Origin of the sequence: Paraburkholderia polaris (genome assembly GCF_012927345.1) — a bacterium.
GTDB lineage: Bacteria > Pseudomonadota > Gammaproteobacteria > Burkholderiales > Burkholderiaceae > Paraburkholderia > Paraburkholderia polaris.
Genome location: NZ_JABBGJ010000009.1, coordinates 1 through 113,536, shown reverse-complemented (window position 1 = coordinate 113,536; position 113,536 = coordinate 1). Strand labels below are relative to the sequence as shown.

The window sequence follows — 113,536 nt, the reverse complement described above, 5'->3', positions numbered from 1 at the left end:
ACCAACTACGCAAACTATCCGTGGATGGTGGCAGCGCCGGTGGCGGGCGTGATCGGCGGCGTACTCGCGTTGTTGCTGGCGCGCTCGCGCTTTGAAAAGAGCGCCTTCCTGTCGACCTCGCTGATGATCATCGGCGTGATTCTGACGGCGGGCTTCTCGATGTTCCCGTTCATCATGCCCTCCTCGCTCGACGGCCGCAGCAGCCTGACCGTATGGGATTCGACCTCGAGTCGGATGACGCTGCAGATCATGCTGATCGCCGTGATCATCTTCCTGCCGATCGTCCTGATCTACACGAGCTGGGTGTATCGCGTGATGCGAGGCAAGGTGACCGCTGCGGCGCTCGAAGAAAATCACCATTCGATGTACTGATCAGGAATACGATTAACAGGAGTTTGTGATGTGGTATTTCAGTTGGCTTCTCGGTATTGGCGTGGCGTTGGCGTTCGGCATTATCAACGTGATGTGGCTGGAGTCGCGCCGGCCGTTGGAAGCGGGCAAGCAGAAAACGCGTTGATGCATCCGTTGCCGGTCGCGAGACTTTAGGCTCGAGCCGGTAAACGCAAAAGCGGCACCTTGATTCAAGGTGCCGCTTTTTTTGTGCGCGATTCGCACGGAATTAGGCGCTTGCCTACTCCCGTGCTGCCTGCATTACTTCATAAACAGCGCCGGTGTTCGTGCACCTTCGCGCGAAGAAATCTGAATGGTGCGGCCAGTCGCGTTACGAACGCAGACGCCGATTTGCGGCGCACCCGCAGCCACTTGCGACGCGACGTACCCGGTGATGTCGTTGATACGCGGCTGCAACGCATTATCAAGGTAGATGCCGCCGATTCGCTTGCTCATGTTACAGGCTGCGGCCGTTGGCAGATTGGCGGCATCGTCCCAGTTGGTGGAGGCGGCGTAGAGATCCAGCATCACTGCCTCGGTATCCGTGACGTTCTGGGCCATCGTCTGCAAGTATGAGTTGGTGTACGGATAATCCTTCAGGTCGGTGGGCGTCGGGAATTTAATCAACACGATGCTTCCTGCGTCCGAGGTCAGCGTGGCATCACTCGCATGCACGACGCCGCCGCCGTCCATCCACGCATCGGCGCTGGCCTTCGAGTAATACGTCGGGATGCTGTTGTTGCACGCGATATTCTGATTGGAGCAATTGTCGACGGCGTACTGCAGCGAATCTGTCTTCCAGGCGTTGATGAAATCGCCGTGCGCCGTATACAGACTTCCCCATTGCGGTACCCACGTGCCATTCACGAGAATCGGGTCCATCGACAATTGCGCGGTGGAGAGATCAGGATCCTGCCCCAGGTCGTACGCAACGTTGAGTTGTAATTCGGGAATCTTGATGGGATACGCAGCCGGACATTTCCCGTCCGACTGCCGGTACGCCATATTCATGATGTGGCTGGCCATGTTCGGCACCAGGGTCCGGCCGTCCCAACAATCCGGAAAATGGACTGAGATATTGAGTTGCGCGTACGTGCCGCCGCTGTCCGTTACGACAGGGCAGCTGCTCGGCGCGATTTGCGTGTAGGAGCCACCGCGGCACAGATAGTTGATCTGCGGCTTGGGCACAGACGAATGGTGATCGCCTGCCAGCATTTCCAGCCCTGCGGGAATCGTGTGAAGCGGAACCACCGGCTGATCGTTCTTGTAGTAGGTCTTCTGATAGCTCGGCACGACAATCCCGGAGGCACGCTTTAACTGCGGCAGCCAGTACGATGAAAGATCCGCCGCGACATTGCACGTCGTCAGTTTGTTGTTATTCAGGGAGTAGTAGGTGCTGTATGCGTCGGCGCCTGTGTTGCCGAAAAAGTCGTGCACCATGGCCCTGCCTGGCTGCCCAGGATAGATGATCGCATCGTCCGGCAGCGTATGCGAATAAGCGCATTGAACATTGAACTGACCACCGGCGTAGGCGGCGCCAGCCGGCAAGAAGAACATGAGACAGATTGCTGATCGCATTGACATAAGCAACTCCTGAGCGCGAACGAAAACGCCTTGCCGGTATGACAAGGCGCTCGAATCTCATTAATTAGCTTACCCAATCAATTTCAACGCGAACCATCGTTACGCATAACATGCGGGGACGCGCCACTGCGTCGCACCCTTGTACATTTGCCGTGCATAAAAAAAGCCCCCAGGAATCCTGGAGGCTTCTGCGACTATCGTGGCTTACGAACCAGGCTGAAGAGCGAAACCCGCGCAGCTCGAAGCCTCGCTCAGATTACGCAGGCTGCGGCGCCGCACCCGCGGCCGTACCCGGCGACAGACGTGTCGCCAGTTGTGCGGCGTAGCGCTGGGCAGCGTCGCCCACTACGATGTGGAACGTATCCGCCGAGACCCACGCCGTATCGAGCGTAGCAAGACGTTGACGATCCACCGCCGACGGATCGCGAACCACGATCCGCAGACGCGTTGCCGCGACTGCATCCAGCGACACCACATTACCCGCGCCGCCGAACACCGCGAGCCAGCGCAGGGGATCCGGGTCGAGCGGCCCACCTTGAGCACCGCTTGCAGTCGCCACAGGAGCCACAGGAGCCGCAGCGACGGCAGGCGTAGCAGCAGCCACCGGCTTCACAGCATCGCCACCACCTTGCGCGATCACCGTGCGGATTTCATCTGCGATGATGTCAGCTTCCGGTCCGATGATCACCTGCACGTTGGTCGAGCCGCGCTTGAGCACACCACGCGCGCCGATCGTCTTCAGTTCGCTTTCCGAGACCTTGTTGGAATCGACCACCGACAGACGCAGACGCGTCGTGCAGGCATCCACCAACGACAGGTTCGACGCGCCGCCGAGTGCAGCGATATAACGCTGTGCGCGCGGCACGGCTGCGCCGGCAACCGGCGACACAAAACCGCCAGCCGCGAACGACTCGATCTGTTCTTCTTCGGCGGCGGGTTCGCGGCCCGGCGTCGCCATGTTGAACTTGCGGATGAAGAAGCGGAACAGACCGTAGTACACCACCGAGTACACGAGCCCGATCGGAATCGCCCACCAGCCCTTGGTCGACAGGCCGTAGTTCAACACGTAGTCGATTGCGCCGGCAGAGAACGTGAAGCCGAGGTGAATCCCGAGCGCCGAGCAGATCGCAAGCGACAAACCGGTCAGCAACGCGTGGATCACATACAGCACCGGTGCGAGGAACATGAAGCTGAATTCGATCGGCTCGGTCACGCCCGTCAGGAACGAGGTCAGCGCCATCGAGAACAGCAGGCCGCCGACCACCGCACGGCGCTCCTTCGGCGCTTCATGGAACATCGCGAGACACGCTGCCGGCAGGCCGAACATCATGACCGGGAAGAAGCCCGTCATGAACGTGCCCGCGGTCGGGTCACCCGCGAAGAAGCGGTGCAGGTCGCCCGTCACCGCGACGCCACCCGGCGGCGTGAAGGTGCCGAACACGAACCACGTCAGCGAATTGAGGATGTGATGCAGCCCCGTGACAAGCAGCAAGCGGTTCAGCACGCCGAACACGAACGCGCCGAGCGCACCCGCGGTTGTCAGCCAATGGCCGGCCGTGTCGATGACGCCTTGCACCGGCTGCCATACGTAGCCGAACACAATGCCTATCACCAGACAGACCACGCCGGTGACAATCGGCACGAAGCGTTTCCCTCCGAAGAATGCGAGGTAGTCGGGCAGCTTGATGTCTTTGTACCTGTTGTACAGCAAGCCCGCGACGATACCCGCCACGATCCCGGACAACACGCCCATGTTGAGCTTGTCGTTGATGTCCTTCATCACCGCGATTTCGATCAGATAACCGATCGCGCCCGCGAGACCTGCCACGCCGTTGTTATCTTTCGCGAAGCCGACCGCCACGCCGATTGCGAATAGCAACGGCAGGTTGTCGAAGATCGCGCCGCCGGCGTCGGCGATCATCTTGATGTTGAACACATCGGGCTGGCCCAATCGCAGCAGCAGGCCGGCAACCGGCAGCACTGCAATCGGCAGCATCAGCGCGCGTCCCAGGCGCTGAATCTTCAGAAACGGATTCCCATCCATTAAAACCTCCAATCCTTGTCTCGTTGTCGACGGTCGTCGTTGAGTTTTAGCTTTACGTGGTTGTTGAGCGAAGCTGGTTGCAGACCGTGTGGAGTTCAGTCCAAAGGCCAGGTTTCGCGGCTCACTGCTCTTACCGCCTGCGCCGATTCGAGCGCCAGGGCATCCTGGGCGCGTTGACGGCACAGCTGATAATCGAGGTTGCGCACTCGCGCCTTGATGCCCGGCACCGACACCGGATCCACCGAGAGCTCGGTCACGCCGAGGCCAACGAGCAGCGGCATGGCCAGCGGATCGCCCGCCAGTGCGCCGCATACGCCGACCCATTTGCCATGCTTGTCCGCGCCCTGAACGGTCGCCGCGATCAGGCGCAGCACCGCCGGATGCAAGCCGTCCGCTTGCGCCGCAAGGTCGGCCTGGCAGCGGTCCATGGCGAGCGTGTATTGCGTCAGATCGTTAGTGCCGATCGACAGGAAATCCGCGTGTTGCGACAGCTGATCGGCGAGCAACGCGGCCGATGGCACTTCGATCATTACGCCGACTTCGATCGGTTCGGTACGACCCGATTCGCGGGCGAATTCGTCGATGCGTTTGCGGATGCGGATCAGTTCGCCGACATCCGTCACCATCGGCAGCAGGATGCGGACGGCGCCGAGCGGTTGCACCGCCAGCAGACCGCGCAACTGATCGTCGAGCAGATCCGGGCGCACTTGTGCAAGGCGGATGCCGCGCAGGCCGAGCGCCGGATTCGGTTCGGGCGGCAGCGTCAGGTAATCGACTTCCTTATCGGCACCCACGTCCAGCGTGCGAATGATCGCGGTGCGTCCGCTCAATGCATCGACGATCGCCTGGTAGCTCTGACGATGTTCGTCGGTGGTCGGCGCTGAGGCGCGGTGGATGAACAGCAGCTCGGTGCGCAGCAGGCCGACGGAATCGGCGCCATTGTCGACTGCGGTCTTCGCGTCCTCGAGTGTGGCGATGTTCGCGGCGACTTCGATCGCGCGGCCATCGGCAGTCACTGCCGCCTGTTGCGAGGTACGGCGGTTCGCTTCGCGTACGCCGGCAAGGCGGCTACGCTCAAGACGCGCCCGTTCGACATCAAGCTCGGTCGGCGCGAATTCAAGGCGGCCGGTGGTGGCGTTCACCACCACTTGCGTACCTTCGGGAATCGCGTGCAATGCATCGCCGACTGCCACTAGCGCCGGAATGCCAGCCTGGCGCGCAAGGATCGCCGCGTGCGAGGTCGCACCACCGCGCGCCATCACGAGTGCAGTGACGCGTGAGCGATCCAGTGACGACAGATCCGACGGCGTGAACTCTTCAGCCGCCAGCACCGCTTCTTCCGGCAGCGTACGTGCCGCGGCGTTTGTATAGCCGAGCGCGCGCAACACGCGCTTTTCGATATCGCGCAGGTCGGCTGCACGTTCAGCGAGTAACTCGTCTTCGATATTCGTCAGGATGGCGATCTGCGCACGGATCGCGTCGCGCCACGCAAAGCCGGCGCTCTTGCCGAGGCTGATCAGATCGCGCGCGGCGTCGACCAGCGTGGGATCTTCGAGCAGTACGCGATGCACCGCGAAAATACCCGCCTCACCCACCGCACCGCGTTGCGACGCATCGCGCACGGTGGTACCGAGGTCAGCGTCGACGGTAGCAATCGCCTTGTCGAGCAAACGGCTTTCAGCCGCCGACGTGCCGTTCGCCTTTTCCGGCGGATCGATGTCCGCATCGTCCCAACGCACCAGCTTGCCGACCGCGACGCCCGGCGACGCGCACACTCCTGCGAGCGTATTCGGCGCGAGCGCTTCACCCGCCGGATGCACAATCGCTTGCGGCGCCGGTGAGCTTTGACGTGCCGGCTTTTCTTCGACTTCGCCATGCGCTTCGCGCGTCAATTCGTGGGCAATTGCTTCGATCGCGGCTTTGGCTTGCGGACCGACGCCAAGCAGCTCGACAGTCGCCCCTTCGCCCGCGCCGAGACCGAGCAAACCGACCACGCTCTCGATCGCCGCCTTGCGCCCTTCGTAACGCACTTCAACGCGCGCATCGAAACCGCGCGCCGCTTCACGAGCGCGCGCGGCCGGCCGTGCATGCAAACCGCCTGCGTGGACCAGCGTGACTTGCTGACGGGCTTCTTCTGTCACGTTAGTGGCACTTGCCTGACGCGATGCGTCCGCCGCCTCGCCGCCGCGAGCGCGCAGCACCAGCAACGGCGTTTCGCCTGCCTTCAGCATGCCACCGTCAGCGCGTTCGACAATCTCGAACGCATCCGAATTGGCAATCGCGATCACCGAGACAAGACTCGGCGCGTTCAGCGCAACCTGGTCCTGATCGAATTCGATCAGGACGTCGCCGGTGCGCACTTGCGCGCCTTGCGCGACCATCGGCGCAAAGCCTTTGCCATTCAGCTCGACGGTATCGATGCCGATGTGCAGCAGAATCTCCACGCCTTCGGCCGTCGCGAGCGTGACCGCATGACCGGTGCGCGCGAGATGGGTGATGGTGCCGTCGCACGGCGCGACGAGGCGCCCCTCGAGCGGATCGATGCCGATACCATCGCCGAACATGCCGCCCGAAAACACAGGGTCGGGCACATTCGCGAGCGGCACGACCGGACCGGTCATCGGCGCGAGCAAAACAATATGGCCTTCAGAATGGCTCATCAAGCGGGACTCCTCGACACGTCGCATCTGATTTCTCGTCAGTGAGTTTCGGTGACTTTGTTGAGATGGCGCGGCGCGTCAGGATTGCGCCCGCGCGCGGCGGCAAGGCCGGCGGCCATCACGTAAAAGGACAGGATCGCGGCGATCGGATCGAGCGCCGCATGAGCGGTAGTGGCGAGCGGCAGCGTCGCTTCCGGCACGTCGGCCGGCGCGGCGAGCAGCACGCGGGCGCCGCGCGCCTGCATGTCGCGCGCGAGTTGCAGCAAGCCGGCTTGCTCGGGACCGCGCGGTGCGAAGACCAGCAGCGGGTAGTCGCGGTCGATCAGCTCCATCGGACCGTGCCGCACTTCCGCGCTCGAAAACGCTTCGGCCTGAATGCCGGAGGTTTCCTTCAGTTTCAGCGCGGCTTCCTGCGCGATCGCGAGGCCCAGACCGCGGCCGATCACGATCATGCGTTCGATGCCACGCAGTTCATCCACCGCTTTCGACCAATCCAGCTTGCCCGCGGCTTGCAGCGCATCGGGCAGCGTGTTCAACGCGCCGAGCAGGGCGTCGTCCTTCTGCCAGTGAGCGACCAGTTGCGCGGAGATCGACAGCATGGCGATATAGCTCTTGGTCGCGGCGACGCTCAGTTCCGGACCGGCCATGAGCGGCAGGTGAAATTCGCAAGCGTCGGCCAGCGGCGAGCTCGGCGCATTCACTGCGGCCACTGTCAACGCGCCGGCCTTGCGCAACGCTTCCATCGTGCCGACCAGATCCGGGCTCTTGCCCGATTGCGAGAACGCCAGCGCGAGCTGATCGCGCACCTGCAGCGGCGCTTGCTGGAGCGTCGCGACCGACATCGGCAGCGAGGCAACCGGCACACCGAGGCGGCTCATCGTCAGGCTTGCGAAGTAACTCGCTGCGTGGTCCGAGCTGCCGCGTGCGACCGTCAGCGCGACATGGCGCGGTTGCTGGGCGAGCTTCGCCGCCAGCGCCTCGACGCGCGAGGGTTCCGCGAGTTGCGCGGCGACCGTTTCAGCGGACGCCAGCGCCTCTTTAAGCATATTCGACAATTGCTTCTCCTTCGACGTATGTCGCGGTCAACGCCAGTTCACGATCGAACACGACCACATCGGCCCACGCACCGCGCGCAATACGGCCGCGGTCTTCGATGCCGAGGTAGTCGGCGGCGTAGCGCGACAAACGGTTTGAAACATCGGCGATCGGCAAGCCGATCGATACGAGATTGCGCAGCGCCTGATCCATCGTCAGGGTGCTGCCGGCGAGCGTGCCGTCGGCGAGACGCACGCCGCCAAGGCACTTCGTCACATGCTGGCTGCCGAGGCGGTATTCACCGTCCGGCATGCCGGTAGCCGAGGTGCTGTCCGTCACTACGTAGAGACGCGGAATCGCGCGCAACGCCGCGCGGATCGCCCCCGGATGGACGTGCAGCAAGTCGGGAATGATTTCGGCGAATTCGGCGTGCGCGAGCGCGGCGCCGACAAGGCCGGGATTGCGGTGATGCAGCGGCGACATCGCGTTGAACAGATGCGTGAAACCACAGGCACCGTGCTTGAGTGCGGCGACGGCGTCGTCGTAGGTGCCGAGCGAATGGCCGAGCTGCACGCGCACGCCGCGCGCCGCCATCTCGGAGATGATCTCCATATGGCCGGCGATTTCCGGCGCCAGCGTGACCACGCGAATCGGCGCGATCGAAAGATATTTCAGCACCTCGTCCATCACCGCCGACACGGCGGCGTCCGGCTGCGCGCCGAGCTTGCCGGGGTTGATGTACGGACCTTCCAGATGGACGCCGAGCACGCGCGCGCCGCCTGGCGTGCGAATGCGCGCGTTGTTGCCCAGACCCGCGACGACACTCATCAGCTCGTCGCGCGGCGCGGTCATCGTGGTGGCGAGCAGACTGGTCGTACCGTAACGCGCATGCGTGCGGGTGATGGTTTCGATCGCGTCGCCGCCTTCCATCACGTCGGAACCGCCGCCGCCATGCACGTGCAAATCGATGAAGCCGGGCAGGATGTACGGCGCGTCGTTCTTCGACGGATCGGCGCGTTCGCCGGTCAGCGCCGTGATGCGGCCGTTTTCGTATTCCAGCGTGCCGTGAATCCACCCATCGGTGGTGAGTATGTTTCCGGTCAGCATGATTCTCTCTGGTGAGGCGTAATGCGGGGTGTGACTGAATTGCGCCCGGTGGTGCCGCACGCGACGGCGGGCCGCGCATCCTCTATCAGGTGCGCAATTCAGCGACAAAATCGTAGTAATCGTCGCGGCAATAGGTGTCGGTGAGTTCGATCGCTCGCTGGTCCGCGCTATAGCCGATACGGGTAATGACCAGCAGCGCCGAGCGCGGTTCGATATCCATCAACGAGGCGATCTCGCTCGAAGCGTTGACCGCGCGAAAGTGCTGCAGGGCGCGCACGACGGCGGCGCCGCGTTGTTCGAGATAGCTGTATAGCGACACGCCGATGGCCAGCGGATCGGGCACGATCGCCGCGGGCAGCGCCGAATGCTCGACCGCCATGACGATGCCGTCCGCCCGCCGCAGCCGCCGCAGACTCGCCACCGCCGCACCGGGCGACAAGCCGAGGTGCACCAGCTCATCACGGTTGGCGGCGCGGATATCGCGCTCGAGCCACACCGAATCTGGCCGGAAGCCACGTTGCTGCATCTTTTTCGTGAAACCGGTGAGTCGCGACAGCGGGTCTTCGACGCGCGGCGTGATGAAGCTGCCCGCGCCCCGCGCCCGCCTAATCAGGCCTTGCTCGACCAGCAGCTCGATCGCCTTGCGCGCGGTGATGCGCGACACGCCGATCGCATCAGAGAGCGTGCGCTCCGAAGGCAGCGCTTCACCCGCCGACCACACGCCGCAGTGGATCGCCGTCGCCAGATTGCGCGCGAGCTGCAGATAGAGCGGCGTGACGTTGCGAGCGTCAGGCATCAGTGCGGACCAGCGAGTTTCCATGGGGCTCCGGCGGTCGTCTCGAAGAATGCGGTCTACGAAAATGAGAGCCCATTATATAACCAACATAATACCAGTCAATCGATTGGTCCCATGCTGGTACGGATCTGCGGAAAGCCTTGCTGGATAAGCTTCAGAAGGCGATTTGGGGGCTTAGGAGAGCGCTCGACAGGGATCAGGATTTACCCGTATTCGGGATGCCGGACAGCATCCGCGTGGTCCATATTGGTTCTCTATCAGGCTGACGGGATACCCCGAAATCGATACCTTTTTGATACCACTTTGATGCGTCCCCTTCGCCGCGTGTCTTTTTTAATGAGATGCCTTCAAATATAGTGCTGGATAGCAAGCCATAAAAATTCCCCGGGGAGCCGCATTTGACAGATTCCGAGGCGCTGCGGCGCGCTCAGGCCGTCCGCCATTTCAACCGCTTCTATACCCAGCTCATCGGCGCTCTGCATGAGCATCTGGCGAAGAGCGCCTTCTCGCTGACGGAAGTGCGCGTTCTGCATGAACTGTCCCGCGGACGCGCGCAGACGGCCTCGGTGCTCGGGCGCAATCTCGGCCTCGACAGCGGCTACCTCAGCCGCCTTCTGACCAGCTTCGAACGACGCAATCTGATTACGCGACGCCCGTCCGACTCGGACGCGCGCCAATCGCTGATTGCACTCACCGACAACGGTCACGCGGCCTACGCGCCGCTCGATACAGCAGCGATCGAAGAAGTATCGGCACTGCTGAACGGCCTGACGACACTCTCCCAGGAACAGTTGATCACCGCGATGAAGGTGATCGAGCGGTTGCTCGACAGCAAGCCGAACCACGAACTCGTGACCCTTCGGCAACCGCGCGCCGGCGACTGCGGCTGGCTCGTGCATCGGCAGGCGCAGTGGTTCGCCGCGCAATACGGCTGGGATCAATCGTTCGAAGGCTTGCTCTCGCGCGTCGTCGCCGATTACTCGCAACGTGGCGATCCGGTACGCGAGATGTGCTGGGTCGCCGATCAGGAAGGGACGGTGGTCGGCTCGGTGTGCATCGTCGGAGTCTCGACGACAGTGGCAGGCGTGCGGCTGTTGTGGGTCGAGCCGGATATGCAGCGTCTTGGCATCGGCGCGCAGCTGATGAATGAATGCGTGCGGTTCGCCCGACGCGCGGGGTACACCAAGCTCACTCTGACCACGGCCAGCACGCTCAAGGAGCCGCGGCGGCTATGCGAGCGCGCCGGCTTCCAGCTCGCCTGCACGACGGCGGAGCGGCGCTTCGGCAAGGATCTGATAGTCGAGCGATGGGAGTTGGAGTTGTAGGATCGGGCTTGGAGGTGCTTGCATCGGCGCATGCGGACTTAGGCAGATACCGGCGCGCAAGCGGGCGAAAACGGGCGAGCGAGCGGCAAACGAGCCGCGTGCATGGCCGAAAAAAACGCCACGGTTTCCCGTGGCGTTTTCGTTTTCCGGCTCCAGCGTCGAGCGGATGCGGTCGGCTAGACGCGGTAGCGCTTAGAACGACGGCACCACCGAACCCTTGAACTGCGTCTTGATGAACTGGCGCACGTCTTCCGACTGGTAAGCCGCGACCAGCTTCTTGACCCACGGCTTGTCCTTGTCCTGTGCGCGCACGGCGATCAGGTTCGCGTACGGGCTGCGGATGTCTTCGAGCGCGATTGCGTCTTTGGTCGGTTGCAGACCGGCGGCCAGCGCGAAGTTCGTGTTGATCGCGGCAGCATCGACATCCGACAGCGAGCGCGGCAGTTGCGCGGCGTCGAGCTCGACCAGCTTGATCTTCTTCGGATTCTCGGCGACATCGAGCGGCGTAGCGTTATTGCCGTTCGTGCCCGCGCCCGCCTTCAGCTTGATCACGCCTTGCGCCTGCAACAGCAGCAGCGCACGGTTCTCGTTCGACGGATCGTTCGGCACTGCGATCTTCGCGCCTTGCGCCAGATCCTTCAGCGACTTCAGCTTCTTCGAATAGATGCCGAGCGGCGAAATGTACGTCAGGCCTGCATTGACAATCTTGTAGCCACGTTGCTTGACCTGGCTGTCGAGGTACGGCTGGTGCTGGAAGCTGTTGGCGTCCAGATCGCCTGCGTCGAGCGCGGCGTTCGGCTGCACGTAGTCGTTGAATTCGACCACCTTCACATTCAGGCCTTCGCGCTTCGCCACCTTCGTGACGACTTCCCAGATTTGCGCATCCGGGCCGCCGATGGTGCCGACCTTGATGACCTTGTCGTCGGCGTGTGCGCCGAAGCTGGTGACGATCGCCGCACCGGCGATCACGGCCGAGAGAGCTTTAAGGATGTTTCTACGCTGCATCTAATTCTCGCTGTTTCTGATCGATGTCAGATTCGGGTGGAAGCCGGCGGCAGGCATCTTGTGGACGCGCCGCCAACTGGACCGTAAATGGTCTCATATGCCCGGCGAGATGGGAAATATCGCGATCGCATATGGATATGCCCCTGCAGCGGCGCGGGACCGGAGCGCGTGCAGGAAACGCAGCACACGGTCACCTTGGCCCCGCCATCGCGGCGTCGGCGCCGTTCACACGAAACGCGCTCACCGTGTCGCGCAAACGCCCTGCCTGATCCTGCAACGAAGCCGCCGCGGCGGCAGCCTGCTCGACCAGCGCCGCGTTCTGCTGCGTCACTTCGTCCATCTGTGTGACCGCGCGGCCGACCTGCGAAATGCCACTGCTCTGTTCTTCTGACGCCGCCGCGATCTCGCCCATGATGTCGGTGACGCGCTGCACCGCTTGCAGAATCTCGCCCATCGTCGTGCCGGCCTGTTGAACCAGCGTCGAGCCGTTGTGCACGCGCTCCACCGACGCGCCGATCAACTGCTTGATCTCCTTGGCCGCCGTTCCCGAGCGCTGCGCGAGATTGCGCACTTCCCCGGCGACGACCGCAAAGCCGCGGCCCTGCTCGCCGGCGCGCGCGGCTTCGACCGCCGCGTTCAGCGCCAGAATATTGGTCTGGAAAGCGATGCCTTCGATCACACCGATGATGTCGGCGATTTGCCGCGAGCTGTCGTTGATCTCGCCCATCGTGCCGATCACACGGCTCACCACGTCGTTGCCGCGCGTCGCGATTTCCGACGCGTTGTGCGCCAGACCGCTCGCCTGACGCGCGTTGTCCGCGTTCTGCTTAACCGTCGCGGTGAGCTCTTCCATGCTCGCCGCCGTCTCCTGAAGCGAGGCCGCCTGCTGCTCGGTGCGCTGCGACAGATCGCCATTGCCGGCAGCGATCTGCTGGGTCGCCGAGGCGATCGATTCCGCCGAGTGGCGAATCTCGCCGATGGTCCGCTGCAAACGGTTCTGCATGTCGTGCATGGCCGCCATCATGCTGGTCTTGTCTTGCGGACGAACGTCGACGACCCGAGTGAGATCGCCCCTGGCGATACTCGCGGCAAGCTGCGCCGCCTGGTCCGGCTCGCCGCCGAGACTCGCGCGCACGTTGCGGATGATCAGCACCATCGCCAGCGAAATGATCGCGCCGATCACCAGCACGACGAGCAAGTGGCCGAGCAGCGTTTCGTAGTAGACCGTGTCGATGTCCTTGATGAACACGCCGCTTGTGATGTTCCAGTCCCACGGCGCAAAACGCACCACGTAGCTGATTTTCGGCACCGCGGTTTCGCTGTGCGGCAAGCGTCCGCGATATTGCGCGAAGCCGCGGCCGCTTGATTTGGCGGCGTCAACGATCGTCACGTATAGCAGCTTGCCGTCCGGGTCCTTGAAATCGCCGACGGATTTGCCGTTCATTTGCGGCAATGTCGGGTGCATCAGCACGACCGGCTTCGAGTCCATCACGAACAGATAACCGGATTCGCCGTAGCGCATCGTCGCCAAGCGTGCGAGCGCTTCACGCTGTGCGTCGACCTCACTCATCTTGCCGCTCTGCGAGAGCGCGTAGTAACCGTTCACGATGCCCTGCGCCGCGTCGACGAGGTTCACCATGCCCGCCTTGCGCTCCGCCAGCATCGTGCTGCGCGTTTCGACCGCGCTCCACAGCCCGACGCCGAGCAACCCCAGCCAGACGAGCGCGAGCGACAGCCATAGTTTGCGATTCAAACTCATCCTGCTCATTGTTGTGGTCTCTCTCGTGTGATTCGTGTTCTGTTTGCGGGCCGGCGCCGACAGCGCGCTCGCGCTGTGCGAACGCGCTGACGACCTGACGCGCAAACGATTGCCACAGGTATATCGGCATGGCAGCCGCTCGACTTGAGGCAACCTGTAAGGAAGCGACGGCGGCAGGACAGAGACGAGCCGACGTTGAGCGTGCGCAACGAAGCAGCCGCTGACAGATAATCGAAGGTCAAGGCCGCGAACCCAGGGCGGCCCCATTCATTCGCTTACGAGAACGCTCATGTACGTCATCAATCTCATCTACACCGCATCGCTCGAACGCATCGACGACGCACTCGAAGCGCATCGCGCGTTTCTGACAAAGCAGTTCGACGCAGGGGTATTCGTGGCCGCCGGGCCAAAGGTGCCGCGTGACGGCGGCATCATTCTGGCGGTGCGCATCGAGCGCGATAAGCTGGATGAAATTCTCGCCAGCGATCCGTTCTCCGAACAGAAGCTCGCGCGTTACGAGGTGACGGAGTTCAAGGCGACGCGGCTCGCGCCGGGAATGAATTTGCCGATGCCGGCTTGAGGAATACAGCGAAGGAAATTGAATACGGGCGCGCGGCAGAAGCACGCGCCCGTCTACATCAATGCATCAATCGAGCAGCAGCTTGATATCGTGCACCCACGGCGTGGCGCCCTGGCCGTCGCGCGCGAACAGACGCAGTTTGCCGTCCGGGTCGAAGACATAGCTCGCCGCCGTGTGGTCCATCGTGTAGCTATCGGGCGTCTTGCCAGGCACCTTCGCGTAGTACACACGGAAGTCTTTCGTGATCTTGGTGAGTTGCGCCTGGTCTGCCGGACGCAAGCCGACGAACGTCGGGTTGAACGCCGGCACGTATTGCGCGAGCAGAGTCGGCGTGTCGCGGTCAGGGTCGACGGTGACGAACAACACCTGCACGCGTTTCGCGTCTTCCGGACCGAGTTGTTGAAGCGCTTGCGAAAGCTCAGCCATCGTGGTCGGGCAGACGTCCGGGCAGTGCGTGTAGCCGAAGAACAGCACCACCACCTTGCCCTTGTAATCCGCCATCGTGCGGACCTTGCCGGACGTGTCGGGCAGCGAGAAGTCGCTCCCGAATTGCGTGTTGCCGGTGATATCGAGGTTCTGGAACGCCGGCGGCTGTTTGCCGCAGCCCGCCACCAGCAGCGCGCCGCCGAGTGCGCAAGCAATCACGGTGACACGCGCGGCGGCACGCGCCGTGCGCACAAAGCGTTGTGTAAGCATGGGTGTTACGCGCCGATCACGACGCGCGCATAGTGGTCGATCAACAGCGCGGCGAAGAGCAGCGACAGATAAACGATCGAGTAACGGAAGGTTTTACGCGCCAGGTCGTCGGAATATTCCCGATAGATCTTCCACGCATACGCAAGGAACACGGCGCCGAGCAACACGGCCGCCGCGATGTACACCACGCCGCTCATGCCGGAGATGAACGGCATCATCGTGACCGCGAACAGGATTACGGTGTACAGGAGAATATGCAGGCGCGTGTACTTTTCGCCGTGCGTGTTCGGCAGCATCGGCAGACCGGCGTTTTCGTAGTCTTTACGGCGATACAGTGCAAGCGCCCAGAAATGCGGCGGCGTCCACACGAAAATAATCAGCACGAGAATCCATGCGTCGCCCGGCACGTGACCGGTGACGGCGGCCCAACCGAGCGCCGGCGGCATTGCGCCTGACGCGCCGCCGATCACGATGTTCTGCGGCGTGGCAGGCTTGAGCAGCAGCGTATAGATAACCGCATAACCGACGAAGGTGGCGAGCGTCAGCCACATGGTCAGCGGATTGGCGAACGTGTAGAGCGTCCACATGCCGAGGCCGCCGAGCACGGCCGAAAATAACAGGATCTGCGAGGTGGTAATTTCGCCTCGCGCGGACGGCCGCCACGAGGTGCGACGCATCTTCGCGTCGATCTTCTGTTCCATCAGGCAATTGATGGCAAACGCGGCACCGGCCAGCAGCCAGATACCGATGGTGCCGCCGATCAGCACGGTCCACGGCACCATGCCGGGCGTCGACAGAAACATGCCGATGACGGCGCAAAACACAGCGAGCTGCGTGACGCGCGGCTTCGTCAGGGCGATGTACTGGGAGACCCGGCTACCGGGCGTTTGGGAGAGAGTTGTGCTGTCCATGTGGGGTCACGCTGGCGCGGCATCGCGCGCAGGCAACACGGCGCGGCCGGGACGGCTATAAGCGATCCGAAAGTTTAACATAACGAGCAAAAGCAGCAGGATTGCGGCGCCCCCGTTATGCGCGACCGCAATGGGCAACGGCCATTGCAGGACGATGTTCGACAGGCCGGTGATGAATTGAATCAGCACCACCAGCAAAACGCCGTTTGCCGGCCGCCGCAGCGACTCGAAACGGCGCAGTTTCAGCGCAAACCACGCCAGATAAGCGACCACGACGATCGCGAATGTACGGTGTGTCCAGTGAATTGCGACCAGCGCATCCTGCGTGATCATGTCGCCGTCGCCGGTCATGCCGAGCGCGCGCCACAAGTGGAAGCCGTGCGCGAAGTCCATCGGCGGAACCCATTGGCCGTTGCAGGTCGGGAAGTCCGTGCAGGCGAGCACCGCGTAATTCGTGCTGACCCAACCGCCCAATGCGATCTGCACGACCAGCAGCACCAACCCGGCGATCGCCGCCGCACGCCAGCGCGCGGCTTCGGGCTCATAAGCCGGCAGCGGCGTTTGACGCGCAGCCAGCCAGCCGAGCGTGCCGAGCAACGCGAGGCCGAGCAGCAAATGGGTCGTCACGATGATCGGTTGCAACTTCATGGTCACGGTCCACGCGCCGAATGCGCCCTGCACGAGAATCAGCAGCAGCAGCGAAGTCGGCCACCACGGCGACACATGCAGCGGACGACGCTTGATACGTGCGGTCCACGCAATCAGCATCTGCGCGATGATCAACACGCCGATCGCCATTGCGAAGTAACGGTGGATCATCTCGATCCAGGCCTTCGGCATGCTGACCGGCCCGGTGGGCATCAATTGATGCGCGGCGGTAATCGCCGCGTGCGCGATAAACGGCGACGACGTGCCATAGCAACCCGGCCAGTCCGGGCAGCCGAGACCTGAATCGGTGAGGCGCGTAAAGCCGCCGAACATCACCAGATCCAGCGTCAGGAAGGTGGTGAGCCAGACCAGCTTGCGGAATTTGTTGTCGTCAGCCTTGACCCACACATAGGACAGCGGCAACGACGCTAAACACAAGCCAATCAGGGCCAGTTGCAGTACAAACATCTTTCTTACCCTAGTTGCGGCATCAGCCGATGCTCGACCATTTGAGCAGCTTGGTCACGTCGCCCTTGATCTTGCTGGGGTTCGGATCTCTCGGAAAACGCATCATCAGATTGCCGTTCGGATCGACCATGTAGATGTGGTCGGTGAGCTGGGTGCCGGTGTCGGTCGGCAACCATGCGGACACCTGCGCCGGGTTGGCGATCAACATGTTGGTGTCGGGATAGGCCCTTTGTATCACGTCGGACACGTTGCCTGCATCGGTGCGCAGCCACACTTCGACGACGCGTTCGCGTTCCGGGCCCTGAGCTACGCGGATTTGTCGCATGAAGTACAGCTTGGTGGCGCAGGCTTTGTCGCATGCGCTGTTGTCGACGGAGATCATCAGCCAACGGCCGCGCAGCGATGCGAGCTTGAGCGGCTTGCCGTCTTCACCCGTGACGACGAGTGAATCGGGAATCGGCCGCTGCGGTTCGACCAGCGTGCCGTAGCTCGTGCTGCCGCCGGTCGGCTTGACCACGTAATAAACGAAATACGACACGGCGATCGGCGCGGCGCAGATGATCGCCAGCAACAGCAGCATCCAGCGGCCACGCTTCCACGATCCCTCGCCATTGGGTTGGCCGGGCATCACTTTCGGAGCTGCGGGTTTGCCGGCTTGCGGCGAACGGGGAGATTGCGTCGACACTACAGGACCTCTTTCAAGAATTGCGCGGCTTTCAGGCCTTTTTCGGGGCTCCAGGAAACCGCTGGCGATGCGTTACACGCCTTGGGCGTGCTCTTTCTTCGCGGCGCGGCGCGCGGCGTATAGGCCGAATGCGAGGGCCGCCGCTGCCATACCCCACCACTGGAACATGTAGCCGTAATTGGTTTCAACGCCGGTCGTCGGTGCCGGCCAATCGCGCACCAGCTTGTCGCCGTCGTCGCTCAATTGCTGGATCACGAACGATTGCAACGGCAGCCCGGTTTCCGCAGCGTAGGCCGCCGTATTCAGATTCTGACGGATCTTCTGATGCTCGGCCGATCCACCCTGCCCCAACTCGAATGCACGTGAAGCATCGGCACGCGCAATGCCTTCGATTTCGATCTCGCCTTGCGGCGTGGTGTACGGCGCGATGGTCTCGCGATTGTTCATGTTGCGCGGCAGCCAGCCGCGATTGACCAGCACATAACCGCCGTCGGCCAGTTTAAAAGGCATCACGACGTAAAAGCCCGGCTGATCGTTATACGGGCGATTATCCAGATAGACGACTTTGTCCGCGACGAAACTGCCACGCGCCTTCACGCGATGGAATTCGATGTCCTTCAGTTCGACCGGCGCGGCGCTCACAGGCTGCGCGGGCGCGTCCTCGAACTGCGTGATGTGGGCTTCGAGCGCTTCCTTCTGATGTGCGCGGTCGCGCTGCCAGAAACCAAGCCGTACCGTCACCGCAATCACCAGCAGAATCAACAGCGCGGGAATGAGGCGGAATTTCATCGAATGCACTCCGGCGCCACCGCCTGCGACGGCGTCTGGAACCTGCGGCAGACGCCGACGCGCGGTGCGATAATAAACGTCTTGCCTCTGCGCTTTCTGGTTTCAGTTGGTTCCATGCACATTCTCGTTCCCATCGCCTTCGTCCTGATCATCGCCAGTATGGTGTCGGCGCTGTATTTCATGATGCATGACAAGGGCAAAACCAAGCGGATGGTCTGGTCGCTCGCCACGCGCGTGGGCCTGTCGATCTCGCTGTTCCTGTTCATCCTGTTCGCTCACTGGATGGGGTGGATTCAGTCGACCGGTATTCCTTACGGGCGTTGAGCCCGGCGAAAAAACTTCACTTCACCAAACTCGCCAAACGCACCAAACTCACCAAACAAAACGCCGCCCTGACAGGGTCGAGGGCGGCGCTGCATAACTTGCGTACTGCTCCTGCGCCGCGCCCTAGAAAGGCGATGCGCGAACGGCCTGCACATGTTCCGGAAACCGGCCGGTTTCCAGTACGTATGCAGGCCAGACTGCGTTACAGCCAGTACACGACGACGTACAGCCCAAGCCACACGACGTCCACAAAGTGCCAGTACCAGGCGGCGCCTTCGAACGCAAAGTGATGCTCCGCCGTGAAATGGCCGCGGATCAACCGCACCAGCACCACCGTCAGCATCGTGCCGCCGAGGAACACGTGGAAACCGTGGAAGCCCGTCAGCAGGAAGAACGTCGAACCGTACACACCCGAGGACAGCGTCAGGTTGAGTTCGTTGTACGCGTGGAAATACTCGAACCCTTGCAGGAACAGGAAGCAGACGCCGAGCACAATGGTAGCTGCCAGCCAGATGATCGCCTTCTTGCGATGATCTTCACGCAGCGCGTGGTGCGAAACCGTCAACGTAGCGCCCGACGACAGCAGCAGCGCCGTGTTGATAGTCGGCACGGGCCACGGCTGCATCGACTTGAAGGTCGAGACCAGCGCTGCCGGACCGTTGTTCGGCCACACTGCCGAGAAATCCGGCCAGATCAGCTTGTAGTCGAGGCTGCCGAGTTGATGCAGCGCGATTTCGCGTGCATAGAACAACGCGCCGAAGAAAGCACCGAAGAACATCACTTCGGAGAAGATGAACCAGCTCATGCTCCAACGGTACGACTTGTCGACATTCTTGCCGTACATACCGCCTTCCGATTCGGAGATCGCGTCGCCGAACCAGTGCCACAAGGTATAGAGAAGCCACAGCAGACCCGCGGCGACGCCGAGCGGCGCCCAGTCATGATCATTGATCCAGGCCGCAAGCGATCCGAGCATGACCAGCAATCCGACCGCGGCGCTGATCGGATGCCGCGACGGATGCGGTACGAAATAGTACGGGCTCTCGTTTTGACCGCTCATTCTTGATTCTCCACTTCAGTCCAGTTGTTCCGGAATCTCCGGCTGTATCTTCGGCGGCGCGTCGATACCGCACCGCTTCACTCTAATTCGTGGGCTCTGCTTCGCCCTGTACTACGCGCGCGCCTGAACGCCTCAGCCCATCTCAACCGACTACGGCGCGCACGATCAGGATCAGCACGCCGATGAAAATGGCCGCACTGATCAATGCCGCCACGATCACATGCAGCGGGTTCAGCTGCGTTGCGTCCGCTTCCAGATCACGACGCTTGCGCACCCCGAAAAACGACCAGAACACGGCTTTCATCGACTGGCCGAAACTGCTCTTGCGTGGGCCGCCGCTGCTATCGCTCATTACGTCTTTTTCCTTCGCCCGCGGCAAAAACCGTCAGGCGGGATTGGCGGTGGTTGCCGCCGTATTGGCCGTGGGTGATGCGCTCCCGGCTGTCGCCGCGGCCGGCGTATTCAACTCAAAGAACGTGTACGACAACGTGATCGTTTTCACATCCTTCGGCAACTTCGGATCAACCACGAACACCACCGGCAACCGCTTCGTCTGATTCGCCGTCAAAGTCTGCTGCGTAAAGCAAAAACACTCGATCTTCTTGAAGTACTCAGTGGCCTGCTTCGGCGCGTAGCTCGGAATGGCCTGCGCCTGAATCGTGCGCGCCTGTTCGTTGCTGACTTCGTACATCACTGTCGTCACTTCGCCCGGATGCACGTCCAGACTGCGCTGTTCCGGCTTGAAACCCAGCGGGCCGCGCGCGTTCGCATCGAATTCGATCGAAATCGTGCGGCTCATGTCGACCTGCGTATTCTTCGCCTCGCGCGCCGTGGCATCACGCTGCACGAGGTTGTTGATGCCGGTGATCTGGCAGATCGCGCGATACATCGGCACCAGCGCAAAACCAAAACCGAACATCATCAACGCGACGATGAACAGCTTGATCAGCATCGAACGGTTAAAAGAGCGATCGGCCTGAGCCGGCGGTTGCGTCGACATCTCAATCCTCAACAGACCTGCACACAGACTCGAACCACCGCGTCAGGAGAACCACTTCTGATGGATGATGACGCTCGCAAAAAAAGCCGCGGCGATGACAAACATCACAATACCGATTCGCCGGTTACCCGCGCGAACCTGCTCGGGCGTACGTCTTTCTTGAGGATTGCGCGTCATGCTCGACTTTCTGAATACTTTTCGTGACTACGGGTACCGCCGCTACTTTCGTGGCTGCCGACTCCTGCGGCGACCTAACGCGCCGCCGCCCGAACCGGCAACCTCACTGAACGCCGATTACTCGACGGTCGGCGGATTTTCGAACGTATGGAACGGTGCCGGGCTCGGTACGGTCCATTCGAGGCCCGTTGCGCCGTCCCACGGCTTGTCGCCCGCTTTTTCGTGCTCGCCACCGCCACGGTAGGCCGGCAGTGCAACCGCGAACAGGAAGTAGACCTGTGCCAGACCGAAGCCGAAAGCGCCGATCGAGATGACCTGGTTCCAGTCGGTGAACTGAGCCGGATAGTCAGCGTAACGACGCGGCATACCTGCGAGACCGACAAAGTGCATCGGCAGGAACGCGAGGTTGAAGAAGAACATCGACGCCCAGAAGTGGATCTTGCCGCGCGTTTCGTTGTACATCCAGCCGGTCCACTTCGGCGACCAGTAGTACCACCCGGAGAACAGCGCGAAGAGCGAACCCGCGACCAGCACGTAGTGGAAGTGAGCCACCACGAAATAGGTACCGTGATACTGGATATCCAGCGGCGCCATGGCGAGCATCAGGCCCGACAGACCGCCGAACGTGAACACCAGCAGGAAGCCGACCGCGAACAACATCGGCGTTTCAAAGCTCAGCGAACCGCGCCACATCGTCGCGACCCAGTTGAACACCTTCACACCGGTCGGCACGGCGATCAGCATCGTCGCGTACATGAAGAACAGCTGACCCGTCACCGGCATGCCGGTTGCGAACATGTGGTGCGCCCAGACCATGAACGACAGAATCGCGATCGACGAGGTTGCGTACACCATCGAGCTATAGCCGAACAGCGGCTTGCGCGAGAATGCCGGGATCACCTGCGACACGATCCCGAACGCCGGCAAGATCATGATGTACACCTCGGGGTGCCCGAAGAACCAGAAAATATGCTGGTACATCACCGGGTCGCCGCCGCCTGCCGCATTGAAGAACGACGTGCCGAAGTGGCGATCGAACAGCACCATGGTGATCGCGCCTGCCAGAACCGGCATCACGGCGATCAGCAGGTACGCGGTGATCAGCCACGTCCAGACGAACATCGGCATCTTCATCAGTGTGAGGCCAGGTGCGCGCATGTTCAGGATCGTCACGACGATGTTGATCCCGCCCATGATCGACGAAGCACCCATCAAGTGGACCGCGAAAATCGCGAAGTCCATGCCCGGGCCCATCTGCGTCGACAACGGCGCGTACAGCGTCCAGCCCGCGGCGGTCGCGCCGCCCGGTGCGAAGAACGAACCGACCAGCAACACCGCAGCCACCGGCAGCAGCCAGAAGCTGAAGTTGTTCATCCGCGCAAAAGCCATGTCCGATGCGCCGATCTGCAGCGGCACCATCCAGTTCGCGAAGCCGACGAAGGCCGGCATGATCGCGCCGAACACCATGATCAGGCCGTGCATGGTGGTCAACTGGTTGAAGAACTCGGGGCGCATGATCTGCAGACCCGGCTCGAACAGTTCGGCACGGATCATCAGCGCCATCACGCCCCCGGAGAGGAACATGGTGAACGAGAAGATCAGGTACAGCGTACCGATGTCCTTGTGATTGGTTGCGAACAGCCAACGACGCCAGCCATGCGGCGTTTCGTGGGCATGGTCGCCGTGCACGTGCTCGTGGCCCGCGGTTACATCGTGTCCGATGCTAGACATGACAATCTCCTAATGCGAATACTGCGGTGCTGACCATGAACACGTCAGGCAGCCGGGCTGATCTGGACACGCCGGGCTTCTTTCGCGTCGCCGCCGCCCGTGATCGTTTCCGGCTTTTTCAAAATAATATGGTCTTCGGCAATGCCGGCTGCTTTCAGTGCGTCGCGCACGGCTTCGGCACGGGTCTTCGCGAGCTTCGCGTTGACTTCGGCAGAACCGGTGGCGTCGGTGAAGCCCGACAGCGTGAACTTGGCGTCCGGGTGCGCTTTCGCGTAGGCCGCGGCCGCGTCGACCGCCGCTTTCGCGTCGGCCGGCAGCGTGCTCTTGCCGGTGTCGAAGTAGACGTTTGCCGGGAGTGCCGCTTGCGATGCTACCGCGCTGTCCGAACCGGCCGCAGCCGCGTCGGCACCCGAGGCGCCTGCTGCACCCGAAGCCGCTCCTGCGCCGCTAGCTGCTGCACCCGCGTCGGCCAGATGATTACCGCCCTCCGGCAGCTTGCCGTTACGAGCATCCAGCACTTGCTTCGGCTGGAGAATGTCGCCGGTGTGGTTGCCCCACGAATTACGTTCGTACGTGATGACCGAGGCGATTTCGACGTCGTTCAGCGTCGGCGCCCACGAAGGCATCGCGTTCTTGCCCTTCAACACCAGACTCACGTGCTCGGCGATCGGGCCGTTGGCGATCTTGCTGCCGTCCAGCGCCGGGAATGCGCCTGCGCCCTTGCCGGTCGGCTGGTGGCAGACCGCACAGTTCGATGCGTACACCTTGCCGCCGCGCTCCATCAACTCGGCCATCGTGTAGGTTTTGTTCGGATCGTCCTGGCCGGCGGCCATTTTCTGTTTCTGCGTATCGACCCACTTCGCGTAGTCGTCTGCCGACAGCACTTCGACCACCACCGGCATGAACGAGTGTTCCTTGCCGCACAGTTCGGTACAGAAGCCGCGGAAGGTGCCGGTCTTGTCAGCTTTGAACCACGTGTCGCGCACGAAACCCGGAATCGCATCCTGCTTCACGCCGAAAGCCGGCACGTACCAGGAGTGGACCACGTCGTTCGCGGTGGTGATGATGCGGATTTTCTTGTCGACCGGGACGACGAGCGGATTGTCGACTTCCTGCAGATACGTGGTGGAAATCGGCTCGCGACCATCGGTTTCTGCACGCGGCGTAGACAGCGTGGACAGGAAGCTGATGCCCTCGCCCGGACCCTTCACGTAGTCGTAGCCCCATTTCCACTGGTAGCCCGTGACCTTGATGGTGAGGTCGGCGTTCGTGGTGTCCTTCATCGCGACGACGGTCTTGGTGGCGGGGAGCGCCATCAGCACGACGATGATGAACGGCACGATCGTCCAGATGATTTCGACGGTGGTGCTTTCGTGGAAATGGGAAGCCTTGTGGCCTTTCGATTTGCGATGCGCAAACATCGAATAGAACATCACGCCGAACACGCCGACGAAGATCACCAGGCAAAGAACCAGCATGAACATGTGGAGGCTGAAAAGCTCCTCAGCGATTTTCGTCGCCGGCGGCTGGAGATTGATCTCGTTGACGGCAGGGCCGCCCGGAACATCGCCCACTGCCAGGGCCGCACCGGCGAAAAGCAGTCCGCTCATCGCCAGCACGCCCATGAGGGCTCGCTTGATTGTTTTCATAGCTTCCTTACCCAAAATTTCCATTCAAACCCTCGACCCCGCTGGCAGGCTGCCTCGCGCTCCCCGTGAACGCCGCGCGTCTCAACACGTCTAACACCGTGTGAGCCACATACGCAGTTCGCCTGCGAACTGCGCGCGCCGATACTGCGCGAGATGTTGCCCGATCATGATCGTCTGGCCGCGCGAGACCAGTTTGATCTGGTCACGCGGCGTTGCGCCCGGTTCGATCCGCACCCAGCGCGGATTGAATTCGAACTGCGTGAGCCGCTCGGCGCTGACCTGCTCGATCACGAGCCGATTCTGAAACAGCCGGACGCGCTCGTAATCGACAGCATGACGCGCATATATGGCAAACGCGATGCCCACCGCCAGCAATTCAATACCGGTGAACGGCAACACCAGCCAGGCGCCGACCAGAACCAGCATGAAAGCAATTGCCAACGAGAACAACGCAAGCGACACGTAGAAATATACAAACTGCCGCGGCGAAATCGAACAGTTGCGCTTCATCGTCCAGTCTTTGAGAACCGGTTCTGAATCCGCCAGCAGATCTGATGCTTCCATCGCTGCCTCCTGCCGACCGTCGCCAATCGCCAATCGCCGCCTGCGGCCATTGCTCGCGACCGCTGAACGGCCACTCAATCACCGCCGCGTCACTTTATGTTGCAGCCCTGTGCCTCGGGCCTGCCGCCCCAAATGTGGGAACTCCGGGCGACAAACTGACGCATTATAGGCGCGATCCATAGCATCCACAAGCAAGCCTCAATCGGCTCACAAGCCAGGTGCGACAAGCCTCAGCGCCGTTTTGACGCAGCTTTCGCGCGTCTTTTGAAGCGGTAATTTCAGACATAACAGATGTCCTCTTTACCGCTTCATTGATTCCTCACCGATTCCTCGACGAACCTCGTCCGATATCCTCGATCCGCACGATCCCATGACCTTCAGCCGTGGTGCGCGGCACGGCTTTCCAGGCGTGGCCGTAGATCACCTCGAAGGTCAGCGCGATCGTGCCGTCGGCGCGCCGGCGGGCTTCGAGCGCCGCCAGCAAAGCCTTGTGCAGCCTGCGCGCGACGGCATTCGAAGTGGCCTCGCGCTCGAACGGATAGGCGCCCCAGCGGCGCACGTCCGCGAGCAGCGACTCGGGCGACTTATACGTAATAGTGAGTGTTTCCTGGTCCATCACAGGAATCTCGAAACCGCTCTCGACCAGCATGTCCCCGAGGTCGTGCATGTCGACAAAGTCGATCACATGCTTGCGCGAAGCAACGCCGTGCGCGGCCTCGACCTCAGCGTAGGCGCCGCGCAATTCCTTTAGCGAATCGGGACCGAGCGTGCTGAACATCAGCAGGCCGTTCACTTTCAGCACCCGTTGCCACTCCGGAAACACAAGGTCGGGCCGCGAGTGCCAGTGCAGGGCGAGATTGGACCAGATGAATTCGAAGGCGCCGGCCGCGAACGGAAGTGCCGAGAAGTCGGCCTGCGCGAAACGCGGACCGCGGGCGCCGAGCGCCTTGCCGAGCGTGGCCGGCAGAAAGCGCCGCCAGCTCGTGTCGCCGGAATCGTGACGCAGCGCGCGGCTGAGCATTCCGTGCGACAGGTCGGTGCCGAACACCGGCGCCTCGGGGAAGCGCTCGCGCAATGTGGGGATGTCTTCGCCCGCGCCGCAACCGGCGTCGAGCACGCTCGCCGGCGTAACCTTGATGTAGTCGAGGCGCTCGCGCATGCGCTGCGCGATTTCGCGCGGCAGGAACGCGACGTTGTCGAAAGTCGCCGCACGGCGGTCGAAAATCTGCCTGAGGCGCCGGGAATCATAGGCCGGACGGCCAGATTGAGACGAAGTTGGGGGCATGGGTGTCGTACTGGCGTAGAGCACGAAGTATACTCGCTCGCTTCCTACCATTCAGCGTGAAAGGCCTTCGCGGGCGGTCCAATCATGCCATTCCGAAAAAATTCTTCGTCTCCCGGCGCCTCGAACGCACTTTTTGCACGCTTCACGCGCGGCGTGTATTCGGCATGGCCGCATGTCATGCACGCCGTGCTGCCGAACCTGTGCGCACTGTGCGGCAATTTGTCGCATAAGACACTATGTGCCGGTTGTGATGAGACATATTGGAACGAAGGCAGGTTGCGTTGCACGGTGTGTGCGGTCCCTTTGTCCGGAATGCGCTGGGTGGGTCACGCGCAATATCGCTGCGCGGATTGCATCGGCGAGCCGCCGCCGTTTGAGGCAACCTTTGCTCTCGCTGATTACCGCCAGCCGCTCGACGCCCTGGCACTCGGCCTGAAATTCCGCGCCCGGCTGATGCTGGCGCGCGAGTTCGCGCAGCGCCTTGCGCGTCTCGCGGAGGACGCCTGGGTAGACGCATCCGAAAAGCCCGATGTGCTCGCGCCCGTGCCGCTCGCCAACAAACGTCTTACCGAGCGCGGCTACAACCAGGCCTGGCAGATTGCCAGGCCGTTGGCCCGCGCGCTGAATGTGCGCAGCGACGCCACCCTGCTGCATCGCGTGATCCACACCGCGCCGCAATCGCGGCTCGACCTGGACGCGCGCCGGTTGAACGTGGGCCGCGCGTTCGAGGTCGCCAAACCGGTACGTGGTCTGCATGTCGGCATCGTCGACGATGTGATGACAACCGGCGCGACGCTCGAAGCGCTGGCGCGTACGCTCAAAGCTGCCGGTGCGCGGCGCGTCACCAACTTCGTCGCGCTGCGTACGCCGAAAAACTAGTCTCTACCTGAAGCCATCATGTTCAATGTCGTTCTCGTCGAACCGGAAATCCCGCCGAACACCGGCAACGTCATCCGCCTGTGCGCCAACACCGGCGCGCGACTGCATCTGATCGAGCCGCTCGGCTTTCCGCTCGACGACGCCAAGTTGCGCCGCGCCGGTCTCGACTATCACGAGTATGCGCAGATGAACGTACACGCCGATTGGGCAGCGTTCGTCGCCAAAGAATCGCCCGATCCGGCGCGGATGTTCGCTTTCACCACCCGTGGCTCGGGCCGGTTTCACGAGCATGCGTTTCAATCCGGCGACTGGTTCGTGTTCGGCGCCGAAACGCGCGGCCTACCCGACACGGTGCTCGATCAATTCGCCAACGAACAACGCGTGCGCCTGCCGATGCGGCCGGGCAACCGCAGCCTGAATCTCTCCAATACTGTCGCCGTGGTCGTGTTCGAAGCGTGGCGTCAGACCGGCTTCGACGGCGGCGCCTGACGGCGTTTCAGTTCGGCTTCGTAGCGCGCGAGCATGGCGTCGTCGAAACAGGCGAACACCACTTGCTCGATCTTCGGCGTGCGCGGCAAAGTTTCGAGCACGGTGCCCACGGCGATCTGCACGGCTTCATTGGCAGGAAAATGATAGATGCCGCAGCTAATCGCGGGGAACGCAACGCTTGCGCAACGCGCCTGGTGCGCGACCTCAAGTGAGCGCTGATAGCAGGAAGCAAGCAGGTCCGCCTCACCGCGCGCACCACCCTGCCAAACCGGGCCGACCGCATGGATCACGTGTTTGGCCGGCAAATGGTAGCCGCGGGTGATTTTCGCGTCGCCGGTCGCGCAGCCGCCGAGCGCCTCGCACTCACGCACCAATTCCTTGCCGGCCGCGCGGTGAATCGCGCCATCCACGCCGCCTCCACCTAGCAGCGAAGTATTCGCGGCGTTGACGATCGCATCCACAGTGAGTGTCGTGATGTCGACCACGCGCGCTTCTAGCGTGCAATTGTTGAAACAGAGCATGGGAACCTCGCTGTCCGAAGCGTCGATAAAACGTGGACAGCGATAGCGGGCAGCCGTTCAGCGCTTCTCGCGCTAAAACGGCTGAAAGACAAGACTTATTCTGCTTTCGAATCGCGCCGCAGCAGGGCGCTGACGGCGTCGCGGGGCGCTACACCGTCGAACAGCACGGCGCAGACTGCCTGCGTGATCGGCATCTCGATCGCATGAGCGCGAGCAATCGCCAGGACGGCTTGCGCACAACGCACGCCCTCAGCCACGTGACCGAGGCCGCCGAGGATGTCGTCGAGCGTACGGCCCGCGGCGAGTTGCACGCCGACCGTGCGATTGCGCGACAGATCGCCCGTGGCGGTCAGGATCAGATCGCCCAACCCGGTCAAACCGGTGAACGTCTCCGCCCGTCCGCCGAGCGTCACGCCGAGGCGCGACATTTCCGCCAGGCCGCGTGTGATCAGCGCCGCGCGCGCATTGAGACCGAGGCCGAGGCCATCGGCAATACCCGTGGCAATCGCCAGCACGTTCTTCACCGCGCCGCCCACTTCCACGCCAACGATGTCGTCGCCGGTATAGATGCGCATGGCGCCATGATGGAACGCGGCAACCGTGCGCTCACGGCACGCCAATGATGTACTCGCGATCGTCAACGCGACCGGCAAGCCCTGCCCGACTTCGCGCGCGAAGCTTGGGCCCGACAGCACGCCGTTGCCGCCATGTCCCGGCAATTCAGCCGCGACCACCTGATGCGGCAACAACTGCGAGTCGGCTTCGAAACCCTTGCACAGCCACACCACATGCGCCGGCACTTTGCCTGCGTCGTGCATCGCCCGGAACAGACCCCGCAGACCGGCGACGGGCGTCGCCACGATGCATAACGCGTCGTCGGCGAGCGCATGGTCGAGCGCTGCGTTCAGATCGGCTTCATAGCGAAGGGACGGCGGCAAAGCAACGCCCGCCAGATAGCGGGCGTTTTCGCGCGAAGCGGAGAGCTCGGCGATGAGCGCGGGTTCGCGCGCCCACAGCACCGTGTCGTGCCGCGCGGCCAGATGGCCGGCGAGGGCTGTGCCCCATGCACCGGCGCCGAGGACAGCAACCTTCATAGCCGGCACCGAACGGACGCGTTAATGCGTGACGCCGTTTTGCGCCGCGCCTTCCTGGCCGCCCATTTGCGCGAGACGTTGCTCGTACAGCGCCTGGAAGTTGATCTCGGCGAGGTGGATCGGCGGGAAGCCTGCGCGGGTGATCGCGTCGGCGATGTTCGAGCGCAGGTACGGGAACAGGATCGTCGGGCAGGCAATGCCGACCAGCGGATCGATCTGTTCAGCCGGAATGTTGCGGATGTCGAAAATGCCGGCTTGCTTGGCTTCGATCAGGAACGCAACCTTGTCCGACACTTTGGCCGTGACGGTGCCCGTCACGAGGATTTCGAACACGGTGTCGGCGAGGCGCTCGGCCTTCACATCGACTTCGACTTCAACCGACGGCATTTCCTGCTCGAGGAAGATGCCCGGCGAATTCGGCTGCTCGAGCGACATGTCCTTCAGGTAGATGCGCTGGATGTTGAAGAACGGCTGATTATTCTCGTCGGACATGATTGAGTGATTCCCTGATAGGTATGCATGGCGGCGGCCCATGGCTTCAAGGGCCGCCAGATCGTTGCGGCGCATCGCCTGCCCTCGAAGGTGTCCTTGAAGGGCCAGCATGCGCCGACTTGTATTTCACCTGCCTTCCTCACGCGCCGCCCGGCGCATGAGGAAGGCAGCTTCGTTCAGGCAGCGTCGAGCAGAGGCATCAAACCGCCCGCGCGATCAAGCGCGGACAGGTCATCGTACCCGCCGACATGCGTCTCGCCGATGAACACCTGCGGCACCGTACGACGACCGGTCCGGGTCATCATTTCTTCACGACGGGCCGGGTCTTTGTCGATCAGTACCTTTTCAACGTGCTCGACGCCGCGCGACTTTAAAAGACGTTCGGCCATCTGGCAATACGGGCACACCTGCGTGCTGTACATGATCACTTTGTTCACTTGGCTGCTCCTTGTTTCACAACCGGCATACCGGCCTTCTGCCAGGCGTCGACACCGCCTTCGAGAACATGGACTTCGGCGTATCCGGCATCTTGCACGATACGCGCTGCCTTGTTCGACTGCTGGCCGGTCTGGCATACCAGCAGCACCGGGTTGTTCTTGTTCTTCACGAGTTGCGCGACTTTCGCCTGCAACTCTGCAAATTCAAGGTGCCGTGCCGCGGGCAGATGGCCCTTGGCAAAGTCGGCGGACGGACGTAGATCGATGACCGCTGCATTGCGCCGGTTGATCAGTTGGGTCGCTTCAGCGGCCGACAGGCCTCCGCGGCCACGCCGGCTGATCGTCGGCCACAGCAGCAACCCACCGGAGATGAGGACGATTGCGATCAGTACAAGGTTTGTGTAATCAGTGAAAAACTTCACGGAAAATCCGCCGAAAAAGAGAGAAATCGAAAAGGGCAATCCACCCATTATAAAATAACCGTCTGACGCGATGGCGGCGCTCCTCTAGAGGACCCCCGCAACGCTTTACCGCTTCCTTACTACCGACCGGCAATCTCATGTACAAACTCGTTCTCATCCGCCACGGCGAATCGACGTGGAACAAGGAAAACCGCTTCACGGGCTGGGTCGACGTCGACCTGACCGAGCAGGGCAATCGTGAAGCGCAGCAAGCGGGCGTGCTGCTGAAGGAATCGGGCTATACGTTCGATATCGCCTACACGTCGGTGCTCAAGCGCGCGATCCGCACCTTGTGGCACGTGCAGGATCAGATGGACCTGATGTATCTGCCGGTCGTGCATTCGTGGCGCCTGAACGAACGCCACTACGGCGCGCTGTCGGGTCTGAACAAGGCGGAAACCGCCGCCAAGTTCGGCGACGAACAGGTGCTGGTCTGGCGCCGCAGCTACGACACGCCGCCGCCGGCGCTCGAGCCGTCGGACGACCGCGCGCCCTACAACGATCCGCGTTACGCCAAGGTGCCGCGCGAACAATTGCCGCTCACCGAGTGCCTGAAAGACACCGTCGCGCGCGTCCTGCCGCTGTGGAACGAGTCGATTGCGCCGGCCATCAAGTCGGGCCGCAAGGTCGTGATCGCCGCGCACGGCAACTCGATCCGCGCCATGGTGAAGTACCTCGACAACATTTCGGACGACGACATCGTCGGCCTGAATATCCCGAACGGCGTACCGCTCGTTTATGAACTCGACGAAAATCTGAAGCCGATCAAGCACTACTATCTGGGCGACCAGGACGCGATTGCGAAGGCGCAAGCCGCTGTGGCCAAGCAAGGCAAGGCGGGCTGACCCGGGGCCACCGGCCGCCGCGGCCCCGCTTGCGGTGATATTTGCTGCGGGGCCCGGCAAACGGCCCCTGCCAGCGGCAAGCGCTACCGGCCTACGCGGCCTGCCGCTGTCAATTGCGCCATCGCACTGCCATCTTGCCGTTACCGCACATTACTTCAGCTTCGCAACCGCCAACTCACGAACCAGCGCCCGCCGTCGCTGTCGAATCACGATTGCCTGTGCCGCACCCTGACTGGACGGGTGTGCAGTTATACTTGTCCGTCCCCATCTCTATCGACGCTGCCACGCGCTTCCGACCGCAACAGACTCTATGCGAAAGAACCTGAAAAATATCGGCCTGATTGCCGCGGGCCTTGCTACCGGCGTATTTGCCACCCTGCAACTCTCCGCCTCGGCCCAGCAACCCGCCAGCGCCGCCTCGAGCGCCGTTGCACCGTTGCCGCTGGACCAACTCCGGCTCTTTGCCGAGGTCTTCGGGCAAATCAAGCATGAGTACGTCGAACCGGTCGACGATAAGAAGCTCCTCACCGCCGCGATCAAGGGCATGGTGTCGAGCCTCGACCCGCACTCGTCGTATCTCGACAAGACCGATTACGAAGAACTGCAGGAGCAGACCAAGGGTCGCTTCGCGGGTCTCGGCATCGAAATCTCGTCAGAAGACGGCCTGATCAAGGTGATCTCGCCGATTGAAGACACGCCTGCGTTCCGCGCCGGCATCCGTCCGGGCGACCTGATCACCCGCATCAACGACAAACCCGTGCGCGGCATGACGCTCGACCAGGCCGTCAAGCAGATGCGCGGCGATCCGGGCACCAAGGTCACGCTGACCATCTTCCGCAAGACCGACGACCGTACGTTCCCGCTCACGGTGACGCGCGCGATCATCAAGGTCCAGTCGGTCAAGATGAAGATCCTGGCGCCGGGCTACGCGTATATCCGCATCACCAGCTTCCAGGAACGCACCACGCCTGATCTGGCCGCGAAGCTGCAAGACATCGCGCGTCAACAGCCGAACCTGAAGGGTCTCGTGCTCGACCTGCGCAATAACGGCGGCGGGTTGCTGCAAAGCGCGGTCGGCGTTGCCGGCGCGTTCCTGCCGTCGAATTCGGTGGTGGTGTCCACCAACGGCCAGATTCCGGATTCGAAGCAGGTCTATCGCGACACGTACGATAACTACCGCCTGCAATCGTTCGACAGCGATCCGCTGAAGGACGAAGCGCCGATCTTCAAGACTGTTCCGATGATCGTGCTGACCAACGCCTACTCGGCGTCGGCTTCGGAAATCGTCGCGGGCGCGCTGCAGGATCAGCATCGTGCGCTGATCGTCGGCAAGACCACTTTCGGCAAGGGCTCGGTGCAAACCGTCCGGCCGATGACGGCCGACACGGCACTGCGTCTGACCACGGCGTACTACTACACGCCGAGCGGCCGTTCGATCCAGAACAAGGGGATCCGTCCTGACATCGCGGTCGATCAATACGCGGAAGGCGATCCGGACGACGCACTGGTTACCCGCGAAGTCGACTACTCGAACCACCTTGCGAACACGCAAGACCCGAACGAGAAGAAGGAAGCGGACCAGCGCGAACAGGAGCGCATGGACCAACTGCGCCAGCTTGAAGAGCAAAACGATAAGAAGACGCCGGAACAGCGTCAGAAGGATCGTGAGCGCAAGCCGGTCGAGTTCGGTTCGACCGACGACTTCATGCTGCAACAGGCGCTGAACAAGCTGGAAGGCAAGCCGGTTATGGAATCGAAGTCGCTGACCGAGCGGCGTCTGGCGCAGAACAAGCCGGAAACGTCGGCATCCGCGCCGGTCGCGGTGAAGCCGACGCAACCGGTACCGGGCGCATCGATCCCGGCCTCGGGGCCTGCTACGCAAAGCAACTAAGCAGCAAACCTGACGTGCCTTCGCAGCGGAACATGCTGCGAAGGCACGCCTCAGTCGCAATAGACGCTGCGATAGACGCCGCAGTACACATTGCAATACCCAACACCAGCACGAACACCCGCTCCCCCGCGCGATTAAAATAACGAAACCGCGCACGGCAGGCCACCAGTCCTGCATCTCATTGCGCGACACTCCACGCGCCCCGCCATGAATGACGATCAACTCCTCCGCTATTCCCGCCATATCCTCGTCGACGAAATCGGCATCGAGGCGCAGCAGCGCTTTATCGACGCGCACGCGATCATCGTCGGCGCGGGTGGCTTGGGGTCGCCTGCAGCGATGTATCTGGCGGCGGCAGGCGTCGGCCGCTTGACGCTGGTCGATGCAGATACGGTCGACCTGACCAATCTGCAGCGGCAGATTCTGCACGTGAGCGCGTCGGTCGGGCGCAAGAAGGTGGAGTCCGGGCGCGACGCGATCGCCCAGATCAATCCTGAGGTGGTGGTGAATGCGGTCGCCGAACGCGTCGACGATGCGTGGCTCGATCGCGAGGTGCCGCAAGCCACCGTCGTGCTCGATTGCACCGATAACTTCGCAACGCGCCATGCGATCAATCGGGCGTGCGTGAAACATGGCGTGCCGCTGGTGTCGGGTGCGGCCCTGCGCTTCGACGGCCAGATCAGCACCTTCGATTTCCGCGACACCGCGTCGCCCTGCTACGCGTGCGTGTTCCCTGAGGATCAACCGTTCGAGGAAGTTGCGTGCTCGACCATGGGCGTGTTCGCGCCCACGGTCGGCATCATCGGCTCGATGCAAGCCGCTGAAGCGCTGAAAGTGATCGGCGCAATCGGCACGCCGCTAGTGGGCCGCCTCACGATGCTCGATTCGCTGCGAATGGAATGGAACACAATGCGCATTGCGCGCCAGCCGGATTGCCCGGTATGTGGGCAACGGCATCAGGCCTGAGCACAGGCAAGACGCTGAATGAAAAACGCCGCATACATGTGCGGCGTTTTTTATTTGAGCCCAGTCCCGGCTTTCAGTCTCAAGCCAGCACCACGCGCTTGAGCGCCGCCTGGACTTCTTCCGGTTCGAACGAAGCCAGCACATCGGCCACCGGCTTCTCGAGCGTCTTCAGGTGCGAGCGCAGCACTTCCTGCTTGACCACCAGCAACTGGCTCGGATGCATCGAAAACTCGGTAAGGCCCATGCCGAGCAACAGACGCGTCAACGCCGGATCGCCCGCCATCTCGCCGCATACCGACACCGGCACGCCCGCCCGCTTCGCCTCGCGCAGCGTGAAGGCGATCAGATGCAGCACCGCCGGATGCAGCGGGTCGTACAGATGCGCGACCGAGTTATCCGCGCGATCGATGGCCAGCGTGTACTGGATCAGATCGTTAGTGCCGATCGACAGGAAATCCAGCCGCTTGAGAAATAGCGGCAACGCAATCGCGGCGGCCGGAATCTCGATCATCGCGCCGACCTGCACGTTCGGATCGTAGGCGATGCCGGCATCGTCCAGCTGACGCTTGGCTTCGCGAATCAGATCGAGCGTCTGATCGATCTCCTGCGCGTGCGCGAGCATCGGAATCAGAATCTTAACCTTGCCGAACGCCGACGCGCGAAGAATTGCGCGCAGTTGCGTCAGGAACATTTGCGGCTCCGAGAGGCTCCAGCGAATCGCTCTGAGCCCCAAGGCGGGATTCGGTGCGGTTTCGTAGCCGTCGCCTCCGGCCATCGAGTCGAGCGGCTTGTCGGCGCCGACGTCGATCGTACGGATCGTCACAGGCAAGCCGTTCATCAACTCCACCGCACGACGGTAGGCAGCAAACTGCTCTTCCTCTTCCGGCAAATGGTGCTTGTGATTCATGAACAGGAACTCGGTGCGGAACAAGCCCACACCGGTCGCGCCCGAATCGACTGCGGCGCTCGCGTCTTCCGGCAGTTCAATGTTCGCGCAGAGTTCGATGCGTGTACCGCACAGCGTCTGCGTCGGCGAAAACTTCAGCCGTTGCAGCTTGCGCTGCTCAAGTGCTTTTTCGCTTTGGCGGTATGAGTACTCCTCCAGCACAATCGGCGCCGGATCGACGATCACGATGCCGTGATCGCCGTCGACAATGATCAGGTCGTCCTGACGGATCAGCTGGCTCGCATGCTGCACGCCGACCGCGGCCGGAATGCCAAGGCTGCGCGCGACAATCGCCGTATGCGACGTCCGTCCGCCGAGATCGGTGACGAAACCCTGAAACGTTTGCGTTTTGAATTGCATCATGTCGGCCGGCGCGATGTCGTGCGCGACCACGATCATCTCGTCGCACGTACCGTGCACACCGTCCACCAGTGCCACCGAAGCGCCGGCGAGCGCCTTCAGCACGCGCTCTACCACCTGTTCGATGTCGGCTTTGCGCTCGCGCAGGTATTCGTCTTCGATATCGTCGAAATGGCGCGACAGGCGCTCGAGTTGTTCGGTCAGCGCCCACTCGACGTTGTAGCGGCGCGTGCGGATCAGGTCGATGGTTTCCTGCACGAGCATCGCATCGTTCAGGATCATTGAATGAACGTTGATGAACGCGCCCATTTCGCTCGGCGCATCTGCGGCGAGATCGGCACGCAATGCGTCGAGCTCATAGTGCACATGTTGCTGGGCCACGCGAAAACGCTCGATCTCGCCCTCGATCTGGGCGGGTTCGATCAGATAGTGGTCTACGTCAAGTGCAGCCGGGGCGATCAGATAAGCCCGCCCGATGGCGATACCGCGTGACACGGGAATTCCATGCAGCGTGAAGGACACGCGCACCTCCTCTAGTTGTGTGATGCCGCGGCAAACCGCTGCAATGCTCTCAGACTCTCTTTGCCATTATAAATTCCGCGCCCTTTGCAAGTACGCCAGGGCTGTGTGCAGTGCAGCACGAAATACCGTAATCGACCACGACAATGCGCCTTCATCCGCCTTGCGTTCCGACAACGCCCTCCCCGCTCCGCCTGCACTGCCGGCTCACGCCCCCGCACACCTCTCTTACTCCGATTGTCTCGCGCTAAAAAAAATGCCGCGGACAGCCGCGGCATTTTGATTCAGACAAAAGAAACGCGTGAACTCACTGACCTTCGCCGAATTTATCGGCAATCAGTTTCAACAATGCGTCCATTGCTTCTTTTTCGTCGGTACCTTCCGTTTCGATCAGCACCGTGCTGCCTATACCCGCGGCCAGCATCATCACACCCATGATGCTTTTGGCATTGATACGGCGGCCATTGCGGCTCATCCAGATTTCCGCCTGGTAGTTGCCCGCGAGTTGCGTCAACTTGGCCGACGCGCGCGCGTGCAGCCCCAGCTTGTTCACAATAGTCGTTTCCTGTTGCAGCATGTGATGGTCCGAAGCGCGGGTAAGTGTTGTGGTGAAAGATGAAACTGCAAACCGGTTGCAATCAGGTTGCAGGGTCGCAACCCGATCGCAATCGTTTAAAGCCGTGCGATACGCTTACAACCCGGTCGAGCCGGCTTTCTGAGTCAGGTCGGCCTCGACAGGCAAGGCGGGCAAACAGTCGCTGGAAGCGGCCTCGGGCGGCAAGGCAGGCAAACAGTCGCCGGATGCCGCAGCAGGCGCAACCGGCGCCGGCGTGGCGGGCCCGATTGTGTGCACGCCCTTGGTGGCCCCGGCGAGCGCTTTGTCGACCAGCGTGTCGAGCGGGGTTGCGCGATAACAGACCGCACGCACCAGCATCGGCAGATTGACGCCGCACAGCACACGGACGTTCGGCACCGAAGCGAGCCGCCCGGCGATATTCGCCGGCGTGGCGCCGAACATGTCGGTGAGCACGAGTGCGCCGTTTTCTTCCTTGAGCCGCTCAATTTCCGAATGCGCAAACGCGACCTGCTGTGCGGGATCGCAATCCGGCGATACGTCGATCACGCCGATGCGAGCCGGCAAGCCACCGTAGATGTGCGAAATACAATCGCGCAACGCGGTGGCGAACGGAGCGTGCGCAATGATCAGAATGCCTGCCATGTCAGCCTTACTGCAAAAGAACGGCCCCGAACCGCGGACCGGGACGAAGCCCGGTTCGTAAGCGCCCTCGACCGGCCGTGGGTCGTGAGGGCCGGAACGCCTCATCTGACGAGCGGCCCGCGGCGCCTGATGTCGCGACGGCACTGGCGGAAAGCAGCTCGTTTACAGTCCGCAATCCATGCCTGCAGCGTCCAGCAGACGCCCTCGATTCGGCTTGGCGCGGGAGAGCGGGCATTGTATCAGGCCCATTTTCGCGCCAAAGCCGGTGTTTTGCTTGATGCGGATTTACTACACAGTTTGGGGACTATGGCGGTCATTCAAGGGCTGCGCCTCAAGCTGCCGCGCGCTCCAGCGCGTCGATGAACAACGCGGCGACGTCGAAGCCGGTCTGATCCATGATCTCGCGAAAACACGTCGGACTCGTCACGTTTACCTCGGTGAGCCAGTCGCCGATCGCGTCCAGCCCGACCAGCAGCAAACCGCGCGCCGCGAGCACCGGGGCGAGCGTGTCGGCGATCTTGCGGTCGTGCTCGGTGAGCGGACGTGCCACGCCCAATCCGCCGGCCGCCAGATTGCCGCGCACTTCATTGCCCTGAGGAATCCGCGCGAGCGAAAACGGCACCGCTTCGCCGCCGATCAGAAGAATGCGCTTGTCACCTTCCTTGATCTCGGGGATGAATTTTTGCGCCATCACCGAGCGCGCGCCGTCGTGGCTCAGCATCTCGATGATCGAGCCGAGATTCATGCCGTCGGCCTTCACGCGGAACACACCCATGCCACCCATGCCGTCGAGCGGCTTCAGGATCACGTCGCCGTGTTCTTCATGGAAGGCCCGCAAACGGGCGGCGTCGCGCGTCACCAAAGTCGGCGCCACGAACTGTGCGAACTCGCCGATCGCCAGCTTTTCCGAATGATCGCGAATCGCCTGCGGCTTGTTGAAGATGCGCGCGCCGCCACGCTCGGCCATTTCCAGCAGCCAGGTCGACGTCACGTATTCCATATCGAACGGCGGGTCTTTACGCATCACGACCGCGCTGAAGCGCTTCAGCGAACGCGGCGCGGCGGCTTCAGCGGCGTACCAGGTGTCACGATGCAGGTCCGTTACGTCGCCGACGATCGCAAAGCGCTGCACGTTCGCCTCGACGTCGCCGCCCGTCCACGCCAGATGCTTCGGCTCGCACGTGTGGAGCGTATGACCGCGGCGCGCGGCTTCGGCCATCATCGCGTAGGTCGAGTCTTTGTAGATCTTGAACTGCGTAAGCGGATCGGCGATGAAAAGAATGTCCATGGGGATTCCGGTGCGCCCTTAGGGCTTGGCATTGATCGTAAATATAGTCGCTGAAAATGGCGATGGCGGCACGCATGCCGCCATCGTCCACCTCGCGAGGCTTAAACCTGAATCGCTTCCGGATCGGTCTTTTCCAGTTCAACCGATGCGGCCAGCAACCCGAGCCGCGCCACCACGCCGTACATATAGAAGCGGTTCGGCACTGCCGCGCCGGGCTTGGCGTGCGCATCCGGCAGCGCCGTATGCTCGAAGCCGAGCGGCACGAAATGCATGCCGGGCGCATTCAGATTCTGATCGCGCTCGCGGCTGCCGTGCACGCGGTAGAAGCCGCCCACGACGTAACGGTCGATCATATACACCACTGGCTCGGCGACTTCCTCGCCGATCCGCTCGAAGGTGTACACGCCTTCCTGCACGATCACGTCATGCACTTCGAGGCCGTCTTTGGTGGTGGCCATCTTGGCGCGTTCGCGCTTGGTCAGCGCGGCCACTTCCGAGGCATCGTGCACGGTCATCACACCCATGCCATAGGTGCCCGCATCTGACTTGATGACGACATACGGTTTCTCGGAGATGCCGTACTCGCGATACTTCTTGGCGATCTTCTTGAGCACGCCGTCGATCGCATCCGCCAGCGCTTCTTCGCCAGTGCGCTGCTGGAAATCGACCCCTTCGACACGCGCGAAGTACGGATTAATCATCCACGGATCGATTTCGACCATCTTCGCGAACTTCTTCGCGACGTCGTCGTAACAGGAGAAGTGCGTCGATTTGCGGCGAACGGCCCAGCCCGCATGCAGCGGCGGCAGCAGATACTGCTCGTGCAGATTTTCCAGCACGGGCGGAATGCCGCCTGACAGGTCATTGTTCAGCAGAATCGAGCACGGGTCGAAATTCTTCAGACCGAGGCGCCGTTGCGACCGCTCGAGCGGTTCGAGCACGAGCTTCTGCCCGTCGGACAATGCAATCGTGACCGGCCCGACAATGCTTTCGTCGAGCGTGCCAAAACGCACGTTCAAGCCGGCCTGACGCATGATCGCAGCCAGACGGGCGACATTCTCGAGATAAAACGCGTTGCGCGTATGCCGCTCCGGAATCACCAGCAGATTCTTCGCGTCCGGGCAGATCTTCTCGATCGACGCCATCGCGGCCTGCACGGCGAGCGGCAGCACTTCCTGCGGCAGATTGTTGAACGCGCCGGGAAATAGATTGGTGTCGACCGGCGCGAGCTTGAAGCCCGCGTTACGCAGATCGACTGAACAGTAGAACGGCGGCGTGTGCTCCTGCCATTCGAGCCGGAACCAGCGTTCGATGGCGGGCGTAGCGTCGAGGATCTTCCGCTCGAGATCGAGCAGCGGGCCGTTTAACGCCGTAACTAGGTGCGGAACCATTGATCACTCGCAGACTGGAGAAAAAAGATTGTAGAGCAAATGCTTTGTCCATTTGGGGACGGTTTCTCCATTCGCAAGCCGATGCGAATGCATTCTCGCTATCGCCATGATAGGCGGGGAAAACTGCTGCTCACAAGATACGCAGCAAGAAAAAAGCCCGCCATAAAGGCGGGCCAAAGTCGCTGCGCTTGATTCAGATCCGTCAAGCCCTGGAGCTCGACGGCGAGTACCAACAATCCTTATTCGACGTGTTCGCCGTGCAGGCTCACGTCCAGGCCTTCGCGCTCCTGTTCTTCCGTCACGCGGATGCCCATCACCATGTCGATGACCTTCAGCAGGATGTAGCTCACCACGCCGCTGTAGATCAGCGTCGTCAGCACGCCCTTGGCTTGCAGGATCACGCTGCCGTCCGAGCCGCCGATGTCCTTGACCGCGAACACGCCGGTCAGCAACGCACCCACGATACCGCCGATGCAGTGCACGCCGAACGCGTCGAGCGAGTCGTCGTAACCGAGCTTGTGCTTGAGCCACGTTGCCGACCAGAAGCAGATCACGCCTGCAGCGATGCCGATCACCAGCGAGCCCGTCATACCGACGAAGCCCGAAGCCGGCGTAATCGCCACCAGACCTGCAACGGCACCCGAGACGATACCGAGTACCGACGGCTTACCCTTGGTTGCCCATTCGGCGAACATCCATGCGAGTGCGGCTGCTGCGGTTGCCACTTGCGTTGCGAACATTGCGAAACCGGCACGGCCGTCTGCTGCCACTGCCGAACCCGCGTTGAAGCCAAACCAGCCTACCCACAGCATGGCGCCACCGATCAGCGTGAGCGTCAGGTTGTGCGGCGCCATCGCTTCCTTGCCGTAGCCGACACGCTTGCCGAGCACCAGCGCGCAGACCAGCGCCGCGATACCGGCGTTGATGTGCACCACCGTGCCGCCCGCGAAGTCGAGGATGCCCGCGCTAGCCAGCCAGCCGGTCGGTTCCCAGACCATGTGCGCGATCGGCGAGTAGACGATGATCGACCACAGCGTCATGAACACCAGCATCGCCGAGAACTTCATGCGATCGGCAAACGCGCCCGTGATCAGCGCCGGGGTGATGATCGCGAACGTCATCTGATAGACAACGTAGACCGTTTCCGGGATCGTCGGTGCGAGGTGGCTGACGGTCAGCGTCGTGGCCTTGTCGCCGTGGATGTAGTTCATGCCCGTCATGAAGAAGCGTGAGAGGCCACCGATGAACGAGTTGCCCGGCGTGAAGGCGAGGCTGTAGCCCACGATGACCCAGATGATCGACACCAGGCAGGTGATCGCGAAGCTTTGCATCAGGATCGCGAGCACGCTCTTCTTGCGGACCATGCCGCCGTAGAACAGTGCCAGACCCGGGATCGTCATGAACAGCACGAGGGCGGTGGAGGTCAGCATCCAGGCGGTGTCGCCCGAATTGATCTTCGACGAATCGACCGAGAACGGCGCGGTCGGAGCTGCCGGTGCGGCGGCAGCGGATGCGGCCGATGCATCAGGTGCGGCTGCGGCGCTGGCAGCCGGTGCGGCGGACGCGTCAGCGGCCGGTGCCGAGGCCGCTGCGGCAGCAGGGGCTGCCGAGGCGTCCGGTGCCGGCGCGCTCGCCGTCGTATCGGAAGCAGCGGCCGAGGCGGCTGCGGGGGCGGAAGCGTCGTCCGCAAGGGCGGCGCCGATACCGCCCGCGAGCAGCGAACCGGCCATCAGCATGGACATCAATAATTTGCGCATCTTCGTTTCCTCTTGTCGCTATCTGTGTCGCTATCTTTTGGTATTACAGAGCGTCCGCGCCGGTCTCCCCGGTGCGAATCCGAATCACTTGCTCGATCGGGGTGACAAAAATCTTGCCGTCGCCGATCTTGCCGGTGCGTGCCGCGCGCTCAAGCGCCTCGATCGCCTGGTCGACGATGTCGTCCGAGACAGCTGCCTCGATCTTCACCTTCGGCAGGAAATCGACGACGTATTCAGCGCCCCGATACAGTTCCGTGTGGCCCTTCTGACGACCGAAGCCTTTGACTTCCGTCACCGTGATGCCTGAGACGCCGATGGCCGACAAGGCTTCGCGCGCCTCATCGAGCTTGAACGGCTTGATGATTGCGGTAATGAGTTTCATGACATCCCTCGCTAAGTTGCGTAACCCGTTGCGTAACCCTGTTTGCGTACCTGTAACCCGTTCGCGTGGTCTCGTTCCGCTGCCGGCAAAAAGCACCCGGCAGTGCGCGCGGGGCAGTAACAGCAACTCGCGTGCCATGTTGTGTCAGACTTCGCTCACTGCACGTTGCAAAAGGGGCGCAAGCGGCCTTGGCCGGATGGCCAACGTTGGCGGGGCACGGTGGCGCGGCGTATGGATCGTTGCTAGAGTGTTCGAAGGCTTTTAACGTTTGAGCACGCACCAAACGGGCTCATACGGCAGCGGCAGGCAACAGGTCATGCACCAAGACGGCCCATTCGCCGTGACAAAGCACAGACGCAATGAAACATGCACATTTTTTGTGCACCAAGGGGAACACCATGAAACAACCGAACGATGTTTTTAACGATTTTCAGGCCCGCATGAGCGAGCTGTTCAAGAACTCGCCGGCCAAAGATGTCGAACGCAATGTGAAAGCCATGCTGTCGCAGGGCTTTTCCAAGCTCGACCTGGTCACGCGTGAGGAATTCGATACGCAGACCCAGGTGCTGGTGCGCACCCGCGCGCGCCTCGAAGAGCTGGAGCGCCGTGTCGCCGAGCTCGAACAGAAGCTGCCGGTCACAACGCAAGCGTCCTGACGATTTGCTCGCAGCGTTTTAGCTGCGCAGTGCTGCACATCACTGGCAAGCGAGCCGTGACGTCATCAGCGTTTTAGGGGATTCGCGCGCGCCCTCGGCGCGCCGTCCGACGGGAGAAAACATGTCGCTTGCCGTGGTGCGCAGTCGCGCGCCGGCCTCTGGCCGCGCGCCCGAAGTAACCGTCGAGGTTCACCTCGCGAACGGATTACCCTCTTTTTCGATCGTCGGCCTTCCAGATCTGGAAGTGCGCGAAAGCCGCGAGCGCGTACGCGCGGCGCTGCAGAACTGCAGCTTCGATTTCCCCGTGCGGCGCATTACCGTCAATCTCGCTCCTGCCGATTTGCCGAAGGAGTCCGGCCGCTTTGATCTGCCGATCGCCTTAGGCATTCTGGCGGCGAGCGGGCAGATTCCGGCCGAGTCCCTCCTGCACCGTGAATTCGCCGGCGAACTGTCACTGACCGGCGCGCTGCGACCGATGCGCGGGGCGTTCGCGATGGCCTGCGGGACGGCGCGCAGCGGTCCTTCTCACGGTGGCTTGAGCAGCGCTTCCAGTGGAGCGTCAACGTTCACTACGTCAGGCGAGCAGGCGATACCCGTGACGTGCGCTCAGCACACGCCGCAGCTCTACCTACCTGCTGCAAGTGCGGCCGAGGCAGCGCTCGTGCCCGGTGTCGATGTCTACGGCGCCACCGATCTGCCGTCGCTGTGCGCGCATCTGGCCGGCGCGCCTGACGCCCGGCTCTACCCGATCGCAGCACCCGAGCTCAGCGAGACCGCGCCCGCCGCTGCTCCTGACATGACCGACGTGATCGGCCAGCGCGGCGCGCGCCGCGCGCTTGAAGTCGCCGCGGCCGGCGGACACCACGTCTTGCTGGTCGGGCCGCCCGGCGCAGGCAAATCGATGCTCGCCGCTCGCCTGCCAGGCCTGCTCCCGCCCATGACCGACGACGAAGCACTCAACTCGGCCGCGTTGCTGTCCGCCAGCCGGGCCGGCTTTACGCCCTCACAATGGCGGCAACGGCCGTTTCGCGCGCCGCATCATTCGTCGAGCGCTCCAGCGCTGGTCGGCGGGCGCAATCCGCCGCAACCCGGCGAGATCACCCTGGCGCATCTGGGTGTGCTGTTTCTGGACGAACTGCCGGAATTCGACCGTCATGTGCTGGAAACCCTGCGCGAGCCCCTCGAGGCCGGTCGCATCACAATCTCGCGCGCCGCCTTGCAGGCGGATTTTCCGGCCGCCTGCCAACTGATCGCCGCGATGAACCCTTGCCCCTGCGGATGGCGCGGCGACCCCAACGGCCGCTGCCGCTGCACACCGGAGATCGCGGCGCGTTATCTGCGCAAGCTGTCCGGGCCGCTGCTCGACCGGATCGACATCCAGATTGAGATTCCCGCACTCACGCCGGCGGAGTTGTCTGCGCGCTCCACCGCCGCCGGTGAAACCAGCGCAACGATCGCACTGCGGGTGAATGCCGCCCGCGAGCGGCAACTGGCCAGGCAGGGCAAAACCAATCGGGAACTGGGCGGACGGGAAGTGGACGAGGTCTGCCGCCCCGACGCAGCAGGTGAAGCTTTGCTGCGCCAGGCCGGCGAGCGCTTCGGCTGGTCGGCGCGTGCTTACTATCGCGTCCTGAAGGTGGCGCGGACCATCGCCGACCTGGCTGGCACCGCCATGCCGAGCGCCGCGCAGATCGGTGAAGCCATTCAATATCGCCGGGCTTTTGGGTCGGTATAAGGCGAAAAATTGGCTGTCAAGACTTGACTTATGCACATGTGCGCGCTCCAGACAAATCTGGAAACATCTGAAAGGCACATGGAAGCATGCATCCAAAGGGCATTGATTTAATTGGATTATTTCGACCGCCCGGAGCGGGCTCAATCTGACAGAATGCCCACGGGATGGGCATCTTCGGCAAAAAACACGAAGTTCTCAACAGAGTTATCCACAGCACCTGTGAGGAATCGAAAAACTTCAACGTAAACCGGGAATTAGCGCGCGATGCTACGAAGGAACTTTCACTGTGCACGAAGATCGTGTCGCGCGCCGAATCGGCCAGAACGGCCGCTTTCAATACAGTTGGAACGACGAAAAAAACTGGTCGACCTGCTCCTGCTGCAGAGGCCCGGACGCGATGATCGCCGCCTGATACACATGCCGGCCACGCGCGACCAACCGCGCGTACACGGTGCGCGTTTCGTGTTGCGAACCGGCTTCACCGGTCAGCTTCATTTCCAGACCCAGCACCTGGCCGCCGGCGGCGAGCGGGATTTGCACCGCGTGCGCGTCCGGCGCGGCGCCGACGTTGCGGGCGAGACCCGTGCGCAGGAATTCGAGCGCAGCGCGCTGTGTCGCATCGCCGTCGTTCGGCAGCATCACGGTGCCGACCGCGAACAGGGCGTCGCCGGCTTCGGCTGTCTGCATCGCCATCTGCATCGGCGTGCCGCCGATCTGGACCACCCGCTGATCGTTACCCGGCTTGGCCGGCAGGTCGACCGTATAGCCGTTGTCGTTGTTCATGATGGTCCGCCAGTCGAAGGTCGGCGAACACGCTGCCAGCGCGCCGCCCAACGCCAGCGCGCAGGCCGCCGTACCAAGTACTGCGCGCGCCCGCTGCAAGCGCGATGCGGCGCCGGCCATGCGGCCGTCGGCCAGGGAAAAACTCGGGGAGCGGCTACCGGGACGGCCAAACGGCACAATCAAGATCCGGGCGAAGAAGCGAAAAGCGGTTCGGAGCATGGGGACAGAAGATCAGGCTGACAGGAACGTAAAGTCCTATTATCCCCTCCCGGGCCGCCCGCTGCCGCGCGGCCGGAATGGGGCTACAATAGCGACGCCAAGCAGTACCGGATTTAATAGTCCCAAAGCAAGTCCAAAAGCAGCCCAACCAACGCACTGTCCCGCGCTTTCTGCGCGACTCTCGAGGTTCCGTTCATGAGCTCCACCCCGTCCACCGCCGCACGGCGCGCGAATCCGATTCGCACCATCATCATCGCCGTTGTAGCCGTCGCGATTGCGATTGCCGGCTATTTCGCGTTCGCCGGCCAGCAGCGCGTGCCCGATGCGACCTTCACGTTGCTGTCGGGCCAGAAAGTCTCGACCGCCGATCTGAAAGGCAAGGTCTATCTGGTCAACTTCTGGGCGACCAGCTGCGACACCTGCATGAAGGAAATGCCGCAGATGGTCCAGACCTATAACCGCTTCAAGGGCAAAGGGCTCGAATTCGTCGCCGTCGCGATGAACTACGACGCGCCGATGTACGTGGCCAACTACACGCAAACCCGCCAGTTGCCGTTCAAGGTTGCGATGGACGACGGCTCGGCCGCCAAGCAGTTCGGCAACGTCCAGCTCACGCCTACTACCTTCCTGGTCGACAAGGACGGCAGGATTCTGAAGCGCTACGTCGGCGAGCCGCAATTCGCAGAACTCGATCAGTTGCTGGAAAAGGCACTGAACGCGGCCTGATTGGCGCCTGATTGCCACCTGATTGCCACGAACAGCCTGAAGCAAAGCGCCCAGATTCAAACACGCCGGCGGCGGGGTCATACCTCCTCGCCGCCGGCGCTTCAAGTCCTCACCGCTCCCCTTCCCCTTTGGCCGCCAGGCCATATCGCTTGATCTTCTCGTAAAGCGTCGCCTTGCCAAGCTGCAGTTTGTCTGCCGCGACCGCCACGGCACCGCCGGCCTGCTCCAACGCCTCCGCGATCACCGCCCGCTCGAACTGCTCGACGCGTTCCTTCAACGGTTGCGTCGCTACGCCGTCGTCGGCGAAAGACATGACCGGATCGTCGGCCACGCCGAGCACGAAGCGGTCGGCGGCGTTGCGCAGTTCGCGCACATTTCCCGGCCAATCGCGCTGCATCAGACTCGCACGCTGCCGATCCGTAAGAATTGGCGCCGGGCGTTGATAACGCACCGCCGCGTCCAGCAGGAAGTGCTCGAACAATGGCACGATATCCTCGCGACGCTCGCCCAAGGGCGGCAGCGCAATCGTCACCACGTTCAGGCGGTATAGCAAATCGCGACGGAACGACCCGTCCGCGACATGCTCGGCCATGTCGCCCTTCGCGGCGGCCACCACGCGGCAATTCACGCGAATCGGCTGATTCGAGCCGAGTCGTTCCAGCACGCCGTCCTGCAACACGCGCAGCAGTTTGACCTGCAACGCAAGCGGCATGCTCTCGATTTCGTCGAGGAACAGCGTGCCGTCGGAAGCATGTTCGAGCTTGCCGATCCGGCGTTTTGCCGCGCCGGTGAACGCACCGGGTTCGTAGCCGAACATTTCCGACTCGAACATCGGCTCCGGCAGCGCGCCGCAGTTCACCGCAATAAACGGTTTGTCACGCCGCGGCGACAGTTCATGCAGACTGCGCGCGATCAACTCCTTGCCTGCGCCAGTGTCGCCGTTGATCAGCACCGACGCGTCGGTCGGCGCGATATTCGCGATCAGCCGCCGCACCTGCTCGATCGCCGGACTACGGCCGATGATGCGCGGCGCCACTGTGTTCTGCCCGGCCAGCTCACGGCGCAGCGCGAGGTTCTCCAGCACCAGCTTGCGGCGCTCCAGCGCACGTCGCACGGTTTCGATCAGACGCTCGGATGCGAACGGCTTTTCGATGAAGTCATACGCGCCGTCACGCATGGCCTGCACGGCCATCGAAATATCGCCATGGCCGGTGACCAGAATCACCGGCACGTCGGGCGCGCGCTCGTGGCACTGCGCGAGCAGTTCGAGACCGCTTGCGCCAGGCAGGCGAATATCGCTGACGATCACCCCTGAGAAATCCGCGCTAATCATTTTCGCTGCGGATTCCGCCGACGCATGGCCGATCACGTCGAAGCCCGCCAGTTGCAAACTCTGCACGCTGGCGCGCCGCACCAGCTCGTCGTCTTCGATGTACAGCACTTGCAAGCCGTGGTTCAGCATGTCGTTCTCGTCTGATTCAGGAGCCCGTGGTGAGCGGATCCGATGTGTGGCTCGTTTGCACGCGCGCGCGGCGCAGCGTCAATACGAATAATGCACCGCCGTCCGGCGCGTTGCGCGCCACCAAGGTGCCGCCGCAGTCGCGCGCAATCGACGATGAAATCGCGAGGCCGAGCCCCAACCCCTGGCCCATTTCCTTGGTCGTGAAGAACGGTTCGAACAGACGCGGCAGCACGTCTTCGGGAATGCCTGGGCCGTTGTCGCGCACGGCGAACGATACGCTCGACTCAGCGGCTTCGATCTCGATCGAAATGCGCGGCGGCGTCATCCCTGCCGTGGCGTCGAGCGCGTTGCCGAGCAGATTGATCAGCACCTGTTCGAGCCGCAGATCGTCGCAATTGGCAACCAGATCGGGGGGATCGTCGGCGAGATTTAGCGGCGTGCGTGCGCCGGTGGCGGCGTCGAGCAACGCAAACTCGACTTCGACGCCTTGCAGGCGCTTTTGCAGCAGCGCGATGACGTTGCGCAAGGCTCGCATGATCGGCGCGCGCGCGCTGCGCGGCCGCGCGCGTCCGACGAACAGCTTCAACTGATTGGTGATCTTGCCCATGCGCTCGGTGAGCGCCGCGATCGCTTCGAGATTTTCACGCGCCGAAGCCTGGTCGCCGCGTTCGAGCAGCACGCGCGTGTTATCCGAGAAACCGCGCAGCGCCGCGAGAGGCTGATTCAATTCATGCGTGATGCCCGCCGCCATCTGACCCAGCGCGGCAAGCTTGCTGGCCTGGATCAGCTCATCGTGCGCTGCGCGCAGTTCCTGTTCGGCGCGCGTTCGCTCGGCGACTTCCTTCTGCAACTGCTCGTTCGCCTGCGAGAGATCCGCGGTGCGCTCGGCCACTCGCTGGTTCAATTCAGCGTAGGCCTTTTGCAGCAGAGAACGGCTGCGCATCACTTCGCGCACCCGGGCGCGGCGCATTCTCCAGTAGAACGCGAACAACACCAGTGAAACGTATCCGAAGCCGGTAACGATGGTCGCATTGCGCGCGTCGGCGTCGACCGGATTGACGGGCGACATCGTAATCAGATGCCAGTCCGGTTCGCCCATGCCGCGCCGCGACGCCAGATAGCGCGGTGCATAGCGGCCACCGCCGATCCGCACGATCTGCGCGTTGCCTTCGAGCGTGCGTTCGATCGTCACCGGCAGCGGCGCAATCGGTTGCTGTGCGTACTGGCGCGCCTGATAGATCGAATCGGCGACCTGTCCCGACAACGGCCGTATCGTGTGATATTTCCACGTCGGCATCGACGACAGAAAAATCACGCCGTGATCGTCGGTGACAACCAAGGGCTCGAACGCATCCGTGCCCTGAAACCATTCCAGGTCGAGTTTGACGACTGCCACGCCGACGATTTTGCCGTCCCGCCGCACTGGCTGCGAGATGTAATAACCCGGCGCCTGCGAAATCGTGCCGATACCGAAGAAGCGGCCCACGCCGCCCTTCACCGCATCGAGAAAATACGGCCGGAACTGATAGCCCGCGCCGATGAAGCTGCCCGGCCCGTGCCAGTTGCTCGCGGCGACGCAATAGCCGTCGAGCGGAATGATGTAGGTGACCGTTGCCCGCGCGTGGCGGTTGAGGTCTTCGAGATAGAGATTGGCGCGCTCGACGTTGGCCGGACTGGGATTGACCAGCACGTCCTGCACGATAGGATGTTCGGCCAGCAGATAAGGCAGCGATTCGTAGCGCTCAAGCGTGCTTTTCAGCGCGCTCGTAGTGCGATCGACTCGCACCGCGGCGTTGCGCCGCAAATTGTCGATGCCGCTCTGCCACGCAATGCTGTACGTGAGCCCGCACGCCACCACGAGCCCGGCGACGAGCGCGAAGAGGATCAGCAGGCGGCGCGTCACGTTGGCAATTCCCGATCGGTGAGGATCGGATATTGTGGCATAAGGCGACGCGCCGTCGGCGCGAGCTTCGTCGGCCAACGGCGCGGAGTCACGGCGCGCGGCCGCCGCTTTCATAGGTGGGGGTCCGCGGCCGTGATCGGGAGTCGTCGCCGGTATGCGGCTTAGACCCCAGCCGGCTCTTTGACTGCCACCTCACCCCGCAACGCGGCATTCAGCTTGTTGCGGTCCAGTTCCTTTTCCCATGCCGACACCACCACTGTCGCCACACCGTTGCCGACGATGTTCGTCAGCGCGCGGCATTCGCTCATGAAACGGTCGATACCGAGGATCAGCACCATGCCCGACAGCGGAATGGTCGGCACCACAGCCAACGTTGCGGCCAGCGTGATGAAGCCTGCGCCCGTCACACCGCTCGCGCCCTTCGAAGTCAGCATCGTCACCGCGAGCAGCGTCAACTGCTGCGTCCACGTGAGGTCGGTGTTCGTTGCCTGCGCGATGAACAGCACGGCCATCGTCATGTAGATGTTGGTGCCGTCGAGGTTGAACGAGTAACCGGTCGGCACCACAAGGCCCACCACCGAACGCGAGCAGCCAAGCTTTTCGAGCTTCAGCATCAGTTGCGGCAGCGCAGCTTCCGACGAGCTCGTGCCCAGCACGATCAGCATCTCTTCCTTGATGTACGCGACAAAGCGCAGGATGTTGAAGCCCACCGCACGCGCGATGATGCCGAGCACGACCACCACGAACACGATCGAGGTCAGATAGAACGTGCCGACCAGCTTGAGCATCGGCAACAGCGAGCCGATGCCGTACTTGCCGATCGTGAACGCCATCGCGCCGAATGCGCCGATCGGCGCCAGCTTCGTGATGATGCGCACGATGCCGAACAGCACATGCGAAAGCCCGTCGATGAAGTTCGTGACGACCTTGCCCTTCTCACCGGCCGTTGCCAGCACCGCGCCGAACAGCAACGCGATCAGCAGGATCTGCAGGATTTCGCCTTGCGCGAAAGCCGACGAGAGCGTGTCCGGAATGATGTGCATCAGGAAGTCGACCGTGGTCTGGCCGTGCGCCTTCGCGGCATACGACGCGACAGCCTTGCCGTCGAGCGTGGCCGGATCGATATTGAAGCCGACACCGGGCTTCAGCACGTGCGTCGCGATCAGGCCGAGCAGCAGCGCGAAGCTCGAGACGATTTCGAAGTACAGCAGCGCCTTGCCGCCGACGCGCCCGACCTTCTTCATGTCTTCCATGCCGGCAATGCCGGTCACCACCGTACAGAAGATGATCGGCCCGATCACCATCTTGATCAGCTTGATGAAGCCGTCGCCGAGCGGTTTCATGTCGACGGCGAAGTCTGGCGAAAAATGGCCGAGCGCGATGCCGATGAGGATCGCTACGATCACCTGGACGTACAGCACTTTGTGGATAGGTTTCTTCACGATGTTTCCTGCGATATGGGTGAGCTCAAGGCCTGCCACGCTGCGCATCATGCGAACGAATAGTCGTCACGCCTGTGCACGGCATTAGGCCGCGACAAGACGACGAATTCAGAAATACCGGGAGGGGAAATCAGACATCGTTGTCTCCTTGCTTTAGTTGTCGGACCGTTGCGGCCGCGTGATCTAAATTGCAAGGTCGATGCCAGCTTGATGCGAAGCGAATCGCTTTGATTTTTATAGGTTTTTTGGTGTGTTACGGCGTGCGCCGTCCGGGATTCCAGAAATCCAGACGAGGGGTGTCGGGGAATCCGGAATCCATACAGGCGGTAAGTCCGGGAAAACCCGGGGAGCCTTTGGGGCTGCGGCTTTCGCCCACTTCAGCCGAAACCGCTCAGCCTGCTCGCAGGGCCTTCGCACGCGTCAGCAGAAACCGGGCCGCCCGTACGCGCGGCCCTCGCCCACGTCAGGCAGCGCTGTTCGACCTCTATGCACCGCCCTCTTCCAGCACCAACAAGTTCTCGTGGGAGAAGCCCAGCGACACCGGTTGACCTCGTTCGGGCAAGCCGCGATTCGGGTCGTTGAACACATCGAGTGAAATGACCGCATCCCTCACACGCGTTCTGATGCGCACCACCGCGCCGAGGAAATTCACTTCTTCGACGGTTGCGTTCAGCGTGTTGCGGCCCGGCGCGGCCGGCTCCAGCACAATCGCTTCAGGCCGCAGCGCGAGCATGCGTTTCTTGCCCGCGTCGTCTGCCGGCAGTTCTTGCGTGGTGGTCAGCTCCTGACCGTCGACGGCCATCTTGCCGGTTTTCGGGTCGATCACATGCCCCGCCAGAATGTTCAACGTGCCGACAAACGAGGCGACAAAGCGCGTGCGCGGATAGTTGTAAATCTCCGAAGGCGAGCCGATCTGTTCGACGCGCCCCTCGTTCATCACCACGATGCGGTCCGAAATCGACAGCGCCTCTTCCTGATCGTGTGTGACGAAAATCGACGTAATACCCAACTCACGCTGCAACGCCCGAATGTCTTGCCGCAACGAAATGCGAATCTTCGCGTCGAGCGCCGACAACGGTTCGTCGAGCAACAGCACCTGCGGCTTGCCGGCAAGCGCGCGCGCCAACGCCACACGCTGCTGCTGACCACCTGACAATTGCCACGGATAACGCTCGCCGAGATGCGGCAGCTTGATCAATTGCAACATCTCCTCGACGCGCTTCTTGATCTCCGCCTGCGGACGGTGCGTGATCTTCAGCCCGAAGCCGATGTTATCGGCCACCGTCATGTTCGGAAACAGCGCGTACGACTGAAACACCATGCCGACCTTGCGCTGCCGCGTGCGCAAATGCGTCACGTCCTTGTTATCCAGCCGGATGATGCCGCGCGTCGGCGTTTCGAAGCCGGCAATCATCCGCAGCACCGTGGTCTTGCCGCAGCCGGACGGTCCAAGGAATGTGATGAATTCGCCGCGTTCGATCTTCATGTCGAAGTGATGCAGCGCCGTGTTCGCCCCGAAGGACTTATGCAGATTTTCGATCTCAAGGAATGCCATGATTCGCTGCCTTAGTCGGTCAAATTAGTCCGTCAAATTTTCTGGCCGCTAAGCGCGCGGGCCGAGCCGAATACCTGAATCAAACCCATCGACGCCCACGTAATCACGAACGCGATGATCGCGAGCGCCGACGGTTCATATGCACGGTTCGCACCGATCAATTGCAGATACGGGCCGAACGCGGGGCGGTCGAGCAGACTCGCCAGCGTGAACTCGCCGATCACCACGGCAAAGGTGAGAAACGCGCCGGACAGAATGCCCGAGCGGATATTCGGGAAGATCACCTTGAACAGAATCGTTGGCCAGTTCGCACCGAGACATTCGGCGGCTTCGGTCAGCGAGCGCACGTCGACCGCGCGCAAACCGGCGTCGACCGCGCGATACATGTACGGCAGCGAGAGCGTGACGTAGCCGAACACCAGCAGCAGGTCGGTCGCGCGTTCGTTGCCGGTGAGCGGCAGAATCGAGCTGCTGTTATAGATGCGCAGATAACCGAAGACGATCACGATCGCCGGCACCACCAGCGGCAGCAGCGTAATGAATTCGACGATCGGCCGCAGTCTCGGCAGCCGCAACTGCACGTAGTACGCAGTCGGCACCACCAGCAACACACCGACAATGATCGTCAGCACCGCCATCAGGATCGAATAGCCGAACGAGGCCTGAAAGCGCGGATCGCTCAGCACGACGCTATACGCCTCGAAGCTGTAGACGCCGCGCTTCATGCGCAGGCTGAATTCGAAGGTGGCGAGCAACGGAATCAGAAAATACAGCGAACCGACGATCATTGCGGTCCACGCGCCGACACGCGATTGGCTTTTCATCGACGCCCCCTTTCAGCACGTGAACGCAACCAGATGTAGCCGCCGTTCGACAACCCCGTCACGAGCACCATGCCGAGCGCGAGCGCGTAGCCGAGGTTCTGGTTGTGCATCACGTCGCCGCGAATCTGCGCGTACAGCAGGATCGTGACGATGTTCAGCGAACTGCCGGTCAGCGCGTAAGCCGTGGCGACCGCGCCGAACGAATTCGCGAACAGCAGCAGCGTCGCGCCGAGCACGCTCGGCCACAATACCGGCAATGCGACGTGGCGCCAGTATTGGAAGGCCGTGCCGCCGAGGCAGTCGCAGGCTTCGCGCCATTCGCGCTTCAGGCCGTCAAGCGCGGGCGTGACGATCAGCACCATCAAGGGAATCTGAAAGTACAGGTAGGTCAGCGTCAACCCGGAGAAGCTCAGAACGCTGAAGCCCGTCGAATACAGATTGAAGCCGAGGTATTTCTTCAGCAATACGGTCACGAGACCAACGCGCCCCAATGTGCAGATGAAGGCGAACGCGAGCGGCACGCCGGCAAAATTCGAGGCAACGCCGGAGAACGTCATCAACGTAGGACGAATCCAGCCCGGCAATTTGCCTTGCACCGCCGCCCACGCGAGCAGCGAGCCGATCAGCGCGCCGCCGAGCGCGGATGCGGCGCTCACCTTGAAGCTGATCCAGTAGGCGTCCATCACCGTGGGCTGGAGCAGGTCGCGGAAATTGGCGAGCGTGAAATGGCCTTGCGAATCCTGGAACGCGCCGACCATCAGAAAGCCGGTCGGCAGAATCAGGAACAACAGCGCGAAGGTAAAAAACGGCACCACGCCGATCCACGCGAGGAGGTGCGACGCGCGGCTTGGACCGCCGACGCGAGGCGTTGGCGTGGGCACAGGCGGAACCAGCAATTCCGGCTGCACCGATCCAGCATCCGATGAAGCGCTCATAGCTCACCCTTGGGGCTTTCTGGCTAACGCCCGACGCGTCGCTCTCGTTGAGCGACGCGCCACCTTTGAAAACAGCACGTTGCGGTTAGGAGCCGCGGCATGTGCAGCATGCGATTGAGCGCTGCTTCACTGCCGCCGCAACCGCGTGCGCCGCGACGATTACTTGACGTTCGCGCCGACCGTTTCGTCCCAATGCTTTGTGATGGTGTCTTTGTAGGCGTCCTGTTGGGAGAGCGTCGGGAACACCACGTTCTTGTATGACGACGGCGGCGGCAGCTTGTCGAGCAGCGCTTGCGGGACCTTCTTCGCCGCCACCAATTCGTTATAGCGCATCGGGTGGCAATAGCCGGTCAGCCAGCCGATCTGGCCTTCGTCGGAGTACAGGTATTCCATCCACAGCTTGGCGGCGTTCGGATGCGGCGCGTAGGCGCTGATCGCCTGAACGTAAACACCGGCGACGACGCCCGTTTTCGGTATCACCACCTGCACCTTCGGATTGCCCTTCAGGGTGTCGCGGTCGGCGAGCGCGTTGTAGTCCCAACGCACGACGATCGGTGTAGTGCCCTGCGCGAGCGACGCGGCCTTGCCGATCACCGGCACGAAGTTGCCGTTCTTGTTCAGGTCGGCGAAATATTTGAGGCCGGCCTGGTCGGCCTTGCTCACATCGCCCTTGCTCTGCGACAGACCCGCGGCGAACACAGCCTGGATCGCCTGATTGGCCGAGCGCGGGTCGCCCGCCAGCGAGACGGCGTTCTTATAGTCCGACTTGAGCAGATCGCTCCAGTCAGACGGCGCCTTGTCGATCATGTCGGCGTTCACTTCAAACGACAGCACGCCGTAGTAATCGCCATACCAATAGCCATCGGCGTCTTTCGACTCTTTCGGAATCGAGTTCCACGAAGCGACCTTGTACGGCTGCAGCAAACCCTCGGCCTTCGCGGTCGGGCCGAATGACAGACCCACGTCGATCACGTCAGGCGCTTGCGGACCCTTGTTGCCTTTGTTCGCCTTGATGGCTTCGACTTCGTCGCCCGAACCCGCATCCGGATTCAGCTCGTTGATCTTGATTCCGTACTTTTTCTGAAAGCCGGCCACCAGTTGACCGTAGTTGCACCAGTCGTGCGGCAACGCGATCACGGTGAGTTGGCCTTCCTGCTTGGCGGCTGCGACCAGTGCGTCGAGCGGCGCGGCCGAAGCGCTGCTCACGCCGGCTGCGGCGACACCCGCAGCGGCCGACATTGAAAGTAAACGAGCTAACGCGGTGCGCTTCATAGTCTTCCCCATCCTCTGCCGAAAGTGCTACGTTTGGAAAATTTCTAATTTCTAGCTCTCTGGGCGCACACCTGTGCAAGCTCACACTCGCGCACCCGCGCCATGCTCAGTCCGGATTTGCCGGTGCCGAAAACATGTCGTGTTCCAGTCTATCGATACGATCTGTACAAATCATGTCGACACCCCATTGTGCGAGCAATTGCGCACGCTCAGGATCGTTCACCGTGTAGGCCAGCACCCGCAATCCAGCCGCCTTGATCTCGGCGACCAGCGGCTCGCTCAAATGCCGGTGGCTCGCGTGCAACGACACGCAATCCAGTTCTCGCACAATGCGCAGCCAGTCCGCCGGGACCTCTTCGAACAGCATGCCGCGTTGCAATGAGAGCGCTGCATCGCGCGCAGCAGCGAGCGCCTCGAACGAAAACGATGACAGCAGCGGCGGCGTCTGCCCTTGCCACAAAGTCAGCGCGCCGCTTGCAACCAGCCGCCCGGTGATTTCGTCACGACCCGGGCAGGGTTTGATTTCAATGTTGGCGGCAATGCCGTGCCGTGCGCAACGCCCGGCGGCCTCGGCGAGCGTCGGCAGGCGCGCGCCGGCGAACTGCGGCCCGAACCAGGCGCCGGCATTGAGCGCGGCCAGTTGGTCCCACGTGTGTTCAGCCGCGGCGCCACGGCCGTTGGTCGTGCGTTCCAGCGTATCGTCGTGCAACAGAAAGAGATGGTTGTCGGCAGAGAGCTTGGCGTCGAATTCGACCATGCGGTAGCCGTAGCGCACGCACGCGTCGAAACCGGCCAGCGTGTTCTCCGGCGCCAGTGTGCCGCCGCAGCGATGCGCAACCAGCCTCGGATATGGCCAGGCTGCGGATAAAGTGCGATCAATCCCGTTTGCCACGTCTCGTTACCTTCCAGATAGAGCGGGTTAAATATGCTCTCGACACGTTCCCAGCTACCACCACCGCCATGATGCGCTGCGCCATGCAGCCTTTACGCGTGAGCCCTGCGCGTAGTATCGCGCCAATGGGCCCCGCTGCGATAGCCGGCCGCACGGCCAACGTGCTGCCCACGACGCCCCTGCAATCTTATTGTCAGGATGCCGAACCGTGCGGTTTCCAGGCAGCGCCGCATGCGGCAGCGAATGGTTCAGGCGGCAGATCCCAAGATCCATTATGGCAACGACTTGGGTCAAGCAAACTGCCAAAAAACGCCGTGAAATGTTCGAAACCGGACATTTCAATTCCTTTTCGAACATTTGATGTTCGAAAACGGCGCGACGTTTCGATCTGCGAAGGCTAAAGTGAAATACACAAACTTGCAAGCTGCCAAAAAAATACAACACAATTCGGCTAAAGTAGTACGCTTGACATCGTCCGGACACACATCCGTGTCCACGATGACACTTTAAAAACAAGCCGTGTGAGCGAGCGTTCGCATCCAAGGAAAAATGCATGTGGCAGGAAGACCGTCATCAGAGAATTCGCGCGTTGCTGTCCACGCTTCAACGCGTGTCGACCGAACGGATCATGGCGGACCTCGGAGTGTCGCGCGAAACGGTGAGGCGCGACCTGCTCGACCTGGAAGCGCTCGGTGAATTGCGGCGTGTACATGGCGGCGCGATCAAACCCGCCGACGAGGCGCCGATCGCCGAGCGCGCCCACATGCGCGTCAAATCCAAAACGGCGATTGCCAAGGCGGCCATCGGGTTGATCGCGAGCGGCCAGACACTGTTCATCGACGCGGGCACCACCACCGCGGCGCTCGCTGAAGAGTTGGCGAAGCTGGCAAACCTGACGATCGTCACCAATTCCATCGACGTCGCGCTGAAAATGCGCGGCGCCGTGGATCAAACGGAAGCGGCCAACGAAGTGATCCTGCTGGGCGGCTCGATCAGCGATCGCGCCATGGCGACCACCGGCGCCACCACCGTGCTCGACATCCAGCGCTATCGTGCGGACATGGCCTTGCTCTCGCCGGTCGGCATCGATCACCGGCATGGCGCGACCAACTACGATCACGCTGAAACCGAAGTGGCGCGCGCCATGGTCGCCAACGCAGACCGCGTGGTGATCCTCGCCGATTACAGCAAGATCGGTCAGCGCAGCCGGATTTCGTACTGCCCGGTCGATCGGATCGACGTGCTGGTCACCAACAAAAAGGCGGCTGAAGCCGCCGACTTTGCGTCGCTCAAAAAGAAGCTGGAAGAGATCGTTCTGGCTTAGGGCGCGGGCGTGCTCGGAGCTTCGCGCGAACGCTGTACGGGAGCGCAGCAAGGGCGCTGCGCGACCGGCCACAGGCGGCGGCAAATTTCCCGCCTATAAGCGGCCGCTTGCGACTCACAGTTGTGTGCCGCTTATTCCTTCACATGGATCGTGTCGAGCACGCGCTTGCGCAAGCGCGTGTCGTGCAGCGCGCCGGCTGCATCGAGCACCGGATAGGCCGTCGAACAGAATAGCGAATTGAGCCGTTTCATGTCGCTGATCAGATCCAGATGCAACGCGCTGGTCTCGATGCTGCGCAAGGTTTGCCCGGCGAGCCGGTCCAGGTGCTTGTATGAATACGCGCGCTCCAGATCGCGAAAGCGCTCCTTCTCCGCCAGCAACCGCTCCGCACAACGCAAATCGTTATTCAGAAACACCGACAGGCCAAGCTGCAGATTGCTGACGAGCCGTGCCTGCAGGTCGTCCAGTTCGCCCAGCCCCTCCTCCGAAAACGACAGCCGGTGCGCAATCTTCTTTTCCTCGATATCGCCGACGATCCGCTCGATGATGTCGCCCGCATGCTCCAGATTGATCGTCAGCGAGATGATGTCGGTCCAGCGGCGGCTGTCGGCTTCGTCGAGTTGCTCGCGGGAGATCAGTGTCAGATAGGATTTGACCGCGGCGTAGAGTTCGTCCACGTCGTCGTCCATACGGACCGTTTCGCGCGCCTTGTCGAGGCTGTTCTCATGGATCAGGTCCGCGACGTTATCGAGCATGGTGCGCACGATGTCGCCGATGCGCAGCACCTCGCGTGCGGCGTGCGCGAGTGCGAGCGTGGGGGTGGAAAGCGCGGCGGCATCCAGATGCAGCGGCCGCAGTTCGCCGTTGGGCTGCGGCCGGTCCGGCAACACCCGCGTGCAGATGCGCGCCATCGGATCGATCAACGAAAGGCAGGCGCAGCAACGCAGCGTGTTGTAGATCACGTGAAAGCCGACCACCGCTTCGCGCGGATTCGCGATCAGCACCGGCAAGCCGCGCGCAAGCAGCGGCGCGAACGGCAGGATCAGCAATGCACCGGCCAGCTTGAACGCCAGACTGCCCAAGGCCAGGCGTCGCGCCGCCGCGTTCTGCGCGAGCGTGCCCATCAGCGCCAGCAGGCCGCTGCCGAGATTCGCGCCAATCACGAGACACAGCGCCACCTTCAGGGAGATCACGCCGGACGAGGCGAGCGTCGCTGTCAGCAGGACCGCCGCGAGACTCGAATAGGACAGCATCGCAAATGCCGCGCCGACCAGCGCGTCGAGCATGGTGTCACCGGTCAGCGCGCCGAACATCACGCGCACGCCGGCGCCCTGCATCATCGGCTGGGCGGCTTCGACGATCAGGTGCAGCGCCAGCAGGATCAAGCCGAGCCCGATCAACGTACGGCCGACCTGGCCGAGGCGCGTTTGCTTGCGCGACAGAAAGAGCGGTACGCCGGACAGAATCAGGATCGGCGACAGCCATGACAGATCGAGTGTCAGCAACCGCGCCATCAGTGCGGTGCCGACGTCGGCGCCAAGCATGATCGCAAGGCCGCTGGTGAGCGGCAGGAGACCTTGCGCAGCGAACGACGTGACGATCACCGCCGTTGCATTGCTGCTCTGCACGAGGCTGGTGACGCCGACGCCCGAGACGAAGGCGCGCCAGCGGCTGCTGGTGCTGCGGCCGAGGATGCCGCGCAGATCGGCGCCGAGTACGCGCAGGATGCCGGTACGTACGATGTGCGACCCCCACACGAGGAGTGCCACACCGGCTAGAAGGTTAAGGAGAATCAACATAAGGCACTGCGCATCCGTTCCTGCTGCCATGACCCGAACCGCATGCCGCGCGAACCGGCACCCGGGGCGTTTATGACAGTAGTGTTGCACATTTTTGCCTTATTGTATTTTTGTGCTTTTAAATATACGCTCGTGCCAACCTGTGGATTGCTGTGTGCCGGCTCATGGTCCGGCACGCGATTCGCTCAACTACTCAGTTTGCCTACTTCATCACGAGGACTCTGGATGAGCCGCAACCTTGCGCTGTTCGACCTGGACCATACGCTGCTGCCGCTCGACAGCGATCAGGCATGGGCTCACTTCATCGCCGGATTGGGCATAGAAGGCGCCGCGCAGCACGCGGAAGAAATCGACGATTACTATCGGCAGTATGTGGCCGGCACGCTCGATATGACCGCCTATCTGAACTACACATTGGCGCCACTGGCTCGCCACTCGCGCGAGCAGCTCGACGCGTGGCATGCGCAGTTCATGGAGGATGTGATTGCGCCGGCCATCCTGCCGGCTGCGCGGGAACTCGTGCAACGTCATATCGAAGCAGGCGACCTGTGTTGCATCGTCACGGCCACCAATGTGTTCATTACGAAGCCGATCGGCAAGGCGCTCGGCTTCGAACATCTGCTGGGGATCGATCTCGGCACTGAAGGCGGAAATCCTTTGGCGCGCTTTACCGGAACTGCCGTCGGCGTGCCGACCTTCCGCGAAGGCAAGATCACGCGCACCGAGAGCTGGCTGGCTTCGCTCGGCCATCGTCTACAGGACTTTCCGCAGAGCTGGTTCTATAGCGATTCGATTAACGACGTGCCTTTGCTGGAGCGCGTCACGCATCCGGTCGCGACCAACCCCGACCCGCGTTTGCGCGCCATCGCCACGGAACGCGGCTGGCCGGTGATTGAATTGTTCCGCTGAGGGTTGGCTGAGAGCTGCCTGAGCGGCTGGCGGTGGGCGGTTTCCGCCACCCACTGGCAGCTCTGGCAGCTCTGGCAGCTTGGGCCATTTGGACCGCTTGGACCGCTTGGACCGCAATAACTACACGCGCCCCTTCCACGGCACCAGCCGCCGCTCCAACGCACGCATGCCGAGATCGAACAGCCACGCGATCAGTCCGATCAGCACGATGCCCATCACCACCACATCGGTACGCAGAAAGCTCGACGCGTTGAGCACCATCTGACCGAGACCGGCGGTGGCCGCGACCATCTCGGCGGCAACCAGGGTGGTCCAGCCAAAGCCGATTGCAATCCGCAAGCCGGTCAGAATCTCAGGCAACGCCGCCGGCAGAACCACATGGCGCACGATCTGCGCGAAGCTTCCACCTAGCGAATAGGCCGCATGAATCTGCTCGATGGTCGCGCTGCGCACACCGGCACGCGCTGCCATCGCAATCGGGGCGAAACAGGCGAGATAGATCACGACGATCTTCGCCGTCTCGTCAATTCCGAACCAGATCACCACCAGCGGCAGATACGCAAGCGGTGGCAGCGGCCGGTAGAACTCCAGCGGCGGATCGAGCAAGCCGCGTACGACCCGGCTCACGCCCATCAGGATCCCAACCGGCACCGCCGTGATCGCGGCCAGCGCGAACGCACCGAACACGCGCAGCGCACTCCATGCGAGATGCTCGGAGAGCGGCAACCCGCCTTGAATGCGTCCGTGCCAGGCGTCCAGAAACGCGGCCCAAACAGCCTCTGGCGTCGGCAGAAATAGCGGCGGCAGCCAGTGCAAATGCGTAGCGAACCACCACAGCGCCGCGAGCGTCGTGACCGAGACCGCGCTCAGCGCCGCGGTTGGGCCCTCGCCCGGCAAACGCCAACCGCGTACCGGCCGCGCTTTACGTCGCGGCGGCTCGCCTGTCTGGCTCAGAGGCACGTTGCCCAAAGATTCACGCGAAGCCGTCACGACAGCACCTCTTCCTGGTTCCGCTCATTGCGTTCGTGCAGACGGCGCACGAGCCGCTCGCGCCATTCGATGAACTCCGGCGACGACTTCACCGCGCGCGCATCGCGTGTCTCGAGAAAGCGCCGCGCGAACGGCAGGTCGTAGCTCTCGGCGATACGGCCCGGCCCCGGCGTCATCACGACGAGGCGTGTCGCCAGAAACAGCGCTTCCTCCACGCTATGCGTAATGAAGAACACCGTCTTGCGGGTGCGGCCCCAGACGTCTAGCACGAGCTCCTGCATCGACTCGCGCGTCATCGCGTCGAGCGCACCCATCGGTTCATCCATCAGCAGCACTTGCGGATCGCTTGCCAGCGCGCGTGCAATGCCCACGCGCTGCTGCATGCCGCCCGACAACGCGTAGACCCGCGAGCGCGCATGCTTCTCAAGCCCAACCAACGCCAGCATCTCCAGCGCGATGCGCTCGCGCTGCACTTTTGGCACACGCTGAAAACGCAAGCCGAGCGCGACGTTGTCGAGCACGTCAAGCCAAGGCATCAGCGCGTACTTCTGGAACACGACACCGCGATCCGCGCCCGGCCCACGCACGGGTTCGCCGCTCAGACGCACCTCGCCTTCGGTCGGCTGAATGAAACCGGCAATGCAGTTCAGCAAGGTCGTCTTGCCGCAACCGGACGCACCCAGCGCGACAACGAATTCACCCGGCTCGATGCTCAGATCGACATCCGCGAGCGCGATGTGCGGCGCCGCGCCGCGGGTGCCTTCGTAAGCGACCTGCAACTTCCGGATCTCAAGACCGCTCATCGCCGTGCCTCATGATGCTGATGGATATGCTCAAAGCTTAGTGCGCCGCACGCTGCACGAACTGCGGATCGACGCCGGTCGAGTAATCGGCCAGCACATTCTGAATCGTGCCTTGCGTCTTCAGGAAAGCAGCGGTCGCGGCGAGCGATTTAGCCGCGCCAGATTGCACACCGCCGCCAAGCCATGCATTCGACGCCTGCTGCGCCGGCGTCGGGAACGCATACAACGCGAGACTTGCGGGCACTTCCTGTGCGGTGGCGCCGGACTCCTTCGCAACCGCCTCGACCTGCGGCGACGTCGCGGTCCATGCCGACGTGTGATCGCGGTAGCTCGCATCGGTCGCGGCCAGCACCTTCACAAGGCGCGCGACGAACTCGGCGTTCTGGCTAGCAAACTTGCGGTCGACGACGAAGCCGTCGAAAGTCGCCTTGCCGGTTTGCTGCGCAACCTGACCCGATGTGATCAGCACCTTGCCGTTCTTCTTCACCTTCGCCAGCACCGGGTCCCAGATGTACGTCGCGTCGATATCGCCGCGTTCCCACGCCGCCGCGATTTCGGGCGGGCGCAGATTGACGATCTTCACATCGGACGGATTCACGCCGGCGTTCTGCAGCGCAACCAGCGTATGAAAGTGCGAAGTCGACACGAACGGCACGCCAATCTTCTTGCCCTTCAGACCGGCGACACTGGTGACGTTGGAACCGTCGCGTGCGACCAGCGCTTCGGCGTCGTTTATGTTGTCCAGAATCCAGAACAGCGAAATATCGACACCTTGCGACAGCCCGGCTGCGATCGGGCTCGACCCTGCTTCGCCGAGTTGCACCGAGCCGGAAGCCAGTGCGCGGATCACGTCGGCACCGCTGCCGAGCTTGCGGTAAGTGACCTTATAGCCGGTGGCTTTCTCGACCTCGCCGGTGGCCTGCGCATAGCGCCACGGCACGACCATGTCCTGATACGCGATCACGACTTCTTTGGTGTCGGCGTGTGCAACAGAAGAAAACGGCGCGGACAGCGCGAGCAGCGTAGCGAACGCGGCGAGCGGACGAAGTAAGCGGTTCATCGGGAAGCCCCTTTAGTGTGTGTTGTCTGGGAGGCTTTCGACTATAGGGAGTTTGTCCGCGGGCGGTTCTAACTAATCGTCAATTGCTAATCACGCTGTTCGAGCATTGCTTTTCACGTTGAGCTGGATCGGTGCGGCTGTTGCAATGAGCGGTGGGCCGATTCTAGCGAATGATGCCGGGTCGGGTTGCCCTTGCGCAAGCTAGCCGTTCGGTAGATTGACCGCGCATTGAGCGCAGCGGGATGATCTCTGCATTGCCCACACCTCAGCATTCCTATGATCGTCCTACTTAGCCGCTTGAGCTGGTTGTTTTTTAATGTCGGCGTACCGGTGTTCGCGCCGATTGCCCTGCTGCCCCTGTTGAGCTTCTCGCGCTTCTATCGGCACGCGTCGAAAGGCATCGCAGCGAGAGCCATTCAGGACGGCCAGTTACTGTGGGTCGTCATTTCGATGTGCGCCAGCGCTTGCTATGAAATCGGTAGCGCGTTGGGCGAAGCGTCGACGAACAGCGCGCTCGTTTTCATGCTGGCAGGACTGCTCTGGCACGTGCTGTTTATTGTCGCGGCTTCGATACTCGTCTCGTTCGCCGCAGCCGATGCGACATCCCGCCCGGTATATGACGACAGCGAGAGAACTCGTGACCGAGGGCTGACATGGCTTTCACTGCTGATGACAGCAATCGTTGCGACCTCCTTTTTCCTATCCCATTATTCGTTAACCTAACTAATTTAGCGCCCGTTGAGCTATACTTTTTCCACCATTTTCACAGGGGAACCAACATGCCCAATCTCATAGATTACGTCATCGAGAACCGTGCGTTTCGTGAACGCTTTATCTACTTCATGTACCCCTTCACGATCATCGGCGGAACATTAGCCTCGATTTCAATGCTGCTGGCCCGGTATTACCGGTAGTGCGCGCACGTAGACCACCAATGCATGACCCGGGCGACAAAACCAGTCTGCCCAAAAAACAAAGCCCGCAACAAGTGCGGGCTTTGTTTTTTTAAACTACGTTGCCTCAACCGTTCAGACCACGCCCGCTCCATGCGCCTGCAGATCGGCGTGGTAGCTCGAGCGAACCATCGCGCCCACCGCCGCATGCGTGAAGCCCATCTTGTACGCTTCTTCTTCGTACATCTTGAACGTGTCCGGATGCACGTACGAGCGTACCGGCAGATGGTGCTCCGACGGTTGCAGATACTGGCCGATCGTCAGCATGTCCACGTCGTGCTCGCGCAGATCGCGCATCACTTGCAGAATTTCTTCTTCGGTTTCGCCGAGGCCGACCATCAGGCCGGACTTGGTCGCGACGTCCGGATGCAGAGCCTTGAAGTCCTTCAGCAGCTTCAGCGAATGCGCGTAGTCCGAACCGGGGCGCGCTTCCTTGTACAGACGCGGTACCGTTTCGAGGTTGTGGTTCATCACGTCGGGCGGTGCGGCGTTCAGAATGCCGAGCGCGCGATCCAGACGGCCGCGGAAATCCGGCGTCAGAATCTCGATGCGCGTTTCCGGCGACAGCTCGCGCGTCTGGCGGATGCATTCTACGAAGTGAGCCGCGCCACCGTCGCGCAAATCGTCACGGTCGACGCTCGTGATCACCACGTACTTCAGCTTCAGCGCAGCGATGGTGCGCGCCAGGTTGCCCGGCTCATCCACGTCGAGCGGATCGGGGCGGCCGTGGCCGACGTCGCAGAACGGGCAGCGGCGCGTGCACTTGTCGCCCATGATCATGAACGTCGCAGTGCCCTTACCGAAGCATTCGCCGATGTTCGGGCAGCTCGCTTCTTCGCACACCGTGTGCAGGTTGTGCTCACGCAGAATCTGCTTGATTTCGTAGAAGCGCGAATTGCCGGTGGCCGCTTTGACGCGAATCCAGTCCGGTTTTTTCAGCTTTTCGATCGGGACGATCTTGATCGGAATACGGGCGGTTTTGGCTTGCGCCTTCTGCTTCGCGGTGGCGTCGTAGGCCGCGGCGGAAGCCGGCACGGCATCAGGAGCGGGAGAAGCTGCTAGGTTCGCGGTAACGTCAGTCATTCGTTCGGTCCAGTCAGGCGGTGAGAGCACCGGCCTGCGGTTGGGCGACGGCCGCAGGACTGCCGTCGAGGTTTGCGGTGAGGCGTGCTGCAAAGGTACGGGCCACGTCGTCCCAGCCGGCGGCGACGCCCAGCGTTGCCATATCGACTGTTTCGAGCCCCGCGTAGCCGCATGGGTTGATAGCCAGAAACGGCCGCAAATCCATGTTCACATTCAGGCTCGCACCGTGATAGCTGCAGCCGTTGCGGATTTTCAGACCCAGCGCGGCGATCTTGGCACCGGCATGCAGCCCGGCGTCCGGCCCGGGCGCCACGTAGATACCAGGGGCACCCGCCTTGCGTTCTCCGGCGAGATTATACGCCGCGAGGGTGTCGATCACGGCCTGCTCGATCCGCGTGACCATCTCGCGCACCATCAGCTTGCGTCGGCGCAGGTCCAGCAGCAGGTAGGCAACCACCTGTCCGGGCCCGTGATACGTGATCTGCCCGCCCCGGTCGACCTTGACAAGCGGAATGCCGCTATCGGCGGCCAATAGATGTGCCGGGTCGCCGGCCTGGCCGAGCGTAAAGACGGGAGGGTGTTCGACCAGCCAGATTTCGTCGGGTGTATCGGCGGTGCGCTCGTCGGTGAACGCGCGCATCGCTTCGAAACTGGCTTCGTAAGGTTCGTTGCCAAGCCAGCGCAGCGTAAGCGGCGCCGTGGCGGGCAAGGGAGACGGGGAAACCGGGGTGGCGCGCATGATCCCCACAGTTTACCGAAATCTGGCAATCGCCGCCGGAACTGGCTTCGCCAAGGCGCCGCGGCGTCGCTACGGATTCACACCGGCGCGTTGTTTCGTTGCAGCATCGCTCCGGTCAGCGCGTCCTTCCCATGCCGACGCTGTTCCGCCCGGAGCGCCGCTCACGCCCCGCGCCGTTCAACTGCCTTCCTCCGCAGCACTGCGGTGCCCTCCCGGGCTCACACCGTGCGCCAGCCCCCACGCATGCGGGCCGCCAGCCGTTCGCCGACCCGCGCGAGCCAGTTCAGCGCACGTTCATCGCAGCGCGTCGGCACCGAAAACGCGACCTTCGCATGCGTGCTGCCTTCGGCGCTCAACCACAACCGTTCACCGCGCCGCAGCCGCAGCGTGTGGCCGGGCTGCAGCCAGTAGTCTTCGGTGTCGTCGCTGCGCGTGACCCATACCGCGCCGCCGTGCACGACCAGCTTGGTGCTGCGTGCTACCTTCATAGGAATGGTTTCGCCGTTGCGGATTTCAAAAGCAATACTAGAGGAAATTTCTCGCATGATGCCCTCGCCAAAATTCGTTTCATGGCTACAATCGTAGGCGTAGCAAGGGTTTACGCAAAACGATCTATTTTCACCTCTATGTGAGAAATATTGCGATGGACCTCCGGCAATTACCTTCGTTGAACGCCGTCAGGGCGTTCGAAGCCGCAGCCCGCCACGAGAGCTTCTCGCGCGCCGCGGACGAACTGTTCGTCACGCACGGCGCCGTCAGTCACCAGATTCGCGCGCTTGAGGCGGAGTTAGGCATCACGCTGTTCGCCCGCGACGGCAAGCGCGTGCGGCTCACGGACACGGGCCGCCGCTATGCCACGCGCGTACGCACCGCGCTGATGGCGCTCGCCGACGCCACCCGCGAAGTCCGCGCCGGCGACCGCGAGCGGCGCCTTGTCGTTTCCATGTTGTCCTCGTTTGCGGCGCGCTGGGTGACGCCGCGCATCGGCAGCTTTATCGAGGCGCATCCCCAGTGGGACCTCGAACTGCTGTCCACCAACGCGCTAACGGACTTCGCGCGCGACGACGTCGACGTGGCGATCCGCTTCGGCTACGGCAAATATTCGGGGCTGCACGCCGAGTTGCTGCTGGAGGAGATCTTCTTTCCGGCCTGCGCGCCGAATTTCAACGGCGGCAAGCTGCCGCAAACGCCAGCCGATCTGGCCAAAGTCCCGCTGCTGCGCTCGGACGACGAACTTTGGCGCCCGTGGTTCGACGCCGCCGGCCTCAGCGACTGGCAAGAACCGAAGCGCGGCGTGCTGTATCAGGATTCGTCGAATCTGTTGCAGGCGGCCATCGACGGCCAGGGGATCGCGCTCACGCGCCGGTCGCTGGCGATGCACGAGATCGCAGCAGGCCGCCTTGTGCGGCTATTCGATGTGGATGGCCCGAGCCCGTGGCAGTACTACTTTATCTGCCCGCCGCAGATGCTCGAAACCGCGCGCGTCAGAGCGTTCCGCGCTTGGGTATTCGAAGAAGTGGGACGGTTCAAACAGCTTTTCGAGCGGGCTTGCGAGGTGGGACCTGCGGGAAGCGCGAGCCTCGCGGCAGACGCATTGCGCGTCACGCCTTGATGCGAGGCATCACTGGCATAGCCCGCAGTGCGGACGCTAAAGTCAAAGTCAAAGTCAACGCCAAATCGGCGCCAGCACCTGCTCGGACAGTGCTTTAAAGCACCACCTTCACCATCGGATGGCCGGTGAGCGCGCGATAGATATCGTCGAGTTGCGCCTGGCTGGTGGCGCGCACCGTGACCGTCAAACCGGTGTAATTGCCGCCGCTGGACGGCCGCGTTTCCACGCGAGCCGGATCGACTTCGTTATCAAACTGCCGAACCACCGTGACAATCGTCTCGGCGAACTCGGGATGCGACTTGCCCATGATCTTGATGGGAAAGTCGCACGGAAACTCAAGCAATGATTCTTTCGCGGGATTCACTTTCTACTCCTTGCTGCGCTTCTTGCGCTTCCTTGGCCTTGGCACGCTGATAGGCCGCGTACAACGCTGCAAACACCGCGCCCGGCTTGCCGTCGCCAACCGGCTGGTCATCCAGTTGCGTGACCGGCAGCACTTCCTTGGTGGCGGAACTGACCAGAATCTCGTCAGCGGCACGCAACTCAGCTTCGGCGATCTCGCGCGCTTCGAAGCGGATGCCGCATTCGCTCGCCAGCTCTTCGATCAGACTGTAGCGAATCCCTTCGAGAATCTTGTGGCTGCGCGGCGGCGCGTACAACACGCCCTCCTTCACCATCCAGATATTCGAAGACGAACCTTCGGTCAGCATGCCGTCGCGAAACTGGATCGTCTCGAACGCGTCGTTTTCGGCGGCGTACTGCGCCATCAGAACATTGCCGAGCAGCGACACCGATTTGATGTCGCAATTGAGCCAGCGACGGTCTTCAGCGGTGACGCAGCGCACGCCCTGCGCGCGCTGTGCAGCGTCCGGCAGATTCAGCGGCGTGACCATCACAAACACGGTCGGCTGGATGCCGGCCGGGAACGCGTGGCCGCGCTTCGCGACGCCCCGCGTGATCTGAACGTAGGCAATCGCGTCCTGATTGGCGCGCAGGCCCGCGTCCGCCTCATTGGCCGCGACCACGCGTTCGATCAGCTCGCGCCAGCCGGCGTCGTCGAACGGATTGACGATGCCGATCTTGTCCAGCGAACGCGCGAGGCGCGCCAGATGATGCCTGAAGCGGAACGCCGTACGGCCGCTCGCATGCGGATACAAAGGCGCGACTTCGTAAATGCCGTCGCCGAAAATAAAGCCGCGGTCGAGAACCGGCACGCGCGCTTCGGACAAGGGCACCAGCTCGCCGTTCAGATAAACGATCGGATCAAGCGAAACATCGGAAACAGCGGTCATCGCAATCAGGCTCTTATTTCTTCTTGTTGAACATCAGCATCAGCGAATCCCACACGCGGCCAACCACGCCGGCTTGCGGCACGGCCTGCAGCGCGACGATCGGGAATTGCGCCAGCACCTTGCCATCGGCCACGAGCTTCGCCGTGCCGACCTGCTGACCGTTGGCGATCGGTGCGATCAGCGGATCGATCTGCTCGATCTGCGGCTTCACCTTGTCGCCCATGCCCTTCGGCACGGTGATGTACTGATCGCCCTTCACGCCGATCTGCACGGTGTCCTGCGCACCCTTGTAGACGCGCGGCGTGCCCACCACCTGATTCGCCTTGTACAGACGCACCGTGTCATACGCGGTGTAGCCGTAGTTCAGCATCTTCAGGGCGTCCTGCACGCGGTCGTGTTCCTTGGTCTCGCCCATCATCACCGCGACGAGACGACGCGAGCCGTCGGTCGTGCCCGGCAGCGAACGCTTCGCGCTGGCGATCAGGCAGTAGCCAGCCGCTTGCGTGTGGCCGGTCTTCAGACCATCCACCGTCGGGTCGATCCAGAGCAGACGGTTGCGGTTCGGCTGCTTGATCTTGTTGTACGTGAATTCCTTGACCGAGAAGATGTTGTAGTAGTCGGGGAAGTCACGAATCAGACGCGCCGACAGAATCGCGAGGTCGCCCGCCGTCGTGTAGTGCTGCGGGTCGGGCATACCGTTCACGTCAGCAAAATGCGTGTGCGTCATGCCGAGTTTCTGCGCTTCGGTGTTCATCATGTTGACGAACTGCGCTTCGCTACCGCCCACCAGTTCGGCCAGCGCGATCGCCGCGTCGTTACCCGACTGGATGATCATGCCGTACACCAGATCGTGCACAGTCACCGGCTTGTTCGCTTCGATGAACATGCGCGATTCGTCGGTGCGCACGCGGCGCACCGCTTCGCTCGGCTCAATCGTCTGGTCCATCGTGATCTTCTTCGTCTGCAGTGCTTCGAAGACGAGGTACGCGGTCATCAGCTTGGTCAGCGAGGCCGGTTCGGCGCGTTCGTCGGCGTTGCCCGAGGCGAGCACTTGATTGCTGGTGGCGTCGACGAGCACCCACGAACGCGCGTTCACCGCGGGCGGCGGCACTTGCGCGAACGCCGTGCTGGCAACAAGCGTTGCCGGCAGCACGATGCCGAGGGTCACGGCACGGCTAAGCGTATGGGGAACGAAAGAAGCAACTGACGGGAATGACGTGCGGCCGGAGATGGAGAAACGCATAGGGTCGATTCGTGCGGAAAAATACATCGCGCGCAGGGCGCATAGTTTGGAGGAGCCGGTCGGCGAGCGTCAGGCCGTAAAAACGGCGCGGCGCCCATTGGACTTCCGGCCACGCGATCGGTTCGCGCAGCACGCCTCGCATCCGGCACCGCTGCGCGCGAGAAAGAAGCTACGCGTCGCGCGAACTGCCGGGTGGGCGATGCTGCGCCCAAAAAAGAGCGCTCATTATACGCGCGCTATCCTGGTATCTTTGACCAAAGGGCGGCGATTAATTTGCGTTTGCACGTACCTGTACCCCGGAAAACACGCGCGGCGTGCCCCGCGTATGTCCCTTAGCGCCACGCGTCGACGATGATCCGCTTCAGGACATGCAGCTTGCGATGCAGAAAATGCTCTGCCCCCGGAATCACGACGACCGGCAATTCCTGCGGCCGCGCCCAGTCGTAAACTGACTGAATGGGAACTGTCTCGTCGGTTTCGCCGTGAATCACGAGCGTGTTTTCCGGCACCGGTGCGACTTCCCAACGGCTTGCCGCGGTGCCGACGAACACGATCCGCTCGATCGCCTGACCTTCTTCGCGCAGCTTCGCAGCCACGTGCGACAGCACGAAGGTGCCGAACGAAAAACCCGCCAGTACGAGGGGCAGATCGCCCTGCCCTGCCTGCGCGCGCATGTGGTCGAGCACGGCGCGAAGATCGTCACGCTCGCCGATGCCGGCGTCATGCTCGCCTTGCGTTTCGCCGACACCCCGGAAATTCGAGCGGTACGTCACGTAGTTCAACTGCACAAGCGTGCGCGCGAGCGTCTGCGCGACCTTGTTGTCCATTGTGCCGCCGAACAGCGGATGGGGGTGCGCGACCAGTGCGATGCCGCGCGGCGCGGCGCCGTTCTCGCGCATGTCGTCGGGCAGATCCAGTGCGACCTCGATCTTGCCGACCGGACCGTCGATCAGATACTTCTTCGTATGGATATTCATGGCGAGGCTTATTGATCGATTTTCAGACGCTCGACGATCTTGCCGTTCACAAGGTGTGAATCGACGATTTCATCGATATCGCTCTCGTCGACGTACGTGTACCAGACGCCTTCCGGATAAACGACGAGCGCCGGGCCGAGTTCGCAACGTTCGAGACAGCCGGCCTTGTTGATACGCACCTGGCCGGGGCCGGCAAGGCCGAGTTGCTTCACGCGTTTTTTCGCGTGTTCCTGCATCGTCTGCGCGTTGCAATTTGCGCAGCTCGGGCGCTCCGCGCCGGGATCGCGTTGATTGAGACAGAAGAAGACGTGGTACTTGTAGAAGGAATCCATGATGTCCGGGGGCGAGACTGTAAGAGTGGAGATGGCGCTGAAAGCGCCGCGGCGCGCCTGTTGTCCGGACGATTATAACGAGCGGGGCTGACGGTCGCTGAGCAGCGGACGGACGGCGGCTCGCGGCCCGGTCTGGTTTGCAGCGCGCATTCTGGCGTGCGCGCTGCGCGACTCAGTGCGTTCGCTGTGCGACTTGTTAGGCTGCGGGCTGCGTCGCCCTTGCGTCACGCATGGTTGGGCTGCGGGCCAGTGCCATCCCAGCTTCATGCGCGCTTCACGCGCCGCTTGAGCCACACCTGTTCGACGCGATAGGCGAGCCACACCAGCGCCGCATACGGCCAGATCCACGCGATCCAGTGCGCGAGGCCATTGAAGTGCAGATACCGGCCCTGGCGCCAGTCGGCCAGCACGGCATCGAAATACGGATTCACCGGCAGCAGATTGACGAACACCAGCGCCACCGTGAGCGCGCAGGCCGCGAGCGCCGCTCGCGACCTGCGCCGCAAGCGCAGCGCCAGTAGTGCCGCGACAGTGCCGCACACAAGCCCCGCCAGTGCGCCGGGTGTCGCCCAGTCGAACGCAAGGCCGGATTGCGACTGCAGAAAGGTCGCGCCCGCCTTGACGCACAAGGTCATGACGATAAACGCGAACAACAGGCGCACGAGCGGCGCATGGCGGCGCACCGGCAGCGAAGCCAGTGCGAGTGCGGCAAACAGATTGAGCGTGGTGATGACGGCTTCCCAGGCGTCGTCCGGCAGCCCGGCGGCAGCCAGCGCCGGCCACGCGCCGACGTGCCAGGCCATTGGCGTCCATGCGAGCAAGGCATCTTGCGTCGTCGAATCGAAACGCAGCCAAAGCTCGCGCGGCCAGTTACCGAGACCGAAGAGGCGCGGTGCCGGGTACATCGTCGCAAACGGCCACAAGGCGACGAGACACGCGAGCGCCGCCGTGTCGCGCTCGAACCAGAGAAGCCGCAAACGCCGCAGCAAGCCGCGATCGAGCAACGCGCCCGTGGCCGGCGACATGATCGCCGCGCCGAGCAGTGCGCCGAGCGCATTGGCAGCCAGATCGAGGTTGGAGGCAACGCGCGTCGGCAGATAGGTTTGCACCGCTTCCATCACGCTCGACAGCAATCCGCCGAGCACGAAGGCCAACGCGACCGCCAGCGTACCGCGCCAGCGCGGATACACCGCGAGCACCACCAGCGCGCCGAACGGCATATAGCCGAGCACGTTCATGACGACGTCGAACGCCGTCAGGTACTGCGGCATGGGATCGGACAGATAGGCAAACGGAGCGAGACCGAGCGAACGCCAGCCGGAAAACGGATACCACGAACCGTAGATTATCAGGGCCGTGTACAGCCCCAGCGCCTGCCGGGCAAGCGCCGATGGACGGCGCTGCCAGGGTTTAACGCTCATGCAGCGCTCCGTTCTTTGCGCTGCATGCCGGTCATTGCGCGGCGACCAGCGCCTGCACGCCGAGCCATGCGCCGATCTGCGCGACGAGATCGTCACTGGCCGCGGCGAGCGCCTGTGCGCCGCCGGCGGCGTCCGCCGAACTGGACGGCGCGCGCGCGATGAAAGTGCGCTGGCCGATCACCTTGCCGCCTTGCGTCAAAGTGGCGCGCGCGGTGACCGCGGCGTGGCTTTCCGATTGGCTATCGAAGACCTGTTCGAACTCGCTCAGATCGACCTTCAGCACTGGGGCGCGCACGCCGTCGGCGCCTGTCAGCACGGTGCCACGCGAACTGAGCGCACCGCGCAGACGCTGAGTCAGCAGTTGCGACGGCGCCATGGTCCAGTGGCTATTCGCATACGACGCTGTCTGCTGCGCGTCGGCGTAGCTGAGCCGGTAAATCAGCTTGTCGGACTCGAGCGTGTCGGGCGCGCTGACATCGAGCACCTTCACCGCCGGCAGCGGGCCGGCCGAGGCCGCCGGATTCGGCGGCCCGAGGTCGTAGCGGATGTCCGAGATTGCCGCGGGGTTACCGGCGCAGCCTGCAGCCAGCACGCCGAACGCGAGCAGCATCGCAAGCGCGGCGCCCGAGGACAACAATCGGTGAATCGAGCGTGACATAACCATATTCCTTCTTCAAAACCTTCAAATCATTTCATTGGGCAGCGTGCGCAGCGGCGCGGGCGGCGGGCCACGTGAAGCCAGCTTCGCCAGGGCCTGGCGCCGCACCCGGCGCACCGAACAGCACGCTGCGCGGATTGGTGCTGAACGTGTCGGCAGCGCGGTCCACCGAACGGGCCGCGGAGCGCACGTCTTCGGCAAGTGAATTGACCCGCGGCAGCGTGTCGTAACCGACGCGCGCCGACAACTCCTGTATCGAACTGTCCATCGACACCAACGCGTCGCCCGCTTGCTGCGCCGCCGTCCCGACCTTGTTCAGGTTGGTCTCGAACGGCCCGTCCGGGCGGTTCAGACTGGTGATCAACTGATTGGTCGACGCCAGCGTGCGATCCAGCTCGTTGAGCGTGGCGGGCAACTTGCCCGTGACCGGCGCCATCTGCTGGGTCAGCGTGGCGACGCCGTCGGCGGCCTTCTGAATGCTCGCCGCCGTGCCCTGCAACTGGCTGACCATTTCCGGCGACAACAGATTGTCGACGTCGTCTGTGACTCTCTCGAGTTTGCGCAGCAAGACGTCGCCGCGCTGCTGCAACTGATCAAGCAAGCCCGGACGCATCGGCAATTGCGCCACCTCTTTCGCTGACGACGCGAGCGGCGTCGGATCGCGCCCATTGTCATCCAGCTGGATGAAGGCGATACCCGTCACGCCCTGGAACCCGAGGCTGCCGAACGTGGAGTGCGTAATCGGCGCGTGCGTATCGACGAGGATGCGGATCAGAATCTGTCCGGGATGATCCCGATCGAATTTGATCGACTGCACCTTGCCGACGTCAAGCCCGCGATAGCGCACCGCCGCGTCGGTATACAAGCCGGTCACGTTGGTGCGCGCAATCAGATCGTACGGCACTCGCACGGAACGGTCGACGTTGAACAAAAAAGCCGCCACTGCGATTGCAGCCAGCAAGGCCACCGTGAAGAGCCCTGCCCAGAAGGCATGTGATTTGTTTTCCATTGTCAGGTTCCCTGGTTCACAGCGGCAATTCGGACGATGCCGACTCGAGTGCCGCGCGTGGCAATTTCGCGCGGCGTTCCGGCGGCAGCGCCTGCAGCGCGCGACGCCCGCGCAGGCCGAGGAAATATTCGCGGATAAATGGATGATCGACGCCCGCCGCCTCTTCGACCGGCGCCGCGACCAGCACCTTGCGATCCGCCAGCACGGCGACGCGGGTGGACAGCGCGATCATCGTGTCGAGATCGTGCGTGACCATCACCACCGTCAGACCGAGCGCGCGATGCAGCGCGGAAATCAGTTCGACGAATTCGTCGGACGCCTGCGGATCGAGGCCGGCGGTCGGTTCGTCGAGAAACAGCAGCTCGGGCTCGAGCGCGATGGCGCGCGCAATACCCACGCGCTTGATCATCCCGCCCGAGAGCGCCGACGGCATCTTCGACGCATGCTTGCACGGCAGGCCGACCATCTCGAGCTTGAGCATCACGATGTCGCGCAGCAGGTCTTCAGGCACCTTGCCGAGTTCGCGCAACGGCTGCGCGATGTTGTCGAACACCGAGAGCGACGAGAACAGCGCGCCGCGCTGAAACAGCATCCCGGAGCGGCTGCGCATAAGCAGCGCGGCTTCAGGCGAAATAGTGGCAATGTCCTCATCGAACAGCTTGATGGTTCCCGACGACGGCCGCTCCAGCCCAAGAATCTGCCGCACCAGTGTGGTCTTGCCCGAGCCCGACCCGCCGACGATCGAGACGATCTCGCCGCGCCGCACGTCGAAATTCAGATGCTGATGCACGATGTTGCGGCCGTAGCGCTTGGTGATGTCGATCACTTCGATCACCGGCTCGGCGATCTCGGGCATCGGTTGGCCGCGCACGGCCTGGGTGAGTGGCGCGATCATCCTAGCCCCACGTTCTGGAAGAGGATCGCGAACACCGCGTCCGCGAGAATTACGATAGTGATCGAGGTCACCACCGAGGTCGTCGTGCCTTCGCCGAGGCTTTGCGAATTCGCCTTGATACGGAAGCCGAAATGACAGCCGACGATCGCGATCAGCATACCGAACGCGACGCCCTTGCCCAGGCCGATCCACAAATTGGCGACCGGCACGACGCTCGGCAATGCGCGCGCGAAGTAGCTCATGTCGATGCCGAGCACGATCTTCGCGGCGAGCGCGCCACCGGTCAACGCGATGATGTTGGTCCACATCACGAGGAGCGGCATGGCCACGCCGAGCGCGACCACGCGCGGCAGGATCAGCCGCAGGCCATGCGGGATGCCCATCACGCGCATGGCGTCGAGTTCTTCGGTGACGCGCATGACGCCGATCTGCGCGGTAATCGCCGAGCCCGAGCGGCCCGCCACCAGAATCGCCGACAGCACCGGCCCCAGTTCGCGAATCACCGACAGCCCAAGAATATTGACAATGTACTGATTCGCGCCAAAAAGCCGCAGTTGTTGCGCCGACAGATAGCTCAACACAATGCCGATCAGGAACGCGACCAGCGCGGTGATCGGCAACGCCTTGGTGCCGGCGTTATAGACGTTCGCGGAGATTTCGGTCCACGGCGTGATCTTCGGTTTGCGCAGGATCGCGAACAGATCGATCACAACCTGTCCAAGCATGCCGAATCCACCGTACAGGTGCTCGAAAAACGAGAAGATCGCGAGACCCAGCCGGGTGAACGGGTCGAACTTGACCACCGGCTCGGCCTTTTCGCGCACCGTGTCGAGCAGTGCAATGCGCTCGAAAATATCGCGTTGCGTATCGGTGAGCGTAGTGTCCGGAGGCATCTTGTGGCCCCACACGCGCCACAGTGCCTGACCGCCCACATGGTCCATCCGGTCGATACGCGACAGGTCCCACTGCCGGATGCCTTCAGCGCCGACCAGCGAGCGCAACAGCGGGATCACGTGGCCGGTGGCCTTGTCGCGTGCGAGCGCGAGCGCCGTCCACTGGCCCGAAAGCCGGACGATCTTGCCTTGGCTGCCTGCCGCGACTTCGAGGCCGGGCGGAGTGTCGTAGTTCAAGGATCGCTGCAATCTGGTTATCGGATTAAGGGCCATTGTAACGAAGGCGTGGCGGATGGACCGTGCTCGCGGGCTCACAGCGTTCGCTGTCGCTACAATATGAGACATGAACGCCTCCAAGACCCCACCCCAAGCCGCTGCGGCTCCCGACTGGCGCATCGACCGCGAGCGCGCCGTCGCGCTATTCGGTCCGCACGCGCAAGACTGGCCGATTGAAATCGTCGAGGAAACCGGCTCGACCAACGCCGACCTGATGACGCGCGTCAAAGCATTGCCGCGCAAAGCCGGCGCGCTGCCGCGGCCGATCGTGCGGGTCGCGTATCTGCAAACCGCGGGCCGCGGCCGCCGTGGCCGCCCGTGGTATGCGGAGCCGGGCAATGCGCTGCTGTTTTCGGTGGCGTGCGTGCTGCCGCGCCCGCTCGAAGGGCTGGCAGGCTTGAGCCTCGCGGTGGGCGTGGCGCTGGTCGACGGGCTGCGCTCCTTGCCGGTCGCAGGCCCCGGACAGATCGCACTGAAGTGGCCCAATGACGTCCTGCTCGAAGGCGACAAGCTGGCCGGCATCCTGATCGAAACCGCGTGGAGCACGGATGACGCGAGCGCTGTGGTGATCGGTATCGGCACCAATGTGAAGGGCGCGGACGAGCTCGCCGCCAAGGTCGGCGCGCTGAACGCGGACGTGCCGGCGCAAGCGCGCGGCACCGTGCCGACCGCGCTGCAACGCGCGCTGCCGAATGCGAACCTCACCGATACGCTGGCGGCGGAACTGAGCGCGCTCGAACCCGCGTTGCAGCGCTTCGGCGCGGAAGGCTTCGCGCCGTTCCAGGCGCGCTGGAACGCCGTGCACGCCTACGCTGGCCGCGAAGTCGTGCTACTGGAGCAAGGTCAAGAGCTGGCGCGCGGCGTGGCGGCGGGCGTCGACGAGCGCGGGCAACTGCTGCTCAACACGGCGGCAGGCCGTCTGAGCGTGGCGACCGGTGACGTCTCGCTGCGTCTGGCCGACGGTGCTGCATGACGAGCGGCGCGCCTTGTCTGTTGATCGATGCAGGCAATAGCCGCATCAAGTGGGCGCTGGTGCAGCCAGACGGCAAGCCAATCGCAGCCGGCGCACTTGCCCACGGCGGCGCTGACCAACCTGACTGGTCGAATTTGCCGGCACCGGGCGGCGCATGGTTATCGAACGTCGCTGGCGAAAGTGTCGCGACGCGGATTGACGCACTACTCGACGCCCGCTGGCCGCAACTGCCGCGCACGACGATCCGCGCCTGCGCGCAGCAATGCGGTGTGACCAATAGCTACACAACGCCGCATGCGCTCGGCAGCGATCGTTGGGCCGGCCTGATTGGCGCGCACGCGGCGTTTCCCGGCGAGAATCTGCTCATTGCGACGTTCGGCACGGCGACCACGCTCGAAGCGTTGCGTGCGGACGGCTGCTTTGTCGGCGGCCTGATTGCGCCAGGCTGGACCTTGATGATGCGCTCGCTAGGCGAGCACACGGCGCAATTGCCGACGCTCGACGCCAACGCGGCGCGCGGCTTGCTCGACGCGGACGCCACGGCTGACCGCGATCGCCACGGCCCGTTCTTCGCGACCGATACGCCGCGCTCGTTGTCGGCCGGTTGCACGTTGGCGCAAGCCGGTTTGATCGAGCGCATGTGGCGTGACTTGCAGGACGAATGGCAGGTGCCGGTGCGTCTGGTGGTGAGCGGCGGCGCCGTGGACGAAGTGACAAGTGCGCTAAAAGTGCCGCATACTCGCCACGATTCGCTGGTGCTGTCGGGGCTTGCACTGATTGCTGCCGAACGCGCGATGGAACGCGACGCCTGAGTCGCGGCCATACGGATAGCGGTGGCTGAACTTATCGACGGGGAATACTAACGATGCTGCGCTGGCTGATCGCCATATTGTTTCTTGCCAACATGCTGGCATTCGTCGCGATGCGCGGCGTATTCGGCCCGACGCCCACAGCCGGCAGCCGCGAGCCGAACCACCTTAATCGCCAGTTCCGTGCGGAGTCGTTGAAGGTGCAACCCGTCACGGCAGCCGAAGCGGCCGACCAGGCGGTCGTAGGCGGTCCGGCGCCAGCGGCGCCGATAGCGGCATCGGCACTGCCTCAGTAACGAAGCGGCGGCTGGCGCTAGAAGTAGCGCCGGGCCCCAGCGTTGCGCTCAGCTTCGGCGAAGAGAAGAAAGCGGCGCCCGGACAAACGCATCACCCTTGCGCGCGAACCTTCTTCAATAACGCAGTGGTCGAGCGCTCATGCTCGAAGGGAATCGCCACAGCCTTGCCGCCCCATCCCCGCACAATGGCTGATTCGGGCAAAGCATCCATGTCGTAGTCGCCGCCTTTGACGAGCACGTCCGGCTGCAGCGCGGAAATCAGCTCCACGGGCGTCTTCTCGCCAAAGCAAACCACGTAATCGACACTCTCCAGCGCCGCCAGCAAAGCCATCCGATCGGCCTCGTTATTGATCGGCCGGTCATCCCCCTTGCCTAGCATGCGCACTGAAGCATCGCTATTGACGCCGACAATCAGGCAAGCGCCGAGCGCTTTGGCGTCGGCAAGATAAGTCACATGCCCGCGATGCAGGATGTCGAACACGCCGTTGGTAAATACAACCGGCGTGGGCATCGAAGCGCGAAGCTTCACCAGCGCATCGCGCGTAAAAATCTTGCGTTCAAAAGTGGCGGCCATGACGGAGTCGCAAAGAAAAAAAGAAGTGCCGCCACGATACACGGCGAACGGCATGAAGCAAAACGGCCCAGCAAGCTCTCGCCTGCCGGGCCATTCCTGAAACCTTAAACCAGTTCGCGGCGCTAGCGCCGAGTCCTAATCAAGCTCGCAGACTCGAGCCCGCGAACCTGAACCCATCAAGCCGGCTGTTCAGCCGATTTCTGATCGGCCTGCAGGCGCGCGACGACTTCCTTGCGATAACGGTTCAATTCCTGCGCCGTATTGAACGTGCGCTCGAACAGAATCGACAGGTTGTGCAGAATCCGCTCGACCACTTTCTTTTCCCAGCCGTCGTCGAAACGGATTTGTTCGTCGAGCCAGCGCTCGAGCCATTCCGGATCGGGCAGACGCGATTGAATCGTGTCGCGCGGGAACAGAGCCTGATTCACGTGCAGATTGGTCGGGTGCAGCGGCTTTTCCGTGCGGCGCGCCGACGCCATCAGGACGCCAATCTTGGCGAACGCAGCACGCGCGATGTCGCCGGTCTGCACCATCGCCTTCTTCATGTAGCGCAGATACGCGCCGCCATGACGCGCTTCGTCGCGCGAAATGGTTTCGTAGATGGCTTTGATGACCGGCTCGGTGTGCCATTCGGCAGCACGGCGATACCAGTGATTCAGGCGGATTTCGCCGCAGAAGTGCAGCATCAGCGTTTCGAGCGGCGGCGCCGGATCGAATTCGAAGCGCACCGCATGCAGTTCTTCTTCGGTCGGGCACATTTCCGGCTTGAAGCGGCGCAGATATTCCATCAGCACCAGCGAATGCTTCTGTTCTTCAAAGAACCACACGCTCATGAACGCGGAGAAATCGCTGTCGTGATGGTTGTCACGGAGGAACATTTCCGTAGCGGGCAACGCTGACCATTCGGTGATCGCGTTCATCTTGATCGTCGCGGCCTGCTCGTCGGTCAATAGCGATGCATCGAACTTGTCCCAGGGAATGTCTTTCTCCATGTCCCATCGAACGGATTCGAGCGATTTATAAAGTTCCGGATAAAGCATGGTGTTCATAGTCCCACCCCTGTTCTGCGCATACTGTCTGTGTCTGTAACTACTACGTGTAGTACTTTTGCTGATGACGAACGAAACGCACCGTTTTGTACGCCGTTTATCGGCCAAGCATTCAATTTTACGCGGTAATCGGCCGCCTAGATGCACCGGGCAGCAAAGAAGTCCGGCGTTTGCGCGGCGCGGCTAACCAGAAGTTACGCGCTACGCGGCCAACCGTGGGTGAGGGATACCCTATGCCTGAGGTCGAGCCAGTTTGCGATGAATCCGCACTGTCCAGCCCTGCGCCGGGGATACCGGCGGCGAATGGAGCAAGGGCGGCTGGATTGGTTGTTTTCAGCGCACGCCCAAAAGCCAAACAAATCTTACACAATGATAGCACGCTGACTTTACGGATCCCGTGCACAAGCAGGCGCAATTCCGGTGCCTGATTGACCTCTCTCAATAAACGACCCGATTCGCGGAGTGTGGCTGACGATCGGGGTCAAAAGCATGACAGGCGGCGAATTCGCTTCGTTTTGCACCGCCGGTCCGCCGGGCTTTGCGCCGTCGTCGCATGGGTCGCGCCGCCCAACGTCACTTCTGCCGTTAAATGGACTTTTTCGTCGTTCGCGGAGCGGCGCCCGAACTGCCTGCGCGCTTCGCGGCCGTTGCAGTTGACGATGCAGTTGACGTCGCTGCCCGCTTCGCTGCCGGCTGTTTGGTTGCGTGCCCTGCGTCTGCGGCGGCCTCATCCGGCGCATCAGCTGCGTCCGTTGCCGATGCCGAAGCGCCCGTTGCTCCCGGCGAATCCGTCGCCGAACCGCCTGATGCGGCGGCTGCCGCAGCTGGCTGCGTCATCGCAAACTGGGCGATCTGATTGAACTGCGACTGCAGCAGATTCCACCAGGCGGAGGCGTCGAACGACGGCGTTGCGGCGGCCTCGCCTTCGTCGGTTGCCGGCTCGGCGGCGGCCGATGATCTCGCACTGGCCGCAGCCGAAGCAGCCTCCGGATGCGGCCACCCGGTCGGCGCTGGGCTCGGCGCAGCAGCTGCGGAAGCCGGCTGCGCCATCGACGACTGCGCAAACGCGCCGAACGCACGCAGCGTCGCCAGCGTGGCGCGCTGCACTTCAAGCGCCTGTATGGCGGACTGCAGCATGTTCAGATTCAGCTTGAGCCACTGCTCGACCGCGCGCATATCGGTGATGCGTTTGTCGAGTTCTTCGACGTTGGTCAGCGGCGCCATCATGTCGGACATCATCGACAGCGACGGCCCGAGGCTGCTGCCTGCCTGCGCGCCGGAAAACGCCGAGCCGAACGGCGAGAGACGCATCATGCCCCACATCTGTTCGAGCATTTCAGCGGGCGGAAAACCGGGAAAGCCGGGAAAGGGCGGCGTGGTGCCAGGTGTATCGGTCATGCTTGTCGCCTCGCTGCATAAAGGGAAGGAAATAGCGCCATCCCGCGCGCGTTTGATTCGATCATACCGCGCGCGGCGCCGCGAACCGCGCTTAGTTTGGGCTGCTGTTTGCCCGACTCGCGCTGCACCTCAAGTGCCGACCGGCGGGGCTTTGCGCAATACGCGCCGGCCTCCGGCTTCAGGAACGCTCACCGCCCGAGCCGCTGCTGCCCGGCGTGTGCCGCGGCTGCCCGCTCCACGGGTCAGCGCCGCCAAAATCCGGCGCACGCCGTTCGCGCAGCGAGTTCACGCCTTCGCGCACATCCGGCCCGGCGAAACCCATGAATTCCAGTGCCAGCGACGTATCGAACGCAGGCCCCGCCGAGCGCAGCCAGTTGTTCAGCGCGTACTTGGTCCAACGAATCGCCGTTTGCGAGCCGTTGGCCAGTTTTTGCGCGACTTCGAATGCTTTGGGCCGCAGATCGTTTTCGTCGACGGCGAGCGACACGAGGCCGATCCGCTCCGCCTCCTCGCCGCTCACCGGCTCGCACAGCAGCAGGTAATACTTGGCCTTCGCCATGCCGCACAGGAGCGGCCAGACGATGGCCGCGTGATCGCCGGCGGCCACGCCCAAGCGCGTATGACCATCGATAATGCGCGCCGACTTCGTCGCAATCGAGATATCGGCGAGCAGCCCGGCCACCAGCCCCGCGCCGACCGCCGGCCCGTGCATCGCCGAAACGATCGGCTTGCTGCAATTGATCACGTTGTAGACCAGATCGCGCGCCTCGCGCCACACGCGTGCGCGGACATCGAAATCGGTCGCCATGTCTTCGACCAGTTGCAGGTCGCCACCGGCCGAAAAGCCCTTGCCCTCGCCGCGAATGATCGCGACACGCGTGTCGGGATCCCGATCGATATCGCGCCAGATTTCGGCGAGCTCGAAGTGCATCCGCGCGTTAGCGGTGGCAAGCCCGCTTTTGTTCGCGCCCTCGCCGCTCATCACGATTTCGAGCACGCCGTGCGGGTGGCGATGCAATTGCAGCGACTGGTAGTGCGCGTAAAACGCGTCGTTACTGTGTGGTGCTTGAGACATGGTGAGCAATCCGTCTATCGGTACATCCATTGAAACCGTAACCCTAAGGGCACATGTCGCGCTTTACCAGTGCAAACCTCAGCGCAAACCCAGCGCAATTTCATTGCGGCTGATAAACCCACTTCGCATTCTTGATTTCGACCATCACGCGTGCCCGTTGATCGAGTCCGAGGTGATCCGTGGCGCTCATGTTGACCACGCCGTTGGTATCCGCGAGACCGCGCGTCGCTTCCAGCGCATCGCGCAACGCACGGCGAAATTCCGGTGTGCCGGGCGCAGCTGCTTTAAGCGCGATCGGTACCGCGTGGCTGAGTAGCATGCCGGCATCCCACGTGTACGAACCGAACGCCGACACGCTGCCCGGTCCGCGCAATGCCTCGAAGCGCGCGATGTAGTCGAGCGCGAGACGTTTGGCCGGATGGTCCGCCGGCAATTGCGCGGCGACCAGCACCGGGCTCGCGGGCAGGAACGTGCCGTTGCAATCGGCGCCGCACACGCGCAGGAAGTCGTTATTGCCAACCCCGTGATTGTGATAGATCAGCCCTTTGTAGCCCCGCTCCCTGAGCGTCTTCGGCGGCAGCGCGGCGGGCGTGCCGGCCGCGCCGACCACCACCGCATCCGGATGGGTCGCGAGGATCTTCAGGACCTGGCCGGTCACGCTCGGATCGGTACGGTTGAAGCGCTCGCTCGCCACCACGTTGATGTGATGCAGTTGCGCGAACTTTGCAACTTCGGTGTAGAACGTTTCGCCGAGCGCGTCGGCCTGGCCGATGAAAGCGATCGTTTTGACGCCATGCGTACTCGCATGTTCGGCGATCGCCGAAGCCATCATCGCGTCGGTCTGCGGGGTCTTGAATACCCAGTGGCGTTTTGCATCCACGGGTTCGATGATTTTCGCCGACGAGGCCAGCGAAATCATCGGTGTTTCGCCATCGGCAACCACATCGATCATCGAGAGCGAATTCGGCGTGATCGACGAGCCAATGATCGCGTCGACGTGATTCTCGGAGATCAGCTTCTTGGTGTCCTGCACAGCCTGCGTGGTGTCGGACGCGTCGTCGAGCACGATGTATTCGACGCTCTGGCCGCCGATCTGTTTTGGCAGCAGCGTGGCAGTATCGCGCGCGGGAATACCGAGTGACGCAGCCGGTCCGGTCAGCGACAGCACGAGGCCGATCTTCACCTGTGCGAGGGCGATGGCGGGTAGCGCGGCACATAGCGCGGCGGCAAGACGGGCGAGCCCATGCCGCGATGGTGTTGCGCGCACGCTCGATGCGCGAGCGCGCTGGGTTCCTCGTTCAAAGGATTCAAATCGCGGCATGCTGTCTCCTCACGTCGGTTTTTCGTTTTGATGTACCGCCGATGTGCTGCTTGTGCCCTGCTCACGTGCGGGTGCGGGTTCATTTCGTGTTGGTTTCGCAATCAACTGACAGCCGCTACCCCGAGGCCGCCGTCGCGCCAGTCAGTGTAGCGGCGCGTGCTGGCATCGGCATCGGGCGAAACCCTTTCGCAGACGCCAAAGCGCGTGCGGACGCGCCTTGATGCCGCGTACCGCGCAAAACCGGCGCCTTAATCCAGCGGCGCGATGCCCTGATCGATCGAACCAAAAATCGACTTGCCTGCTTCGTCAAACATCTCGATCTTCACGGTATCGCCGAACTTCATGAACTCGGTTTGCGGCGCGCCGTGCTCGATAGTCTCGAGACAACGCTTCTCGGCAATACAGCAATAGCCGCGCTTCGCGTCCTTGTTCGACACCGTGCCCGAACCGACAATCGCGCCGGCGCGCAGGTTGCGCGTTTTCGCCGCGTGCGAGATCAGTTGGCCGAAGTGGAACACCATGTCGGTGCCGGCATCAGGCTGGCCGACCTTTTTGTTGTTCCAGTGGACGATCATCGGCCGGTGCAGGCGCCCTTCGCGCCAGCTCTCGCCGAGTTCGTCGAGCGTCACCGCCACCGGCGCGAACGACGTGGCCGGCTTGCTCTGGAAAAAGCCGAAGCCCTTCGCGAGTTCGGCGGGAATCAGATTGCGCAATGAGACGTCGTTGACGAGCGTCACCAGACGCACGCTCCTGAGCGCCTGATCGGGGGTCGCGCCCATCGGCACGTCGATGGTGATCACGGCGACTTCCGCTTCGAAGTCGATGCCGAATTCTTCAGATGCGCACAGCACATCGTCTTTCGGGCCGATGAAGTCGTCGCTGCCGCCCTGGTACATCAGCGGATCGGTCCAGAATTCCGGCGGCATTTCCGCGCCACGCGCGCGGCGCACCAACTCTACATGGTTCACGTACGACGAACCGTCGGCCCACTGGAACGCGCGCGGCAGCGGCGCCATGCATTCCCTGGCGTCGAACGGGAAGGTGTTGCGCGCCCGGCCCTGATTGAGCGCGTCGTACAGGTCCTGCAGTTGCGGCGCGTAGAAGGTCCAGTCGTCGAGCACGCGCTGCATGGTGGGCGCGATCGCGTCGGCGACGGCCGCGGTGTGCAGGTCGCGGGACACGACGATCAGCTGACCGTCGCGCGTGCCGTCCTTCAGCGTGGCAAGTTTCATAGAGGAGTGAACCGTTAGTGACGATAGAAGGAATCTATTCTACGATGGTGAATCGGCGCGGCCCAAGTGCCATTGCCCGGCGACGGTTTGCACAACATTGCGGCACGGCTGCCGGACCCGACTTCAAGGACCGGCTGCCAGGCGTGGTTGCTGGGCCTCGTTGCTGGGCCTCGTTGCTGGGCCTCGTTGCTGGGCCTCGTTGCTGGGCCTCGTTGCTGGGCCTCGTTGCTGGGCCTCGTTGCTGGGCCTCGTTGCTGGGCCTCGTTGCTGGGCCTCGTTGCTGGGCCTCGTTGTCAGGCCGCCTGTCAGGCCTTGTCGCCGGGTCAACTGCAAGCTCAATTGCCGCGCTCGGCCGGAAACCGCGTCCAACTCCGTTCCCACTGTCTTTTAAACGCGCTCCATGCGCCTCGCTCATGCCTCCAATTGCCCGCGCCGGCGCGATCCGTACCGACACCGACTCCGCTGACCCGCTCGAAGCGCCCGAATCCGACGACGAAAGCGTCGAGACGGGCGAAGAAAAGCTGCGCTCCGGCATCCAGTCGATCGAAGTCGGTTTCAGATTGCTCGAGGTGCTGACCCACGAACCGCGCGCGATGATGCTGCGCGATCTGGCGCAGCGTGCGGGCATGAGCCCTGCGAAAGCGCACCGCTATCTGGTGAGTTTCCTGCGCCTCGGTGTCGTGGCGCAGGATCCGTTGTCGGGACGTTACGAACTGGGCGGGTTCGCGTTGCAATTGGGACTCGCGCGGCTTGCCCGTGTCGATGGCGTGAAGCTCGCGCGCATAGCGCTCGCCGAACTGCGCGACCGGCTCGATCTGACGGTGGGCATCGCGGTGTGGGGCAATCAGGGGCCGACGATGGTCCACTGGATGGAATCGAGTCATCCGGCCAAGGCGTCGCTCAAGCTCGGCGACGTGATGCCGCTGCTCAGTTCCGCCACCGGTCTGCTGTTCGCCGCCTATCTGCCGTCGAGCAAAACCGCCGCAATGCTGGAGCGCGAACTGGCCGATTCGCGCCGCTCCTCGCACATGAGCGGCCCGCGCACGCGGGAAGAGGTCGAACGGGTGCTGGCGGAAGTGCGGCAGCACGAAGCGGCGCGTGTGGAAGGCATGTTGCTGCCGACCATCCACGCGTTCTGCATGCCGGTGTTCGACTCTACCGGCGATCTCGCGCTCGGCCTGATCGCGCTCGGTCATGAAGGCGCGTTCGATATCCGCTGGGGCGGCGAGATCGACACGGCGCTGCGCGAATGTGCGCAAAAGCTCTCGTACGAGCTGGGTTATAGTGCGGCGCCACGCTGACGCGCCGAGTCGAGTCGAGTCGAGTCGAGTCGACTCGAGGAACATCGTTCGCCGGTGAGCGGTCGAAACCGTTCGCTGCCTGTGGAGCCCCCAGGCTCGGCGGCGTTTAATGTTGCCGCCTCGCAGGAACCCTGCGCGCCCCCGCCTATCCGTTACTGACCGCCTGTACGAATTCATTCGCCAATGTCCTCACCATCCACCACGCGCCACGCTGATCGCACGCCGCCCGCCCGGCCGCGCATCGGTTTGCGCGCGTTGCGATGGGTTGCGGTTCTGCTGGTAGTGGCCGTCCTGCACTGGATTGCCGCGCAGTGGGTCGAACGCAATCGCGCGACGCTGAATTCATCGGACAACGAGCATGTCCCCGTGCAGGTCGCCCTGCTGACGCCTGAACGCATCGAGCGCAAACCAGCCGCCGCGCCTCAAGCGGCAGCGCAGGCTCCGGCGCGCAAGGCAGCCGCGAGCAAGCCGCGCGAGCATGTGTTGACGGCGATGCAGCCGCGAGCGGAAGCACCCGCGGTTGCGTCTGCCACGGCTGCATCGGATGCAGCGGCGAGCGCATCGGCCGCGGCAAGCAGCGCCAACACGAAAGCCGATGCAAATAGCACGGCCAGCGCCCCCACCGCCGCCAGCGCGCCTCAAGCTTCACCCGGCGTGAAATTCTCCGTTCCGCCATCCGGCGAACTGCAGTACGACACGTTCTACAACGGCGTGCGCAACCAGCCCGGCACGATCCACTGGAGCAGCAACGCGCAAAGCTACGAGATGGTCGTCTCCGTGCCACTGCCGTTCGTCGGCACGTTCGTGTATTCGAGCCATGGCCGCATCGACGCTTTCGGCCTCGCACCAGATCAATACGTCGAAAAGCGCGGCCGTCGCCCGGAAGACGTGGCGATCTTCAATCGCACCGACAAAAAGATCGCCTTCACACGTACTCCCGCCACGCTGCCGCTACCCGACGGCGCGCAAGACCGTTTCAGCATGGTGATGCAGCTTGCCAGCCTCGTGCGCGGCGACCCTGCCGCCTACAAGCCGGGCGTGACGCGGCAATTCTTCGTGGTCGATAACGACAGCGGCGAGAACTGGCCCGTCGAAACGATCGGCGACGAGACGATCCGCACCGAGCAGGGTTACCTCGAGACGCGCCACTTCAAACGCTTGCCTCGCCATGACGGCGATCTACGCCGCATCGACGTATGGCTCGCGCCGTCGCTCGGCTGGCTGCCCGCGCGAATCATGCAGACCGAGCCGAACGGCACGCAATTCGAACTGGTGTGGCGCGGCAAGCTCAATGCCGAAGGCGCCGGCAGTCCGGCCAACAGCACCGGCGGCTCTGGTGGCGTCGATAGCGGCAACAATACTTCCCCTGACAATCCAGCAGACGAATCGCCCGCCGCCAACGCACCCGCAATGACGCCCGAAACCGCCCCCGCTTCACCGGTCGACTCGACGGTTCCGGGCAACCTGCCCAAAAAGCCCTGAATCCGAGTAGGGTCTCGAACAGGTCGCTGAAACTTCCGCGACGGGGCTCACTCGCATATTGAACTGCAACCGTTCGCGCGGCCGCTTCGTATGTATAGTGAAGGCGGGAGAAGCGCGCAAACGGCTCTTTCCACTGCGTTCCCCTCCAAGGAGCCCGCATGCAAGTGAAAATCAACGGCATCGAGACGCGCTATGTGCTGAGCAATGAGGGCGGCGGCCCGTGGCTGACGTTCATCCATCAGCTCGGTGGCGATCTGTCTGTTTGGGACCAACTCGCCGGCTATTTCCGCGACAACTACACCGTGTTGCGCTACGACCTGCGCGGCCACGGCAAAACTGCGGTATCGGGCGAGCCTTTCGGCGTTGCCGATCTGTCCCGCGATCTCGCCGCGCTGCTCGATGTGCTCGGCGCACCCACCACCCATCTTGTCGGCATGTCGATGGGCGGCATGATCGCGCAGCAATTCGCACTCGACTACCCATCGCGCATCGACACCTTGACGATTGCCGACACCACAGCCGGCACGCCGCCCGAAGGCCGCGCGGTATGGGATCAACGCGCGGCGGCGGCGCGCAAGGACGGTATGGCATCACTCGTGCCCGCGACATTGAGCCGCTGGCTGACGCCCGATTTTCAGGCCGCGCATCCCGAAGCGGTCGAGCAGATCCAGGAGGTGCTGACCCATACGTTGCCAGAAGGCTACGCAATGGCATGCGAAGCCCTGCGCGATTTCGATCTACGCGGTAAGCTGGGAACAGTACGTCGCCCGACGTTGGCCGTGGCGGGCCGCCACGATACGGGCACACCGCCTGCTGCAACGCAGGCAATAGCAGACGCCATCGAAGGCGCACAGTTCGAACTGCTCGATGCCGCTCATCTTGCGCCCATCGAGCAATCTCACCGTTTTGCTGCACTGCTTGAAACGTTTCTTGAGAAGCCGGTCTAACCGGTAGGTTCGGAGCTTTACAAGCGTCAATCCGGACCCACCCCTTGAATTCCACACCACAAGCTCCACCTATGGCGCAGGAATGGCCAGGAGCCAACGGAAATAAGGAGTGTCGCCATGCAAATGATCTACAACAGCCCCAACTATTGTGTCGTCGAGTTTCCGCCGCAGGAAGGCCCGCTGGCCATGAAATCAGGAGGCTACGAGATCGTGGACAAGAACATGCAGCGCGAAATCTACATAGACGGTGCAATGGCGGCGAGTTTCCGCGAGCACGTCCAAAAGCTGATCGAAGAGGAGCCGTCGTTGGATGAGGTAGACGAATTCCTTGGACAATTCGACAGCCTGATGCATCAACCGGTGATTCTTCACTAACTGAAGGGTTTGACGGAACGGTTTGGCGACAACCATCGACCGCGCCGACCGGCATAGCCGGCGGCCTTTATAAGGCGGTCAGCAGTCATCACGCGGCCCAGCAGGCTTTCACCTGACTGGGCCGTTTTGTTTCCGCCGTTTTGTTTCCGCCGTTTTGTTCCGCTGCGACCGCAGCCACCATTGCCGCGGCACGGCGCACCCGCTCGTCCGCCCGTGCCCGGCGGAACCGCCCCGCAGCGGCTACAATGACAGGTTTCCTGAAAAAACCGGCGCAAGCCCTCGTCCGCCATGAACCAGCCTGCTCAAACCGTCACGCCAGTCCGTCCCGACGCCGCCTATACGCGCGGCACGGCGCTGCCCGCGTTGCTCAAGTCGCGCATCCTGATTCTGGACGGCGCCATGGGCACAATGATCCAGCGCTACAAGCTCGACGAAGCCCGCTATCGCGGCGAGCGCTTCAAGGACTACGGGCGCGACATCAAGGGCAACAACGAGTTGCTGTCGATCACGCAGCCGCAGATCATCGCCGAGATTCACGAGCAATATCTCGCGGCGGGTGCGGACATCATCGAGACCAACACGTTCGGCGCCACCACGGTGGCGCAGGCCGACTACGGGATGGAAGACCTCGCCATCGAGATGAATCTCGAATCGGCGAAGCTGGCGCGCGCCGCCTGCGACAAATATTCGACGCTCGACAAGCCGCGCTTTGTCGCCGGCGCGATTGGGCCGACGCCGAAGACGGCAAGCATTTCCCCTGACGTAAACGATCCGGGCGCACGCAACGTGACGTTCGACGAACTGCGCGCGGCGTACTACGAGCAGGCGAAGGCGTTGCTGGACGGCGGCTGCGATCTGTTCCTCGTCGAAACGATCTTCGACACGCTCAATGCAAAGGCCGCGCTGTTCGCGCTGGACGAGCTGTTCGAAAACACCGGCGAACGCCTGCCGATCATGATCTCGGGCACCGTCACCGATGCATCGGGCCGGATTCTCTCGGGACAGACCGTCGAGGCCTTCTGGAACTCGCTGCGTCACGCCAAGCCGCTCACCTTCGGTTTGAACTGCGCGCTGGGCGCCGCGCTGATGCGCCCGTACATCGCCGAACTGGCGAAGCTGTGCGACACCTATGTGTCGTGCTATCCGAACGCCGGTTTGCCGAATCCGATGAGCGATACGGGCTTTGACGAATTGCCGGCGGATACGTCGGGATTGCTGAAGGAGTTCGCGCAGGCAGGCCTCGTAAATATCGCCGGCGGCTGCTGCGGCACAACGCCGGAGCATATTGCGGCGATTGCCAAGGCGCTGGCTGAAGTCAAGCCGCGCCAATGGCCGACTCAATACCGCGACGCAGCCTGAGTCCGGCGGCTCGCCCTCGCGCCGCCGCTCTTTCGCTATCGAATCCGACGCACGTAACCGTACGTAATCGCACGCAACCGAACCGCACCTACGCCATGACCGATCACACCATGCGCCTTTCCGGCCTCGAGCCGTTCAACGTCACGTCCGGGACGCTCTTCATCAACGTCGGTGAGCGCACCAACGTGACCGGCTCGAAGGCGTTCGCGCGAATGATCCTGAACGACCAGTTTGACGACGCGATCGCGGTCGCGCGGCAGCAGGTCGAAAACGGCGCGCAGATCATCGACGTCAACATGGACGAGGCCATGCTCGATTCGAAAGCGGCGATGGTCCGCTTCATGAATCTGATCGCGTCGGAGCCGGACATCGCGCGCGTGCCGATCATGATCGACTCGTCGAAGTGGGACGTGATCGAAGCCGGTCTGAAGTGCGTACAAGGCAAGGCGATCGTCAATTCGATCTCGCTGAAGGAAGGCGAAGAAGCGTTCCGTCATCACGCGAACCTGATTCGCCGTTATGGCGCAGCCACCGTGGTGATGGCCTTCGACGAGCAGGGCCAGGCCGATACGTTCGAACGCAAGACGCAGATCTGCAAGCGCTCCTACAATTTCCTCGTGAACGAAGTCGGCTTCCCGCCGGAAGACATCATCTTCGATCCGAACATCTTCGCGATCGCAACCGGCATCGAAGAACACAACAACTACGCCGTCGACTTTATCAACGCCACGCGCTGGATCAAGGAAAACCTGCCGTACGCGAAGATCAGCGGCGGCGTTTCGAACGTGTCGTTCTCGTTCCGCGGCAACGATCCGGTGCGCGAGGCGATCCACACCGTGTTCCTCTATCACGCGATTCAGGCGGGGATGGACATGGGCATCGTCAACGCGGGGCAGCTCGGCGTGTATGCCGATCTCGATCCGGAGTTGCGCGAGCGTGTTGAAGACGTCGTTCTGAATCGTCGTGAAGACGGCACCGATCGTCTGCTGGAAATCGCCGACAAGTTCAAGACCGGCGCCGCGAAGAAGGAAGAGAACCTCGAATGGCGTAACCAGCCCGTTGAGAAGCGCCTGTCGCATGCGCTGGTGCACGGCATCACCAACTTCATTGTCGAAGACACCGAGGAAGTGCGCGCGCAGATCGCCGCAGCCGGCGGCCGTCCGATCAACGTGATCGAAGGCCCGCTGATGGACGGCATGAACATCGTCGGCGACCTGTTCGGTCAGGGCAAGATGTTCCTGCCGCAAGTCGTGAAGTCGGCCCGTGTGATGAAGCAGGCCGTCGCGCATCTGATCCCGTACATCGAAGAAGAAAAGAAGCTGCTCGCCGAAGCCGGCGCCGACGTGCGCGCGAAGGGCAAGATCGTCATCGCCACGGTGAAGGGCGACGTGCACGACATCGGCAAGAACATCGTTTCGGTGGTGCTTCAGTGCAATAACTTCGAAGTGGTCAACATGGGCGTGATGGTGTCGTGCAACGACATTCTCGCCAAAGCAAAGGTCGAGGGCGCGGACATCATCGGCTTGTCCGGCTTGATTACGCCGAGCCTCGAAGAGATGGCCTACGTCGCCTCGGAAATGCAGCGCGACGACTACTTCCGTATCAAGAAGATTCCGCTGCTGATCGGCGGCGCGACCACCTCGCGCGTGCATACCGCCGTGAAGATCGCACCGCATTACGAAGGCCCGGTGGTGTACGTGCCGGACGCTTCGCGCTCGGTCTCCGTGGCATCGAGCCTGCTGTCCGACGAAGGCGCAGCCAAATACGTGGACGACCTGAAAGCCGACTACGACCGTATCCGCGTTCAGCACGCCAACAAGAAAGCCCTGCCCATGGTCACGCTCGCCGAAGCCCGCGCGAACAAGACGAAGATCGATTGGGCTGGCTACCAGCCGGTCAAGCCGAAGTTCATCGGCCGCCGCGTGTTCAAGAACTTCGATCTGAACGAGCTGGCGAACTACATCGACTGGGGTCCGTTCTTCCAGACCTGGGACCTGGCCGGCCCGTACCCGGCAATCCTGAACGACGAGATCGTCGGCGAATCGGCCCGCCGCGTCTTCTCGGACGGCAAGTCGATGCTCGCGCGCCTGATCCAGGGCCGCTGGCTGCAGGCTAACGGCGTGATCGCGCTGCTGCCGGCCAATACGGTGAACGACGACGACATCGAAATCTACACGGACGAATCGCGCTCGGAAGTTGCGCTCACGTGGCGCAACCTGCGCCAGCAAAGCGTACGGCCGGTGGTAGACGGCGTGATGCGCCCCAACCGTTCGCTTGCCGACTTCATCGCGCCGAAGGATTCGGGCGTGGCCGACTACATCGGCATGTTCGCGGTCACGGCCGGCTTGGGCGTGGACGTGAAGGAAAAGCAGTTCGAAAAGGATAACGACGACTACAGCGCGATCATGCTGAAGGCGCTCGCCGACCGCTTCGCCGAAGCCTTTGCGGAAGCGTTGCATGCCCGCGTGCGCCGCGATCTGTGGGGCTACGCGAACGCCGAAACCCTCTCCAACGAGGACCTGATCGCTGAAAAGTACCACGGTATTCGCCCGGCGCCGGGCTACCCGGCCTGCCCGGACCACCTCGTGAAACGCGACATGTTCGAGGTGCTGCAAGCCCCTGAAATCGGCATGAGCGTGACCGAATCGCTGGCCATGCTGCCGGCGGCCAGCGTCTCCGGCTTCTATCTCGCCCACCCGGACAGCACCTATTTCTCGGTCGGCAAGATCGGCCAAGACCAGCTGGAAGACTACGCAAAGCGCATGTCGTTGTCGAAAACAGACGCCGAGCGGGCTCTCGCGCCTTTGCTGTAAGCCTTACAGGGCGGGAAACCTACTATATCGGGCACGCTAGGCTGAATATTTGCGGCAGTGCAATTTTCGGCTTTGTAGACTGAAACAGCATCAACCCGCCAGACGCGGCCAAAACGCGTCGGCTTATCAAATTGCAATCGTCAACGGAGAGAATCGTATGAAGAAGCTGACGCTGTTATTGACTGCTGTTTCACTCGCCGCAGGCGCCTCGGTGGCGCTGGCCCAGCCCGCCAGCTCGGTCAGTTCCTATTCGCCGCCTACGCAAAAGCACGTCAAGAAGCCCAAGAAACAGAAAGTGAAGAAGGGTGCGTCGGCACCGGCGGCTGCACCGGCGGACGCCGCCAGCCAGTAAGCAGGTTCGGCCGACGGGCTATTAAGGCCCGTGAAAGACAAAGAGCCCGCTGATGCGGGCTCTTTTCATTGATACGTCACAGTCTGCGCCGCACCGCCAGACGCAGCGAACGCCACCGCAAGCGAACCGCTCCGGGATCAGAGACCCCAGACGATATCCGCGTTTTCCTTCTGCGCAGCGCGCAGCATGTCGAGGAACGGATACGCGCGCTGAGCGAGTCCCGGCGGAATCTCATGATGCTCGTGGCCGTCTTCGCCTTCGTGGAAATGGCCGTCGTGCTCGGCACGTTCCTGTTTGTCGGTATGGATGGCCGATTCGAGTTTCGCGATCGCAGGGCCCGTTTCGTCGTGGGTGATGACACCACGCTCACCAAGGCGCTTGCCGACAATGCCGACGAGGTACTGGGCAAGATTCTCCAGCATCATCACGTCCGGGCAGGCGCGGCATTTGAAAGTAATCAGCATGACTGTTCCCTTTTCGTTATGTTGGATTGGCGCGCGAACCGCTCGAAATCGGCTGTCGGCGCGCGTTACGTTGACACGCCGATCAGGCACGGCGGCCACGGCCCTTGGTGGGCATCTCATTGAACATATTAGCACCTGCTAAAATCCGTCTGGACGGAAAAGCGCGCCGCAATGCGCCGCGCGCGGCGTAGCACAGGTGAAGCGGCTGGGCCGGTTGGCCGCAACCGCTTGCAACCGCATGCCGCCGCGCCAGGCCGCAGCTGCAAGCACCTCGGCATACCGCCGCGCACCGCGCTAACCGCGTTGCCCGCGACGTGCCTGATGGCGCCCCGATGTGCCCGGCGAATCCCGGCCAGTGCATCGCCGCTTTCCACGCTTCTGACGAATCGGCTGCGCCTCGCGCGCGGCCGCCGCTTCTTCCGTATCACCGGATTGCCTCACTGGACTCGCAACAAGCATGCTGCCTGCACATAAACATACCCTCGAAACACTGCTCGCCGATACGGTGAAGCAGGTTGCTGAAGCAACCCAAGGCGCGAACGAAGCCGCCTTCGTCTCGCCCACGATCACGCTGGAGCGTCCCAAGGTGGCCGCGCACGGCGACGTCGCGTGCAATGTGGCGATGCAACTCGCCAAGCCGCTACGCGCCAACCCGCGCCAGCTGGCGCAACAGATCGTCGACGCGCTGCTGGCGCAGCCGCAAGCCAAGGGGCTCGTGGATGCCGCCGAAGTGGCCGGCCCCGGCTTCATCAACCTGCGCCTCGCGGCGGCCGCCAAACAGGCGGTGATCGCCGCCGTGTTCGCTGAACAGGATGCCTTCGGCCGTTCGCAACGCGACGCCGGCAAGCACGTGCTGATCGAATTTGTCTCGGCCAACCCGACCGGCCCGCTGCACGTCGGCCACGGCCGCCAGGCTGCGCTCGGCGACGCGCTCTCGAACGTGCTGGCCTCGCAAGGCTACGACGTACACCGCGAGTTCTATTACAACGACGCCGGCGTGCAAATCCACACGCTCGCCGTCTCGACTCAGGCGCGTGCCCGCGGCATCGCACCGGGCGACGAAGGCTGGCCGGCCTCGGCGTACAACGGCGAATACATCGCCGACATCGCGAAAGACTATCTGAACGGCGCCACGGTGGCCGCGAGCGACGGCGAGCCCGTCACGGGCGCGGGCGACGTCGAAGATCTCGATGCGATCCGCCGCTTCGCGGTCGCGTATCTGCGCCGCGAGCAGGACATGGACTTGCAGGCGTTCGGCGTGAAGTTCGACCAGTACTATCTGGAGTCTTCGCTGTACAAGGAAGGCCGGGTCGAGAAGACCGTCGAGGCGTTGATTGCCGCCGGCAAGACCTACGAACAGGAAGGCGCACTGTGGCTGCGCACCACCGATGACGGCGACGACAAAGACCGCGTGATGCGCAAGAGCGACGGCACCTACACGTACTTCGTGCCGGACGTCGCCTACCACGTCGCCAAGTGGGAACGCGGCTTCACCAAGGTCATCAATATTCAGGGCTCGGACCACCACGGCACGATCGCGCGGGTGCGCGCCGGCCTGCAAGGTCTTGGCATCGGCATTCCGAAGGGCTATCCCGACTACATCCTGCACAAGATGGTGACGGTGATGCGCAACGGCGAAGAGGTGAAGATCTCGAAGCGCGCCGGCAGCTATGTGACGGTGCGTGACCTGATCGAATGGTCGGGCGGCGCCACGCCGGGCTCGGAAGCCGCTGTTGATCTGATCGACGAAGAGACGATTCGCCGCGGCCGCGACGCCGTGCGCTTCTTCCTGATTTCGCGCAAGGCGGATACGGAATTCGTGTTCGACATCGACCTCGCGTTGAAACAAAACGACGAAAATCCGGTGCACTACGTGCAATATGCGCATGCGCGGATCTGCTCGGTCATCGCAGAATGCAAGGCGCGCTACAACACGGACGAGAGCACGCTGGCCGACATCGACGTATCGCCGCTCACCAGCGAACGCGCCATGGCCTTGCTGAACAAGCTCGCCGAGTTCCCGGACATGCTGCAACACGCCGCCGACGAACTCGCGCCGCACGCGGTCGCGTTCTATTTGCGCGACCTCGCCGGGGAATTCCACTCGTTCTACAATGACAGAGCCGAACGCGTGCTGGTCGACGACGCTGCCGAGCGCAATGCGCGCGTCGCGCTGCTTGCGGCTACGCGTCAGGTGCTGGCCAACGGTCTCGCGACGATCGGCGTCTCCGCTCCCGTCAAGATGTAAGTCCTCCGGCGCAACATGCACGCGGCCGTCGCTATAATCGACGGCCGTTCCAGGATTCTTTTTGCAGGTGATTCATACGATGGCAAAACCACGCCGCACAACAAAGCAATCGCAATCGAAACAAACCGGGGGGACTTTTCTCGGTATCGTGCTGGGCCTGATCGTCGGTCTCGCGATCGCGGTAGTGGTGGCGCTGTATATCACCCGTGCTCCTACGCCGTTCGTCTCGAAGGTCGCGCCGCCCGCGGCGCCTGACACCGGCGCGAGCCAGGCACAGCAATACGACCCGAACCGTCCGCTGCAAGGCAAGACGCCGGGTCAGCCGGTGCCGCAAGCCGCGCAACCGGCGCCGCCGAACACCGCACCGGGCCAGACCAACGCGCAGACGCAGTCGGGCATGCTGGAAGAACCGCAGATCGTCGAAGTGCCGCCGTCGAGTGGAAACGCGAACGGCACGGCAGTCGCACCGAAGCCCGCGCAGGATAACGGCAACGGCACGGCCACCGCACCGGTGAAGAAACCGCAAGGCGCAAGCGTTCCGGCTGCCACCGCAGCAGGCTCGACGCCGAAGAGCACGTCGCCCACCACAGCTGCCAACGCCAAGCCGGGTTCGGGCGCGGCGCCCGTAGCAGCTGACGCGAACACGGGCTACTTCCTGCAAGTGGGCGCCTACAAGACCTCGGCCGACGCCGAGCAGCAGCGTGCGCGTCTCGCCTTCCAGGGCTTCGAATCGAAGGTCACGCAGCGCGATGCAGGTGGCGTGACGTACTACCGTGTGCGTATCGGCCCGTTCTCGAAGTTCGAAGACATGAATTCGAGCCGTCAGCGTCTGTCCGACGCGGGCGTGGATACAGCCGTGATCCGCTTTACGAAGCAATAAGCAAACAATAAACCAACGGTGATTGGCCGGAACGCGCCGCCGCCGAACTATCGGCGTGCGGCGCGAGTCACAATCACGACAAGCACAACCGACAAGCACAACAGACGACTAGAACGTCTAACGCCGACATTGAAAACGGTGACGGGCATTTGCGTGGCGCCACCGCTTTACCGCCTACTTGGGTCAACAACACATGAAAAAACTGCTGAGCATTCTGTTCCTCTCGCTGGGCCTGGTTGCCGCCACGGCGCATGCATCGCCGGCCGCGCCGGTTTCCGGCAAGGACTACACCGTGCTGGCCACGCCGCAACCTACGGACGTGCCGGCCGGCAAGATCGAAGTCACCGAATTCTTCTGGTACGGCTGCCCGCACTGCAATGAATTCAACCCCTACCTCGAAGCATGGGTGAAGAAGCAGGGTCCGGACGTGGTGTTCAAGCGCGTGCCGGTTGCCTTCCGCGACGACTTCATTCCGCACTCGAAGATGTACCACGCGCTCGACGCACTCGGCCTTGCTACACAACTCACGCCGAAGGTCTTCAATGAAATCCACGTCAACAAGAATTACCTGCTGACGCCGGAAGACCAGACCAAGTTCCTCGCGAAGAATGGCGTCGATCCGAAGAAGTACATGGACGCGTACAACTCGTTCTCGACGCAAAGCGCGTTGCAGAAGGATAAGAAGCTGCTCGACGACTACAAGATCGACGGCGTGCCGACGCTGGCCGTGCAAGGCAAGTATGAAACCGGTCCGGCCGCGACCAACAGCCTGCCGGGCACGATCCAGGTGCTCGACTACCTGGTACAGCAGGTCCGCGCCAAGAAGATGTAAAGCCGAGGCGCCGGAATGAGTTCACCCCTGAAGGTTTTCATTACCGGCGCCTCGAGTGGCATCGGCCTCGCGCTCGCCGCCGAATATGCGCGGCGCGGCGCGACTCTCGGCCTGGTTGCCCGCCGCGGTGACGCCCTCGCCGCTTTCCAGCAGTCCCATCCGCAGAATTCCATCTTCATCTATTCCGTCGACGTCCGCGACGCGGAAGCGCTCGCCGAAGCGGCCGCGCAGTTCATCGCGCAGCACGGTTTGCCGGATGTCGTGATCGCCAATGCCGGCATCAGCCGCGGCGCGGTCACCGGGCACGGCGATCTGCGCACCTTCCGCGAAGTGATGGATATCAACTACTTCGGCATGGTCGCCACCTTCGAGCCGTTCGCCGCGGCGATGGTTGCCGCGAAGAAAGGCACGTTGGTTGGGATCGCCAGCGTCGCCGGCGTGCGCGGTCTGCCAGGGTCCGGCGCGTACAGCGCGTCGAAGTCAGCCGCGCTCAAGTATCTGGAAGCGTTGCGCGTCGAGATGCGCCCGCTGGGTGTCGGTGTGGTCACCATCGCGCCGGGCTATATCCGCACACCGATGACCGAGCACAACCCGTACAGCATGCCGTTCCTGATGGACGCCGACCGTTTCGCCGCGAAGGTCGCAGGCGCGGTCGAACGGCAGACCGCCTTCGCGGTGTTCCCGTGGCAGATGCGCGTCGTGGCAATGCTGCTGCATGTGCTGCCGCGCCGACTCTACGACCTCGTCTTCGAACGCGCGCCGCGCAAGCCCCGCGCCGTCGCCGAATAAATCATGCAACCGCGTGCGGTCGATGCGGCCGGCGTCGCGCACGAAATCGGCGTCGCTAATACCCGCATCGTGTCGCTGGTGCCGAGCATCACCGAATTGCTGTTCGCTTTGGGGCTCGACAGTCAAATCGTCGGGCGCACCGGGTTTTGCGTGCATCCGCATGACAAGGTGCGGCAGGTGCGCAAGGTCGGCGGCACCAAGGCCGTCAATATCGACGCGATTCGCGCGTTACGGCCCACCCATCTGATCGTCAATATCGACGAAAACGAGCGCGATACCGTCGAGCAGTTGCGCGCGTTCGTGCCGCATATCGTCGTCACCCATCCGCAGACCCCGCAGGACAATCTCTCGCTGTACGCGCTGCTGGGCGCGATCTTCGACCGCGCGCCAGAAGCGCAGCGCTTGAGCGAGGCGCTCGAAGCGCGTCTGCACGAGGCCGCCGAGCAGGTGTTTCCGACGCAAAACGTGCTGTATCTGATCTGGCGCGAACCATGGATGACAGTTGCACGCGATACCTATATCGCCGCGATGCTGAGACTCGTGAACTGGCAAACGCTACCTGACGTGGAAGGCGGAGCGACAGGCGCGGCGCGTTATCCCACGCTCGACTTCGATCACACACCGTGGCTGGCCGGCGTCGATCGCATCCTGCTTTCCAGCGAGCCTTATCGCTTTACGCAAACGCATTGCGACGCGCTGAAACGCGATCCTCGTCTGGCCGGCAAACGCATTGAGTTGATCGATGGCGAACTGGTGTCGTGGTACGGCGTGCGCGCCATCGACGGCATCGGTTATCTGCTCGGGCGCGCGGCCGCGCCATGAGCGCACGCGCCGAGCCAAGTCCACCGGGTAGCGCCACCTGACGCACGCATGCGCCGCGTCACTGCCTCACGCCGCCTGGAGAATACCCAGGGCGAAACCACCGCGCGAAGCCGTACCCCCGCACACCGACTCACGCTGTCCATATGGATATGCGGATTAAATTGTTGTCGGCGCAACCACCCTTCGATAAGCTTTCGCGAAGGCCGAGACGTGCGTGTGCTGCAGCATCCAGACCATGCGCCAGCGCCGGAAACGTATCACAATAAAGAAGACGGTCAGACCGGCCACCGGTTGCCGTCGCCCGTCAACGGAATACAACCACACAACCAGACGCACTGCCTGACTGCGCTTGTTATGGGAGATCCTATGCGCTTCAAACTGCTCGCAGCCGCCGTACTGCTCACGGCGCCCGCGCTCGTGCTCGCCAAACCGCTGACCGTCTGTACCGAGTCGAGCCCCGACGGCTTCGATGTCGTGCAGTTCAATTCACTCGTCACGACCAATGCGTCCGCCGACGTGATCTTCAATTCGCTGGTCTCGTACGACGAGGCCGCGAAGAAAGTCGTGCCCTCGCTGGCTGACAAGTGGGACGTGAGCGCCGATGGCCTCACCTACACGTTCCATCTGCGCCCGAACGTGCAGTTCCAGACCACCGACTACTTCAAGCCCACCCGCGCGCTGAATGCCGACGACGTCGTCTTCACGTTCGACCGCATGCTCAACGACAGCAATCCGTGGCACAAGGTGGCGGGCGCGAGCGGCTTTCCACATGCACAGTCGATGGGTTTGCCGAAGCTCATCAAGTCGATCAGCAAGGTCGACGACAACACCGTCAAATTCGAACTGAACGCGCCGGACGCGACCTTCGTGTCGATCCTGACGATGGGTTTCGCCTCGATCTATTCGGCTGAATACGCCGACCAGTTGCTCAAGGCCGGCAAACAGGTCGACCTGAATTCGCAGCCGATCGGCACCGGTCCGTTCGAGCTGAAGAGCTACACCAAAGACGCGGTGATCCGCTACGACGTGAACCCGACGTACTGGGGTCCGAAACCGAAGATCGACCGCCTGATCTACGCGATCACGCCGGACGCCACAGTGCGTGCGCAAAAGGTCAAAGCGGGCGAATGCCAGATCGCGCTGTCGCCGAAGCCGCAGGACCTCGCCGAAGCGAAGAGCGATAAGTCGCTCGCCATCGTGCAGACGCCCGCGTTCATGACCGCCTTCGTCGCACTGAACACCCAGAAGAAGCCGCTCGACAATCAGAAGGTCCGCGCCGCCCTGAACATGGCGTTCGACCGCACCACCTATCTGAAGGCGATCTTCGACAACACCGCGACGCCGGCAGTCAATCCGTATCCGCCTAACACGTGGAGCTACGACAAGGCCGTGAAGGCATGGCCGTACGATCCGGTGAAGGCAAAGAAGCTGCTCGCCGACGCCGGCTATCCGAACGGCTTCGAAACGACGATTTGGGTGCGTCCGAACGGCAGCGTGCTGAACCCGAATCCGAAGGCCGGCGCCGAACTGCTGCAAGCCGACTTCGCCAAGATCGGCGTGAAGGCGGATGTGAAGGTGATCGAATGGGGCGAGCTGATCAAGCAGGCAAAGCAAGGCCAGCATGACACGCTGTTCATGGGCTGGGCCGGCGACAACGGCGATCCGGACAACTATCTGTCGCCGCTGTTCAGCTGCAATGCAGTGAAGTCAGGGATCAATTTCGCGCGCTTCTGCGATCAGGATCTGGACAAGCTGATCGCCGACGGCAAGGCAACGCCCGATCAGGCCAAACGCGCGAAGGCGTACGAACAGGCGCAGCAGATCATCCACGATCAGGCGTTGTGGATTCCGCTGGGTTACCCGACCGCGGCGGCCATCACGCGTACGAACGTGAGCGGCTATCACGTGAGTCCGTTCGGACGGCAGAACTTTGGAACGGTGGCGGTGCAGTAAGCGTCTGCCACGCCGCTTGAAGAAAAAAGCCCGATTGCTTTTTGCAATCGGGCTTTTTTATCGACGTATCACCCTATCGACTCGCTTACGCCGAGAACCGGATCACCCCATCCGCACCCTGCGTGCGCTTCAACTCGCCGGCCAGCCACAGCAGATGCAAGTGCGCCAACGCCTCGCCCAGCGCGAACGTCATCTGATGGATGTCGAGCTGGCGCTTGAACATCAGCGGCACGATATCCGCGGCGCTCTGCGGCTTCTCCGCACATGCCTCACGCACTTCCGCCAGACGCGCGTCATGATGCTCGCGCAACTGTTTGATACGCGTGTGCACGCCGCGAAACGGCTTGCCATGCGACGGCAGCACGAGCGTGTCTTCGGGCATCGTCTCGTAGCGGCCAAGCGACTCCAGATACAGCGCGAGCGGCGTGCCTTCCGGTTCCATGTCGAACACCGAGACGTTAGTCGAAATGCGCGGCAGCACCATGTCGCCAGAGATCAGCGTGCCGGTCTCTTCGCAATGCAACGCGCAGTGTTCCGGCGAATGGCCGAAACCGGTGACCACGCGCCACGTCTTGCCGCCGATCTTCACGCCATCGGCTTCGCGCAGCCGGCGGTACTGACCCGGAATCGCCGGCACGAGGCTCGAGTAGTAGCTCGTGCGATTGCGCAGCTTCTCGAGCGACGCCTGATCGTTTAAACCATGCCGCGCAAAGTGCCGTGCCGCCCCCTCGCCACCCGCATTCGAACCGTCGCCGGCCGCCATCACGCGGGCCTGCATGTATTCGCCGAGTGTCATCCACAATCGCACGTCCCAGCGTTTCTTGTCGCCGCCGGTGCAGATCCAGTGCGCGAGGCCGATGTGGTCCGGATGACAATGCGTGACGATCACGCGCAGCACCGGCAGGCCGTCGAGCACGGAGTCGAACACTTTCTCCCAGTTCTCCTTGATCGTGTCCGATGTAATGCCGCAGTCGACTACCGTCCACCCTTGCTGACCGTCGATTTCATCGCGTAGCAGCCACAAATTGATGTGGTCGAGTGCGAACGGCAGCGGCATGCGCAGCCAGAACACGCCGGGCGCGACTTCCATCGCGTGACCCGCTTCAGGCAAGGTGTCGTTGAACGGGTAGTCGAGTTGATGTTCGAGTGCATTCATTGGGGTTGTCTTCCTCCGTCGGCCGTCCGGCATGGCGAGGTATGCGATGCCGGACGGCGTGGTTGCGGCCCGGTCGGGACATACCGGTGCCGTATTGCGCCGTAGTTGCGTTTCGATCAAGTTGACGATAACGTAAACGTCGATTCTATCGTTCAATCCGATTTTCTGCCCGGTCACGGGATGCCCCGATGAACACGCAATACACGATCACCGAGCTCGCGCGGGAATTCGACGTCACGCCGCGGGCGATCCGCTTCTACGAAGACCAGGGTTTACTCTCGCCCAGCCGCGAAGGTTCGAGCGGCTTGCGGCGCGTCTATTCCGGCCGCGACCGAACCCGCCTGAAGCTTACCCTGCGCGGCAAGCGTCTCGGCTTCACGCTGTCGGAAATTCGCGATCTGCTGGATGTGTATGAGTCGCCAACCGACACCGTGCCGCAATTGCATGCCTTCCTTGCCACGGTGGCGCGCCATCGCGACGTGCTCGAACGTCAACTCGAAGACCTGAACGCGACGCTCGAAGACCTCGCGCAGTACGAAGCCCAGGCACGCACGCTGCTGGAGAGCGGCGCACGCGAAACCAGGTCCGCTTAAGCGGAGAGCGGCGCGATGCGTCGCGGGTCCACCCGGACGATACAATCACGGGTGTCTTCACGACATGGGACGAATGCACGGTCGACATGAATCACTTTCCCAAACTGTTGTCGTCACAGATCGGCTTTGACGTCGCGCAGACGATGCTCGAAGGATTCGATCGGCACTACCGGATTTTCCGCGACGCCGCGATCCATGCCAAAACGCTCTTCGAAGCTGCCGACTGGCATGGCCTGCAAACGCTGGCGCGTGAGCGCATCACCTCCTATGACGAACGCGTCGAAGAATGCGTCGTACTGCTCGAAGACGAATACGACGCCGAGAATATCGACGACGAAGTGTGGCAGCAGATCAAGCTCCACTACATCGGCCTCCTGACCACGCACCGCCAGCCCGAGTGCGCGGAGACGTTCTTCAATTCCGTGTGCTGCAAGATCCTGCACCGTTCCTATTTCAACAACGACTTCATTTTCGTGCGCCCGGCGATCTCGACCGAATACATCGAGAACGACGAACCCGCGGCGAAACCGACCTATCGTGCGTACTACCCCAGCAAGGACGGTCTTGCCGCGACGCTCGAGCGCATTGTTACGAACTTCCAGCTGGAGTCGCCGTTTGAAGACCTGAAACGCGACGTCGGATGCGTGATGCAGACCATTCACGAGGCGTTCGGCGCGTTCGACGAAGCGCCCAACTTCCAGATTCACGTGCTCTCGTCGCTGTTTTATCGGAACAAGTCGGCGTATATCGTTGGACGGATCATCAACGGCGATTTGCTGTTGCCGTTCGCAGTTCCGCTGCGCCATGTGAAGCCGGGGGTGCTCGCGCTCGATACGGTGCTGCTCAAACGCGATCAGTTGCTGATCATCTTCAGCTTCTCGCATTCGTACTTCCTGGTAGACATGGAAGTGCCGTCCGCTTACGTCGAATTTCTCGGCACGATCATGCAGGGCAAACCGAAGGCGGAAATCTATACGTCTGTGGGTTTGCAGAAGCAGGGCAAGAATCTGTTCTATCGCGATTTGCTGCATCATCTGAAGCATTCCAGCGATCAGTTCCTCATCGCCCCCGGCATCAAGGGGCTCGTGATGCTGGTGTTCACGCTGCCGTCGTTTCCGTACGTGTTCAAGCTGATCAAAGACCACTTCCCGCCGCCCAAAGAAACCACGCGTGCGCAGATCCAGGGAAAGTATCAGCTCGTCAAACGGCACGACCGGCTGGGGCGCATGGCCGATACGCTCGAATATTCGAGCGTGGCGCTGCCCGTTTCGCGGCTCGACGACGCACTGGTGCGCGAGCTCCAAAAGGAAGTGCCGTCCCTGATCGAACACGACGGCGACAACCTGGTGATTCGCCACATGTACATCGAACGCCGGATGGTGCCGCTCAATCTGTTCCTGCAAAACGGCAGCGACGACGACATCGATCACGGCATCAAGGAATACGGCGACGCGATCAAGGAATTGATGCAGGCGAACATCTTCCCTGGCGACATGCTGTACAAGAACTTTGGCGTGACGCGTCATGGCCGCGTCGTGTTCTACGACTACGATGAAATCGAATATCTGACGGAATGCAACGTGCGCGCGGTGCCGGCGCCACGTAACGAGGAAGACGAAATGTCGGGCGAGCCGTGGTACTCGGTCGGCCCTCACGACATTTTCCCGGAAACATACGGCACATTTTTGCTCGGCGATCCACGCGTGCGCCGGTCCTTCATGCAGCATCACGCGGACTTCTTCGATCCAGCGCTATGGCAACGGCACAAGGATCATCTATTGAAAGGCGAACTGCCTGACTTTTTCCCGTACGACAGCAGCGTGCGCTTCTGCATCCGCTATCCGGAACGATTCGCCGATACGGCGTCCGGCATATCGGCGAACCAGGCAGATGAACGCACTGTACGAGCAGCTTAGACCTCACGCGCATCATGCGCCGCTCGCATCGTTGAATGCATCGTCCGAACCTAATGTAACGACATCGACCGGTCAATCGGTCGAGCAACCGCCCAGACTCACCATGAATACGAACGCTTCTACGCCTCCCAATCCGCTCGCCCATCTGTTCGACAACAACGACGCGTGGGTAGCCCGCAAGCTGTCCGAAGACCCGGAGTACTTCTCGCGTCTCGCGCACCAGCAGACACCCGAATACCTGTGGATCGGCTGTTCCGATTCACGCGTGCCGGCCAACCAGATCATCGGCCTGCCGCCGGGCGAAGTGTTCGTGCACAGAAACATCGCCAACGTGGTCGTGCATACGGATCTGAACTGTTTGTCGGTGATCCAGTTCGCCGTCGATCTGCTGAAGGTCAAGCACATCATGGTGGTGGGTCACTATGGCTGCTCGGGTGTGGGCGCGGCGCTGCACGGCCGGCGCGTGGGTCTGGCGGATAACTGGCTGCATCACGTGCAGGACGTGCGCACCAAGCACGCCGCGTTGATCGAAGAGTGGCCGCTCGGTGAGGCGCGCCATCGGCGTCTGGTCGAACTGAATGCGATCGAACAGGTCATGAACGTATGCCGGACCACCATCATCAACGACGCGTGGGCACGCGGCCAGGAACTCACCGTGCACGGCTGGGTGTATGGCGTCCACGACGGCAAGGTGCGCGACCTCGGCATGACAATCAACGACCCTGCGGCACTCGATGCAACCTACAAGCGCTGCGTCGTGGCCGTATCGGCCGGCGGTGCGTACCAGGCGGACAACGATGCGGCGGCCGCCGATGCGGCCCAGCTCGGCGATGTGCCGGCCATCGTCGAAGGTGTGATCAAGGAGCTTAAACATGAGTGAGACAAACATGAACGAGACAAAATCTGATCCGATCGTGATCGTAGGTGTTGCCCGCACGCCGATGGCGGCCTTTCAGGGCGATTTCGCAACGCTAACCGCGCCGCAGTTGGGCTCGGTGGCAATCGAAGCCGCCGTGCAACGCGCCGGTTTGAAGCCCGAGCAGATCGACGAAGTCGTGATGGGTTGCGTGCTGCCTGCCGGGCTCGGCCAGGCGCCCGCGCGTCAGGCCGCGCTCGGCGCCGGCTTGCCGTTGAGCACCGGCAGCACCACTGTCAACAAGATGTGCGGCTCCGGCATGCGCGCGGCGATGTTCGCGCACGACATGCTGGCCGCGGGCTCGGTCGACGTGATCGTCGCGGGCGGCATGGAGAGCATGACCAACGCGCCGTATTTGCTGCCCAAAGCGCGTAACGGCATGCGCATGGGCCACGGCCAGGTGCTCGACCATATGTTCTACGACGGTCTCGAAGACGCGTACGAAAAAGGCCGGTTGATGGGCACCTTCGCCGAGGAATGCGCGGCGTCGTTCGACTTCACGCGCGAAGCGCAAGACGCATTCGCCGTCGAGTCCCTGAATCGCGCGAAGCGCGCGAATGAAGACGGCTCGTTCGCATGGGAAATCGCGCCGGTGAAGGTGGAAAGCCGCAAGGGCGACGTCACCATCGATCACGACGAGCAGCCGTTCAAAGCGAACCTCGACAAGATTCCGACGCTCAAGCCCGCGTTCAGCAAAACCGGCACGGTGACGGCGGCGAACTCGTCGTCGATTTCCGACGGCGCCGCGGCGCTCGTGATGATGCGTGAATCGACCGCGAAGCGTCTCGGTGTCGAGCCTCTTGCTCGCGTGGTCGGCCACTCCACCTTCGCTCAGGAACCGGCGAAGTTCACCACCGCGCCGGTCGGTGCGATTCGCAAGCTGTTCGAGAAGAACGGCTGGCGTGCCGACGAAGTGGATCTGTATGAGGTCAACGAGGCGTTCGCGGTGGTCACGATGGCCGCGATGAAGGAACATCATCTGCCGCACGACAAGGTCAACGTGAACGGCGGCGCCTGTGCACTCGGCCATCCGATCGGCGCATCGGGCGCGCGGATTCTCGTCACGCTGATCGGCGCGTTGAAAAAGCGCGGTCTGAAGCGCGGCATCGCAACGCTGTGCATCGGCGGTGGCGAAGCGACCGCGATGGGCATTGAACTGGTTTGACGCGCTATTCCCAGGCGCTTGAGAGCTTGAGGTGATTCGATGAAGACAGTGTTGATCGTCGGTGCATCGCGCGGCATCGGCCAGGAGTTTGTGCGGCAGTACATGAAAAGCGGCTGGCGCGTGCTCGCCACCGCGCGCGACGGCGCCGCGCTCGACGCGCTGAAAGCGCTCGGCGCGGAGACCTTTTCACTCGACGTCACCGCGCCCAAAGAAATCGCCGCGCTCGGCTGGAAGCTCGACGGCGAAAAGCTCGACGCGGCGGTGCTGGTGTCGGGCGTGTACGGCCCACGCACCGAGGACATCGAAACGATCACGGCGGAAGACTTCGACCAGGTCATGCACACCAACGTGCGCGGGCCGATGCAGTTAATGCCGATCTTGCTGCCACTCGTCGAAGAAGCTGGCGGTGTGTTCGCGGTGATTTCGAGCAAGATGGGCAGTATTGGCGACGCAAGTGGTACGACCGGCTGGCTGTATCGGGCGAGTAAGGCGGCGCTCAACGACGCGCTGAAAGTCGCTTCGCTGGATACAACGCGCGCAACGTGCATTTCGCTGCACCCTGGCTGGGTGCGCACCGACATGGGTGGCGCGCAGGCGGCGATCGATCCTGCACGCAGCGTGACCGGCATGCGTGAGGTGCTCGCACAGGCCGCGGCCGCGCGCGAAGCGTTCAACGGCCGCTTCTTTCAATACGACGGCACGGCGCTCGACTGGTGAGGAGACACATGAGAAGACTAACGAGGAGACCGAGCCATGGTGCTTGATCAGGATCACGTGATGGTCCGCGATGCAGTGCGCACGTTCGTCCGCGAAGCGGTCACCCCGCACGCGGCGCAATGGGACCGCGAGCGCATCTTCCCGAAGGACGTGCATCGCCAACTCGCCGAACTCGGCGCCTATGGCGTGCTGGTACCCGAGGCGTATGGCGGCGCCGGCATGGACGCACTGGCGCTCGCGCTGATCCTCGAAGAAATCGCAGCGGGCGACGGCGGCACCTCAACCGCGATCTCCGTCAACAACTGCCCGGTGTGCAGCATTCTGCTGACCTATGGCAACGACGCGCAGAAACGCGATTGGCTCACACCGCTCGCGCGCGGCGAGATGCTCGGCGCGTTTTGTCTGACTGAACCGCAAGCGGGCTCTGACGCATCCGCGCTGCGCACCACCGCGACACGCGATGGCGACGCGTACGTGCTGAACGGCGTCAAACAGTTCATCACGAGCGGCAAGAACGGCAACGTCGCGATCGTCATGGCCGTGACCGACAAGGCGGCGGCCAAGCGCGGCATCAGCGCGTTTATCGTGCCGACCGATACGAAGGGCTACGTCGTCGCGCGAGTCGAAGAAAAACTCGGCCAGCATTCGTCGGACACCGCCCAGATTATTCTCGAAGACTGCCGCGTGCCGGCCGCGAATCTGATTGGCGCGGAAGGCGAAGGTTATCGGATTGCGCTATCGGGGCTCGAAGGCGGGCGCATCGGTATCGCGGCGCAGAGCGTCGGTATGGCGCGCGCCGCATTCGAGGCGGCATTGGGCTACGCGAAGGAGCGCGAGAGCTTCGGCCAGCCGCTGTTTTCGCACCAGGCCGTGCAATTTCGTTTGGCCGACATGGCGACCCAACTCGAAGCCGCGCGCCAGTTGATCTGGCACGCGGCTTCGCTGAAAGACGCCGGCCAGCCCTGCCTGACCGAGGCCGCGATGGCCAAGCTGTTCGCTTCCGAAGCTGCGGAACGCATTTGCTCCGCCGCCTTGCAGATTCATGGCGGCTACGGCTATCTGAGCGACTTCCCCGTCGAACGCATCTACCGCGATGTCCGTGTGTGCCAGATTTACGAAGGCACCAGCGACATCCAGAAAATCTTGATCGCACGCGGTCTTGGCTGAAAGTCTGATGAATAAGCAACTGTTGTCAATGCAACGACCGTCCGACTGCCCATGCGGCGGCGCTGCGCCCGATCAGCGCAGCGGCGCCAAACCGCCCCGCTTCGTGCAATGCTGTGGCCGTTATATCGATGGCAGCGAAACCGCGCCGCGCGCGCTCGAACTGATGCGCTCGCGTTACAGCGCGTATGTTGTGGGCGCAACGGATTATTTACGCGCGACTTGGGCTCCGCATACCTGCCCCCCGGATCTCGACGCCGACCCTGCGGCCCCCGACGCGCCGCGTTGGCTCGGACTGCAGATCAAGGCCTTCGCTGAAACCGACGCCAATCATGCGACAGTCGAATTCGTCGCACGATACAAGGTAGGCGGACGCGCCCACCGCCTGCACGAGATGAGTCGCTTCGTCCGCGGGGAAGATGGATGCTGGCGCTATGTCGACGGCGACGTGAACGAATAAGCCGTCCCTTCCACATCCTTACGCGACGCAACGACGCAGATAGCGGCGTGATCACATATGGCCCTCAAACGAGGGCTTTTTTTTCGTGTTGGCTCGACACCACAGCGCGCGTGTTGCGACAAATTACTTCGTGCAGCCAAGCACCGTGCGACAGGCGCTTTGCAGCTTCTCGAGGGGCAAACGTGCCCCGATCCGCACCCGGCAATTTTTGCGTCGCGGGTTCTCCTTGATTGCACAAAACAAAATTGTCGTGCCAGGATGGGGCCGTAGGTTTGTGACGTCACATTGCGAGAACAGGTCCATACCGGTTCCGCAAGATGCGCAGGTTCCCTGCCGATAGCCCACCAGTAAGGGTTCGACGGCGGTTCCGGGCAGCATGTGTGGCGCTCATCATCGGCGCGTGGGGTCGCGTCGGCCATTTGGGTTCATCCCGTGCGATCTCGATTAGCGTGCGTGCGCATAGCGCACTTCGTACGCGAGTGTGTTTTTGTTCGTCGAAAACGTCGATGAAAGGCAATTGTCAGCGATGACATTCGACAGACAGAACATCCCGGTGTTCAGGCAGTTTTTTGAGGCAGGTGCGTGAATGGTGTTCAGCAAGGTTCTGACGAAGTGTGCGGTGACGTGTGCAACGGCGATATGCGCTGTCGCACTTGCGCATGCCGACCCGCTCGCCGACTCCCAGCCAGGGCCTCTCACTCGCGCACACGTGCCGCGCATCGCGCTCGACGACGACGTCTATCTGCCGACCGCCGGCCTCAACGAACAGATCATCCGCGTGCCGGTCGACGCTGCCGGCACGGTCACGCTCGAAACGACGATCTACAAGCCGGACGGCGCAGGCCCGTTTCCGATGATCGTTTTCAACCACGGCAAGATTCCTGGCGACCCGCGCACGCAGGAGCGCAGCGACCCGCTGCCGTTCGCGCGTGAATTCGTGCGCCGCGGCTACGTGGTGGTGGCGCCGAACCGCCAGGGCTTCGGCCATTCGGACGGTACTTATCAGCAGGATGGTTGCGACGTCGAACGCAATGGTGTCGGCCAGGCCGGCGACGTGGCCGCGACGATCAATTTCATGTCGAAGCAGCCGTACGTGGATGCAACGCACATTGTGGTGGCCGGCACCTCGCACGGCGGCTTGGCGACGATGGCTTATGGCCCCGCGGCTGCACCGGGCGTGCGGGCGTTGATCAATTTCTCCGGCGGTTTGCGGCAGGACGCGTGCACCGACTGGCAGGGCAACCTGACGCGCGCATTTGGCGCGTATGGCGAGAAAACGAAGGTGCCGTCGCTGTGGTTGTATGGCGATAACGATTCGGTGTGGACGGCGCCGCTGGTAGCCGGCATGTATGCCGCGTATGCCGCGCACGGCGCGAGCGCGAAGATGGTGGATTTCGGCAACTACAAGAATGACGCGCATCGGCTCGTGGGCGATCGCGATGGCGTGCATGTGTGGTGGCCGGCTGTCGAGGCGTTTCTCGCTCAGGCGGGTATGCCTACCGGCGTTCAGTATCGGGTCGATGATCCTTCAGCGCCGAAGGCTAGCGGCTTTGCTGCTGTCGATGCGGTCGACTCTGTTCCGTTTGTTGATGAAGCTGGCCGTAATGGCTATCGCAACTTCTTGCATCAGTACCCTAGCCGGGCTTTTGCTGTGTCGGATACGGGGGCTTGGTCGTGGGCCGAGGGCGGCGACGATCCGATGTCGGTCGCTATTGCGAATTGCCAGAAGCAGAGTTCGGCGCCTTGCCGGTTGTATGCGGTGGATAACTCCGTTGTATGGGGTTCGGGGTCTTCGCAGACGGCGGATTCTTCTTCGGCAGGTTCTGCTAATGATCGGCGGGCTATTGCTAGCCGGAATTGAGGTTTGGTTTTTGGTTTGTTCTCGCGGGGTGATGCCTGCGGCGCTGTGATCCAGCGTTGAGTTTATTTGGCCCTCGCGGGGGGTTGTTCGTCTGCCTGTGGTGGAGCCTTTTCTCTGGTTCTCTGCCCCTTTTCTCTGGTTCTCTGCCCGCGCGGCGCTTTTTGTCTGCGCGCTTAGGGCTTTGGCCTTTCCTTGATTTGTTTGTGGTCTATTAGCGTTCGCCCCTGTGCGGGGCAGGCACTTACTTTCTTTGCCGCCGCAAAGAAAGTAAGCAAAGAAAGCGGCTCAAACCGCTCATGCTAAGTGGGCACCGTTGCCCGGAGGGGGCAGTGGCTCCGTAGAATCTGTGTTCGTGCACCTGCATGCGCCAGTGACAAGGGCGTCATACTTCCGGCGGCGCTGCGCGCGCCGAAGAGTACTTCATAAAATCGACCGCCGCATTTTGGCGCGGCGCGTCATTTGGCGCATCGCCGAAGCGAAGCCGACAGCGAGCGCTTTGCCCAACGTCGCGGCTCACCGTCGCATCCCCAACATTCCCGCAATGCGTTAGTGCTTCATTCGGCGTGCGAATTCACACCTACGGGCGCAGCAGCTACTTGTCAGCCACTCCGGGCGCCAAGTGGCAATTCCCGAAACAGATATATTCTTCGGCGCCCCGCCGAGGCGCCGCTGACGCCTCCCGCCGAACTCAGCTGAAGCCCGTGATTTCTCATGCAGACTCGTCTTCGCCAAGGTGAAGACAGTAATCTCCACGCACCTTAACCGAAGCCCTTGGTTTCCTCTTCAGGTCGGTCGTCGCCGAGGCGCAGCCGACGGCTCCCACCGCGCTCAACCGAAGCCCTTGGTTTCCTCTGCAGATCGGCTCTCGCCGAGGCGCAGCCGACGGCTCCCACAGCACGCAACCGAAGCCATTGGTTTCCCTGGCAGACCCGTCCGCGACGCACGCAGTGCGGAGTGGGAGCTGATGAGCCCTTAGTCACTCCGGGTGGAGCTTGTGGGAGCCCGGATTCCACGGAGCCACTACCCCCTCCAGGCAAAGGCGCCCACTTAGCATGAACGGTTTGAGCCGCTTTCTTTGCTTACTTTCTTTGCGGCCCTCCATGTCAGGCTAGTTGTCGCCTCACCCGAACCGATTGATGTAAAGATGGGGGGCGGACAGCGAATGGGAAATGAAACGCTATTCAGCGGAAACCCGGGAATGGGCAATCCAGCAGATGATGCCGCCGTTCAATCGTGCGGTCATCGAGTTGTCAGGAGCGACGGGCATCACGACGGTGACGCTACGGACCTGGCGGCAAAGTGCAAGACAGACAGGGAAATTCATGCCGGGCAATGGCAAAACCAGCGATCGATGGTCAAGCGC

The 113,536-nt window shown here is 62.5% G+C and carries 109 protein-coding genes and 1 pseudogene (1 of these 110 cut by a window edge); 43 read left to right on the top strand and 67 right to left on the bottom strand.

Annotated features, from left to right (window positions below; translation table 11 throughout):
* Both cydB and cydX read left to right on the top strand, forming a co-directional pair.
* Positions 1-372: the 3' portion of a cytochrome d ubiquinol oxidase subunit II gene (cydB, locus tag HHL24_RS10355; RefSeq protein ID WP_169485405.1), read on the top strand. 765 nt of this gene lie to the left of the window's left edge; 372 of the gene's 1,137 nt are visible here — the last part of the coding sequence; the start codon falls outside the window, past its left edge; the stop codon is at positions 370-372.
* Positions 373-400: 28 nt separating this feature from the next.
* The gene (cydX, locus tag HHL24_RS10350) at positions 401-517 is read left to right on the top strand and encodes a cytochrome bd-I oxidase subunit CydX (protein WP_063494668.1); all 117 of its coding nucleotides are present in this window, start codon (positions 401-403) and stop codon (positions 515-517) included.
* A gap of 134 nt (positions 518-651) precedes the next feature.
* On the opposite strand, the gene HHL24_RS10345 is transcribed toward cydX, so the two are convergent.
* The 6 genes from HHL24_RS10345 to HHL24_RS10320 form a co-directional block, all read right to left on the bottom strand.
* Positions 652-1,974: a DUF1996 domain-containing protein gene (locus tag HHL24_RS10345; protein WP_169485404.1), complete on the bottom strand. Its 1,323-nt coding sequence runs from the start codon at positions 1,972-1,974 to the stop codon at positions 652-654.
* Between the two features lie 256 nt (positions 1,975-2,230).
* Complete coding sequence (gene nagE, locus HHL24_RS10340; RefSeq protein ID WP_169485403.1) at positions 2,231-4,018, bottom strand: N-acetylglucosamine-specific PTS transporter subunit IIBC; 1,788 nt, start codon at positions 4,016-4,018, stop codon at positions 2,231-2,233.
* Positions 4,019-4,113: 95 nt separating this feature from the next.
* Positions 4,114-6,678 (bottom strand): phosphoenolpyruvate--protein phosphotransferase, encoded by a 2,565-nt coding sequence (ptsP, locus tag HHL24_RS10335; RefSeq protein ID WP_206002790.1) that lies wholly within the window; start codon positions 6,676-6,678, stop codon positions 4,114-4,116.
* 38 nt (positions 6,679-6,716) lie between these two features.
* Positions 6,717-7,724 carry an SIS domain-containing protein gene (locus tag HHL24_RS10330; protein ID WP_169485488.1) on the bottom strand — a complete coding sequence of 336 codons (1,008 nt, stop codon included), beginning with the start codon at positions 7,722-7,724 and terminating at the stop codon, positions 6,717-6,719.
* Complete coding sequence (gene nagA / locus HHL24_RS10325; protein WP_169485401.1) at positions 7,717-8,820, bottom strand: N-acetylglucosamine-6-phosphate deacetylase; 1,104 nt, start codon at positions 8,818-8,820, stop codon at positions 7,717-7,719. The genes HHL24_RS10330 and nagA overlap by 8 nt, the downstream gene beginning before the upstream one ends.
* 85 nt (positions 8,821-8,905) lie before the next feature.
* A complete protein-coding gene (locus HHL24_RS10320) occupies positions 8,906-9,640 on the bottom strand; it encodes a GntR family transcriptional regulator (RefSeq protein WP_074285541.1) in 735 nt (244 codons plus the stop codon).
* 374 nt (positions 9,641-10,014) lie between these two features.
* On the opposite strand from HHL24_RS10320, the gene HHL24_RS10315 reads away from it, so the two are divergent.
* The gene (locus HHL24_RS10315) at positions 10,015-10,941 is read left to right on the top strand and encodes a bifunctional helix-turn-helix transcriptional regulator/GNAT family N-acetyltransferase (RefSeq protein WP_169485400.1); all 927 of its coding nucleotides are present in this window, start codon (positions 10,015-10,017) and stop codon (positions 10,939-10,941) included.
* Between the two features lie 192 nt (positions 10,942-11,133).
* Here the strand turns inward: HHL24_RS10315 and HHL24_RS10310 are convergent, their stop codons facing one another.
* Together HHL24_RS10310 and HHL24_RS10305 are read right to left on the bottom strand one after the other, a co-directional pair.
* Entirely contained in the window at positions 11,134-11,946 is an 813-nt protein-coding gene (locus HHL24_RS10310; RefSeq protein ID WP_169485399.1) for a MetQ/NlpA family ABC transporter substrate-binding protein, read from the bottom strand.
* Between the two features lie 190 nt (positions 11,947-12,136).
* On the bottom strand, positions 12,137-13,714 hold the full coding sequence (locus HHL24_RS10305) for a methyl-accepting chemotaxis protein (RefSeq protein ID WP_230417401.1): 1,578 nt from the start codon (positions 13,712-13,714) through the stop codon (positions 12,137-12,139).
* Between the two features lie 280 nt (positions 13,715-13,994).
* Between HHL24_RS10305 and HHL24_RS10300 the strand changes: the two genes are divergently transcribed.
* A complete protein-coding gene (locus HHL24_RS10300; RefSeq protein WP_169485397.1) occupies positions 13,995-14,285 on the top strand; it encodes a YciI family protein in 291 nt (96 codons plus the stop codon).
* 66 nt (positions 14,286-14,351) lie between these two features.
* Here HHL24_RS10300 and HHL24_RS10295 read toward each other — a convergent pair whose 3' ends face one another.
* The 5 genes from HHL24_RS10295 to HHL24_RS10275 form a co-directional block, all read right to left on the bottom strand.
* Positions 14,352-14,981, bottom strand: a complete 630-nt coding sequence (locus HHL24_RS10295; protein ID WP_169485396.1) for an SCO family protein — start codon at positions 14,979-14,981, stop codon at positions 14,352-14,354.
* Between the two features lie 5 nt (positions 14,982-14,986).
* On the bottom strand, positions 14,987-15,892 hold the full coding sequence (cyoE, locus tag HHL24_RS10290) for a heme o synthase (protein ID WP_169485395.1): 906 nt from the start codon (positions 15,890-15,892) through the stop codon (positions 14,987-14,989).
* Between the two features lie 6 nt (positions 15,893-15,898).
* Complete coding sequence (locus HHL24_RS10285) at positions 15,899-17,008, bottom strand: COX15/CtaA family protein (RefSeq protein WP_169485394.1); 1,110 nt, start codon at positions 17,006-17,008, stop codon at positions 15,899-15,901.
* Positions 17,009-17,030: 22 nt separating this feature from the next.
* Positions 17,031-17,693: an SCO family protein gene (locus tag HHL24_RS10280; protein WP_169485393.1), complete on the bottom strand. Its 663-nt coding sequence runs from the start codon at positions 17,691-17,693 to the stop codon at positions 17,031-17,033.
* A gap of 72 nt (positions 17,694-17,765) precedes the next feature.
* The gene (locus HHL24_RS10275) at positions 17,766-18,482 is read right to left on the bottom strand and encodes an SURF1 family protein (protein ID WP_169485392.1); all 717 of its coding nucleotides are present in this window, start codon (positions 18,480-18,482) and stop codon (positions 17,766-17,768) included.
* Between the two features lie 114 nt (positions 18,483-18,596).
* Between HHL24_RS10275 and HHL24_RS10270 the strand changes: the two genes are divergently transcribed.
* Positions 18,597-18,806: a twin transmembrane helix small protein gene (locus tag HHL24_RS10270; RefSeq protein ID WP_007179452.1), complete on the top strand. Its 210-nt coding sequence runs from the start codon at positions 18,597-18,599 to the stop codon at positions 18,804-18,806.
* Positions 18,807-19,008: 202 nt separating this feature from the next.
* On the opposite strand, the gene HHL24_RS10265 is transcribed toward HHL24_RS10270, so the two are convergent.
* The 8 genes from HHL24_RS10265 to HHL24_RS10235 form a co-directional block, all read right to left on the bottom strand.
* Positions 19,009-19,866 (bottom strand): cytochrome c oxidase subunit 3, encoded by an 858-nt coding sequence (locus HHL24_RS10265; protein WP_169485391.1) that lies wholly within the window; start codon positions 19,864-19,866, stop codon positions 19,009-19,011.
* 142 nt (positions 19,867-20,008) lie between these two features.
* Positions 20,009-20,218, bottom strand: coding sequence for a DUF2970 domain-containing protein (locus HHL24_RS10260; protein ID WP_169485390.1), 210 nt, complete (start codon positions 20,216-20,218; stop codon positions 20,009-20,011).
* Positions 20,219-20,251: 33 nt separating this feature from the next.
* Positions 20,252-20,866, bottom strand: coding sequence for a cytochrome c oxidase assembly protein (locus tag HHL24_RS10255; RefSeq protein ID WP_169485389.1), 615 nt, complete (start codon positions 20,864-20,866; stop codon positions 20,252-20,254).
* A gap of 42 nt (positions 20,867-20,908) precedes the next feature.
* On the bottom strand, positions 20,909-21,043 hold the full coding sequence (locus tag HHL24_RS43910) for a cytochrome oxidase small assembly protein (RefSeq protein ID WP_230417400.1): 135 nt from the start codon (positions 21,041-21,043) through the stop codon (positions 20,909-20,911).
* A 117-nt stretch (positions 21,044-21,160) separates the two neighbouring features.
* Positions 21,161-22,774, bottom strand: a complete 1,614-nt coding sequence (gene ctaD, locus HHL24_RS10250) for a cytochrome c oxidase subunit I (RefSeq protein ID WP_169485388.1) — start codon at positions 22,772-22,774, stop codon at positions 21,161-21,163.
* A 44-nt stretch (positions 22,775-22,818) separates the two neighbouring features.
* On the bottom strand, positions 22,819-24,447 hold the full coding sequence (gene coxB / locus HHL24_RS10245) for a cytochrome c oxidase subunit II (protein WP_169485387.1): 1,629 nt from the start codon (positions 24,445-24,447) through the stop codon (positions 22,819-22,821).
* A 66-nt stretch (positions 24,448-24,513) separates the two neighbouring features.
* Positions 24,514-24,987: a DUF2244 domain-containing protein gene (locus HHL24_RS10240; RefSeq protein ID WP_169485386.1), complete on the bottom strand. Its 474-nt coding sequence runs from the start codon at positions 24,985-24,987 to the stop codon at positions 24,514-24,516.
* A gap of 319 nt (positions 24,988-25,306) precedes the next feature.
* The gene (locus tag HHL24_RS10235; RefSeq protein WP_169485385.1) at positions 25,307-26,272 is read right to left on the bottom strand and encodes a methyltransferase domain-containing protein; all 966 of its coding nucleotides are present in this window, start codon (positions 26,270-26,272) and stop codon (positions 25,307-25,309) included.
* Positions 26,273-26,356: 84 nt separating this feature from the next.
* On the opposite strand from HHL24_RS10235, the gene HHL24_RS10230 reads away from it, so the two are divergent.
* Both HHL24_RS10230 and trmL read left to right on the top strand, forming a co-directional pair.
* A complete protein-coding gene (locus HHL24_RS10230) occupies positions 26,357-27,151 on the top strand; it encodes a ComF family protein (RefSeq protein ID WP_169485384.1) in 795 nt (264 codons plus the stop codon).
* Between the two features lie 18 nt (positions 27,152-27,169).
* Complete coding sequence (gene trmL, locus HHL24_RS10225; protein ID WP_169485383.1) at positions 27,170-27,640, top strand: tRNA (uridine(34)/cytosine(34)/5-carboxymethylaminomethyluridine(34)-2'-O)-methyltransferase TrmL; 471 nt, start codon at positions 27,170-27,172, stop codon at positions 27,638-27,640.
* Here the strand turns inward: trmL and HHL24_RS10220 are convergent.
* From HHL24_RS10220 to HHL24_RS10200, 5 genes are all read right to left on the bottom strand, one after another.
* Positions 27,613-28,161, bottom strand: a complete 549-nt coding sequence (locus HHL24_RS10220) for an O-acetyl-ADP-ribose deacetylase (protein ID WP_169485382.1) — start codon at positions 28,159-28,161, stop codon at positions 27,613-27,615. The two genes, trmL and HHL24_RS10220, sit on opposite strands and share 28 nt — an antisense overlap.
* A gap of 95 nt (positions 28,162-28,256) precedes the next feature.
* On the bottom strand, positions 28,257-29,255 hold the full coding sequence (locus HHL24_RS10215) for an NAD(P)H-dependent glycerol-3-phosphate dehydrogenase (protein WP_169485381.1): 999 nt from the start codon (positions 29,253-29,255) through the stop codon (positions 28,257-28,259).
* Positions 29,256-29,276: 21 nt separating this feature from the next.
* Positions 29,277-29,747, bottom strand: coding sequence for a protein-export chaperone SecB (gene secB, locus HHL24_RS10210; RefSeq protein ID WP_054035743.1), 471 nt, complete (start codon positions 29,745-29,747; stop codon positions 29,277-29,279).
* Between the two features lie 176 nt (positions 29,748-29,923).
* The gene (grxC, locus tag HHL24_RS10205; protein WP_169485380.1) at positions 29,924-30,184 is read right to left on the bottom strand and encodes a glutaredoxin 3; all 261 of its coding nucleotides are present in this window, start codon (positions 30,182-30,184) and stop codon (positions 29,924-29,926) included.
* A complete protein-coding gene (locus HHL24_RS10200; protein ID WP_169485379.1) occupies positions 30,181-30,606 on the bottom strand; it encodes a rhodanese-like domain-containing protein in 426 nt (141 codons plus the stop codon). The genes grxC and HHL24_RS10200 overlap by 4 nt, the downstream gene beginning before the upstream one ends.
* Before the next feature lie 137 nt (positions 30,607-30,743).
* On the opposite strand from HHL24_RS10200, the gene gpmA reads away from it, so the two are divergent.
* From gpmA to HHL24_RS10185, 3 genes are all read left to right on the top strand, one after another.
* Entirely contained in the window at positions 30,744-31,490 is a 747-nt protein-coding gene (gene gpmA, locus HHL24_RS10195) for a 2,3-diphosphoglycerate-dependent phosphoglycerate mutase (protein ID WP_169485378.1), read from the top strand.
* A gap of 310 nt (positions 31,491-31,800) precedes the next feature.
* Positions 31,801-33,381 carry a S41 family peptidase gene (locus tag HHL24_RS10190; protein WP_169485377.1) on the top strand — a complete coding sequence of 527 codons (1,581 nt, stop codon included), beginning with the start codon at positions 31,801-31,803 and terminating at the stop codon, positions 33,379-33,381.
* Between the two features lie 207 nt (positions 33,382-33,588).
* Positions 33,589-34,347, top strand: coding sequence for a HesA/MoeB/ThiF family protein (locus tag HHL24_RS10185; RefSeq protein WP_169485376.1), 759 nt, complete (start codon positions 33,589-33,591; stop codon positions 34,345-34,347).
* Between the two features lie 79 nt (positions 34,348-34,426).
* Here the strand turns inward: HHL24_RS10185 and ptsP (HHL24_RS10180) are convergent, their stop codons facing one another.
* The 7 genes from ptsP (HHL24_RS10180) to HHL24_RS10150 all read right to left on the bottom strand — a co-directional run bounded on the left by ptsP (HHL24_RS10180) (position 34,427) and on the right by HHL24_RS10150 (position 42,209).
* Positions 34,427-36,175 carry a phosphoenolpyruvate--protein phosphotransferase gene (gene ptsP / locus HHL24_RS10180; RefSeq protein ID WP_169485375.1) on the bottom strand — a complete coding sequence of 583 codons (1,749 nt, stop codon included), beginning with the start codon at positions 36,173-36,175 and terminating at the stop codon, positions 34,427-34,429.
* A gap of 304 nt (positions 36,176-36,479) precedes the next feature.
* Complete coding sequence (locus HHL24_RS10175) at positions 36,480-36,749, bottom strand: HPr family phosphocarrier protein (RefSeq protein WP_054035732.1); 270 nt, start codon at positions 36,747-36,749, stop codon at positions 36,480-36,482.
* 114 nt (positions 36,750-36,863) lie between these two features.
* Entirely contained in the window at positions 36,864-37,391 is a 528-nt protein-coding gene (locus HHL24_RS10170) for a PTS sugar transporter subunit IIA (RefSeq protein ID WP_169485374.1), read from the bottom strand.
* A gap of 331 nt (positions 37,392-37,722) precedes the next feature.
* The gene (gene gshB, locus HHL24_RS10165) at positions 37,723-38,679 is read right to left on the bottom strand and encodes a glutathione synthase (RefSeq protein ID WP_169485373.1); all 957 of its coding nucleotides are present in this window, start codon (positions 38,677-38,679) and stop codon (positions 37,723-37,725) included.
* 101 nt (positions 38,680-38,780) lie between these two features.
* A complete protein-coding gene (gene gshA, locus HHL24_RS10160; RefSeq protein WP_169485372.1) occupies positions 38,781-40,070 on the bottom strand; it encodes a glutamate--cysteine ligase in 1,290 nt (429 codons plus the stop codon).
* Positions 40,071-40,309: 239 nt separating this feature from the next.
* Positions 40,310-41,827 (bottom strand): ammonium transporter, encoded by a 1,518-nt coding sequence (locus HHL24_RS10155; protein WP_169485371.1) that lies wholly within the window; start codon positions 41,825-41,827, stop codon positions 40,310-40,312.
* A 43-nt stretch (positions 41,828-41,870) separates the two neighbouring features.
* Complete coding sequence (locus HHL24_RS10150) at positions 41,871-42,209, bottom strand: P-II family nitrogen regulator (protein ID WP_006048089.1); 339 nt, start codon at positions 42,207-42,209, stop codon at positions 41,871-41,873.
* Positions 42,210-42,607: 398 nt separating this feature from the next.
* Here HHL24_RS10150 and HHL24_RS10145 point away from each other — a divergent pair, with 398 nt between their 5' ends.
* A complete protein-coding gene (locus HHL24_RS10145) occupies positions 42,608-42,865 on the top strand; it encodes an accessory factor UbiK family protein (protein ID WP_169485370.1) in 258 nt (85 codons plus the stop codon).
* 121 nt (positions 42,866-42,986) lie between these two features.
* On the top strand, positions 42,987-44,600 hold the full coding sequence (locus tag HHL24_RS10140) for a YifB family Mg chelatase-like AAA ATPase (protein ID WP_169485369.1): 1,614 nt from the start codon (positions 42,987-42,989) through the stop codon (positions 44,598-44,600).
* A gap of 333 nt (positions 44,601-44,933) precedes the next feature.
* Here the strand turns inward: HHL24_RS10140 and HHL24_RS10135 are convergent, their stop codons facing one another.
* A complete protein-coding gene (locus HHL24_RS10135) occupies positions 44,934-45,503 on the bottom strand; it encodes a hypothetical protein (RefSeq protein WP_169485487.1) in 570 nt (189 codons plus the stop codon).
* Positions 45,504-45,797: 294 nt separating this feature from the next.
* Between HHL24_RS10135 and HHL24_RS10130 the strand changes: the two genes are divergently transcribed.
* Complete coding sequence (locus HHL24_RS10130) at positions 45,798-46,328, top strand: TlpA disulfide reductase family protein (protein WP_169485368.1); 531 nt, start codon at positions 45,798-45,800, stop codon at positions 46,326-46,328.
* A 109-nt stretch (positions 46,329-46,437) separates the two neighbouring features.
* Here HHL24_RS10130 and HHL24_RS10125 read toward each other — a convergent pair whose 3' ends face one another.
* From HHL24_RS10125 to ugpQ, 8 genes are all read right to left on the bottom strand, one after another.
* Positions 46,438-47,790 (bottom strand): sigma-54-dependent transcriptional regulator, encoded by a 1,353-nt coding sequence (locus HHL24_RS10125; RefSeq protein ID WP_206002788.1) that lies wholly within the window; start codon positions 47,788-47,790, stop codon positions 46,438-46,440.
* A 16-nt stretch (positions 47,791-47,806) separates the two neighbouring features.
* Positions 47,807-49,807, bottom strand: a complete 2,001-nt coding sequence (locus HHL24_RS10120; RefSeq protein ID WP_169485367.1) for a sensor histidine kinase — start codon at positions 49,805-49,807, stop codon at positions 47,807-47,809.
* Between the two features lie 47 nt (positions 49,808-49,854).
* Positions 49,855-51,135, bottom strand: a complete 1,281-nt coding sequence (locus tag HHL24_RS10115) for a dicarboxylate/amino acid:cation symporter (protein ID WP_169485366.1) — start codon at positions 51,133-51,135, stop codon at positions 49,855-49,857.
* A 484-nt stretch (positions 51,136-51,619) separates the two neighbouring features.
* Positions 51,620-52,690, bottom strand: a complete 1,071-nt coding sequence (locus HHL24_RS10110; protein ID WP_169485365.1) for an ABC transporter ATP-binding protein — start codon at positions 52,688-52,690, stop codon at positions 51,620-51,622.
* 32 nt (positions 52,691-52,722) lie between these two features.
* Positions 52,723-53,514 carry an ABC transporter permease gene (locus HHL24_RS10105; protein ID WP_169485364.1) on the bottom strand — a complete coding sequence of 264 codons (792 nt, stop codon included), beginning with the start codon at positions 53,512-53,514 and terminating at the stop codon, positions 52,723-52,725.
* Positions 53,511-54,449 carry an ABC transporter permease gene (locus HHL24_RS10100; protein ID WP_169485363.1) on the bottom strand — a complete coding sequence of 313 codons (939 nt, stop codon included), beginning with the start codon at positions 54,447-54,449 and terminating at the stop codon, positions 53,511-53,513. Before HHL24_RS10100 ends, HHL24_RS10105 begins: the two co-directional genes overlap by 4 nt.
* A gap of 159 nt (positions 54,450-54,608) precedes the next feature.
* Positions 54,609-55,721 carry an ABC transporter substrate-binding protein gene (locus tag HHL24_RS10095; protein WP_169485362.1) on the bottom strand — a complete coding sequence of 371 codons (1,113 nt, stop codon included), beginning with the start codon at positions 55,719-55,721 and terminating at the stop codon, positions 54,609-54,611.
* A gap of 106 nt (positions 55,722-55,827) precedes the next feature.
* Positions 55,828-56,613, bottom strand: coding sequence for a glycerophosphodiester phosphodiesterase (ugpQ, locus tag HHL24_RS10090; protein ID WP_169485361.1), 786 nt, complete (start codon positions 56,611-56,613; stop codon positions 55,828-55,830).
* 553 nt (positions 56,614-57,166) lie between these two features.
* Here ugpQ and HHL24_RS10085 point away from each other — a divergent pair.
* Positions 57,167-57,937: a DeoR/GlpR family DNA-binding transcription regulator gene (locus HHL24_RS10085; RefSeq protein ID WP_169485360.1), complete on the top strand. Its 771-nt coding sequence runs from the start codon at positions 57,167-57,169 to the stop codon at positions 57,935-57,937.
* 131 nt (positions 57,938-58,068) lie between these two features.
* Here the strand turns inward: HHL24_RS10085 and HHL24_RS10080 are convergent, their stop codons facing one another.
* The gene (locus HHL24_RS10080) at positions 58,069-59,736 is read right to left on the bottom strand and encodes a Na/Pi cotransporter family protein (protein WP_169485359.1); all 1,668 of its coding nucleotides are present in this window, start codon (positions 59,734-59,736) and stop codon (positions 58,069-58,071) included.
* Between the two features lie 225 nt (positions 59,737-59,961).
* On the opposite strand from HHL24_RS10080, the gene HHL24_RS10075 reads away from it, so the two are divergent.
* The gene (locus tag HHL24_RS10075; RefSeq protein ID WP_169485358.1) at positions 59,962-60,645 is read left to right on the top strand and encodes a histidinol-phosphatase; all 684 of its coding nucleotides are present in this window, start codon (positions 59,962-59,964) and stop codon (positions 60,643-60,645) included.
* A 120-nt stretch (positions 60,646-60,765) separates the two neighbouring features.
* Here the strand turns inward: HHL24_RS10075 and HHL24_RS10070 are convergent, their stop codons facing one another.
* From HHL24_RS10070 to tauA, 3 genes are read right to left on the bottom strand one after another with little or no spacing between them, the layout of a single operon-like run.
* The gene (locus HHL24_RS10070; protein WP_329606609.1) at positions 60,766-61,605 is read right to left on the bottom strand and encodes an ABC transporter permease subunit; all 840 of its coding nucleotides are present in this window, start codon (positions 61,603-61,605) and stop codon (positions 60,766-60,768) included.
* A gap of 26 nt (positions 61,606-61,631) precedes the next feature.
* The gene (locus HHL24_RS10065) at positions 61,632-62,438 is read right to left on the bottom strand and encodes a taurine ABC transporter ATP-binding protein (protein ID WP_169485356.1); all 807 of its coding nucleotides are present in this window, start codon (positions 62,436-62,438) and stop codon (positions 61,632-61,634) included.
* Positions 62,439-62,475: 37 nt separating this feature from the next.
* Positions 62,476-63,498 carry a taurine ABC transporter substrate-binding protein gene (gene tauA / locus HHL24_RS10060; RefSeq protein WP_169485355.1) on the bottom strand — a complete coding sequence of 341 codons (1,023 nt, stop codon included), beginning with the start codon at positions 63,496-63,498 and terminating at the stop codon, positions 62,476-62,478.
* Positions 63,499-63,795: 297 nt separating this feature from the next.
* On the opposite strand from tauA, the gene HHL24_RS10055 reads away from it, so the two are divergent.
* Both HHL24_RS10055 and HHL24_RS44555 read left to right on the top strand, forming a co-directional pair.
* Positions 63,796-64,221 (top strand): hypothetical protein, encoded by a 426-nt coding sequence (locus tag HHL24_RS10055; protein ID WP_230417399.1) that lies wholly within the window; start codon positions 63,796-63,798, stop codon positions 64,219-64,221.
* Between the two features lie 56 nt (positions 64,222-64,277).
* A complete protein-coding gene (locus tag HHL24_RS44555) occupies positions 64,278-64,412 on the top strand; it encodes a hypothetical protein (RefSeq protein ID WP_268966706.1) in 135 nt (44 codons plus the stop codon).
* A 114-nt stretch (positions 64,413-64,526) separates the two neighbouring features.
* Here HHL24_RS44555 and lipA read toward each other — a convergent pair whose 3' ends face one another.
* From lipA to HHL24_RS10040, 3 genes are all read right to left on the bottom strand, one after another.
* On the bottom strand, positions 64,527-65,534 hold the full coding sequence (gene lipA / locus HHL24_RS10050) for a lipoyl synthase (RefSeq protein ID WP_169485353.1): 1,008 nt from the start codon (positions 65,532-65,534) through the stop codon (positions 64,527-64,529).
* 13 nt (positions 65,535-65,547) lie between these two features.
* Positions 65,548-66,273, bottom strand: a complete 726-nt coding sequence (gene lipB, locus HHL24_RS10045; protein WP_169485352.1) for a lipoyl(octanoyl) transferase LipB — start codon at positions 66,271-66,273, stop codon at positions 65,548-65,550.
* A gap of 218 nt (positions 66,274-66,491) precedes the next feature.
* Entirely contained in the window at positions 66,492-66,818 is a 327-nt protein-coding gene (locus HHL24_RS10040; RefSeq protein WP_054035681.1) for a DUF2917 domain-containing protein, read from the bottom strand.
* Between the two features lie 98 nt (positions 66,819-66,916).
* Here HHL24_RS10040 and HHL24_RS10035 point away from each other — a divergent pair, with 98 nt between their 5' ends.
* Positions 66,917-67,885 (top strand): transcriptional regulator GcvA, encoded by a 969-nt coding sequence (locus HHL24_RS10035; RefSeq protein ID WP_169485351.1) that lies wholly within the window; start codon positions 66,917-66,919, stop codon positions 67,883-67,885.
* Between the two features lie 94 nt (positions 67,886-67,979).
* Here HHL24_RS10035 and HHL24_RS10030 read toward each other — a convergent pair whose 3' ends face one another.
* The 10 genes from HHL24_RS10030 to HHL24_RS09985 all read right to left on the bottom strand — a co-directional run bounded on the left by HHL24_RS10030 (position 67,980) and on the right by HHL24_RS09985 (position 76,842).
* Positions 67,980-68,249 (bottom strand): DUF493 family protein, encoded by a 270-nt coding sequence (locus tag HHL24_RS10030; protein WP_054035680.1) that lies wholly within the window; start codon positions 68,247-68,249, stop codon positions 67,980-67,982.
* Positions 68,221-69,177 carry a D-amino acid aminotransferase gene (locus HHL24_RS10025; protein ID WP_169485350.1) on the bottom strand — a complete coding sequence of 319 codons (957 nt, stop codon included), beginning with the start codon at positions 69,175-69,177 and terminating at the stop codon, positions 68,221-68,223. Before HHL24_RS10025 ends, HHL24_RS10030 begins: the two co-directional genes overlap by 29 nt.
* A 13-nt stretch (positions 69,178-69,190) precedes the next feature.
* Positions 69,191-70,420, bottom strand: coding sequence for a D-alanyl-D-alanine carboxypeptidase family protein (locus HHL24_RS10020; RefSeq protein ID WP_169485349.1), 1,230 nt, complete (start codon positions 70,418-70,420; stop codon positions 69,191-69,193).
* Between the two features lie 332 nt (positions 70,421-70,752).
* Positions 70,753-71,397, bottom strand: coding sequence for an alpha/beta hydrolase (locus HHL24_RS10015; protein ID WP_169485348.1), 645 nt, complete (start codon positions 71,395-71,397; stop codon positions 70,753-70,755).
* Between the two features lie 8 nt (positions 71,398-71,405).
* A complete protein-coding gene (locus HHL24_RS10010; RefSeq protein ID WP_169485347.1) occupies positions 71,406-71,729 on the bottom strand; it encodes a (2Fe-2S) ferredoxin domain-containing protein in 324 nt (107 codons plus the stop codon).
* Positions 71,730-71,992: 263 nt separating this feature from the next.
* Positions 71,993-73,150: a VanZ family protein gene (locus HHL24_RS10005; protein ID WP_169485346.1), complete on the bottom strand. Its 1,158-nt coding sequence runs from the start codon at positions 73,148-73,150 to the stop codon at positions 71,993-71,995.
* A 31-nt stretch (positions 73,151-73,181) separates the two neighbouring features.
* On the bottom strand, positions 73,182-73,808 hold the full coding sequence (locus HHL24_RS10000; protein ID WP_169485345.1) for an ABC-type transport auxiliary lipoprotein family protein: 627 nt from the start codon (positions 73,806-73,808) through the stop codon (positions 73,182-73,184).
* A gap of 34 nt (positions 73,809-73,842) precedes the next feature.
* Positions 73,843-74,817: an MlaD family protein gene (locus HHL24_RS09995; protein ID WP_169485344.1), complete on the bottom strand. Its 975-nt coding sequence runs from the start codon at positions 74,815-74,817 to the stop codon at positions 73,843-73,845.
* 16 nt (positions 74,818-74,833) lie between these two features.
* The gene (locus HHL24_RS09990; RefSeq protein WP_169485343.1) at positions 74,834-75,712 is read right to left on the bottom strand and encodes an ABC transporter ATP-binding protein; all 879 of its coding nucleotides are present in this window, start codon (positions 75,710-75,712) and stop codon (positions 74,834-74,836) included.
* The gene (locus tag HHL24_RS09985; protein ID WP_169485342.1) at positions 75,709-76,842 is read right to left on the bottom strand and encodes an MlaE family ABC transporter permease; all 1,134 of its coding nucleotides are present in this window, start codon (positions 76,840-76,842) and stop codon (positions 75,709-75,711) included. The genes HHL24_RS09990 and HHL24_RS09985 overlap by 4 nt, the downstream gene beginning before the upstream one ends.
* A 106-nt stretch (positions 76,843-76,948) precedes the next feature.
* Here HHL24_RS09985 and HHL24_RS09980 point away from each other — a divergent pair, with 106 nt between their 5' ends.
* From HHL24_RS09980 to HHL24_RS09970, 3 genes are read left to right on the top strand one after another with little or no spacing between them, the layout of a single operon-like run.
* Complete coding sequence (locus tag HHL24_RS09980) at positions 76,949-77,854, top strand: biotin--[acetyl-CoA-carboxylase] ligase (protein WP_169485341.1); 906 nt, start codon at positions 76,949-76,951, stop codon at positions 77,852-77,854.
* On the top strand, positions 77,851-78,666 hold the full coding sequence (locus tag HHL24_RS09975; RefSeq protein ID WP_169485340.1) for a type III pantothenate kinase: 816 nt from the start codon (positions 77,851-77,853) through the stop codon (positions 78,664-78,666). The genes HHL24_RS09980 and HHL24_RS09975 overlap by 4 nt, the downstream gene beginning before the upstream one ends.
* Positions 78,667-78,719: 53 nt before the next feature.
* Complete coding sequence (locus tag HHL24_RS09970) at positions 78,720-78,959, top strand: hypothetical protein (RefSeq protein WP_169485339.1); 240 nt, start codon at positions 78,720-78,722, stop codon at positions 78,957-78,959.
* 91 nt (positions 78,960-79,050) lie between these two features.
* On the opposite strand, the gene rfaE2 is transcribed toward HHL24_RS09970, so the two are convergent.
* From rfaE2 to HHL24_RS09940, 6 genes are all read right to left on the bottom strand, one after another.
* Positions 79,051-79,533 (bottom strand): D-glycero-beta-D-manno-heptose 1-phosphate adenylyltransferase, encoded by a 483-nt coding sequence (gene rfaE2 / locus HHL24_RS09965; protein WP_169485485.1) that lies wholly within the window; start codon positions 79,531-79,533, stop codon positions 79,051-79,053.
* 176 nt (positions 79,534-79,709) lie between these two features.
* Entirely contained in the window at positions 79,710-80,582 is an 873-nt protein-coding gene (locus tag HHL24_RS09960; RefSeq protein ID WP_028198988.1) for a ferritin family protein, read from the bottom strand.
* A gap of 585 nt (positions 80,583-81,167) precedes the next feature.
* On the bottom strand, positions 81,168-81,980 hold the full coding sequence (locus HHL24_RS09955; protein WP_169485338.1) for a PhaM family polyhydroxyalkanoate granule multifunctional regulatory protein: 813 nt from the start codon (positions 81,978-81,980) through the stop codon (positions 81,168-81,170).
* A 178-nt stretch (positions 81,981-82,158) separates the two neighbouring features.
* Positions 82,159-83,055, bottom strand: a complete 897-nt coding sequence (locus HHL24_RS09950) for an enoyl-CoA hydratase/isomerase family protein (protein ID WP_169485337.1) — start codon at positions 83,053-83,055, stop codon at positions 82,159-82,161.
* A gap of 100 nt (positions 83,056-83,155) precedes the next feature.
* Positions 83,156-84,376: an ABC transporter substrate-binding protein gene (locus HHL24_RS09945; protein ID WP_169485336.1), complete on the bottom strand. Its 1,221-nt coding sequence runs from the start codon at positions 84,374-84,376 to the stop codon at positions 83,156-83,158.
* Between the two features lie 248 nt (positions 84,377-84,624).
* On the bottom strand, positions 84,625-85,608 hold the full coding sequence (locus HHL24_RS09940) for a fumarylacetoacetate hydrolase family protein (RefSeq protein WP_169485335.1): 984 nt from the start codon (positions 85,606-85,608) through the stop codon (positions 84,625-84,627).
* 413 nt (positions 85,609-86,021) lie between these two features.
* Between HHL24_RS09940 and HHL24_RS09935 the strand changes: the two genes are divergently transcribed.
* From HHL24_RS09935 to HHL24_RS09905, 7 genes are all read left to right on the top strand, one after another.
* Positions 86,022-86,909, top strand: coding sequence for an IclR family transcriptional regulator (locus HHL24_RS09935; protein ID WP_169485334.1), 888 nt, complete (start codon positions 86,022-86,024; stop codon positions 86,907-86,909).
* A gap of 183 nt (positions 86,910-87,092) precedes the next feature.
* Complete coding sequence (locus tag HHL24_RS09930) at positions 87,093-88,391, top strand: DUF3108 domain-containing protein (protein ID WP_169485333.1); 1,299 nt, start codon at positions 87,093-87,095, stop codon at positions 88,389-88,391.
* Between the two features lie 158 nt (positions 88,392-88,549).
* On the top strand, positions 88,550-89,338 hold the full coding sequence (locus tag HHL24_RS09925) for an alpha/beta fold hydrolase (protein ID WP_169485332.1): 789 nt from the start codon (positions 88,550-88,552) through the stop codon (positions 89,336-89,338).
* A 117-nt stretch (positions 89,339-89,455) separates the two neighbouring features.
* On the top strand, positions 89,456-89,713 hold the full coding sequence (locus HHL24_RS09920; RefSeq protein WP_120344435.1) for a BTH_I0359 family protein: 258 nt from the start codon (positions 89,456-89,458) through the stop codon (positions 89,711-89,713).
* A 288-nt stretch (positions 89,714-90,001) separates the two neighbouring features.
* A complete protein-coding gene (locus HHL24_RS09915) occupies positions 90,002-91,072 on the top strand; it encodes a homocysteine S-methyltransferase family protein (RefSeq protein ID WP_169485331.1) in 1,071 nt (356 codons plus the stop codon).
* Between the two features lie 95 nt (positions 91,073-91,167).
* The gene (gene metH / locus HHL24_RS09910; RefSeq protein ID WP_169485330.1) at positions 91,168-93,885 is read left to right on the top strand and encodes a methionine synthase; all 2,718 of its coding nucleotides are present in this window, start codon (positions 91,168-91,170) and stop codon (positions 93,883-93,885) included.
* Positions 93,886-94,042: 157 nt separating this feature from the next.
* The gene (locus HHL24_RS09905) at positions 94,043-94,237 is read left to right on the top strand and encodes an acid-shock protein (protein WP_169485329.1); all 195 of its coding nucleotides are present in this window, start codon (positions 94,043-94,045) and stop codon (positions 94,235-94,237) included.
* Positions 94,238-94,374: 137 nt separating this feature from the next.
* On the opposite strand, the gene HHL24_RS09900 is transcribed toward HHL24_RS09905, so the two are convergent.
* On the bottom strand, positions 94,375-94,701 hold the full coding sequence (locus HHL24_RS09900) for a DUF1840 domain-containing protein (protein ID WP_169485328.1): 327 nt from the start codon (positions 94,699-94,701) through the stop codon (positions 94,375-94,377).
* 457 nt (positions 94,702-95,158) lie between these two features.
* On the opposite strand from HHL24_RS09900, the gene argS reads away from it, so the two are divergent.
* The 6 genes from argS to HHL24_RS09870 all read left to right on the top strand — a co-directional run bounded on the left by argS (position 95,159) and on the right by HHL24_RS09870 (position 102,225).
* Positions 95,159-96,949 carry an arginine--tRNA ligase gene (gene argS, locus HHL24_RS09895; protein WP_169485327.1) on the top strand — a complete coding sequence of 597 codons (1,791 nt, stop codon included), beginning with the start codon at positions 95,159-95,161 and terminating at the stop codon, positions 96,947-96,949.
* Between the two features lie 61 nt (positions 96,950-97,010).
* The gene (locus HHL24_RS09890) at positions 97,011-97,829 is read left to right on the top strand and encodes an SPOR domain-containing protein (protein ID WP_169485326.1); all 819 of its coding nucleotides are present in this window, start codon (positions 97,011-97,013) and stop codon (positions 97,827-97,829) included.
* 193 nt (positions 97,830-98,022) lie between these two features.
* Positions 98,023-98,661: a thiol:disulfide interchange protein DsbA/DsbL gene (locus HHL24_RS09885; protein ID WP_169485325.1), complete on the top strand. Its 639-nt coding sequence runs from the start codon at positions 98,023-98,025 to the stop codon at positions 98,659-98,661.
* Positions 98,662-98,676: 15 nt separating this feature from the next.
* Positions 98,677-99,450, top strand: a complete 774-nt coding sequence (locus HHL24_RS09880; protein WP_169485324.1) for an SDR family oxidoreductase — start codon at positions 98,677-98,679, stop codon at positions 99,448-99,450.
* 3 nt (positions 99,451-99,453) lie between these two features.
* Entirely contained in the window at positions 99,454-100,272 is an 819-nt protein-coding gene (locus HHL24_RS09875; RefSeq protein ID WP_169485323.1) for a cobalamin-binding protein, read from the top strand.
* Between the two features lie 366 nt (positions 100,273-100,638).
* Positions 100,639-102,225 carry an ABC transporter substrate-binding protein gene (locus tag HHL24_RS09870; RefSeq protein WP_169485322.1) on the top strand — a complete coding sequence of 529 codons (1,587 nt, stop codon included), beginning with the start codon at positions 100,639-100,641 and terminating at the stop codon, positions 102,223-102,225.
* A gap of 85 nt (positions 102,226-102,310) precedes the next feature.
* Here the strand turns inward: HHL24_RS09870 and HHL24_RS09865 are convergent, their stop codons facing one another.
* Positions 102,311-103,381: an MBL fold metallo-hydrolase gene (locus HHL24_RS09865; RefSeq protein WP_169485321.1), complete on the bottom strand. Its 1,071-nt coding sequence runs from the start codon at positions 103,379-103,381 to the stop codon at positions 102,311-102,313.
* A 188-nt stretch (positions 103,382-103,569) separates the two neighbouring features.
* Here HHL24_RS09865 and HHL24_RS09860 point away from each other — a divergent pair, with 188 nt between their 5' ends.
* From HHL24_RS09860 to HHL24_RS43605, 9 genes and pseudogenes are all read left to right on the top strand, one after another.
* Positions 103,570-103,974 carry a MerR family transcriptional regulator gene (locus HHL24_RS09860; protein ID WP_169485320.1) on the top strand — a complete coding sequence of 135 codons (405 nt, stop codon included), beginning with the start codon at positions 103,570-103,572 and terminating at the stop codon, positions 103,972-103,974.
* 86 nt (positions 103,975-104,060) lie between these two features.
* Positions 104,061-105,890, top strand: a complete 1,830-nt coding sequence (gene aceK, locus HHL24_RS09855; RefSeq protein WP_169485319.1) for a bifunctional isocitrate dehydrogenase kinase/phosphatase — start codon at positions 104,061-104,063, stop codon at positions 105,888-105,890.
* A 103-nt stretch (positions 105,891-105,993) separates the two neighbouring features.
* Positions 105,994-106,770 carry a carbonate dehydratase gene (can, locus tag HHL24_RS09850; protein WP_169485318.1) on the top strand — a complete coding sequence of 259 codons (777 nt, stop codon included), beginning with the start codon at positions 105,994-105,996 and terminating at the stop codon, positions 106,768-106,770.
* The gene (locus HHL24_RS09845) at positions 106,763-107,971 is read left to right on the top strand and encodes an acetyl-CoA C-acetyltransferase (protein ID WP_169485317.1); all 1,209 of its coding nucleotides are present in this window, start codon (positions 106,763-106,765) and stop codon (positions 107,969-107,971) included. Before can ends, HHL24_RS09845 begins: the two co-directional genes overlap by 8 nt.
* 39 nt (positions 107,972-108,010) lie before the next feature.
* A complete protein-coding gene (locus HHL24_RS09840; protein WP_169485316.1) occupies positions 108,011-108,688 on the top strand; it encodes an SDR family oxidoreductase in 678 nt (225 codons plus the stop codon).
* 36 nt (positions 108,689-108,724) lie between these two features.
* Positions 108,725-109,855, top strand: a complete 1,131-nt coding sequence (locus HHL24_RS09835; RefSeq protein ID WP_169485315.1) for an acyl-CoA dehydrogenase family protein — start codon at positions 108,725-108,727, stop codon at positions 109,853-109,855.
* Positions 109,856-109,862: 7 nt separating this feature from the next.
* Entirely contained in the window at positions 109,863-110,312 is a 450-nt protein-coding gene (locus HHL24_RS09830) for a YchJ family protein (protein WP_169485314.1), read from the top strand.
* A gap of 586 nt (positions 110,313-110,898) precedes the next feature.
* Positions 110,899-112,173: a dienelactone hydrolase family protein gene (locus HHL24_RS09825; RefSeq protein WP_169485313.1), complete on the top strand. Its 1,275-nt coding sequence runs from the start codon at positions 110,899-110,901 to the stop codon at positions 112,171-112,173.
* 1,169 nt (positions 112,174-113,342) lie between these two features.
* Positions 113,343-113,536 (top strand): annotated as a pseudogene (locus HHL24_RS43605) (IS3 family transposase); the annotation flags it as partial.

Bases quoted from the DNA above. Each gene is read 5' to 3' on its own strand.
- HHL24_RS10190 (WP_169485377.1), top strand. From the start codon at position 31,801: ATGCGAAAGAACCTGAAAAATATCGGCCTGATTGCCGCGGGCCTTGCT.
- trmL (WP_169485383.1), top strand. From the start codon at position 27,170: ATGTTCAATGTCGTTCTCGTCGAACCGGAAATCCCGCCGAACACCGGC.
- HHL24_RS10235 (WP_169485385.1), bottom strand. From the start codon at position 26,272: ATGCCCCCAACTTCGTCTCAATCTGGCCGTCCGGCCTATGATTCCCGG.
- gpmA (WP_169485378.1), top strand. From the start codon at position 30,744: ATGTACAAACTCGTTCTCATCCGCCACGGCGAATCGACGTGGAACAAG.
- HHL24_RS09960 (WP_028198988.1), bottom strand. From the start codon at position 80,582: ATGAACACCATGCTTTATCCGGAACTTTATAAATCGCTCGAATCCGTT.
- HHL24_RS10025 (WP_169485350.1), bottom strand. From the start codon at position 69,177: ATGACCGCTGTTTCCGATGTTTCGCTTGATCCGATCGTTTATCTGAAC.
- HHL24_RS10170 (WP_169485374.1), bottom strand. From the start codon at position 37,391: ATGGCAGGCATTCTGATCATTGCGCACGCTCCGTTCGCCACCGCGTTG.
- HHL24_RS10075 (WP_169485358.1), top strand. From the start codon at position 59,962: ATGAGCCGCAACCTTGCGCTGTTCGACCTGGACCATACGCTGCTGCCG.
- ctaD (WP_169485388.1), bottom strand. From the start codon at position 22,774: ATGTCTAGCATCGGACACGATGTAACCGCGGGCCACGAGCACGTGCAC.
- HHL24_RS10010 (WP_169485347.1), bottom strand. From the start codon at position 71,729: ATGGATTCCTTCTACAAGTACCACGTCTTCTTCTGTCTCAATCAACGC.
- HHL24_RS09950 (WP_169485337.1), bottom strand. From the start codon at position 83,055: ATGTCTCAAGCACCACACAGTAACGACGCGTTTTACGCGCACTACCAG.
- HHL24_RS10285 (WP_169485394.1), bottom strand. From the start codon at position 17,008: ATGTTTGTACTGCAACTGGCCCTGATTGGCTTGTGTTTAGCGTCGTTG.
- gshA (WP_169485372.1), bottom strand. From the start codon at position 40,070: ATGGTTCCGCACCTAGTTACGGCGTTAAACGGCCCGCTGCTCGATCTC.
- HHL24_RS10320 (WP_074285541.1), bottom strand. From the start codon at position 9,640: ATGGAAACTCGCTGGTCCGCACTGATGCCTGACGCTCGCAACGTCACG.
- HHL24_RS10270 (WP_007179452.1), top strand. From the start codon at position 18,597: ATGCACATTCTCGTTCCCATCGCCTTCGTCCTGATCATCGCCAGTATG.
- HHL24_RS10185 (WP_169485376.1), top strand. From the start codon at position 33,589: ATGAATGACGATCAACTCCTCCGCTATTCCCGCCATATCCTCGTCGAC.
- HHL24_RS10240 (WP_169485386.1), bottom strand. From the start codon at position 24,987: ATGGAAGCATCAGATCTGCTGGCGGATTCAGAACCGGTTCTCAAAGAC.
- HHL24_RS10175 (WP_054035732.1), bottom strand. From the start codon at position 36,749: ATGCTGCAACAGGAAACGACTATTGTGAACAAGCTGGGGCTGCACGCG.
- HHL24_RS10140 (WP_169485369.1), top strand. From the start codon at position 42,987: ATGTCGCTTGCCGTGGTGCGCAGTCGCGCGCCGGCCTCTGGCCGCGCG.
- gshB (WP_169485373.1), bottom strand. From the start codon at position 38,679: ATGGACATTCTTTTCATCGCCGATCCGCTTACGCAGTTCAAGATCTAC.
- HHL24_RS10230 (WP_169485384.1), top strand. From the start codon at position 26,357: ATGCCATTCCGAAAAAATTCTTCGTCTCCCGGCGCCTCGAACGCACTT.
- HHL24_RS10130 (WP_169485368.1), top strand. From the start codon at position 45,798: ATGAGCTCCACCCCGTCCACCGCCGCACGGCGCGCGAATCCGATTCGC.
- HHL24_RS09885 (WP_169485325.1), top strand. From the start codon at position 98,023: ATGAAAAAACTGCTGAGCATTCTGTTCCTCTCGCTGGGCCTGGTTGCC.
- HHL24_RS10305 (WP_230417401.1), bottom strand. From the start codon at position 13,714: ATGAGCAGGATGAGTTTGAATCGCAAACTATGGCTGTCGCTCGCGCTC.
- ptsP (WP_206002790.1), bottom strand. From the start codon at position 6,678: ATGAGCCATTCTGAAGGCCATATTGTTTTGCTCGCGCCGATGACCGGT.
- HHL24_RS10300 (WP_169485397.1), top strand. From the start codon at position 13,995: ATGTACGTCATCAATCTCATCTACACCGCATCGCTCGAACGCATCGAC.
- HHL24_RS09930 (WP_169485333.1), top strand. From the start codon at position 87,093: ATGTCCTCACCATCCACCACGCGCCACGCTGATCGCACGCCGCCCGCC.
- HHL24_RS10000 (WP_169485345.1), bottom strand. From the start codon at position 73,808: ATGTCACGCTCGATTCACCGATTGTTGTCCTCGGGCGCCGCGCTTGCG.
- HHL24_RS10215 (WP_169485381.1), bottom strand. From the start codon at position 29,255: ATGAAGGTTGCTGTCCTCGGCGCCGGTGCATGGGGCACAGCCCTCGCC.
- HHL24_RS10015 (WP_169485348.1), bottom strand. From the start codon at position 71,397: ATGAATATCCATACGAAGAAGTATCTGATCGACGGTCCGGTCGGCAAG.
- nagE (WP_169485403.1), bottom strand. From the start codon at position 4,018: ATGGATGGGAATCCGTTTCTGAAGATTCAGCGCCTGGGACGCGCGCTG.
- HHL24_RS43910 (WP_230417400.1), bottom strand. From the start codon at position 21,043: ATGACGCGCAATCCTCAAGAAAGACGTACGCCCGAGCAGGTTCGCGCG.
- HHL24_RS09970 (WP_169485339.1), top strand. From the start codon at position 78,720: ATGCTGCGCTGGCTGATCGCCATATTGTTTCTTGCCAACATGCTGGCA.
- HHL24_RS09870 (WP_169485322.1), top strand. From the start codon at position 100,639: ATGCGCTTCAAACTGCTCGCAGCCGCCGTACTGCTCACGGCGCCCGCG.
- HHL24_RS09955 (WP_169485338.1), bottom strand. From the start codon at position 81,980: ATGACCGATACACCTGGCACCACGCCGCCCTTTCCCGGCTTTCCCGGT.
- HHL24_RS09830 (WP_169485314.1), top strand. From the start codon at position 109,863: ATGAATAAGCAACTGTTGTCAATGCAACGACCGTCCGACTGCCCATGC.
- rfaE2 (WP_169485485.1), bottom strand. From the start codon at position 79,533: ATGGCCGCCACTTTTGAACGCAAGATTTTTACGCGCGATGCGCTGGTG.
- tauA (WP_169485355.1), bottom strand. From the start codon at position 63,498: ATGAACCGCTTACTTCGTCCGCTCGCCGCGTTCGCTACGCTGCTCGCG.
- HHL24_RS09915 (WP_169485331.1), top strand. From the start codon at position 90,002: ATGAACCAGCCTGCTCAAACCGTCACGCCAGTCCGTCCCGACGCCGCC.
- HHL24_RS09975 (WP_169485340.1), top strand. From the start codon at position 77,851: ATGACGAGCGGCGCGCCTTGTCTGTTGATCGATGCAGGCAATAGCCGC.
- argS (WP_169485327.1), top strand. From the start codon at position 95,159: ATGCTGCCTGCACATAAACATACCCTCGAAACACTGCTCGCCGATACG.
- HHL24_RS10260 (WP_169485390.1), bottom strand. From the start codon at position 20,218: ATGAGCGATAGCAGCGGCGGCCCACGCAAGAGCAGTTTCGGCCAGTCG.
- HHL24_RS10155 (WP_169485371.1), bottom strand. From the start codon at position 41,827: ATGCGCAAATTATTGATGTCCATGCTGATGGCCGGTTCGCTGCTCGCG.
- HHL24_RS10105 (WP_169485364.1), bottom strand. From the start codon at position 53,514: ATGAAAAGCCAATCGCGTGTCGGCGCGTGGACCGCAATGATCGTCGGT.
- HHL24_RS10310 (WP_169485399.1), bottom strand. From the start codon at position 11,946: ATGCAGCGTAGAAACATCCTTAAAGCTCTCTCGGCCGTGATCGCCGGT.
- HHL24_RS09990 (WP_169485343.1), bottom strand. From the start codon at position 75,712: ATGATCGCGCCACTCACCCAGGCCGTGCGCGGCCAACCGATGCCCGAG.
- can (WP_169485318.1), top strand. From the start codon at position 105,994: ATGAATACGAACGCTTCTACGCCTCCCAATCCGCTCGCCCATCTGTTC.
- HHL24_RS09905 (WP_169485329.1), top strand. From the start codon at position 94,043: ATGAAGAAGCTGACGCTGTTATTGACTGCTGTTTCACTCGCCGCAGGC.
- HHL24_RS10145 (WP_169485370.1), top strand. From the start codon at position 42,608: ATGAAACAACCGAACGATGTTTTTAACGATTTTCAGGCCCGCATGAGC.
- coxB (WP_169485387.1), bottom strand. From the start codon at position 24,447: ATGGAAATTTTGGGTAAGGAAGCTATGAAAACAATCAAGCGAGCCCTC.
- HHL24_RS44555 (WP_268966706.1), top strand. From the start codon at position 64,278: ATGCCCAATCTCATAGATTACGTCATCGAGAACCGTGCGTTTCGTGAA.
- HHL24_RS10065 (WP_169485356.1), bottom strand. From the start codon at position 62,438: ATGAGCGGTCTTGAGATCCGGAAGTTGCAGGTCGCTTACGAAGGCACC.
- aceK (WP_169485319.1), top strand. From the start codon at position 104,061: ATGAATCACTTTCCCAAACTGTTGTCGTCACAGATCGGCTTTGACGTC.
- HHL24_RS10220 (WP_169485382.1), bottom strand. From the start codon at position 28,161: ATGCTCTGTTTCAACAATTGCACGCTAGAAGCGCGCGTGGTCGACATC.
- HHL24_RS10330 (WP_169485488.1), bottom strand. From the start codon at position 7,724: ATGCTTAAAGAGGCGCTGGCGTCCGCTGAAACGGTCGCCGCGCAACTC.
- HHL24_RS10040 (WP_054035681.1), bottom strand. From the start codon at position 66,818: ATGCGAGAAATTTCCTCTAGTATTGCTTTTGAAATCCGCAACGGCGAA.
- HHL24_RS10345 (WP_169485404.1), bottom strand. From the start codon at position 1,974: ATGTCAATGCGATCAGCAATCTGTCTCATGTTCTTCTTGCCGGCTGGC.
- HHL24_RS09995 (WP_169485344.1), bottom strand. From the start codon at position 74,817: ATGGAAAACAAATCACATGCCTTCTGGGCAGGGCTCTTCACGGTGGCC.
- HHL24_RS10095 (WP_169485362.1), bottom strand. From the start codon at position 55,721: ATGAAGCGCACCGCGTTAGCTCGTTTACTTTCAATGTCGGCCGCTGCG.
- HHL24_RS09920 (WP_120344435.1), top strand. From the start codon at position 89,456: ATGCAAATGATCTACAACAGCCCCAACTATTGTGTCGTCGAGTTTCCG.
- HHL24_RS09980 (WP_169485341.1), top strand. From the start codon at position 76,949: ATGAACGCCTCCAAGACCCCACCCCAAGCCGCTGCGGCTCCCGACTGG.
- lipB (WP_169485352.1), bottom strand. From the start codon at position 66,273: ATGCGCGCCACCCCGGTTTCCCCGTCTCCCTTGCCCGCCACGGCGCCG.
- HHL24_RS09900 (WP_169485328.1), bottom strand. From the start codon at position 94,701: ATGCTGATTACTTTCAAATGCCGCGCCTGCCCGGACGTGATGATGCTG.
- HHL24_RS10275 (WP_169485392.1), bottom strand. From the start codon at position 18,482: ATGAAATTCCGCCTCATTCCCGCGCTGTTGATTCTGCTGGTGATTGCG.
- HHL24_RS10100 (WP_169485363.1), bottom strand. From the start codon at position 54,449: ATGAGCGCTTCATCGGATGCTGGATCGGTGCAGCCGGAATTGCTGGTT.
- HHL24_RS10085 (WP_169485360.1), top strand. From the start codon at position 57,167: ATGTGGCAGGAAGACCGTCATCAGAGAATTCGCGCGTTGCTGTCCACG.
- lipA (WP_169485353.1), bottom strand. From the start codon at position 65,534: ATGACTGACGTTACCGCGAACCTAGCAGCTTCTCCCGCTCCTGATGCC.
- HHL24_RS09945 (WP_169485336.1), bottom strand. From the start codon at position 84,376: ATGCCGCGATTTGAATCCTTTGAACGAGGAACCCAGCGCGCTCGCGCA.
- nagA (WP_169485401.1), bottom strand. From the start codon at position 8,820: ATGCTGACCGGAAACATACTCACCACCGATGGGTGGATTCACGGCACG.
- HHL24_RS10120 (WP_169485367.1), bottom strand. From the start codon at position 49,807: ATGAAAGCGGCGGCCGCGCGCCGTGACTCCGCGCCGTTGGCCGACGAA.
- HHL24_RS10110 (WP_169485365.1), bottom strand. From the start codon at position 52,690: ATGGCATTCCTTGAGATCGAAAATCTGCATAAGTCCTTCGGGGCGAAC.
- HHL24_RS10255 (WP_169485389.1), bottom strand. From the start codon at position 20,866: ATGTCGACGCAACCGCCGGCTCAGGCCGATCGCTCTTTTAACCGTTCG.
- HHL24_RS09880 (WP_169485324.1), top strand. From the start codon at position 98,677: ATGAGTTCACCCCTGAAGGTTTTCATTACCGGCGCCTCGAGTGGCATC.
- HHL24_RS09840 (WP_169485316.1), top strand. From the start codon at position 108,011: ATGAAGACAGTGTTGATCGTCGGTGCATCGCGCGGCATCGGCCAGGAG.
- HHL24_RS10265 (WP_169485391.1), bottom strand. From the start codon at position 19,866: ATGAGCGGTCAAAACGAGAGCCCGTACTATTTCGTACCGCATCCGTCG.
- cydX (WP_063494668.1), top strand. From the start codon at position 401: ATGTGGTATTTCAGTTGGCTTCTCGGTATTGGCGTGGCGTTGGCGTTC.
- HHL24_RS09845 (WP_169485317.1), top strand. From the start codon at position 106,763: ATGAGTGAGACAAACATGAACGAGACAAAATCTGATCCGATCGTGATC.
- HHL24_RS10295 (WP_169485396.1), bottom strand. From the start codon at position 14,981: ATGCTTACACAACGCTTTGTGCGCACGGCGCGTGCCGCCGCGCGTGTC.
- HHL24_RS10135 (WP_169485487.1), bottom strand. From the start codon at position 45,503: ATGGCCGGCGCCGCATCGCGCTTGCAGCGGGCGCGCGCAGTACTTGGT.
- HHL24_RS10150 (WP_006048089.1), bottom strand. From the start codon at position 42,209: ATGAAACTCATTACCGCAATCATCAAGCCGTTCAAGCTCGATGAGGCG.
- HHL24_RS09925 (WP_169485332.1), top strand. From the start codon at position 88,550: ATGCAAGTGAAAATCAACGGCATCGAGACGCGCTATGTGCTGAGCAAT.
- HHL24_RS09825 (WP_169485313.1), top strand. From the start codon at position 110,899: ATGGTGTTCAGCAAGGTTCTGACGAAGTGTGCGGTGACGTGTGCAACG.
- HHL24_RS10005 (WP_169485346.1), bottom strand. From the start codon at position 73,150: ATGAGCGTTAAACCCTGGCAGCGCCGTCCATCGGCGCTTGCCCGGCAG.
- secB (WP_054035743.1), bottom strand. From the start codon at position 29,747: ATGTCCGACGAGAATAATCAGCCGTTCTTCAACATCCAGCGCATCTAC.
- HHL24_RS10080 (WP_169485359.1), bottom strand. From the start codon at position 59,736: ATGTTGATTCTCCTTAACCTTCTAGCCGGTGTGGCACTCCTCGTGTGG.
- HHL24_RS10035 (WP_169485351.1), top strand. From the start codon at position 66,917: ATGGACCTCCGGCAATTACCTTCGTTGAACGCCGTCAGGGCGTTCGAA.
- HHL24_RS09835 (WP_169485315.1), top strand. From the start codon at position 108,725: ATGGTGCTTGATCAGGATCACGTGATGGTCCGCGATGCAGTGCGCACG.
- HHL24_RS09865 (WP_169485321.1), bottom strand. From the start codon at position 103,381: ATGAATGCACTCGAACATCAACTCGACTACCCGTTCAACGACACCTTG.
- HHL24_RS10125 (WP_206002788.1), bottom strand. From the start codon at position 47,790: ATGCTGAACCACGGCTTGCAAGTGCTGTACATCGAAGACGACGAGCTG.
- HHL24_RS09935 (WP_169485334.1), top strand. From the start codon at position 86,022: ATGCCTCCAATTGCCCGCGCCGGCGCGATCCGTACCGACACCGACTCC.
- cyoE (WP_169485395.1), bottom strand. From the start codon at position 15,892: ATGGACAGCACAACTCTCTCCCAAACGCCCGGTAGCCGGGTCTCCCAG.
- HHL24_RS09860 (WP_169485320.1), top strand. From the start codon at position 103,570: ATGAACACGCAATACACGATCACCGAGCTCGCGCGGGAATTCGACGTC.
- metH (WP_169485330.1), top strand. From the start codon at position 91,168: ATGACCGATCACACCATGCGCCTTTCCGGCCTCGAGCCGTTCAACGTC.
- HHL24_RS10020 (WP_169485349.1), bottom strand. From the start codon at position 70,420: ATGCGTTTCTCCATCTCCGGCCGCACGTCATTCCCGTCAGTTGCTTCT.
- HHL24_RS09940 (WP_169485335.1), bottom strand. From the start codon at position 85,608: ATGAAACTTGCCACGCTGAAGGACGGCACGCGCGACGGTCAGCTGATC.
- HHL24_RS09875 (WP_169485323.1), top strand. From the start codon at position 99,454: ATGCAACCGCGTGCGGTCGATGCGGCCGGCGTCGCGCACGAAATCGGC.